The 102,880-nt window shown below is 71.1% G+C and carries 103 protein-coding genes and 1 riboswitch; of the genes, 67 read left to right on the plus strand and 36 right to left on the minus strand.

Annotation, left to right across the window (positions count from 1 at the left end; translation table 11 throughout):
- Positions 1–572: thiazole synthase (locus NR111_RS13790; protein WP_256821113.1), on the plus strand; the 572-nt coding region annotated here is incomplete at its 5' end.
- Positions 573–628: 56 nt separating this feature from the next.
- Here NR111_RS13790 and NR111_RS13795 read toward each other — a convergent pair.
- Positions 629–1,282, minus strand: coding sequence for a DUF1707 domain-containing protein (locus NR111_RS13795; protein WP_256821114.1), 654 nt, complete (start codon positions 1,280–1,282; stop codon positions 629–631).
- Between the two features lie 87 nt (positions 1,283–1,369).
- On the opposite strand from NR111_RS13795, the gene NR111_RS13800 reads away from it, so the two are divergent.
- Both NR111_RS13800 and NR111_RS13805 read left to right on the plus strand, forming a co-directional pair.
- Positions 1,370–2,284 carry an ABC transporter ATP-binding protein gene (locus NR111_RS13800; RefSeq protein WP_061227928.1) on the plus strand — a complete coding sequence of 305 codons (915 nt, stop codon included), beginning with the start codon at positions 1,370–1,372 and terminating at the stop codon, positions 2,282–2,284.
- On the plus strand, positions 2,281–3,045 hold the full coding sequence (locus NR111_RS13805) for an ABC transporter permease (protein WP_069390430.1): 765 nt from the start codon (positions 2,281–2,283) through the stop codon (positions 3,043–3,045). The genes NR111_RS13800 and NR111_RS13805 overlap by 4 nt, the downstream gene beginning before the upstream one ends.
- A gap of 90 nt (positions 3,046–3,135) precedes the next feature.
- Here the strand turns inward: NR111_RS13805 and thiC are convergent, their stop codons facing one another.
- Positions 3,136–4,842 (minus strand): phosphomethylpyrimidine synthase ThiC, encoded by a 1,707-nt coding sequence (gene thiC, locus NR111_RS13810; RefSeq protein WP_069390429.1) that lies wholly within the window; start codon positions 4,840–4,842, stop codon positions 3,136–3,138.
- Positions 4,840–4,954, minus strand: a riboswitch (TPP riboswitch). (Overlaps the previous gene by 3 nt.)
- 75 nt (positions 4,955–5,029) lie before the next feature.
- Between thiC and NR111_RS13815 the strand changes: the two genes are divergently transcribed.
- Together NR111_RS13815 and NR111_RS13820 are read left to right on the plus strand one after the other, a co-directional pair.
- Entirely contained in the window at positions 5,030–5,326 is a 297-nt protein-coding gene (locus NR111_RS13815) for a GNAT family N-acetyltransferase (protein WP_069390428.1), read from the plus strand.
- A gap of 126 nt (positions 5,327–5,452) precedes the next feature.
- Complete coding sequence (locus NR111_RS13820) at positions 5,453–5,962, plus strand: CD225/dispanin family protein (RefSeq protein ID WP_256821115.1); 510 nt, start codon at positions 5,453–5,455, stop codon at positions 5,960–5,962.
- 19 nt (positions 5,963–5,981) lie between these two features.
- Here the strand turns inward: NR111_RS13820 and NR111_RS13825 are convergent, their stop codons facing one another.
- The 5 genes from NR111_RS13825 to NR111_RS13845 form a co-directional block, all read right to left on the minus strand.
- Entirely contained in the window at positions 5,982–6,398 is a 417-nt protein-coding gene (locus NR111_RS13825) for a CoA-binding protein (protein ID WP_119192772.1), read from the minus strand.
- Between the two features lie 230 nt (positions 6,399–6,628).
- Positions 6,629–7,522, minus strand: a complete 894-nt coding sequence (gene ppk2, locus NR111_RS13830) for a polyphosphate kinase 2 (protein WP_256821116.1) — start codon at positions 7,520–7,522, stop codon at positions 6,629–6,631.
- A gap of 3 nt (positions 7,523–7,525) precedes the next feature.
- Entirely contained in the window at positions 7,526–8,326 is an 801-nt protein-coding gene (locus NR111_RS13835) for an exodeoxyribonuclease III (RefSeq protein ID WP_119192770.1), read from the minus strand.
- Positions 8,327–8,382: 56 nt separating this feature from the next.
- Positions 8,383–9,459: a GNAT family N-acetyltransferase gene (locus tag NR111_RS13840; protein WP_256821117.1), complete on the minus strand. Its 1,077-nt coding sequence runs from the start codon at positions 9,457–9,459 to the stop codon at positions 8,383–8,385.
- Positions 9,452–10,150 carry a peptide deformylase gene (locus NR111_RS13845; RefSeq protein ID WP_256821118.1) on the minus strand — a complete coding sequence of 233 codons (699 nt, stop codon included), beginning with the start codon at positions 10,148–10,150 and terminating at the stop codon, positions 9,452–9,454. The genes NR111_RS13840 and NR111_RS13845 overlap by 8 nt, the downstream gene beginning before the upstream one ends.
- A gap of 140 nt (positions 10,151–10,290) precedes the next feature.
- On the opposite strand from NR111_RS13845, the gene NR111_RS13850 reads away from it, so the two are divergent.
- The 3 genes from NR111_RS13850 (at position 10,291) to NR111_RS13860 (ending at position 11,880) form a co-directional block, all read left to right on the plus strand.
- Positions 10,291–10,629 (plus strand): DUF3263 domain-containing protein, encoded by a 339-nt coding sequence (locus tag NR111_RS13850; RefSeq protein WP_256821119.1) that lies wholly within the window; start codon positions 10,291–10,293, stop codon positions 10,627–10,629.
- Positions 10,630–10,644: 15 nt separating this feature from the next.
- Positions 10,645–11,439 carry a LytR C-terminal domain-containing protein gene (locus tag NR111_RS13855; protein ID WP_244200877.1) on the plus strand — a complete coding sequence of 265 codons (795 nt, stop codon included), beginning with the start codon at positions 10,645–10,647 and terminating at the stop codon, positions 11,437–11,439.
- Positions 11,440–11,529: 90 nt separating this feature from the next.
- The gene (locus NR111_RS13860) at positions 11,530–11,880 is read left to right on the plus strand and encodes a hypothetical protein (RefSeq protein ID WP_069388497.1); all 351 of its coding nucleotides are present in this window, start codon (positions 11,530–11,532) and stop codon (positions 11,878–11,880) included.
- Between the two features lie 136 nt (positions 11,881–12,016).
- Here NR111_RS13860 and NR111_RS13865 read toward each other — a convergent pair whose 3' ends face one another.
- The 10 genes from NR111_RS13865 to NR111_RS13910 all read right to left on the minus strand — a co-directional run bounded on the left by NR111_RS13865 (position 12,017) and on the right by NR111_RS13910 (position 24,724).
- On the minus strand, positions 12,017–12,385 hold the full coding sequence (locus tag NR111_RS13865) for a monovalent cation/H(+) antiporter subunit G (protein ID WP_067719292.1): 369 nt from the start codon (positions 12,383–12,385) through the stop codon (positions 12,017–12,019).
- Entirely contained in the window at positions 12,382–12,609 is a 228-nt protein-coding gene (locus tag NR111_RS13870) for a monovalent cation/H+ antiporter complex subunit F (protein ID WP_067719517.1), read from the minus strand. Before NR111_RS13870 ends, NR111_RS13865 begins: the two co-directional genes overlap by 4 nt.
- Positions 12,610–12,674: 65 nt before the next feature.
- Complete coding sequence (locus NR111_RS13875; protein WP_256821120.1) at positions 12,675–13,481, minus strand: Na+/H+ antiporter subunit E; 807 nt, start codon at positions 13,479–13,481, stop codon at positions 12,675–12,677.
- Position 13,482: 1 nt separating this feature from the next.
- A complete protein-coding gene (locus tag NR111_RS13880; RefSeq protein ID WP_067719289.1) occupies positions 13,483–15,108 on the minus strand; it encodes a Na+/H+ antiporter subunit D in 1,626 nt (541 codons plus the stop codon).
- Positions 15,105–15,734, minus strand: a complete 630-nt coding sequence (locus tag NR111_RS13885) for a Na(+)/H(+) antiporter subunit C (protein WP_067719286.1) — start codon at positions 15,732–15,734, stop codon at positions 15,105–15,107. Before NR111_RS13885 ends, NR111_RS13880 begins: the two co-directional genes overlap by 4 nt.
- A complete protein-coding gene (locus NR111_RS13890; RefSeq protein WP_256821121.1) occupies positions 15,731–18,775 on the minus strand; it encodes a Na+/H+ antiporter subunit A in 3,045 nt (1,014 codons plus the stop codon). The genes NR111_RS13885 and NR111_RS13890 overlap by 4 nt, the downstream gene beginning before the upstream one ends.
- 132 nt (positions 18,776–18,907) lie before the next feature.
- On the minus strand, positions 18,908–19,456 hold the full coding sequence (locus tag NR111_RS13895) for a hypothetical protein (protein WP_182634788.1): 549 nt from the start codon (positions 19,454–19,456) through the stop codon (positions 18,908–18,910).
- Between the two features lie 198 nt (positions 19,457–19,654).
- Positions 19,655–21,946, minus strand: coding sequence for an AAA family ATPase (locus NR111_RS13900; protein WP_256821122.1), 2,292 nt, complete (start codon positions 21,944–21,946; stop codon positions 19,655–19,657).
- A gap of 51 nt (positions 21,947–21,997) precedes the next feature.
- On the minus strand, positions 21,998–23,185 hold the full coding sequence (locus NR111_RS13905) for an alpha/beta hydrolase family protein (RefSeq protein ID WP_256821123.1): 1,188 nt from the start codon (positions 23,183–23,185) through the stop codon (positions 21,998–22,000).
- Between the two features lie 102 nt (positions 23,186–23,287).
- Positions 23,288–24,724 (minus strand): M20/M25/M40 family metallo-hydrolase, encoded by a 1,437-nt coding sequence (locus tag NR111_RS13910; RefSeq protein ID WP_256821124.1) that lies wholly within the window; start codon positions 24,722–24,724, stop codon positions 23,288–23,290.
- 80 nt (positions 24,725–24,804) lie between these two features.
- Between NR111_RS13910 and NR111_RS13915 the strand changes: the two genes are divergently transcribed.
- Complete coding sequence (locus tag NR111_RS13915) at positions 24,805–25,554, plus strand: hypothetical protein (protein ID WP_256821125.1); 750 nt, start codon at positions 24,805–24,807, stop codon at positions 25,552–25,554.
- A gap of 25 nt (positions 25,555–25,579) precedes the next feature.
- Here the strand turns inward: NR111_RS13915 and NR111_RS13920 are convergent, their stop codons facing one another.
- Complete coding sequence (locus NR111_RS13920) at positions 25,580–26,299, minus strand: hypothetical protein (protein WP_256821126.1); 720 nt, start codon at positions 26,297–26,299, stop codon at positions 25,580–25,582.
- Between the two features lie 7 nt (positions 26,300–26,306).
- Positions 26,307–26,783: an SRPBCC family protein gene (locus tag NR111_RS13925; RefSeq protein ID WP_096906761.1), complete on the minus strand. Its 477-nt coding sequence runs from the start codon at positions 26,781–26,783 to the stop codon at positions 26,307–26,309.
- Positions 26,784–27,068: 285 nt separating this feature from the next.
- On the opposite strand from NR111_RS13925, the gene groL reads away from it, so the two are divergent.
- From groL to NR111_RS13960, 7 genes are all read left to right on the plus strand, one after another.
- A complete protein-coding gene (groL, locus tag NR111_RS13930) occupies positions 27,069–28,691 on the plus strand; it encodes a chaperonin GroEL (RefSeq protein ID WP_120286075.1) in 1,623 nt (540 codons plus the stop codon).
- 216 nt (positions 28,692–28,907) lie between these two features.
- A complete protein-coding gene (locus NR111_RS13935; RefSeq protein ID WP_256821127.1) occupies positions 28,908–29,051 on the plus strand; it encodes a hypothetical protein in 144 nt (47 codons plus the stop codon).
- Between the two features lie 48 nt (positions 29,052–29,099).
- Complete coding sequence (locus tag NR111_RS13940) at positions 29,100–29,255, plus strand: hypothetical protein (RefSeq protein ID WP_167507209.1); 156 nt, start codon at positions 29,100–29,102, stop codon at positions 29,253–29,255.
- Between the two features lie 410 nt (positions 29,256–29,665).
- Positions 29,666–29,845: a hypothetical protein gene (locus tag NR111_RS13945; RefSeq protein WP_159147568.1), complete on the plus strand. Its 180-nt coding sequence runs from the start codon at positions 29,666–29,668 to the stop codon at positions 29,843–29,845.
- A 114-nt stretch (positions 29,846–29,959) separates the two neighbouring features.
- A complete protein-coding gene (locus NR111_RS13950; RefSeq protein ID WP_182640278.1) occupies positions 29,960–30,133 on the plus strand; it encodes a hypothetical protein in 174 nt (57 codons plus the stop codon).
- Between the two features lie 377 nt (positions 30,134–30,510).
- Positions 30,511–31,626: an alpha/beta hydrolase family protein gene (locus NR111_RS13955; protein ID WP_159147567.1), complete on the plus strand. Its 1,116-nt coding sequence runs from the start codon at positions 30,511–30,513 to the stop codon at positions 31,624–31,626.
- Between the two features lie 139 nt (positions 31,627–31,765).
- Complete coding sequence (locus NR111_RS13960) at positions 31,766–32,668, plus strand: alpha/beta fold hydrolase (protein ID WP_256821128.1); 903 nt, start codon at positions 31,766–31,768, stop codon at positions 32,666–32,668.
- On the opposite strand, the gene NR111_RS13965 is transcribed toward NR111_RS13960, so the two are convergent.
- Entirely contained in the window at positions 32,628–34,826 is a 2,199-nt protein-coding gene (locus NR111_RS13965) for a prolyl oligopeptidase family protein (RefSeq protein ID WP_256821129.1), read from the minus strand. The genes NR111_RS13960 and NR111_RS13965 overlap by 41 nt on opposite strands.
- A gap of 171 nt (positions 34,827–34,997) precedes the next feature.
- On the opposite strand from NR111_RS13965, the gene NR111_RS13970 reads away from it, so the two are divergent.
- Together NR111_RS13970 and lpdA are read left to right on the plus strand one after the other, a co-directional pair.
- Entirely contained in the window at positions 34,998–35,153 is a 156-nt protein-coding gene (locus NR111_RS13970) for a hypothetical protein (RefSeq protein WP_256821130.1), read from the plus strand.
- Between the two features lie 123 nt (positions 35,154–35,276).
- Positions 35,277–36,668: a dihydrolipoyl dehydrogenase gene (gene lpdA / locus NR111_RS13975; RefSeq protein WP_206472791.1), complete on the plus strand. Its 1,392-nt coding sequence runs from the start codon at positions 35,277–35,279 to the stop codon at positions 36,666–36,668.
- A 169-nt stretch (positions 36,669–36,837) separates the two neighbouring features.
- On the opposite strand, the gene NR111_RS13980 is transcribed toward lpdA, so the two are convergent.
- Positions 36,838–37,620, minus strand: a complete 783-nt coding sequence (locus NR111_RS13980; protein ID WP_256821131.1) for a hypothetical protein — start codon at positions 37,618–37,620, stop codon at positions 36,838–36,840.
- A gap of 256 nt (positions 37,621–37,876) precedes the next feature.
- Here NR111_RS13980 and NR111_RS13985 point away from each other — a divergent pair, with 256 nt between their 5' ends.
- Positions 37,877–38,611: an HAD family phosphatase gene (locus tag NR111_RS13985; protein WP_256821132.1), complete on the plus strand. Its 735-nt coding sequence runs from the start codon at positions 37,877–37,879 to the stop codon at positions 38,609–38,611.
- On the plus strand, positions 38,608–41,106 hold the full coding sequence (locus tag NR111_RS13990) for a glycoside hydrolase family 65 protein (RefSeq protein ID WP_256821133.1): 2,499 nt from the start codon (positions 38,608–38,610) through the stop codon (positions 41,104–41,106). Before NR111_RS13985 ends, NR111_RS13990 begins: the two co-directional genes overlap by 4 nt.
- A gap of 263 nt (positions 41,107–41,369) precedes the next feature.
- On the opposite strand, the gene NR111_RS13995 is transcribed toward NR111_RS13990, so the two are convergent.
- Positions 41,370–41,954: a carboxymuconolactone decarboxylase family protein gene (locus tag NR111_RS13995; protein WP_182634014.1), complete on the minus strand. Its 585-nt coding sequence runs from the start codon at positions 41,952–41,954 to the stop codon at positions 41,370–41,372.
- Between the two features lie 5 nt (positions 41,955–41,959).
- Positions 41,960–43,414: an acetate metabolism transcriptional regulator RamB gene (gene ramB, locus NR111_RS14000; RefSeq protein WP_067717137.1), complete on the minus strand. Its 1,455-nt coding sequence runs from the start codon at positions 43,412–43,414 to the stop codon at positions 41,960–41,962.
- 194 nt (positions 43,415–43,608) lie between these two features.
- On the opposite strand from ramB, the gene aceA reads away from it, so the two are divergent.
- The 9 genes from aceA to NR111_RS14045 all read left to right on the plus strand — a co-directional run bounded on the left by aceA (position 43,609) and on the right by NR111_RS14045 (position 53,103).
- Positions 43,609–44,898, plus strand: coding sequence for an isocitrate lyase (gene aceA, locus NR111_RS14005; RefSeq protein WP_067717135.1), 1,290 nt, complete (start codon positions 43,609–43,611; stop codon positions 44,896–44,898).
- A 135-nt stretch (positions 44,899–45,033) separates the two neighbouring features.
- Complete coding sequence (locus tag NR111_RS14010) at positions 45,034–45,951, plus strand: 3-hydroxybutyryl-CoA dehydrogenase (protein WP_256821134.1); 918 nt, start codon at positions 45,034–45,036, stop codon at positions 45,949–45,951.
- 4 nt (positions 45,952–45,955) lie between these two features.
- Positions 45,956–48,367 carry a 5-methyltetrahydropteroyltriglutamate--homocysteine S-methyltransferase gene (gene metE, locus NR111_RS14015; RefSeq protein WP_256821135.1) on the plus strand — a complete coding sequence of 804 codons (2,412 nt, stop codon included), beginning with the start codon at positions 45,956–45,958 and terminating at the stop codon, positions 48,365–48,367.
- Between the two features lie 21 nt (positions 48,368–48,388).
- Complete coding sequence (locus NR111_RS14020; RefSeq protein WP_256821136.1) at positions 48,389–48,697, plus strand: hypothetical protein; 309 nt, start codon at positions 48,389–48,391, stop codon at positions 48,695–48,697.
- Positions 48,698–48,786: 89 nt separating this feature from the next.
- Positions 48,787–49,995, plus strand: coding sequence for a DUF445 domain-containing protein (locus NR111_RS14025; protein WP_256821137.1), 1,209 nt, complete (start codon positions 48,787–48,789; stop codon positions 49,993–49,995).
- A gap of 141 nt (positions 49,996–50,136) precedes the next feature.
- Positions 50,137–50,658 (plus strand): helix-turn-helix domain-containing protein, encoded by a 522-nt coding sequence (locus NR111_RS14030; RefSeq protein ID WP_096906772.1) that lies wholly within the window; start codon positions 50,137–50,139, stop codon positions 50,656–50,658.
- 79 nt (positions 50,659–50,737) lie between these two features.
- Positions 50,738–51,967, plus strand: a complete 1,230-nt coding sequence (locus NR111_RS14035; RefSeq protein ID WP_256821138.1) for a hypothetical protein — start codon at positions 50,738–50,740, stop codon at positions 51,965–51,967.
- A 147-nt stretch (positions 51,968–52,114) separates the two neighbouring features.
- Complete coding sequence (locus NR111_RS14040; RefSeq protein WP_067717117.1) at positions 52,115–52,396, plus strand: DUF2516 family protein; 282 nt, start codon at positions 52,115–52,117, stop codon at positions 52,394–52,396.
- On the plus strand, positions 52,393–53,103 hold the full coding sequence (locus NR111_RS14045) for a MerR family transcriptional regulator (RefSeq protein ID WP_256821139.1): 711 nt from the start codon (positions 52,393–52,395) through the stop codon (positions 53,101–53,103). The genes NR111_RS14040 and NR111_RS14045 overlap by 4 nt, the downstream gene beginning before the upstream one ends.
- Positions 53,104–53,120: 17 nt before the next feature.
- On the opposite strand, the gene purU is transcribed toward NR111_RS14045, so the two are convergent.
- A complete protein-coding gene (gene purU, locus NR111_RS14050; protein ID WP_067717112.1) occupies positions 53,121–53,987 on the minus strand; it encodes a formyltetrahydrofolate deformylase in 867 nt (288 codons plus the stop codon).
- Positions 53,988–54,040: 53 nt separating this feature from the next.
- Here purU and deoC point away from each other — a divergent pair, with 53 nt between their 5' ends.
- Complete coding sequence (deoC, locus tag NR111_RS14055; RefSeq protein ID WP_069390408.1) at positions 54,041–54,739, plus strand: deoxyribose-phosphate aldolase; 699 nt, start codon at positions 54,041–54,043, stop codon at positions 54,737–54,739.
- 74 nt (positions 54,740–54,813) lie between these two features.
- Here the strand turns inward: deoC and NR111_RS14060 are convergent, their stop codons facing one another.
- From NR111_RS14060 to NR111_RS14075, 4 genes are all read right to left on the minus strand, one after another.
- Entirely contained in the window at positions 54,814–55,764 is a 951-nt protein-coding gene (locus tag NR111_RS14060; protein WP_206472762.1) for an NADP-dependent oxidoreductase, read from the minus strand.
- Between the two features lie 58 nt (positions 55,765–55,822).
- On the minus strand, positions 55,823–56,323 hold the full coding sequence (locus NR111_RS14065; RefSeq protein ID WP_241261094.1) for a metallophosphoesterase: 501 nt from the start codon (positions 56,321–56,323) through the stop codon (positions 55,823–55,825).
- Between the two features lie 71 nt (positions 56,324–56,394).
- Positions 56,395–57,309, minus strand: a complete 915-nt coding sequence (locus tag NR111_RS14070; protein ID WP_154829818.1) for a DUF2993 domain-containing protein — start codon at positions 57,307–57,309, stop codon at positions 56,395–56,397.
- 57 nt (positions 57,310–57,366) lie between these two features.
- A complete protein-coding gene (locus NR111_RS14075) occupies positions 57,367–57,867 on the minus strand; it encodes a DUF2505 domain-containing protein (RefSeq protein ID WP_154829819.1) in 501 nt (166 codons plus the stop codon).
- A gap of 135 nt (positions 57,868–58,002) precedes the next feature.
- Here NR111_RS14075 and NR111_RS14080 point away from each other — a divergent pair, with 135 nt between their 5' ends.
- From NR111_RS14080 to NR111_RS14100, 5 genes are all read left to right on the plus strand, one after another.
- Complete coding sequence (locus NR111_RS14080) at positions 58,003–59,088, plus strand: UDP-N-acetylmuramate dehydrogenase (RefSeq protein WP_256821178.1); 1,086 nt, start codon at positions 58,003–58,005, stop codon at positions 59,086–59,088.
- A gap of 134 nt (positions 59,089–59,222) precedes the next feature.
- Positions 59,223–60,359 carry a membrane protein insertase YidC gene (yidC, locus tag NR111_RS14085; RefSeq protein ID WP_206472756.1) on the plus strand — a complete coding sequence of 379 codons (1,137 nt, stop codon included), beginning with the start codon at positions 59,223–59,225 and terminating at the stop codon, positions 60,357–60,359.
- A gap of 94 nt (positions 60,360–60,453) precedes the next feature.
- Complete coding sequence (locus tag NR111_RS14090) at positions 60,454–61,026, plus strand: GNAT family N-acetyltransferase (protein WP_256821142.1); 573 nt, start codon at positions 60,454–60,456, stop codon at positions 61,024–61,026.
- A gap of 232 nt (positions 61,027–61,258) precedes the next feature.
- On the plus strand, positions 61,259–62,881 hold the full coding sequence (locus tag NR111_RS14095) for an ATP-binding cassette domain-containing protein (protein ID WP_206472754.1): 1,623 nt from the start codon (positions 61,259–61,261) through the stop codon (positions 62,879–62,881).
- A 58-nt stretch (positions 62,882–62,939) separates the two neighbouring features.
- Complete coding sequence (locus tag NR111_RS14100) at positions 62,940–63,545, plus strand: dihydrofolate reductase family protein (protein WP_256821143.1); 606 nt, start codon at positions 62,940–62,942, stop codon at positions 63,543–63,545.
- Positions 63,546–63,784: 239 nt separating this feature from the next.
- Here NR111_RS14100 and NR111_RS14105 read toward each other — a convergent pair whose 3' ends face one another.
- Together NR111_RS14105 and NR111_RS14110 are read right to left on the minus strand one after the other, a co-directional pair.
- The gene (locus NR111_RS14105; RefSeq protein ID WP_067717088.1) at positions 63,785–64,321 is read right to left on the minus strand and encodes a ferritin; all 537 of its coding nucleotides are present in this window, start codon (positions 64,319–64,321) and stop codon (positions 63,785–63,787) included.
- 130 nt (positions 64,322–64,451) lie between these two features.
- The gene (locus NR111_RS14110; protein WP_256821144.1) at positions 64,452–65,231 is read right to left on the minus strand and encodes an SDR family NAD(P)-dependent oxidoreductase; all 780 of its coding nucleotides are present in this window, start codon (positions 65,229–65,231) and stop codon (positions 64,452–64,454) included.
- A 138-nt stretch (positions 65,232–65,369) separates the two neighbouring features.
- Here NR111_RS14110 and NR111_RS14115 point away from each other — a divergent pair, with 138 nt between their 5' ends.
- Genes NR111_RS14115 through NR111_RS14135 form a run of 5 tightly spaced genes read left to right on the plus strand, consistent with a single transcriptional unit; the run spans position 65,370 to position 70,332 of the window.
- A complete protein-coding gene (locus NR111_RS14115) occupies positions 65,370–66,347 on the plus strand; it encodes a glycoside hydrolase family 26 protein (RefSeq protein ID WP_256821145.1) in 978 nt (325 codons plus the stop codon).
- Complete coding sequence (locus tag NR111_RS14120) at positions 66,344–67,576, plus strand: PP2C family protein-serine/threonine phosphatase (protein ID WP_256821146.1); 1,233 nt, start codon at positions 66,344–66,346, stop codon at positions 67,574–67,576. The genes NR111_RS14115 and NR111_RS14120 overlap by 4 nt, the downstream gene beginning before the upstream one ends.
- Positions 67,573–69,546: a glycosyltransferase gene (locus NR111_RS14125; protein ID WP_256821147.1), complete on the plus strand. Its 1,974-nt coding sequence runs from the start codon at positions 67,573–67,575 to the stop codon at positions 69,544–69,546. Before NR111_RS14120 ends, NR111_RS14125 begins: the two co-directional genes overlap by 4 nt.
- Positions 69,543–69,878 (plus strand): STAS domain-containing protein, encoded by a 336-nt coding sequence (locus tag NR111_RS14130; protein ID WP_206472744.1) that lies wholly within the window; start codon positions 69,543–69,545, stop codon positions 69,876–69,878. The genes NR111_RS14125 and NR111_RS14130 overlap by 4 nt, the downstream gene beginning before the upstream one ends.
- Positions 69,868–70,332, plus strand: a complete 465-nt coding sequence (locus NR111_RS14135; protein ID WP_206472741.1) for an ATP-binding protein — start codon at positions 69,868–69,870, stop codon at positions 70,330–70,332. Before NR111_RS14130 ends, NR111_RS14135 begins: the two co-directional genes overlap by 11 nt.
- Here the strand turns inward: NR111_RS14135 and NR111_RS14140 are convergent.
- Entirely contained in the window at positions 70,313–70,762 is a 450-nt protein-coding gene (locus NR111_RS14140) for a limonene-1,2-epoxide hydrolase family protein (protein ID WP_154829827.1), read from the minus strand. The genes NR111_RS14135 and NR111_RS14140 overlap by 20 nt on opposite strands.
- Before the next feature lie 73 nt (positions 70,763–70,835).
- Between NR111_RS14140 and NR111_RS14145 the strand changes: the two genes are divergently transcribed.
- From NR111_RS14145 to NR111_RS14155, 3 genes are all read left to right on the plus strand, one after another.
- Entirely contained in the window at positions 70,836–71,747 is a 912-nt protein-coding gene (locus NR111_RS14145; RefSeq protein WP_256821148.1) for an alpha/beta fold hydrolase, read from the plus strand.
- Between the two features lie 115 nt (positions 71,748–71,862).
- Positions 71,863–73,173 carry a D-inositol-3-phosphate glycosyltransferase gene (gene mshA, locus NR111_RS14150; RefSeq protein ID WP_256821149.1) on the plus strand — a complete coding sequence of 437 codons (1,311 nt, stop codon included), beginning with the start codon at positions 71,863–71,865 and terminating at the stop codon, positions 73,171–73,173.
- Positions 73,174–73,337: 164 nt separating this feature from the next.
- The gene (locus NR111_RS14155) at positions 73,338–73,874 is read left to right on the plus strand and encodes a YbjN domain-containing protein (RefSeq protein ID WP_163376447.1); all 537 of its coding nucleotides are present in this window, start codon (positions 73,338–73,340) and stop codon (positions 73,872–73,874) included.
- 24 nt (positions 73,875–73,898) lie between these two features.
- Here NR111_RS14155 and NR111_RS14160 read toward each other — a convergent pair whose 3' ends face one another.
- Positions 73,899–75,608, minus strand: a complete 1,710-nt coding sequence (locus tag NR111_RS14160) for a long-chain-fatty-acid--CoA ligase (RefSeq protein ID WP_256821151.1) — start codon at positions 75,606–75,608, stop codon at positions 73,899–73,901.
- 41 nt (positions 75,609–75,649) lie between these two features.
- On the opposite strand from NR111_RS14160, the gene NR111_RS14165 reads away from it, so the two are divergent.
- The 3 genes from NR111_RS14165 (at position 75,650) to NR111_RS14175 (ending at position 78,393) form a co-directional block, all read left to right on the plus strand.
- Positions 75,650–76,396: a phosphoglyceromutase gene (locus NR111_RS14165; RefSeq protein WP_206472734.1), complete on the plus strand. Its 747-nt coding sequence runs from the start codon at positions 75,650–75,652 to the stop codon at positions 76,394–76,396.
- Positions 76,397–76,510: 114 nt separating this feature from the next.
- Positions 76,511–77,707, plus strand: coding sequence for an ATP-binding protein (locus tag NR111_RS14170; RefSeq protein WP_256821153.1), 1,197 nt, complete (start codon positions 76,511–76,513; stop codon positions 77,705–77,707).
- The gene (locus NR111_RS14175; protein WP_256821155.1) at positions 77,704–78,393 is read left to right on the plus strand and encodes a response regulator transcription factor; all 690 of its coding nucleotides are present in this window, start codon (positions 77,704–77,706) and stop codon (positions 78,391–78,393) included. The genes NR111_RS14170 and NR111_RS14175 overlap by 4 nt, the downstream gene beginning before the upstream one ends.
- Positions 78,394–78,501: 108 nt before the next feature.
- Here NR111_RS14175 and NR111_RS14180 read toward each other — a convergent pair whose 3' ends face one another.
- On the minus strand, positions 78,502–79,347 hold the full coding sequence (locus NR111_RS14180) for a hypothetical protein (RefSeq protein WP_256821157.1): 846 nt from the start codon (positions 79,345–79,347) through the stop codon (positions 78,502–78,504).
- A 33-nt stretch (positions 79,348–79,380) separates the two neighbouring features.
- On the opposite strand from NR111_RS14180, the gene NR111_RS14185 reads away from it, so the two are divergent.
- From NR111_RS14185 to NR111_RS14215, 7 genes are all read left to right on the plus strand, one after another.
- Positions 79,381–80,328 (plus strand): Ppx/GppA phosphatase family protein, encoded by a 948-nt coding sequence (locus NR111_RS14185; RefSeq protein WP_172812179.1) that lies wholly within the window; start codon positions 79,381–79,383, stop codon positions 80,326–80,328.
- 2 nt (positions 80,329–80,330) lie between these two features.
- On the plus strand, positions 80,331–82,181 hold the full coding sequence (locus tag NR111_RS14190) for a hypothetical protein (RefSeq protein WP_256821158.1): 1,851 nt from the start codon (positions 80,331–80,333) through the stop codon (positions 82,179–82,181).
- 282 nt (positions 82,182–82,463) lie between these two features.
- Positions 82,464–83,306, plus strand: coding sequence for a pyrroline-5-carboxylate reductase (proC, locus tag NR111_RS14195; protein WP_256821159.1), 843 nt, complete (start codon positions 82,464–82,466; stop codon positions 83,304–83,306).
- A gap of 283 nt (positions 83,307–83,589) precedes the next feature.
- Positions 83,590–83,811 carry a helix-turn-helix domain-containing protein gene (locus tag NR111_RS14200; protein ID WP_067718677.1) on the plus strand — a complete coding sequence of 74 codons (222 nt, stop codon included), beginning with the start codon at positions 83,590–83,592 and terminating at the stop codon, positions 83,809–83,811.
- Between the two features lie 182 nt (positions 83,812–83,993).
- On the plus strand, positions 83,994–84,095 hold the full coding sequence (locus tag NR111_RS14205; protein ID WP_003855542.1) for a 30S ribosomal protein bS22: 102 nt from the start codon (positions 83,994–83,996) through the stop codon (positions 84,093–84,095).
- Between the two features lie 165 nt (positions 84,096–84,260).
- A complete protein-coding gene (locus NR111_RS14210) occupies positions 84,261–85,457 on the plus strand; it encodes an NAD-dependent epimerase/dehydratase family protein (RefSeq protein ID WP_256821169.1) in 1,197 nt (398 codons plus the stop codon).
- Positions 85,454–86,587, plus strand: coding sequence for a lysophospholipid acyltransferase family protein (locus NR111_RS14215; protein ID WP_372502684.1), 1,134 nt, complete (start codon positions 85,454–85,456; stop codon positions 86,585–86,587). Before NR111_RS14210 ends, NR111_RS14215 begins: the two co-directional genes overlap by 4 nt.
- A 36-nt stretch (positions 86,588–86,623) precedes the next feature.
- Here the strand turns inward: NR111_RS14215 and NR111_RS14220 are convergent, their stop codons facing one another.
- Positions 86,624–87,874, minus strand: coding sequence for an HAD family hydrolase (locus NR111_RS14220; RefSeq protein WP_371606926.1), 1,251 nt, complete (start codon positions 87,872–87,874; stop codon positions 86,624–86,626).
- Between the two features lie 73 nt (positions 87,875–87,947).
- On the opposite strand from NR111_RS14220, the gene NR111_RS14225 reads away from it, so the two are divergent.
- Entirely contained in the window at positions 87,948–88,217 is a 270-nt protein-coding gene (locus NR111_RS14225; protein WP_256821170.1) for a glutaredoxin family protein, read from the plus strand.
- Positions 88,218–88,280: 63 nt separating this feature from the next.
- Here NR111_RS14225 and NR111_RS14230 read toward each other — a convergent pair whose 3' ends face one another.
- Positions 88,281–88,631: an HNH endonuclease gene (locus NR111_RS14230; RefSeq protein WP_120286044.1), complete on the minus strand. Its 351-nt coding sequence runs from the start codon at positions 88,629–88,631 to the stop codon at positions 88,281–88,283.
- A 382-nt stretch (positions 88,632–89,013) separates the two neighbouring features.
- Between NR111_RS14230 and NR111_RS14235 the strand changes: the two genes are divergently transcribed.
- The 3 genes from NR111_RS14235 (at position 89,014) to NR111_RS14245 (ending at position 93,055) form a co-directional block, all read left to right on the plus strand.
- Positions 89,014–90,336, plus strand: coding sequence for a glutamyl-tRNA reductase (locus tag NR111_RS14235; protein ID WP_173674800.1), 1,323 nt, complete (start codon positions 89,014–89,016; stop codon positions 90,334–90,336).
- Positions 90,333–91,349, plus strand: a complete 1,017-nt coding sequence (gene hemC / locus NR111_RS14240; RefSeq protein WP_067713630.1) for a hydroxymethylbilane synthase — start codon at positions 90,333–90,335, stop codon at positions 91,347–91,349. The genes NR111_RS14235 and hemC overlap by 4 nt, the downstream gene beginning before the upstream one ends.
- A gap of 62 nt (positions 91,350–91,411) precedes the next feature.
- Positions 91,412–93,055, plus strand: coding sequence for a uroporphyrinogen-III synthase (locus NR111_RS14245; RefSeq protein WP_120286041.1), 1,644 nt, complete (start codon positions 91,412–91,414; stop codon positions 93,053–93,055).
- A gap of 67 nt (positions 93,056–93,122) precedes the next feature.
- On the opposite strand, the gene NR111_RS14250 is transcribed toward NR111_RS14245, so the two are convergent.
- Positions 93,123–93,575 (minus strand): MarR family transcriptional regulator, encoded by a 453-nt coding sequence (locus tag NR111_RS14250; RefSeq protein WP_308202021.1) that lies wholly within the window; start codon positions 93,573–93,575, stop codon positions 93,123–93,125.
- A gap of 92 nt (positions 93,576–93,667) precedes the next feature.
- Between NR111_RS14250 and NR111_RS14255 the strand changes: the two genes are divergently transcribed.
- The 10 genes from NR111_RS14255 (at position 93,668) to NR111_RS14300 (ending at position 102,769) form a co-directional block, all read left to right on the plus strand.
- Positions 93,668–94,315, plus strand: a complete 648-nt coding sequence (locus tag NR111_RS14255) for a maleylpyruvate isomerase family mycothiol-dependent enzyme (RefSeq protein WP_256821175.1) — start codon at positions 93,668–93,670, stop codon at positions 94,313–94,315.
- Positions 94,316–94,366: 51 nt separating this feature from the next.
- Positions 94,367–95,407: a porphobilinogen synthase gene (gene hemB, locus NR111_RS14260; protein WP_308202022.1), complete on the plus strand. Its 1,041-nt coding sequence runs from the start codon at positions 94,367–94,369 to the stop codon at positions 95,405–95,407.
- Positions 95,404–96,078, plus strand: coding sequence for a hypothetical protein (locus tag NR111_RS14265; protein WP_256821176.1), 675 nt, complete (start codon positions 95,404–95,406; stop codon positions 96,076–96,078). Before hemB ends, NR111_RS14265 begins: the two co-directional genes overlap by 4 nt.
- Entirely contained in the window at positions 96,065–96,586 is a 522-nt protein-coding gene (locus NR111_RS14270) for a hypothetical protein (RefSeq protein WP_096906790.1), read from the plus strand. The genes NR111_RS14265 and NR111_RS14270 overlap by 14 nt, the downstream gene beginning before the upstream one ends.
- Complete coding sequence (locus tag NR111_RS14275) at positions 96,583–96,825, plus strand: hypothetical protein (RefSeq protein ID WP_096906791.1); 243 nt, start codon at positions 96,583–96,585, stop codon at positions 96,823–96,825. Before NR111_RS14270 ends, NR111_RS14275 begins: the two co-directional genes overlap by 4 nt.
- Positions 96,826–97,077: 252 nt before the next feature.
- Positions 97,078–99,000 (plus strand): alpha/beta fold hydrolase, encoded by a 1,923-nt coding sequence (locus tag NR111_RS14280; protein WP_254050600.1) that lies wholly within the window; start codon positions 97,078–97,080, stop codon positions 98,998–99,000.
- A gap of 84 nt (positions 99,001–99,084) precedes the next feature.
- Complete coding sequence (gene hemL, locus NR111_RS14285) at positions 99,085–100,395, plus strand: glutamate-1-semialdehyde 2,1-aminomutase (RefSeq protein WP_256821181.1); 1,311 nt, start codon at positions 99,085–99,087, stop codon at positions 100,393–100,395.
- Positions 100,396–100,679: 284 nt separating this feature from the next.
- The gene (locus NR111_RS14290) at positions 100,680–101,300 is read left to right on the plus strand and encodes a histidine phosphatase family protein (protein ID WP_159148825.1); all 621 of its coding nucleotides are present in this window, start codon (positions 100,680–100,682) and stop codon (positions 101,298–101,300) included.
- 3 nt (positions 101,301–101,303) lie between these two features.
- Positions 101,304–101,912 (plus strand): TlpA disulfide reductase family protein, encoded by a 609-nt coding sequence (locus NR111_RS14295; RefSeq protein WP_206472718.1) that lies wholly within the window; start codon positions 101,304–101,306, stop codon positions 101,910–101,912.
- On the plus strand, positions 101,909–102,769 hold the full coding sequence (locus tag NR111_RS14300) for a cytochrome c biogenesis CcdA family protein (protein WP_256821177.1): 861 nt from the start codon (positions 101,909–101,911) through the stop codon (positions 102,767–102,769). Before NR111_RS14295 ends, NR111_RS14300 begins: the two co-directional genes overlap by 4 nt.
- Positions 102,770–102,880: the final 111 nt, after the last annotated feature.

Below are 102,880 nucleotides of genomic sequence, written 5' to 3' on the forward strand. Positions count from 1 at the left end.
TCGACATCCGCCCGCTGCCCAACACCGCCGGCTGCAGGTCCGCCACCGAGGCCGTCAGGACCGCCCGGCTCGCCCGCGAGGCGCTCGGCACCGACTGGGTGAAGCTCGAGGTGATCGCCGACGAGCGCACGCTCCTGCCCGACGGGGTGGAACTGGTAGAGGCCGCAGAAGACCTCGTCGACGACGGTTTCGTCGTCCTTCCCTACACCACCGACGACCCCGTCCTGGCCCGCCGCCTGGAGGACGTGGGCTGCGCCGCGGTCATGCCCCTGGGCGCACCGATCGGCACCGGGCTCGGGATCTGCAACCCGCACAACCTGGAGATGATCGTCGAGCGCGCCGGAGTTCCGGTGATCTGCGACGCGGGGATCGGCACCGCCTCCGACGCCGCACTTGCCATGGAACTCGGCTGCGACGGCGTCCTACTCGCCACCGCCGTCACCCGGGCGGAGAACCCGCCGCTCATGGCCGCCGCGATGCGCGAGGCCGTCCGGGCCGGGCACGCCGCCCGCCTCGCCGGCCGCATCCCGAAACGCTTCTGGGCGCAGGCGTCCAGCCCTCCGGTCGACTGAGGCCCTACCGGCCGCCCGACGGCATGCGCGCGACCTGTCCGCCAGCCCGCCGACGGTCAGTCCTCGGTGCGCGGCACCCGCCGCACGCCGATCCCGCCCATGAGCGCCAGTCCCGTGACCCTGATGACCGGGGCTCCGGGCGGGGCCTGGCGGACCGGTCGCGGATCGGGCTTCCAGTTCCCGGACTCCTCGCCGAAGCCCCCCATCAGCCCCAGGCCCTCGATCTCCACATGGATGTCGTCGGGGACGTAGATGTCGATGCCGCCCATGATCGCGAACGCCCGGATCGTCGTCTCGTGGGACTGCAACGAGGCGCCACGCAGGTCGATCTCGATGCCGCCCATCAGCGCGAACGCGGTGTGCACGGAGGGAAGGGTCCACGTCCCCTTGCGTTCGACTCCGCCCATGATCGCCAGCGACGAGGCGGGCCCGCTGGCCCCGGTGACGCGACGCGCCGGGGCCCCATGTGGCCGGGCCGCGGGCGTCGAGTCGTGCTCGTGGTGGACGACGGGCAGGTCGTGTGTTAGCTCGATCAGTTCGGACCGGAAGCGTGCGGCGTACGCCCGCGACGTCCGGTCGTCGAATTCCGCGAGCGTGAGCCTCCCCTCCGAGAAGGATTCCTGGAGGAGCCTGGCGGTGGCGTCGCGCTCGGCGTCGGAGGCGCGGACCGACGGCAGATGGCGATCCGGCTCGGGCGTGGCGTCATCCATGGTCACGAGCCTAGTACTGCACTACCTGTACGCGGGCTGAGTAGGTGGACGCACGCTGCCCGCGCCCCGGCAGGCAGACTGGGGACCATGATCGAGGTACGGAATCTCACCAAGCGCTTCGGAGCCTCCACCGCCGTGGACGACCTCAGCTTCGAGGTCCGTCCCGGCGTCGTCACCGGATTCCTCGGCCCGAACGGCGCCGGGAAGTCCACGACGATGCGGATGATGGTCGGTCTCGACACCCCCACGTCCGGGCAGGCACTGATCAACGGCACCCCGTACCGCGAGTTGGATCGCCCCGCCCACAAGGTGGGCTGTCTGCTCGACGCGTCCTGGACCCACGCCAACCGTTCCGCTGGCGCGCACCTGAGGATGGTCGCCGCGGCGGGCGGGGTGGCCCCGGGCCGCGTCGACGAGGTGCTCGGCCTGGTCGGCCTCACCGACGTCGCCGGCCGCAAGGTCGGGGGCTACTCGCTCGGCATGCGCCAGCGACTCGGTCTGGCCACCGCCATGCTCGGCGACCCCGAGGTCCTGCTGTTCGACGAGCCCGTCAACGGTCTCGACCCCGAGGGCATCCTGTGGATCCGCCGTTTCATGCACGCACGCGCCGCCGAGGGCCGCACCGTGCTCGTCTCCTCGCACCTGCTGTCGGAGATGGCGCAGACCGCCCAGGACCTCGTCGTGATCGGCCGCGGCAAGCTGCGCGCGCAGACCTCCGTCGAGGAGTTCCTGGACGCCGCCACGTCCTCGGTGGTGTTGCGCACCCCGCACGTCGACGAGTTCACCGCCGCCGCGCGCGATGAGGGCATCGAGGCCACGTTCGACGCGGAACAGGGTGTCTTCCTTATTCAGAATCTCCGCGCGCCGCAGGTCGGCGATGTCGCCGCCAGCCTGGGGATCACCGTCCACGAACTGCACGAGAAGCGGGCGTCGCTGGAGGAGGCCTTCATGGCCCTCACCGACCAGGACGTCGAGTACCACGGTCAGGAGTCCACCCGATGAATCAGCTGAAGTCCGAGTGGATCAAGGTCACCACCACCAAGAGCGCCTACTGGCTGTACGCGATCGGCATCGGCCTGGCGGTGGTACTCGCAGTGGTCATCGGCCAGTTCGAGCAGCCCGCCACAGGGGACCCGATGGCCGGTGCGCCCGGCGGCGGCAGCGACCCGCTGTTCGCGATCCTCGGCGTCAGTGCGTTCACCGTCCTGCTGGCGTGGATCGCCGCGATCGTCGGCGTGACCGGCGAGTACCGATATCACACCATCAAGGCCACGTTCCTGACGACGCCGTCGCGCTGGCCTGCCATCGTGGCCAAGACCGCCCTGTTCACGGTGCTCTCGATGGTGGTCACGGCCGTCGCGGTGGTCCTGGCGCTCCTCGTGGCCGGGGCGCTCTCCGGCAACGAGGGCTGGACCCCGTTCTCCGGAGACGGGCTGACCTACCTGTGGCGCTTCCCCGTCTACGCCGCACTGGGGACGATCGCGGTCACGGGCCTGGCGTACATCATGCGCAACGCCGCCGGCACGATCTCCCTGTTCCTCGTGTGGATACTGGCCCTCGAGGGCATGGTCTCGTTGATCCCGCGGGTCGGCGAGGACATCGCCGCCTGGATGCCGTTCGCCAACGGTGACTTCTGGACCCAGGGAGAGAGCGTCCGCGGGTACATCACGTGGGGCGAGTGGCCGGCGTTCGCCTGGTTCGCGGCCGTGTGCGTGGCCCTCTGGGTCGTCGGGGTGCTGATGACACTGCGCCGGGACGCCTGAGCTCGGTCGGCCGATCCGACCTACTGAGCACCGACGTCCCCGCCCGTCGGGCGCGGTGGGGACCGGCGCGGCCCTCGCCTCCGGTGAGAACTACGACTCGGTGATCGGCAGGTAGACGCGGCCACCGAGTTCGGAGAATTCGGCCGACTTCTCCGCCATCCCCGCCTCGATCGCCTCCACCGTTTCCATCCCGTGCTCCGCGGCGTAGTCGCGGATGTCCTGGGAGATGCGCATCGAGCAGAACTTCGGACCGCACATCGAGCAGAAGTGCGCGGTCTTCGCCGGCTCCGCGGGCAGCGTCGCGTCGTGGTACGCCAGGGCGGTGTCCGGGTCGAGGGCCAGGGCGAACTGGTCCCGCCAACGGAACTCGAACCGGGCGGTACTCAGCGCGTCATCGCGGGCCTGCGCGCCGGGATGTTCCTTGGCCAGGTCCGCCGAGTGCGCGGCGATCTTGTACGTGATCACGCCGGTCTTGACGTCGTCCCGGTCGGGCAGGCCTAGGTGCTCTTTGGGCGTGACGTAACACAGCATCGCCGTGCCTGCCTCGGCGATGCGGGCTGCACCGATCGCGGACGTGATGTGGTCGTAGCCCGGCGCGATGTCCGTGGCGAGGGGGCCCAGCGTGTAGAACGGGGCCTCCTCGCACCACTCCTCCTCGAGGCGCACGTTCTCCACGATCTTGTCCATCGGCACGTGACCGGGTCCCTCGATCATCACCTGCACGCCGTGGCTCTTGGCGATCCCGGTGAGCTCCCCGAGCGTGCGCAGTTCGGCGAACTGGGCCTCGTCGTTGGCGTCGGCGATCGACCCCGGCCGCAGACCGTCGCCGAGGGAGAACGTCACGTCGTAGCGGGCGAGGATCTCGCACAGTTCCTCGAAGTGGGTGTAGAGGAACGACTCGCGGTGGTGCGCCAGGCACCACGCCGCCATGATCGAACCGCCACGCGACACGATGCCGGTGACCCGCTTGGCCGCCAGCGGGACATAGCGCAACAGCACGCCGGCATGGACGGTCATGTAATCCACGCCCTGTTCGCACTGTTCGATGACGGTGTCGCGGTACAACTCCCAGGTCAGACGGGTCGGGTCGCCGCCCACCTTCTCCAGTGCCTGGTAGATGGGCACGGTGCCCACGGGGACGGGGGAGTTGCGCAAGATCCACTCGCGCGTCTCGTGGATGTCCCGGCCGGTGGACAGGTCCATGATGGTGTCCGCGCCCCAACGGGCAGCCCACACCATTTTCTCGACCTCCTCGGCGATCGAACTGGTGACCGCCGAGTTGCCGATGTTGGCGTTGATCTTGGTGAGGAAGCGCTTGCCGATGATCATCGGCTCGCTCTCCGGATGGCGGTGGTTGGCCGGGATGACCGCTCGACCGGCGGCGACCTCCGAACGCACCACCTCGACATCGATCCCCTCCCGCACCGCGATGAACCGCATCTCGGGGGTCGTCAGCCCCGCCCGCGCCCAGGCCAACTGCGTCCGGACGGGAGTGGGGTTGTCCGGCGAGGCGGGGACGGGCCTGAGGTGGGACCACTCGCGGCGGGTCGGCGGGAGGCCCGCGCCCAGGTCATGGCAGTCGGCCGGGTCCGCGTACGCGGTATATGGGCCGGAGGTGTCGTAGACGTCGAACGTCGTGCCGTCGGTGAGCGCGATCCGGCGCACGGGTACGCGCTGGCCGTCACCGGACTCACCGGGCACCTCGAGATGAGCCTTACTGCTGGAATGGATGGGGCCGCACGTCACGGCGTCGATCGGGGTGCCGTCGGTGCCGTCGGCGAATAAAGCTGTGCCCATGGTGTTTCCTGATCTCCCTACGCCGGCATGATCCGGACAGGTTCTACGGTCGACGACCCGGCTGGTCGTCCTCTCAGCCCGCGCATCGAAGCGGACTCCCGTGTGGATGAGTATGTGATTGTGCAGGGGCGAGCGTAACCCGACGAGTAGCATCGCGGGTGGAACACGCCCTGCAGAAGGAGTTCTGATGTCCCCTGTAACGTCGCTCAAGCTGGTCCACAACACCGATAGAGACCGCTTCGAACTGTGGGACAGCGAGACCTTCATGGGTCTCATTGGTTACGAAAAGGACGGCGACGTCTACATCCTGCTCCATACCGTGATCGAGGAGCGGTACGGCCAGCAGGGAATCGCTCGCCTGCTGGTCAGCCTGGTCCTCACCCGCATGCGGCTCGATGAGCTCAAGATCCGGCCGGTCTGCAGCTATGTGCGGCGGTTCCTCGTTCGCTTCCCGGAATATCAGCTCCTGGTCGCCCAGCCGTGACAGGCGCCGGGCGGTGACCGTGGCCCGCGGTGACCATTGTCAGCCGGCCGACGAGCGGCGGAGAAGGGGCCGGGAGAGCGGGACGTAGTCTGACCCCAGACGACCAGCTACCCGGAGAGGACTCCCATGACCTACCCGCCCCAGGGGAACACTGCCGACGGCGACTCGACCGGTGGCGACGATGCGAGTCGGGGCTCCTACAGCCAGAACCCGTACGGCCAGGGCACATACGGACAGAGTCCGTACAGCCAGGGCTCGTACGGACAGACCGACTACGGCGCGCAGACCCCGACCGGCTACGGCGCGCAGACCCCGACCGGCTACGGCGCGCAGACCCCGTCCTTTGCCGGGGCGGGCGGGTACGGGACCACCTCGGGAGCTCACCCCGGCCCGCCGTCGAACGTCGGCTGGGCGGTCGCGTCGATCCTGTTCTTCTGGCCGCTGTCTTTCGTCGCGATGACCCGCGCGCTGGACGTCTACCCGCTGTGGGCCGCCGGTCGCCACGCCGAAGCCGAGGCCGCCAGCGCGACCGCCAAGAAGCTCGGCATGATCTCACTGGGGATCGTGGCAGTCCTCATCGTGTTGTACTTCATCTTCATCTTCGCGATGGTGGGACTGGCCTCGAGCGGCTTCTAGACCGGGCCGGGTCCGCGGTTCAGGCCAGGCCCAGACGAGGGGCTTCGATCGCGGGGCACGCGTCCATCACCACGTCCAGCCCGGCATCCTTCGCGCGCTGCGCCGCAGCCTCGTCGACCACGCCCAGCTGCAGCCACACCGCCTTGGCTCCCTTGGCTATCGCATCGTCCACCACGCCGCCCGCGAGCTGCGAGTTGACGAACACGTCGACCACATCGATCTCACCGGGAACGGACGCGAGATCCGGGTAGCCCTGCTGACCGTGCACGGTCTCGGCCTTTGGATGGACCGGCACGATCTCATGTCCCAGGTCGCGGACGTAGGCGGCTATCCCGTACGCGGTGCGCGCGGAGTTGTTGGACAGGCCGGCGACGGCCCAGCGGCCCTTCTCGGTGAGCAAGCGCGTGATGACGGCGGGGTCATTGGAATGGCTCATACCCAGTTCAAGGCCCCCCGCCGCCCAGACATTCCCCGCGCGGCTCCGCCAGGCCTGTGCGCGGGGGCCTTCCTTAGCAGGCTCAGTCAGTCCCCGACGGGTTCTGTGCGCGAGGCCCTCCTTCGCGGGCTCAGTCAGTCCCCGACGGGTTCTGTGCGCGAGGCCCTCCTTCGCGGGCTCAGTCAGTCCCCGACGGGTTCTGTGCGCGGGGCCCTCCTTCGCGGGCTCAGTCAGTCCCCGACGGCGTCCTTGCCGCGTCGGACGATCTTCGGGTCCGGGTCGAACACCACCTGGGGGTCCTTGTCCGGGTAGTCGAACTGGTTCAGGAAGTAGCGCATCGCGTTGATGCGGGCCCGCTTCTTGTCGTTGGACTTGATGGTGATCCACGGGGCCCATTCGGTGTCCGTCCGACGGAACATCTCCTCCTTGGCCTCCGTGTACTCGTCCCACTTGCCGAGGGACTGCAGATCCATGGGCGAGAGCTTCCACCGACGGACCGGGTCAAGTTGCCGGATCGCGAACCGGGTCTTCTGCTCCTCGCGGGTGACCGAGAACCAGAACTTGGTCAGACCGACCCCGGACTCGACCAGCATCTTCTCGAACATGGGCGCCTGCTCCATGAACGTCTCGTACTGGGAATCGGTGCAGAAGCCCATCACCCGCTCCACGCCGGCGCGGTTGTACCAGGAGCGGTCGAACAGCACGAGCTCGCCGCGGCTGGGCAGATGGGCCACGTACCGCTGGAAGTACCACTGGTACATCTCGGTCTCGGTCGGCTTGACCAGCGCGACGACCCGGGCCTGCCGGACGTTGATGTACTCGCTGAACCGCTTGATCGTCCCGCCCTTGCCGGCGGCGTCGCGGCCCTCGAACACGATCACCTGCCGGTGCCCGGTCTCGGCCTGCCAGTTCTGGAACTTCAGCAGCTCGATCTGCAGCAGGTACTTCTCGACCTCGTACTGGTTGCGGTCCAGTCGCTCGTCGTACGGGTAGTTCTCCCGCCAGGTGTCGACGGCCCGGCCGTGGATGTCGATGAGATCCGGGTCCTCGCCGTGGTCGTCGCGGACCGTGAACCCCTCGGCGCGCAGGCGGTCGATGTAGCGCCGAAGCTGGAACGTGGACATGGCTCAGTCGAGGTCCACGACGACGGGCGCGTGGTCGGAGGCGCCCTTGCCCTTGCGCTCCTCGCGGTCGATGGACGCCCCGGTCACGCGGGCGGCCAGGGCGGGGGAGTGCAGCTGGAAGTCGATCCGCATGCCCTTGCGCTTGGGGAAGCTGAGTCCGGTGTAGTCCCAGTAGGTGTAGACGCCGGGCCCGGGGGTGTGTTCGCGGGTGACCTCGCGGAAGCCGGCGCCGTCGAACGCGGCGAACGCGAGCCGCTCGGGTCCGGAGGTGTGGGTCTTGCCCTCGAAGACCTCCGGGTCCCACACGTCCTCGTCGAGCGGCGCGACGTTCCAGTCACCCACGAGGGCGATCTGGGCGGCGGAGTCGGCGGCCAACTCGGCGGCGGCGTGGTCACGCAGGCGGGCCAGCCACTCCAGCTTGTACGTGTAGTGCGGGTCGCCCAGCTCACGGCCGTTGGGGACGTAGAGGCTGTACACGCGGACGCCGTCGCAGACCGCCGAGATGGCGCGGGCCTCCGGGTCCTGCGAGACCTCGGGATCCTTGTGGAAGCCGGGCATGTCGTCGAAGCCCAGACGCACGTCCTCGAGCCCCACCCGGGAGGCCACGGCGACCCCGTTCCACTGGCTCAGCCCGTGGTGGGCGACCTCGTACCCGAGCTCACGGAACGCGTCTTCGGGGAACTGCTCGTCCTTGCACTTGGTCTCCTGCATCGCCAGGACGTCGACGTCGGACCGTTCGAGCCACGCGAGCACGCGGTCTTTCCGGGCGCGGATCGAGTTCACATTCCAGGTGGCCAGGCGCATGCGCCCGAGTGTATTGCCCTCCGCGCGGTGGTGTCACCGTGGGAGCGGCGCCCGTGTCAATCGACGACGACGAGGTGGCGCAGCGAATGGTGCGGCTGCAGTCCCAGCTTGGCCCACAGGCCACGACCGGCGGAGTTGTCCGCGAACACGTGCAGGTGACATTCCTGCGCGCCGAGGCCCAGTCCCCACTCCACGAGCGAGCCGGTGACCACCTCGGCCAGGCCGCGGCGGCGGTGGGCGTCCGCGGTCTGCACGCAGGACACCGCGACCCGCGGGTGGCCGTCGGGTCCGGCGGTGACGGCGCCGCGGGCGATCGCGGCCAGGTCCCCGTCCTCCTCGAGTCGGGCGAACACCGCGTGGCCGCCGGGGCCGGGTTCGCCGGCGTCCGGTCCGGAGGCGACGAGCCCCGCGGTGGCGAGCATCGCGGGCCTGACTCGCTCGGGGTCGAGGTCGGCGGTGGCGTGGTAGAGCGCCAGCCAGTCGTCGTCGGGGCGCTCGGCCAGGGTGACTGCCGGCCTGGTGGGGGCGGGGAACGCCTCGTCGACCACCGCGAGCAGGTCGTGGCTGCCGGCGGTGCACAGCAGGAGGTCGCGGTCGGCATGGATCCGCGAGTCGTCCACCGGGGCGCCGCCGAGCCTCATCCGGTCGGATTTCACCAGCCGGTCCACGTCCACCAGGCGCAGCGGCAGGCCGCGGGCGGCGTACCAGGAACGCACCCCGTCCAGGTCCTCGCAGTCGGCCCACGGCAGGACGGGCACCGCCGAGTTCCCGCGGTAGGACCAGTCGTCGCCGGCGCGGCAGAACCAGCCGTCGACCACCTCGTACTCCGGTCCGGGCCACGCCAGGGCACCGGCGTACTCGTGCGCCCGGATGTCGCGGGCCCGCACCGGCCGCGGCGGGATCACCTTGAGCACCGCGATGTCGGCGTCCGCGATCCGCACCTGCTCACCGGACTCGCGGGCCACGACCAGTTCCGGCTCGAGCTCCACCACGCGACCGATGACGTCGGTGTACAGGTGCGAGGTCTGGCCCGCCTCCAGGTGGCGACGCACCACCACGCGATCGCCCACCGCCACCCGGCGGCCGGCGTTCCACCGGGACCGTTCCGACAGGCCCCGGTCCTGCTCAGCCATGGTCGGTGCCGACCTCGTCGTCGTCGTCGTGGCCGTGGTCGTTGTCGTTGTCGTCGTCGTCATCGTCTTCATCGGCGAACGGGTCCGGGTCGGAGGCCGGATCCCAGCTCAGGCCGGGTACGCCCCACCCGGCGTCACGGATGTGGCGCTTTGCGGCCTTCCGGTTCCGTCCGATGAGGCCGTCGGTGTAGAGGAAACCGTCGAGGTGGCCCACCTCGTGCTGCAGGCAGCGGGCGAACAGTCCGTACCCCTCCACCGAGACGGGCTCGCCGTGCTCGTCGGTGCCCGTCACACGCGCCCACCAGGCCCGTCCGCGCGGGAAGTTCACCGCGGGGACGGACAGGCAGCCCTCGAGGTCGTCCTCCGGATCCGGCATCGTCTCGGGGATCTCGGAGGTCTCGAGCACCGGGTTGACGATGCACCCGCGGCGGTTGAGCCAGCCCCCGCGCGCCTCGACCTCCTCGCGGGTCACGCCCTCGCCGTCCTCGGTGTCCAGGTCCGGGCAGTCGTAGACGAACAGGCGCTTGCGCACGCCGATCTGGTTGGCGGCCAGGCCCACCCCGTTGGCGGCGTCCATGGTGTCGTAGAGGTCCTGCACCAGCGCCGCGAGTTCCTCGGGGGACTCGGTGACGGGCTCGGTGGGGGCGTGGAGCGCGGGATCGCCGAGGATGACGATGGGACGGACGGCCATGGTGGTCGATTCTAGAGCGCCGGACATGGCGACGTGTCGGAGGCGTGTGGTTCACTACGGTGGAATCACAACCGTGTATTTCACACCGGCAGAATTCCAACCCGCACGGGGATCCGTCGGGACGGCGAGGAGGCGCGCACATGGGTCGGACAGCCACCGCGGCACGCGAGGTGCAGGGCGAGAAGGACCGCGCGCAGGGGGCGGCCGAGCTCCACGCCGCCGACCCCGTCCTGTCCGAACGAGACCGGGCCATGCTCGAGTTCGAGCGGCAGTGGTGGAAGTTCGCCGGCTCCAAGGAGGAGGCGATCCGGCAGCAGTTCGACATGTCCGGTACGCGCTACTTCCAGATCCTCAACGATCTCATCGACCGCCCCGAGGCCCTGGCCGCGGATCCGCTCCTCGTCAAGCGGCTGCGCCGGATGCGTTCCAGCCGACAGAAGGCACGCGCGGCGCGCAACCTGGGAATGCGGCTCGACTGACCTAGACTCGGCGGCGTGAGCTCCCAGTCCGGAAACCCGCAGTACGACAGCCCGCAGCCCGGCGATGCCGAGTACGGCGATCCCGAGTACGGCGGCGCGCACGGCGCCGACGACCCCTACACGCAGGGCGACGGCCCGGCCATGGACGAGCCGACCGGCCCGCCGTACCGCGCAATCGCGATGGTGCTGCTGGCCGCGGTCGTGCTGGCGGTCGGCGTCGGACTGGTCCAGCTGTTCGGCGGTGACGAGGACGAGGCGACGCCCACCGCCGACGACACCACCTCCCAGGTCGAGCAGGACGCCTCGGCCGGACAGGGTGCCGATGGTCAGACCGGAACCGACGGCGCCGGCGCTGCCACTGCCCCGGGCGACGCCGGGGCCGGTCAGGACGGTGCCGGCGGCGCGGACGGTGCGCCCGGCGGAGGAGCCGACGGGCAGGACCCGCAGTCGGGCGACCCCGCGGCGCCCGCCCCGGGCCAGCCCGCCGGGCAGGTCCCCGGCGGAGCGGTGCCGGACGTGACGTCCGTGCCCGTGCAGATCTTCAACAACAGCACCGTGACCGGGCTGGCCGGCCGCACCGGTGAGACGCTGCGCGAGAACGGGTACGCCGTGGGTGAGGTGGCCAACATGCCGTCCAACCGCGGCGTCGTGGCGGAGTCGACCGCCTTCTACGGCTCCGGCCCCGGCGAACAGCAGGCTGCACAGGCGATCGCCTCCCAGTTGGGCATCACCGCCAAGCCGCGGCCGGCGGATCTCGCGGACGAGGCGCCAGGGGTGATCGTGATCGTCACCCAGGATCTCGACCGCTGACCCCTGAGGATATGATGAGCCCACGCATTCCGTTCCGCGGGTTGCGTGCTCACTAGCGACTTGCAGCTTCCCGAGATCGAAGGAGCCCCCATGGCCCCGCGTCAGACCGCCCGCCGCCTCCTGGTCGCGGCTCCCGCCCTCGCCCTCGCGTTCGCCGTGGCCGCGTGCAGCCCGCCCAACGAGCAGCCGGCCGAGGCCGACGCGCCGTACACGCTGCCCAGCTACACCGAGGACGCCGCGCCGACGAGCTCGATTCCAGAGACGCAGGAGACCGACGTGCCCGAGGGTGCCGGCGACTTCGAGCCCGGCGTGACGGAGACGGGCACTCCCGGTGGCGAGGGCGGCGACGAGGGCGGCGGCCAGGCCACCACAGATGACGGCATCGTCGTCCCGGGAACCGGACAACAGGCCGGCAACGCCCCGGCGCAGCCCGCCCCCTGAGCAGTCCGCCCCTGACCTGACGGGTCGGCACCACCCCTGGACGACGAGAAGAGCGTCCCGCACACGTTCCCCGAGAGGGACAGGTGCGGGACGCTCTTCTCGTCGGGCCGGCGGCCGGCCCCGGCCGCGCGACGGGTCAGTTGGCGGCGCTACCGTCGAGGCCCGACCCGGTGAACTTCTCCAGCACCGGGGCCTCGTGGGTGATGGTGCCGTCCTCGACGCTCTCCCGGTAGGCGAGGTTGCCCACGCGGTTCGCGATCACCGGCGCCGTGCACACGGCGACGATGGCGGCCAGCACGAGCATGCCCAGGTCGATGTCCGGGAAGATCCGGATCCCGGCGCCGAGCAGGATCAGCACGAGGCCGAGGACCTGCGGCTTGGCGGCCGGGTGCATGCGGCTGAGGGTGTCGCGGAAGCGGACGAGGCCGATCGCGCTGGCAAGTGTCAGCAGCGCCCCGGCGAGGACGAACAGTGCGGAGATGATCTCCACCAGGTCGTTGGTCATGGGAGGGCCTCCTCGGGCGATCCGACGGTGTCGTTCACGCGGAAACGGGCCACGGACACCGAGCCGAGGAACGCCACGAGGGCGAGCGCGACGAGCGCGGCGGCGGGGGTGGTGTCCTTGGACCAGGCGATGTAGACACCGATGCCACCCTGGGCGACCGCGACGAGCGCATCCAGGGAGATCAGGCGGTCGAGGGTGTTGGGGCCGCCGACGAGCCGGATCATCGTGGCGAACAGCGCGGCCGTCAGCGCGATGATGGCCAGACTCCACAGGATGAGCGAGATGATGTTCACCGGGGGGCCTCCTGTTCCGGGGTGGGGCCGTCGGCGTCGTCCGCGTGGCGTGCCGCGTGCTCGGCTGCGGCCTGCTCTGTTTCGGCCTGCTCTGCTTCGACTCGTGCAGCTTCGGGCTCGTCTGCGTCGGTGTGGTCTGCGTCGGTGTGGTCTGCGGCGGCGTGAGCTGGCGCGGCTTGGTTAGCGGCGTGGGGTGCGGATTCCGCGGAGTCCGCGGTGCCCCCGGTCGTCGGGGCGCTGTCGGCGGGTGCCGAGTAGTGCTCCGGGCTCGGCTTCCAGTCCTCGTCGCGTTCGAAGGCGCGCTGGTAGAGCGTCTCGATGTGCGCGGTCTGGGATCGGAAATGCTCCACGGCGTCGTCGGTTCCGGTGTTCAGCACGTGGATGTAGACGTAGCGGGCCGCGGGATCGACGCGGACGACGATGCCGCCCGGCATGAGGTTGAGGGTGTTGACGGCCAGGGCCAGGGTGAAGTCGGACTTCAGCCGCATCGGGGCGCGCAGCACGGCGGAGCGTGGGGGAGCCTGGGGCCGGACCGACAGCCAGGCGACGGCGAACGACGAGCGGACCAGGTAGTAGGCCACCACGAGCACCAGCCACACCATCGACACCGGCCGCAGCAGACCCTCGACGGGGACGCGGGGGAGCGGGAGGACGGCCATCACCACGGTCGCGACGATGAGTCCGGCGGCGATGGTGCCGATGTCGATGCTGCCCCACAGCAGGACCCAGGCGAATGCCAGCCACAGGGTCATGAACAGGCGGGCGCCGAGCACCCGCGGCTCCAACGTCATCTTCCGGGCCATGTCAGCGCACCCCCGTCACGGAGTCGACGAAGCGTTCGGGTGTGGCGTCGGTGGGGACGGTCACGAGGTACTCGACACGCTCCCGCAGACTCTCGGCGGCGCCGTCGGTGACCGCGAGCAGCGGGCCGGCGAAGACGGTCATGAGAAGCGAGACGACGATGAGCGCCCACGTCGGGGCCAGCATGCTCCACGGCATCCGCCCGACCTCGTCGCGCTCGTCGAACTCGACGTACTCGTCGGACGGCAGCAGTGCGAGCGGCTTGGCCAGCGCGATCGCGCCCTCGGGGGCGTCCGCCCGGGGCCGCCAGAACGCCTTGGACCACACGCGCACGACCACGTACAGCGTCAGCAGGCTGGTGACCATGGCGCCGGCGACGAGCACCCACATGAGGACCCCGCCGACCTCTGCGCCGGCCTGGACCACGGCGAGCTTGCCGACGAAGCCGGAGAACGGCGGGATCCCGCCCAGGTTGAGCGCCGGGATGAGGAACGTGACGGCGAGGACCGGGCTGACGACGCCGAGGGACCCCAACCGGCGGAGGGAGGACGACCCCGCCTGCCGTTCGATGAGGCCCACGACCAGGAACAGTGTGGTCTGCACGACGATGTGGTGGCCGACGTAGTAGATCGCGGCGCTCAGCCCGGACTCGGTGGACAGGGCGACCCCGAAGATCATGTAGCCGATGTGGCTGACCAGGGTGAACGACAATATCCGCTTGATGTCCGACTGGGCGATCGCACCGAGGATCCCCACGACCATCGTCAACAGGCCGGCCACCAGGAGGACGCCGTCCATGCTGCCCCCGGGGAACACCAGGGTGTGGAAGCGGATGATCGCGTAGACGCCGACCTTGGTGAGCAGACCGGCGAACACGGCGGTGACCGGGGCGGGCGCGGTCGGGTACGAGTCGGGCAGCCACGTGGACAGCGGGAACACGGCGGCCTTGATGCCGAACGCCACGAGGAACACGGCGAAGATGGTGTGCCGCAGGCCGTCCGGGACCTCGGCCATCCGGGTGGCGACCTGCGCCAGGTTGAGCGTTCCGACGGCGGAATAGGTCAGCGCGATGCCCAGCAGGAAGACCATCGAGGACACCATCGACACAACGGTGTACGACACGCCCGCGCGCACACGTTCCTGACTGGCACCCAGCGTGAGCAGCACGTACGACGCGGCCAGCAGCATCTCGAACCCGACGAACAGGTTGAACAGGTCGCCGGCGATGAACGCCGCATTCAGGCCGGCGGCCAGCGCGAGGTAGGTGGGCAGGAAGACCGAGGTCGGCTGGTCGCCGTCACCGTCGCGGACACCCTGGCCGACGGCGTAGATGATGACCGTCAGCAGGATCACGGCGGATACGCACAGCATCAGCGCGCTGAGCCGGTCCGCGACCAGGGTGATGCCGACCGGGGCGTCCCAGCCTCCCACCTGGACGGTGTGCATCCCGTGTTGTTCGGTCAGCACCAGCAGGATGCCGGAGATGACCAACACCCCGGTCAGGGTGGCGATCGTGATGACGTTCTGCACCCGCGGTCGGCGGGAGACCACCAGACAGAGGGCGGCCGCCAGCATCGGGGCGAGGACGACCGACGGGATGAGGTAGCCGAAGAGTTCGGGGGAGATCACAGGTCCTCCTCCTTTCCGGCGTCCTTGTTGCGCTTCACGCGTCGATCGATACGTCGGGCCTCCGCCTCGGCGCGGGCCCGTGCCTCCGCGCGAGCGTCGGCCTCGGCTCTGGCCCGGGCCTCCGCTCGGGCTTCGGCGGCGGCCTCGGCTTCGGCCTCCTCGAGGTCCTCGTCGTCGTAGTCGACGTGGTCACCGAGTTCGGTGGGCTGACCGGTGGCGTGGTCGTCGGAGGCGTCACGGTCGGGAGCGGACCAGGCGTCGGTGGGGGAGCGTCGGGCGATCTTGGTGTCCTCGACGTCGTCCGCGACCTCGTCCACGGTGGTGAACTGGTACGAGCGGTAGGCCAGCGCGAGGATGAACGCCCCGACACCGGCGGTGATGACGATGGCGGTGAGGATCATCGCCTGGGCGAGCGGATCGGAGTCGGTGGCGTTGCCGCCCCAGGTCCGGTCGCGGATGGGCGGGTTCCCGGGCGCGCCGCCCGCCGCCAGCAGCAGCAGGTTGACGCCGTTGGACAGGATCATGATGCCCAGCAGGATCTTGATGATGGCCCGCTCGAGCAGCAGGTAGACGCCGGCGGCGCTGAGGATGCCGGCTAGGAGCAGCAGTGCGAAGTCGGCGGTCATGGCATCCCCCGGGACGTCGTGCCCTGGTTCTCGGCGGCCTTCAGGCGTGCGGCGCGGCGGGCGGCCAGATCGGACCGCGGTGCGGCGCCGTCGACGCCGGGGACGCGGCGCAGGGAGGCGGTGGACGGCGAGTCGGTGGCGTCGACGTAGACGGCGCGGAGTTCCTCGAGGTCCTCGGCGTCCAGGTCGAGTCGGGCGCCGAGGCTGCGGAGGATGTCGAGGACGAGACCGACGACGATGAGGTACACCCCCGCGTCGAAGAACAGTGCCGTGACGAACTTGACGTCCCCGAACACGGGGAGCGTCCCCTCGAAGGTGGCGCTGGACAGGGGAGGCGCCCCGAAGAACATGGACGCGGTGGCCGTGCCGGCGGCCAGCAGGAGCCCGAATCCGAGGATCCGGCCGGCGTCGATCGGGATGGCCTCCCCGAGCTCGTAACGGCCGCCGGCGACGTACCGCAGTACGAGGGCCAGGCCCGCCACGAGACCGCCCGCGAAGCCGCCTCCGGGATTGTTGTGTCCCGCGAAGAAGAAGAACAGGCTCAGGATCATCATGGTGGGGAAGATGAGCCTGGTGGTGACCTCGAGGACGAGGGAGCGGGCGCGCGGATCGCGGACGGTCGCCCCGACCAGCCAGCGGCCGGGGGAGGCGCCGGGAGCCTCGACGACGATGCGGGCGGCCTCGATGCCCCGTCGGCCGGAGCGCGTCTTGCCGGCGTCGGCGAGGCGGGGCCCCGAGCCGTAGCGGCGGTTGCGGAAGACCAGGCTGGCCACACCGGTGGCGGCGACGAGCAGCACCGTGATCTCACCGAGGGTGTCCCAGGCGCGGATGTCGACCAGGGTCACGTTGACGGCGTTGGCACCGTTGCCGATGTCGTAGGCGAGGTCCGGGAAGACGGTGGACACGGCGGGCCGCTGGCGGGCGTTGATCGCGTAGGCGCCGACGATCACCACGAGCAGGCCCACCCCGATGCCGAGCCAGGCGCGGGTCCGGCGGAAGCCGTCCGACAACGGGACCTCGGCGGGCATCGTGCGCAGCACCAGGACGAACGCGACCATCATCAGCGTCTCCACCAACACCTGGGTGAGGGCCAGGTCCGGGGCGCCGTGGAAGGCGAAGATGATGGCGACGCCGTAGCCGGTGACGGACATGCTGATCACCGCGGCGAGGCGGTTGCGCAGGACGGTGGCGGCGATCGCAGCGACGGTCATGGGGATCATGACGAACAGCACGACCGGGTTGCCCGCCAGCTCCATCCGCAGGCCCTCGCGGGTGCCGACCATGAGGGACGCGAACGGGAACAGCACGAGGGTGAACAGGATGATGCCGAGCGTCAGCGGGAGGGAGCCGCGCTGGATGCTCGCGGTCAGGCGCAGCGACAGGAGGTCGAAGAAGCGCAGGACGGCGTCGTAGATGCGGTCGGCGTTACCCAGCGCGGGCGACTCGAACTGCATCCGCTCGACGGTCCGCTGGGCGACATAGAGCATGGTTCCGAGCACGTACACGACCGCCGTGAGCGCCAACGGGATGCCGACGCCGTGCCACAGTCCCAGGTGGTAGGCCTCGTCTCCGCGCCACGGGCTGCCGGGCGGGAACGCGACATCGACGAACCGGACGAGGAGGTTCTCGACGGGCGCCGACCACAGGCCGAGCACCAGGCCGGCGACGGCGAGGACCGCGGGCACCGAGAGGAACATCGGGTTGACGGGCTTCGAGTCGGCGACCGCGGGGCTGATCCCGTCGGGGAAGGTCGGCTTGTCCCGGAATGCGCCCATGACCAGGCGGGCGGTGTACGAGAAGGTGAGCACCGAGCCCAGTACGAGGCCCGCGGTGACGACGATCGCGGGCATCCCGTGTAGTCGGCCCTCGGTCAGCACGGTGGCGAACGCGGACTCCTTGCCGATGAATCCGAGGAAGGGCGGGAGCCCGGCCATCGAGGCGGCGGCGAGGGTGAAGAACACCGCCAGTGCGGGCCGCGAGCGGCCGAGGCCCGACAGCTCGCGGATCTCACGGGTGCCGGTCGTCTTGTCGATCACGCCGACCGCCATGAACAGGGACGACTTGAACAGCGAGTGCGCGAGCAGCATGGTGAGCCCGGCGAGCATGGTGTCCCGGGAGCCGATGCCCACCAGCACGAGCAGGAAACCCAGCTGGGACACGGTGCCGAAGGCCAGCACCAGCTTGAGGTCCGTCTCGCGTAGCGCCCGCCACCCGGCCATGAGCAGGGAGACCAGGCCCAGGGCGATGAGTGGCAGCTGCCAGGTGGACGAGCCGGACAATCCGGGACTGAACGCCGCGACGAGGAAGACGCCGGCCTTGACCATGGCCGCGGAGTGCAGGTACGCGCTCACCGGGGTGGGGGCGGTCATCGCCCCCGGTAGCCAGAAGTGCAGGGGAGCGATGGCGGACTTGCTCGCCGCGCCGATGATGACCAGGGCGAGAGCCCAGTGGACGAGGGGCCCCGATGGTGGGGCCGCGATGATCTCGCTGAGCAGGTACGACCCGGCTTCCTGCGCCAGGATGATCATGCCGACGAGCATCGCCAGGCCGCCGAGGGTGGTCACCAGCAGTGCCTGGGTGGCGGCACGCCGGGACGAGGCCCGCTCGGCGTAGTGGCCGACCAGCAGGAAGCTCAGAACGGAGGTGATCTCCCAGAAGATGTACAGCAGGATCATGTTGTCGGCCACGACCAGGCCGAACATGACGCCCGCGAAGGCGACGAGCTCCGCGGCGAACAGGTGGAGTCGCGGTTCGGAGTCGTCGAAGTACCAGGTGCAGTAGAACAGCACCAACGCACCGACGCCCAGTGCGATGAGGGACATCAGCGCGGACAGGGCGTCCATCCGCAGGTCGAGCGCCAGGTGGATGCCGGGAGCCCACTGGATGGACTCCGTGGGTACCCGGTCGAGGTTCGCGGCCACCCAGACCGCGCCGGCGGCGGGGACCAACGCCAGGAGCGGGAAGGCGCGGCGTCCGAACCTGGACACCAACGGGATCGCGATCAGGGCGGCCACGGCATGGGCCGCGAGGATCACGATCACCGGCGGCTCCTTTCCTTGCGTCGAACGGACGACGACATGCGGACGTATCCGCCGCGAGGCGGCGGGGAGTCGGTGGTCGACCGGGGCGTGGTTCCTGTGATCACTTTACAGAACGGTGTTTCTGAGCCGACTTCACCGCAGGTGGAGACGGGTCGCGGCGCTGAGCAGCGCCGCGATCGAGGCCTCGGTGGAGGTCTGCCCGAACCCGAGCGCCCACGTCTCGCGGCGACCACAGCTGGCGCGCAGGATCGTGCACCACGATCCGGCCTCGCCGAAGGCGTGGCCGCCGTGCCGGTGGCCCTCGTACTGGTGGAACTGCTCGATCTCCGCACGCGCGCCGACCTGGCCCAGCATGTCGGACATCGCGGTGACGTCACCGCAGGACTCGGTGGTCAGGCGGCGGGCGGTGAACTCGCCGGGCGCGTCCCCTGCGGCACGGGTGGCCAGGATCGCCTCGTAGGCGGTGATGCCCCGACCCAGCGGGCGGCGGGAGAAATCGGCCAGATGAAAGCGGTCGGAGGACGGGGCGTAGGTGTCGAGCAGCGTGCGCCAGTCCAGGCCCGCGGCCTCGGAGGCGAACCCTCGTGGCAGCCGGCGGCCGAATCGATCCGCGAAGGGGCAGATGGGAGAGCCGGTGGTCGCGTGGGGTCCGCCGAACGTGGGATTCGCCGTGGGGGTCATGGGGTTCTCGCTTCTGGTGCGTCGGTGAGATGACCGACGTCAGAAGGAGCAACCACGCAACGGGGGTGCCGGTCTGTCAGGCCCCGTTACGTCCGGTTACTACGAGAATCTTCCGCATGGTCAGACACTCTAGGCCGCCGGCGTGAATCCCGGCAAGCCCGTGGCGCCCCGCCCCCGCGCGCGGCACCCTCGCGCTGCTCAGCTCTCGCGACGCTCGGCGTACTGCCGGAGGTCCTCCACCTGCACGGGGTCGAGAGAGGGTCTGACCGCGCGGCGGGCGCGATCCACGTCGTCGGCGGTGACCTCGGCCGCGTCGATGTCGCGACGCATCGCGGTCAGCGCCGACTCCCGCAGCAGTGCGGCGCAGTCCGCGGCCGAGTACCCGTCCAGGTCGGTCGCGAGCTCGGTCAGGTCCACGTCGTCGGCCAGCGGGACATCCCGGCCGGCGGCCCGGAGGATGTCCGCCCGGGCCTCGGCGTCCGGCGGGGGGACGAACACCAGGCGTTCGAGCCGACCCGGACGGAGCAGCGCGGGGTCGATGAGCTCGGGCCGGTTGGTGGCGCCGAGGATGACCACATCACCCAGTGGCTCCGCACCGTCGAGTTCGGTGAGCAGGGCCGCCACCACCCGGTCGCCGACGCCCGAATCGCCGGACTGGCCCCGCCGCGGGGCGAGCGCGTCGATCTCGTCGAGGAACACCAACGACGGCGCCGAGTCACGCGCCTTGCGGAACAGGTCGCGGACGGCCTTCTCCGAGGACCCGACCCACTTGTCCATGAGCTCGGCACCCTTGACCATGTGCACCGTCAGCCGCCCGCTCGCGGCGAGGGCCCGCACGACGAACGTCTTGCCGCAGCCCGGGGGACCGTACAACAGCACGCCCCGTGGCGGCTGCACCCCCAGCCGTTCGAAGGAGTCGCGGTGCTGCAGCGGCCACAGCACCGTCTCGGTGAGCGCCTGCCGCACCTCCTCCATGTCCCCGACGTCGTCGAGGGTGATCGATCCCAGGCTCAGCTCCTCGGTGCCGGACCGGGACAGCGGCCGGATCACGCTGATCGCGCCCAGGAGGTCGTCCTGCTCCAGACGGGCGACGGGGCGGTCGGGCGCGGGGTGGTCGGGCGCGGGGAGATTTGGCGCGGGGTCGCCGTGCGCGGGCCGGTCGGTGACGCCGTTGCCCGCGGCCCGCCCGGCCGCCCGCAGGGCCGCCTCCCGGGTCAGTGCCCTCAGGTCGCCGGCGACGTACCCGGGGGTGCGCTCGGCGACGGCGCGCAGGTCCAGCGTCCCGGTGGGTACGTTTCTGAGCATGACCTCCAGCAGCGCGGCGCGGTCGGCCGCGTCGGGCAGGGGCAGGTCGAGGACGCGGTCGCAGAGGTCGGGCTCGCGGAGCCGGGCGTCGGCGTCCTCTGGGCGCACGCAGGTCGCCACCAGCACCGATCCTGGGGACGCCACCACCGACCGCAGTCGGTCGAGGACCAGCGTGGACACCGGCTCGGGCTGGGCGGGGAGCAGTGCGTCGACGTCGGTGACCAGCAGGATCCCGCCATTCTCGCGGGCCCGCTCGGCGGCGGCACGTACCGCCTCGAGTCGTGAGGCGGGGTCGAGCGCTCCGACCGAGGGCCCGTCGACCACCTCGAGCCGCCGGTGGCCGGCGACCGAGCGGACCAGCGTCGCCTTGCCGACGCCCGGAGGTCCCGCCACCAGCACCCCGAGGTGCGGCGACGCGCCCAGCGTCCGCAACAACTCCGAGCGGTCCAGCGCGAGGGAGAGCCATTGCTCCAGCACCTCGGCCCGGTCGGCGACCCCGACGAGGTCTTCCCTCGCGACGGCCGTGATGGCCGAACCCGGGCCGTGCACGCCGGTGACGGCAGGAGCCGGCGTGGTGCGGGGGCTCGTCGTCGTTCCCGTACTCGCGGCCCCCGTGCCCCCGGTGCCCACGCCGGTCACGATCGCCGTGGTGGGCTGCACGGAGACGGTCCCGCCGGGCACGGTCGCGATGACGGTGAGCAGTTCGGTGCTCCATGCCGCGCCCATGGTGTTGCGCAGGGTTCGGGTGGTGTCGGAGGTGGGGAAGTCGGGGCCGAGATCGCGCGGCATCAGCGTGACCGAGTCCCCGACCCGCACCACCTTGCCCAGCAGCGCCGACCGCAGCACACGCTCGGCGACACCGCGGCCCGCCGGCGGGAGGCCCTGGACCTCGACGGACTGCGCGCCCGTCACCTCCGCGGCCCGCACGGTCACCCGCGCGTCCTCACCGAGGCCGCAGTTGGCGGCCACCACCTCGTCGACCACCAGCACGCCGCTCGGCGCGCCCGTGGCCGCGGCGGCGACCACGGCGCCCGTCGTGCGGGCACCGATGATCTCGATGGCATCCCACTCGCGCATCCCCAGCGCGAGGATCACCTCCGGGTGCGCGCGGACGATCCCCCGTCGGGAATCGGCCGCGGACGCCGACAGACGCAGGGTCAGGTCAAGATCCGGGCGGGAGTTCACGGAGGTGAGCGTATCGCGGCGAGCGCAGGACCCCCTCCGGCCCCGGCGGGGTCACAGCGCGCCGCGGATGGCGTTCCAGGCGACGGGGATCTGACGCGAGTAGTAGGACCAGTTGTGCAGCCCGGTGGGCAGGTGGTCGATCGTCGCCGGGATCCCCAGGTCGCGCAGGCGACGGTCCGCCGCTCGCGTGCACTGCCCGGTCGCCTGCTCCAGCGCCATGCCGGCGACGAAGTTGGCGGCGTCGTTGTTGTAGTCCTCCCAGTCGCCCGGGTTGGCCACGCCCGTGCCGGACGAGAGGTAGATCGCCTTTCCGCGCAACTCCTCCGCGTTGATCAGCGCGTCGTGGTCCGCCCACTGAGCGTTGCCCGGCTCGCCCCACATGTTGGTCAGCGTGGCGCCGCGGCTCTCCACGGTGTAGCGGGTGAGGATCTGACCGAGCGTGCCGGTGGAGTAGCAGCCCGAGACGCCGAAGACGGCCCGGTAGAGATCGGGGTGGCGGGTGGCGATGGTCACGGCCGCGCCGGCGCCCATCGAGATCCCGCCGATCGCGCGGCTGCGGCTGGTGCTGACCTCGGGCTCGACCAGGGCGGGCAGGTCGCGGGTGATGAAGGCCTCCCACTTGCTGATGCCCAGCACCGGGTCGGGCTCGTTCCAGTCCGCCCACATCGACCCCTGGCCACCGGTCGGGATGATGAGGTTGACGTTCTCGTCCGCGAACTGCTCTGCCGCGCCCCACTGCATGAAGCCGCTGGGGAGTTCGGAGCCGACACCGTCGAGGAGGTACAGGAACGGCGCGTTCTGATTACCGTTGGGCGCGCGGTAGACCTCGACGGTGATCCCGCGCTTCATGTCGGCCGAGTCGATGAGCCACCGCTCGTAGCGTCCGTCGATCTCCTTGCTCACGACGCGCGTCTCGGTGATGTTCGGGTTGGGCTGGGGTGCCGGCGGCGGGGGTCCGGCGAACATGTTGGGGGAGAATCCGAGTCTGTTGGCGATGCCCATCATCGACGACCCGGACGAGCCCGGCAGGTTTCCGAAGTAGAGGAGCTGGCTGAGGCTCTCCGGCGAGATGGTGCCGAGAGCACCGTTGGCGATCTGCTCAGGGCTGATCGACCCCGGTAGCCCCTGTGCCTGCGCCTGGGCGGGGAGCAGTCCCACCGTCAGTGCGGCGGCGGCGGCGGTCGCGAGGAGGGCGCGGCCTGCTCGGGTGACGCGGTGGGCGAGTGCGGGCACGGGCATGGCGGCTCCTTCTTCCGGGCAGCCGAGACCTGGTCGAACCGCCACTGGTGACAGTATCGGTCGACGGGCATCACACTGTTACCGGTTCGCCGGGCCGGGGGCTCAGCGGTAGCGCTGCAGGAACGCCGCCTCCGCCAGTGCGATGCGCTCGATCTCCCGCGGGTCGACGCTCTCGTCGGGGGAGTGGATCGCGGCCGCGGGGTCCTCGACGCCGAACAGTGCGATGCTCGCGTCGGGATGCGCCCGCTGCAGCGCGGTGCACAGTGGGATCGATCCGCCGGAGCCGACCACGGCGACCTCCTCCGCACCGTAGGCCTGCGCCAGGCACTGCGAGAGCAGGTCGTGGACCGGGTCCGAGCCGCCCGCCGGCACCGAGCGGAACGGGTGGCCGACGGCCTCGGGTTCCACCGTCACCCGGGCGTTCCACGGCCTGCGCCGCTCGATGTGCGCGGTGAGTAGCCGCTGCGCCTCGACCGGGTCGATCCCGGGTGGAATGCGCAGGTTGACCAGGGCGCGGGCTCGGGGCTGGACGGCGGCGATCGCCCCCTCGACCGGTGGGCAGTCGATCCCCAGCACGGTCACCGCGGGCCGTGACCACACCAGGTCCGCGAGCGGGGCCGCCGTGGAGACCTCCACCCCGTCGAGGATCCCGGCGTCGGCGCGGAACGTCTCTTCGGGGTAGGCCTGCCCGTCCCACTCGCCGGTGAAGTCCAGGCCGTCGACGGTCGTGGCGCCGGTGGCGGGGTCGCGCAGCGAGGCGAGGATGGAGATGAGGGCGGCGAGCGCGTCGGGCGCCGCGCCCCCGAACTGTCCGGAGTGGACACCGGCCTCCAGGGTGTCGACGACGACGACGAGGTTGGCGATCCCCCGGAGGCTGGTCGTGAGCGTGGGGGTGCCGACCGAGACGTTCCCGGAATCGGCGATGAGGATCGCCTCCGCCGCCACCAGGTCGGGCCGCGACGCCACGAGATCGTCCAGGCCCCCTCCGCCGGTCTCCTCGGAGCCCTCCACGACGAGTCGGATCCCCAGGCCGTCCAGCGGGTCCGTTCCGGGCGCGCCGACCTCGTCGTCGTCACCCAGGGCGGCGAGCGCGCGCAGGGCGGCGAGGTGCACGACGAGGTTTCCCTTGCAGTCCGCGGCGCCGCGGCCGTACCACCGGCCGTCGCGCTCGGTCAGTTCCCACGGCGAGGACGTCCACTCGACCGGATCCCCGGAGGGCTGGACGTCGTAGTGGCTGTAGAGCAGCACCGTGGGGCGGCCGGGCGCGGCCGGGCGGTGGGCGAACACCGCGCGCGACCCGTCGGACGTCTCGATCACCTCGACCGAGTCCGGGCCCAGGCCCGGGATCGGCAGGTCCGTGAGCAGGCCGCGGACGAGGTCACAGGCCTGTGCGCAGGCCTCCGGCTCGGCGTCGTGCACCGACGGCAGGGCGACGAGATCGGCGAGATCGGACCGGGCCCGGTCGAGTTGGGCGGCGACCGCGGCCGCGAGCGGGGCGAGATCGGCGTGGGGGTCAGCGAACGCGGGGGAGTCGGCCATGCGCACAGAGTAGTTGCCCGCTCCGACACGACTCGGCGACATGAACGGAAAGTGAACGCAGCATGAAGTATGGTGTGCACATGAGTAGCTTTGTGATCGTCGTCACCCCTGCCGAGGAGGAACTCCGCGAGCTCACCTCCGTCGACGAGTTGCCCGCACACGTGCGCGCGGACCTCCAGGCGCTGTGCGACGAGGTGTCGGAGCGGTTCCCCGAAGCCGACGCCATCGGCGAGACCGGCGCCCTGTGTGCGCGCCCGGAACTCGACGGCGTGGGCGTGGTCATCCGGCCCGAGGTGATCACCCGCCCGCTCGTGGTCAACGCCGTCATGCGGTACGCCGCCCCGCGCCAGCTCCGCGTGACCTCGCCCGAGCTGGGACTGGTGGCCGACCCGCGCGAACGCATCGATGTCGACGTCCACCGTCGGCCCACCATGGTGGGCGCGGGGATCGCCGACCACGCGGTGCGCGGTCGACCCCGCGGCACGCTGCCGTGGGTCACCCGTGAACTCCTGGGCCAGCTGATCGGCAAGCTCCTGATCGACGGCGACCGGTTGGAGCTCGAGGTCGACGGCGAACGCTGCTTCCGCTTCGAGCGGTCTGGCGACTGCCTGCTCATCCAGGCGAAGGACGGGCCGGACGTCCCCGTGTGCCGACGGACCGTCCCGGTCGACGCGGCCGACGCCGCGGCGGACGCCGGCTGGGCGTGGGCCCGCTGCGACCAGGGGTGGGCGGAGTTTTTGCCGCGTGACGCGCGGACGGACGAGGTGATCGCACCGTCCGCCGGGGGCGATCCCGCGACGGGCGGACGAGACTCCGCCACCGCGGCCTGAACCGGGTGGCCGCGCCCGGGTGGCGTCACACCGAGATGTCGTAGCGCAGGGACGCCACCACGGCGTCGATCGTCTCCGTGGGCTGCACGCCGGCCTCGCCCTCGTCGGACATGAGCACGAACACCAGTGAGGCCGGCGCGCCGTCCGGGCCCCGCGTGGACACCGCGATGGTGTCGAAGCGGATGGTCGGCGGGGTGCAGTGGTTGCGCGGGGGACGCACCTCGCCGCGCAGCGAGACGTACCAGGCGGGCACCCCCGAGACCCCGATCCTGCGGGCATCGGGGACGGGGACGTCGGCACCGGCCTGGGTGAACCGTCGGTCGATCGAGTCCGCCATGGCCCGGGACGCCGATTCGGCTTGTTCACGCGCCTCGCCCGGCAGTGCCGTCGCGCTGATGCCGACCAGGGTCCGGAAGCTCAGGCCCCCGAGCCGGCAGTAGCCACGGTCGGCGATGGCGTTGGCGGTGGTGACGTAGCCCGATCCCCAGTCCGATCCGGGGTCGCCGGCGTCGTCGTCGACCCCGGACGGGTCCCCGACCTCCCACCCCGGCGGAACCGAGTACACGAGCCCGGTGGGGCTGCGGACGTCCTGCCAGTCCGCCGGCGGGGGGCCGGCGGCCAGGGTGGGCCCGGGCTGCTCGCGGGCAGGGGCGTCGACGTCGTCGCCGTCGCCCGACCACAGGGCGCAGCCGGAGAGCGACGCGACGAGCGAGCCCGCGATGAGGGCCGCGGCGGCCCGGGCCATCCCGGCCTCAGCTCCGCTCGGCGAGCGCCTTGATCCGCTGCAGGGAGGTGGACACGCCCCGGTCCAGCTCGCTGGTGAACGACTTCTGTCCTCCGAACACCTTGTCGGTGAGGAATCGGGAGATGAAGGTCAGCCCGTCCGGGACCTCCCTGCGCTCGGTGAGGAGGGTGCCGCCGGCGGGGGTCGGCTCGAGGTCGAAGACCCAGATGGTGGTGTTCTCGGTGATGCGGTTGGCGAACCGGCGGCCGGGCTCGAACTCCACCACACGGCTGGTCGTGGGCCACAGGAGCGGCCCGCGCTTGTTGAGGTTCAGTGCCCACGTGCCCTTGGCGGTGCGGCCGCCGAGGGGGAAGATCTTCCAGGCCTGGCTGCTCCACTGGGTGGCGTTGCGGACCTCGGAGATGACCTCCCAGACCCGGGCCGGCGGGGCGTCGATCTCGATGGAGCTCTCGATGGCGCCTGCTGCGGCGGGTTCGGTGGGCATTGACGAGCCTTTCGGGCGAACGGGTGGGACGGCGTCTCGATGGTAGGGCAGGGCCGGGCGGCATGAGGGTCGTTCGCCGAGCGCGAATCAGCCGTCCGGGCCTTTGCACTCGTCGGGGGCGAGTGCTAGAAAAGCGATTGGCACTCGGCTACCCTGAGTGCCAGCAAGATCTGAGAACCGAGGTCGCAAGGTGAGGCGCGGATCCGACACGGTCCGCACCGTCCGTCGCGGGCACCGACGCTGACCACACGCGTGTCACCCCATACCCGGAGGATGATTCACCCCATGGCAAAGATGATCGCGTTCGACGAAGAGGCCCGGCGCGGCCTGGAGAGCGGTCTCAACCAGCTCGCCGACGCCGTCAAGGTCACGCTCGGCCCCAAGGGCCGCAACGTCGTGCTGGAGAAGAAGTGGGGCGCCCCCACGATCACCAACGACGGCGTCTCCATCGCCAAGGAGATCGAGCTCGAGGAGCCGTACGAGAAGATCGGCGCCGAGCTGGTCAAGGAGGTCGCCAAGAAGACCGACGACGTCGCCGGCGACGGAACCACCACCGCCACCGTCCTCGCCCAGGCGCTCGTGCGCGAGGGCCTGCGCAACGTCGCCGCCGGTGCCAACCCCATGGGCATCAAGCGCGGCATCGAGAAGGCCGTCGAGGCCGTCACCAAGCACCTGATCGACTCCGCCACGGAGATCGAGACCAAGGAGCAGATCGCCGCCACCGCGGGGATCTCCGCCGGCGACCCGGCCATCGGCGAGCTCATCGCCCAGGCCATGGACAAGGTCGGCAAGGAGGGCGTGATCACGGTCGAGGAGTCCCAGACCTTCGGTCTGGACCTCGAGCTCACCGAGGGCATGCGCTTCGACAAGGGCTACATCTCGCAGTACTTCCAGACGGATCCGGAGCGCCAGGAGGCGGTCATGGAGGATCCGTACGTCCTGCTGGTCTCCGGCAAGGTGTCCACCGTCAAGGACCTGCTCCCGCTGCTGGAGAAGGTCATCGGCGAGAACAAGTCGCTGCTCATCATCGCCGAGGACGTCGAGGGCGAGGCCCTGTCGACCCTGGTCGTGAACAAGATCCGCGGCACCTTCAAGTCCGTCGCCGTCAAGGCCCCGGGCTTCGGTGACCGCCGCAAGGCCATGCTGCAGGACATCGCCATCCTCACCGGTGGCCAGGTCATCTCCGAGGAGGTCGGCCTCTCGCTCGAGACCGCCGACATCTCCATGCTCGGTAAGGCCCGCAAGGTCGTCGTGACCAAGGACGAGACCACCATCGTCGAGGGTGCCGGGGACCAGGGTCAGATCGAGGGTCGGGTCAACCAGATCCGCGCCGAGATCGAGAACTCGGACTCCGACTACGACCGCGAGAAGCTCCAGGAGCGCCTCGCCAAGCTCGCCGGCGGCGTCGCCGTCATCAAGGCGGGCGCGGCCACCGAGGTCGAGCTCAAGGAGCGCAAGCACCGCATCGAGGACGCCGTGCGCAACGCGAAGGCGGCCGTCGAGGAGGGCATCGTCGCCGGCGGCGGCGTCGCCCTGGTCAAGTCCGAGGTCGCCATCGATGGTCTGTCCCTCGAGGGCGAGGAGGCCACCGGCGCGAACATCGTCAAGTTCGCGCTCAGCGCCCCGCTCAAGCAGATCGCCCACAACGCCGGCCTCGAGCCGGGCGTCGTGGCCGAGAAGGTCCGCAACCTGCCGGGCGCCGAGGGCCTGAACGCCGCCACCGGCGGCTACGAGGACCTGCTCAAGGCCGGCATCAACGACCCGGTCAAGGTGACCCGCTCGGCGCTGCAGAACGCCGCGTCGATCGCCGCGCTGTTCCTCACCACCGAGGCCGTCGTGGCCGACAAGCCCGAGCCCGCCGCGCCCGCCATGCCGGGTGGCGACGAGATGGGCGGCATGGGCTTCTGATGTAGCCCATCCCAGCACGCGGCCGTGGCCCGCACCGGAGATCCGGTGCGGGCCACGGCCGTTGTAACACGGCGGTCACGTGAACCTTCTCGCGTAAAGCGTTCGTGACCTGCGGTTAAGGAACGGTTTCGTCTCTGGTGGCTGCTGAAATGCCGCCTTAGTGTCTGTTCCAGGCGCCTCGGAGGGCGCCGGATCACACTGAGAACGGAGACCCCCATGCCCAACTTCGGTCAATTGTCCGACCTCTTCGGCGGAATCACCGACATCCTCGGCGCCGTCATCTTCTTCACCGGGTCCCTGGGTGGCGAGGGTGGGGTCAACGACTTCGTCGACGCGATCACCAGCATCAGCGCCGGATAGCCGTCACGACCCACTCACCACACACCAGTACACATCTAGGAGCAGACGATGACTTTCCCCGAGTTCGGATCCCTTGCCGGCGTCAGTGGCGCACTGGGCTTCCTCAACGACTTCCTCGGCGCGTTCGGGGACATGTTCTCCGGCCTGGCGTACTTCACCGGCGGTGACTTCCAGGAGGCGCTGACAGGAGGCTTCCTGCAGTGACATGAGCCCCGTCCGGGGAGGCGACTGCCCCGACGGAATGAATGCGGCCCGCGCGATTCTCCCTCGCGCGGGCCGCTTCGTCGTTGTCTCCGGGGTGCGGGTCGGGGCGAGCTGCGCCCGTGCGCCGGGGGCCTCGAGGGTGAACTACGGGTGACGTCGGGATGGTGCTCACAAGCGGGAGGAGGCCCCGGGGTGACGTGTGAAGGAAATTCTCTGAAAGCTGCTCGATTAATGAGTCTTCTTAAGCCTCGGTGGGTTACAGTGACCTAGGACACGGGCCCAGAGTAGGTGCCTGGCCAGCGTCAAGAGGCGTACCTGAGACGCGCGTCACGATTGACATCGGCGCAACTTAGGTTAACCTTACCCAGGGCCCCGAGGCGGGGCGACATCACAGTAAAAGGGAGAAACACATGCCTGACTTCAGCGCGATCAGCGCCGCGCTCACCGCGGTCACCAACGCCATCAGTGGCATCGTCGGCCTGACCGGCTCGCTGACGGGCGACGGCCTGGGCGACGCGCTCACGGGCATCGGCCTCGGAGACCTGGGCAGCGCCGCCGCCGACGCCACGGGCCCGGTCACCGACGCCTGATAGCCTAGCTGGCCTGAGTTAGTCGGGCCTCTAGGTGCGGCCGCTGTTGTCGCGGCCACCTCAAACTTCGAATCTGATCCGGACTTTCCGGATTGCACTCTCAAGGAGAAACACATGGGTATCGACCTCGGCTCCATCGGCGGCGAGAATGGCCTGCTCAACACCGGCGGCCTGCTCGACCTGGGCGGCAAGCTGCTCGGCAACGTCAACAACCTGGTCAAGGCTGTCGGCTACTTCGTCGGTGGCGACTTCCAGAAGGCGATCGACTCGGGCTTCATGAAGGCCTGAGTCGGACGACTGACTCGAGGAGGGCTCCGGGCTGCGGCTCGGGGCCCTCTCTCGCGTCTCGGGCCCATGGGGCTCCCTCTCGGCGGCCGAGGTGTGGCGGCGCCAGATATGGATTCGTTCATATCGGTAACACGGGTAGGGGACGGGCCGATAATGTTGATGTGAGCCGCTCCGGCCGGCTCCGCGGTTTCCCACGGATCGCGTGGATGTGGGAACCTCGGACGGTGCCCCGCGGGCGCGATACTCAAGTCTTGCGAGCACCTTAGTGGTACTAGTGTGTCTAGTGGGACTTGTGTGACTACTTGGAATCGGGTTAGCGTTCTCAGCAACAGTGCCCGGGTCCGTCTGTGAACAACGAGAATGTAAGGCGTCGAAATATGCGTTCAGTGAAGCGGTTCGGCACGAAGGTCGCGACAGCGGCCCTCGCTGCGGCCATGGTCCCCGTCGTCGCCACGGGCACGGCCCAGGCCCAGGGCGGAAGCATCCAGTACACCAAGGCCACGGCCGCGAACAAGGTCGTCGAGACCAAGCTGCCCGACGGTCGCATGATCGTCTCGGTGTGGTCGGACGAGATGGCGATCGAGGTCCCCAACATCGTCCAGCCGCCGCGTGACGGCAACGCCGGGGCGCCGGTGCTGTACCTGATCAACGGCGCGGGCGGCGGCGAGGACTCGGCCACCTGGCAGGCGCAGTCCGACGTCAAGAAGTTCATGTCCGACAAGGACGCGTGGACCGTCACCCCGATCGGCGGCGCCTTCTCCTACTACACGGACTGGCAGCGCCACGATCCCAACGTCCAGACCCGCTTCGCCCGCGAGACCGACCGTCCGATGGCGTTCGAGACCTTCCTCGCCGAGGAGCTCCCGAACCTCTTCGAGGGCCGCTACGGCGGCAACTACGAGGGCCGGAAGCGTGGCCTCGCCGCGATCTCCATGACCGCGACCTCGGTCCTGACGATCGCGCAGAAGCACCCGGGCAGGTTCCAGGCCATCGGCTCGTACTCGGGTTGTGCCGAGACGTCGACCCCGATCGGCTACCAGTTCATCAACATCGTCACCGGCATGCGCGGCGGCGCGAACCTCGACAACATGTGGGGCCCGTTCCCGGGCGAGCCCCGCACGGGGACCAACAACTGGTTCGACAACGACCCGGTCTGGGGTGCCTTCCGCTTCCAGGAGCAGATGAAGAACAACCAGCTCCCCGCGATGTTCATCTCGACCGGCAACGGCCTGCCCGGGCCGCACGAGTCGCTCGAGAACTGGCGTCTGCGCAACAGCATCCCGGCGCTCGCCAACCAGGCGATCGTCGGCGGCGTCATCGAGGCGGCCACCCAGTACTGCACGGCCAACCTCGCCCGCCGCTTCGGCGAGCTCGGCATCCCGGCCCACTTCGACTTCGCGCCCAACGGCACGCACTCGTGGGGCTACTGGGAGGACGACCTCAAGCAGTCCTGGCCGATGATGGGTCGCGCCATGGGCGCCAGCTGGGGCTGAGCCTGATCCCGTGAGGCAGGGCGTCGCACGCGTCGCCCGCACCACCACGAACCCCGCACCACCGACGACCGGTGGTGCGGGGTTCGTCGTATCCAGGGGCGGCCGGGCAGACCGGAGTGCAGTCCGGCATCCTGTACACATGACCACGATGGAGGACCCGCAGCGGGTGGAGCTGCAGCACTCGGACGGCAGCACGAGTCCGCTGCTGATCGTCGAGACGGCTCGGCGGGACGAGGGCCGGCCCGCGATCCTGGTGCTGCCGGGCATCGCCGTCGGCGCCCGGTACTACCTCCCCCTCGCCCGCGCGTTGGCGGCCGAGGGCGTCGACGTCGCGATCACCGAGCTCCGCGGTCAGGGTGAGAGCACCTACCGCATCGGGCGTCGCAGCGGCCCGGCCGGCTACCACGAGAGCGCCGCCGAGGACGTCCCGCTCGCGTTGGACGCGATGGAGCAGCGTCTCGGCGCGCGGTCCGTCGTGCTGCTCGGCCACAGCATGGGCGCGCAGATCGGCGTCTACCACCTCGCCCGCCACGACCCGCGGGTCGTGGGCCTGATCGCCGTGGCCGCACAGTCACCGTTCCACCGGGGATTCCCGGGTTCCTTCGGGCACAAGCTTCGCGCCGCGTCGGTCATCCTCCCGACGCTGGCCTGGCTGTCCGGGCACGTGCCGGGCCAGTTCTTCGGCGCGCAGGGGAGGATCCCGGCCGACCGGGTCCGCGACTGGTCCCGGCTCGCCGGGCGCGGCGTCATGCAGCCGGCCCGGGCGGACCTCGACTACCCGGCAGGCCTCGCGCGGGTCACCGTGCCGGCGCTGGCGGTGGCGATCGCCGACGACCCTCTGGCCCCGGCCGGCGCGGCGCGGAACCTCCTGGCCATGCTTCCCACGGCGCGGACGACGCTGGAGCTGGAGCCGGAGGCGCTGGGCCACAACGCGTGGGCGCGCCGCCCCGCCGAGGTGGTCGCCCGGGTGTTGGCGTGGATCGACCGGGAGGTGGGTGCCGTCACCCCTGGTGGGGACGACGACGAGGTAGTCGACGCCTGAAGAACTCGTAGGTGAGGACCGCCTTCCGGGCCTCCTGGGAGTTGTCCGCGGCGCCGGCGTGCCCGCCCTCGATGTTCTCGTAGTACTGGACCTCGTGTCCCGCGTCCTCCAGGGCGGCGGTCATCTTGCGGGCGTGGCCCGGATGGACGCGGTCGTCCCGGGTCGAGGTGGTCATGAGGACCGGCGGGTAGCGGACCTCCGAGGCGGGCCGGATGTGCTGGTACGGGGAGTAGGCACCCAGGAAGTCGTCCCAGTCGGCGGAGTCCGGGTCCCCGTACTCGGCCATCCACGACGCTCCGGCCAGGAGCAGGTGGTAGCGCTTCATGTCCAGCAGGGGCACAGCGATCGCGAGGGCACCGAAGAGCTCCGGGTAGCGGGTGAGCATGACTCCCATGAGCAGGCCGCCGTTGGACCCGCCGGTCGCCCCGAGCTGATCGCGGGTCGTCACGCCCTCCTCGACGAGGGCGCGGGCCACGGACGCGAAGTCCTCGAACGCCCGGGGACGCTTCTCCCGTACGGCGGCGCGGTGCCACGACGGCCCGTACTCGCCGCCGCCGCGGATCCCCGCCACGACGTACACCCCGCCCTCCTCGAGCCACAGCGCGCCGCGCAGGGCGGCGTAGGCGGGGCGCATGGACACCTCGAACCCGCCGTAGCCGTAGAGGATGGTCGGACGTGGTCCGGCGGGGCCGGGCCCGCGCATGACCGTGTAGGGCACCTCGGTGCCGTCGTCACTCACGGCGGTGTGGCGGGTGACCTCGATCCCGGAGGAGTCGAACCGGTGCGGCGTCGAGCCGAGGGTGGTGGTGCTGCCGTCCGCCCGGAGCAGGACCAGCGACGGCGGGACGACCGGCCCGGAGACCGCGAGCACCGCGTCGTCGGGGTGTGGGCGCTCGCCCGCGTGGGTGGGTACGGCTGAGCTGGGTGCGGCTGAGCCGGGTGCGGCTCCTGATACCGGGTCGTCGTCCATCCCGGAGAGTCGGTCGCAGGACAGTACGTCGACCGAGACGTGCTCCGGCAGGCCCTCGACGGGCAACGGGGACCACTCGCCGTCGGCGGTGTCGGGGAGGGAGAACGCGTCGATCCGCGACTCGGTGTCGTCGAGGACGGTAAGCAGGATCCGGCCTCGGCCCCAGGTGACGTCTTCCACGGTCGTGGACGGGGTGGGGGAGAACAGCACGACCGGATCCGGCAGCCGGCCCGGCTCGGCGTCGACGGCGTCCCACGGCACGACCAGCACCGACCCGCCGGGGTGGGAGCGGCCGGCGATCTCCAGATCGGTGCGGGGGCGCAGCATGAGCCAGTCGCCGCACGAGGTGACGTCACAGTCCTCGGGTACGGGCACCGCGAGCGGTGTGGTGGAGGCGGGGTCGGTGCCCGGGGTCCAGAACACCTCCTGCGAGGTGTGGAAGTCGGGCGCCCGGCTGGCGAGGAACCGTCCGGTGACGGGGTCGTGCGAGGCGCCCACCGCGACGTCGTCACGGCGTCCCTCGAAGATCACCGGGGCCTGGGCGGGGTCGGTCCCGCGACGCCAGAGCCGCACCACGCGCGCGTACCCCGAGTCGGTGGCGTCGGAGCCGTCCGGGTCCAGCGGCGCGGTGAGCAGCACGGTGTCGCGGTCCACCCAGGACACCGAGCACTTGGCCTCGGGCAGGTGGAACGCCCCCTCCCCGGCGGTGATGAAGCGGCGCTCGGTCAGGTCGTACTCACGGACCTCCACGGCGTCCGCGCCCCCGCGGGACAACCGCAGGAGCGCCCGGTCGTCGACGGGACGGCGCACGACCGTGCCGGAGTACACCCAGTTGACGCCCTCCTCCTCGGCGAGGGCCCCCACGTCGACGAGCGTCTCCCAGGCCGGGTGGTCGACCCCCGGTGCCCCGTCGGCCAGCACGGTCCACGGCACCCGGCGCCACAGCCCGCGGGGGTGGTCACCGTCCTTCCACAGCGTGTAGGCGTACCGGCCGCGCAGGACCGGCCACGCGATCCGATCGGTGGCGTCGAGGATCTCCAGGGCGCGGGAATGCGCGGCTTCGGCATGATCTCCGGCGGCGAGATCGGCGACCGTCCGGGCGCTGCGGTCCCGCACCCATCCGAGCGCCTCGGGGGAGTCGACTGCCTCGAGGTGGAGGAACGGGTCGGAGATCACGGTGTCGGTCATGCACTCGATGATGCACGTGATCAAGCGAACAGACCGAAACCCACGTCGGATGTTCACAGGCTCTTGTTACGCGTTCGTGAGGTCAGTAGTATCTTCCGTAGCCGCGGGTCGACTGACCCGGCCATTCCCGACCAACGCGGGAGTGCATTTCAATAAACGGAGATACACACAATGGGTTCCATCACCGACCTCCTCAGCACCGGTTCCGGCGAGTCCGGCTCCCTCAGCGGCGACAGCGCCACCGGCAACATCACCGACACGATCGCCGAGACCATCGGCGAGCTGGTCGCCACCGCCCTCAAGTCGGTCCTGGGCAACCTGTCCTGATCCTCGCTCACGCGAGCGGCCGCGCCGCCTTCTCCACACGGAGGGGGCGGCGTTGGTCATTTCGGGTGCAGTTCCGGCCCGCTCCGCCGTTCCGGTTCCGCCGGGAGCGCTACCCTGAGTGTCGTGGCTGACACTCATTACGATCTCATCGTCCTCGGCGCGGGCCCCGGTGGCTACGTCGCCGCCATCCGCGCCTCGCAGCTCGGCCTCAAGGTGGCCGTCGTCGAGGAGAAGTACTGGGGCGGCGTATGCCTCAACGTCGGATGTATCCCCTCCAAGGCCCTCCTGCGCAACGCGGAGCTGGCCAACACCGTCCAGCGCGACGGCAAGCTCTTCGGTATCTCCGGGGACGTGAGCTTCGACTTCGGCGCCGCGTTCGACCGCAGCCGTAAGGTCTCGGACAGCATCGTCAAGGGCGTCCACTTCCTCATGAAGAAGAACAAGATCACGGAGATCGACGGCTTCGGGAAGTTCACCGACGCCAAGACGATCGAGGTCGACGGCACGGAGTACACCTTCGACAACTGCATCATCGCGACCGGTTCCGTGGTCAAGACGCTTCCCGGGATCGAGTTCAGCGAGAACGTGGTGGGCTACGAGGAACAGATCCTCACGCGCGACCTGCCCGACTCGATCGTCGTCGTCGGCGCGGGGGCGATCGGCATGGAGTTCGCGTACGTGATGAACGCCTACGGCGTCGACGTCACGATCGTCGAGTTCATGGATCGGCTGCTGCCGAACGAGGATGAGGAGGTCTCCAAGGAGATCGCCAAGCACTACAAGAAGCTCGGCATCACGCTCCTCACCGGCCACAAGACCACCTCGATCAGCGACAACGGCGATTCGGTCGAGGTGGAGATCGAGTCCAAGGACGGCGAGGACACCCGGACCGTCACCGTCGACAAGGTGCTCATGGCCGTCGGGTTCGCCCCGCGGGTCGAGGGCTACGGGCTGGAGAACACCGGCGTCGAGCTGACCGACCGCGGCGCGATCGACATCGACGACAACATGCGGACCAACGTCGACGGCATCTACGCGCTCGGCGACGTCACCGCCAAGCTGCAGCTGGCGCACGTCGCCGAGGCCCAGGGCGTGGTGGCGGCCGAGACCATGGCCGGCGCCGAGACCCAGACGCTGGGCGACTACCGCATGATGCCGCGCGCCACCTTCTGCCAGCCGCAGGTCGCCTCGTTCGGGCTGACCGAGGCCCAGGCGAAGGACGAGGGCTACGACGTCAAGGTCGGCAAGTTCCCGTTCTCGGCCAACGGCAAGGCCCACGGGCTCGGTCACGCGACCGGGTTCGTCAAGGTCGTCGCCGACGGCACGCACGGCGAGCTGCTGGGCGCCCACCTCATCGGCCCCGACGTCTCCGAACTGCTGCCCGAGCTGACCTTGGCGCAGATGTGGGACCTCACCGCCGAGGATATCGCCCGCAACGTGCACACGCACCCGACCCTGTCCGAGGCCATGAAGGAGGCCGTCGAGGGCATCGGCGGCCACATGATCAACCTCTGACAGCCTGCGGCGGGCCCGGCACCGGGTCCGCCGGCGTCTGGCGCTCCGCCCGGCCCCCGGCCCCGGGCCCGTCCCCGCAACGAGAAGACCGTTTCCGCACACCTCCCTCTCGGGGGACGTGCGCGGAAACGGTCTTCTCGTCGGGGGCCCGCCGCAGTGTGCCGGGCGACTACTCGGCGTTGAGGATCTTCTCCATCTGCGCGACGTAGATCGCGTCCAGGGCGCCGGCCGCGGTCGGCAGGACGGGGTCCGCCGCCGGGTCGTCGCCGCGGGCCGCGTACTCGACACTCACGGTGGTGTCGCGGGCGAAACCGTGGATGGCGATGGCCCGGCTCAGTGCGCGCGTGCCGTCCGGCCGCGTCGTGATGAAGTCGCTGGTGACCCGGAAGCCCTCGGTGCCGTCGATGGCCGGGGCGTCGGTGACCGTCATGTTCAGCTCGACGTTCGGGTTGGCGGCGCTGCGCGAGGTGGTGCACGCCTCGTAGAGGGAGCGGTCCATGAACTCGTCGAGCCGCTCGCCCACCATGCCGATGCCGAAGCGGTGCTCGGTCTCGTCGTCCTCCGACTGCTTGTAGCGGACGGCGGCGGTCACCCCATCGGTGGTGGCGTGGTTGGAGACGGTCTCCAGGCGCGAGACCTTGTCGCACGCCGGGTCCTCCATGAGCTGGCGGCCCTGGTCGGCGACGAGCTTGTCCACCGCCTCCTGCAGCAGCTGACGGTCGACGACCTGGACGACGCCACCACCGGGCGCCTCGCCCTCCGACAGGACGAGTTCCTCCACGGGCGCCTGCGGCGCGGACTGAGCCACGGTCTCCGAGTTCTGGGTCTCGCTCGTGGGCTCGCCGCCCCGGGGGTCCTCCTCGTCCGACGAACAGGCCGTGAGAGCAGCCGCGGTGGCCAGCGCGAGGCCGGCGATCGCGACGCGGCGGGGGGTGCTGGTGCGGAGGCGCATCTCTCTCCTTTGTCTTTCGGTTACCCCTCATAGTGCCACCGGGCCCGCCGGTTCTGTGCATCAAGTCCGCGCGCGCCGCCGCCCGGTAGTCGACGCCGACCGCCCCGGGGGGCCCGAAGTCGGGGGCGGCGCCCGGGCGGGGGGAAGCAGTGGAAATCGCCGGGTGGGACTAGCCTTGGTCCGTCACCGGACGAGCCCGATCGGCACCCGGACGACCACCCCGACCCGGAAACCTACCCGGAAATAGGACAACGCTATGGACCATGACGGTGTGGACGCCGTGCTCTTCGACCTCGACGGGGTCATCACCCCGACGGCCGAGAAGCACATGCAGGCGTGGAATCGGATGTTCACCACCTACTTCGACGCCCGGGGGATCGACCCGTACTCGGATGAGGACTACTTCCGTTACATAGACGGCAAGCCGCGGGTGGAGGGCATCGCGTCGATGCTCGCCGCGCGGGGCCTCACCCTGCCCGAGGGCGACGACGACGACGAGGCCGGTCCAGACGCGGACACGGTCCACGGGCTCGGTCTGCGCAAGAACGTGATCTTCCGTGAGCTGCTCGACGAGGGCATCGAGGCCTACCCCGGGTCGGTGGCCTACCTCGACGCCCTCGACGCCGCCGGCATCGCCTCCTGCGTGGTCTCCAGTTCCAAGAACGCCGAGGCCGTGCTCACCGCGGCCGGACTGCGGGACCGTTTCGAGGTGATCGTCGACGGACTGGTCGCCGCCGCCGATTCGATCCCCGGCAAGCCCCGCCCCGACACGTACCTGCGGGGTGCCGAGCTGCTCGGTGTGCCCGCGGACCGCTGCGTGGTGATCGAGGACGCCGTCTCCGGAGTGCAGGCCGGCGCCGCCGGCGGGTTCGCGCGCGTGGTCGGTGTGGACCGCGGAGCCGGGCGTGAGACCCTGCTCGCGGAGGGCGCCGACCTCGTCGTCGTCGACCTGGCCGAGCTCATCCCCGGACTGACGGAGGCGAACCGGTGACCCGTATCCCCTTCTCCCGAGGACCGGTCCACGACACCGTCGGCCAGTCCGTGCCCGGCAACATCCGCACCACCTACGGCGTGAACCTCCGGAGCCACCTCGAGGTCCCCGAGATCAACCGCTCCACCCACCCCGCCGACCCGTGGCGTTGGGTCGAGACCCGTCCGAACGCGTCGCCGCTCGGGGTGTCCGAGACGCAGTTCGCGGTGGCGAACGGCTACCTGGGCATGCGTGGCAACCCGGAGGAGGGGCGCGACTCCGCCCAGCACGGCACCTTCGTCAACGGCTTCCACGAGACGTGGCACATCCAGCACGCCGAGGACGCCTACGGGCTCGCCCGCGAGGGCCAGACGATGATCCAGGCCCCCGACACCAAGACCATCCGCATCTACGTCGACGACGAACCGCTCCGGCTATCCGTGGCCGACCTCGAACACTACGAGCGCAGCATCGACTTCCGGGACGGGGTGCTGCGTCGGGAGATCGTGTGGCGCACCCCCGCCGGGAAGAAGGTCGTCATCCGCACCAGCCGGATGGTGTCGATGGTGGAGAAGCACCTCGCGGTGATGACGTACGAGATCGAGCTCCCGGACGAGCCCGCCCCCGTGGTGATCTCCTCGCAGGTCCTCAACCGGCAGGACGGCGAGAACGAATACAGCTCCGCCGCGGACGCCAGCGCCCCGGCAGAGGGCTTCGACCCCCGCCGGGCCGAGGGGCTCGAGCACCGGGTGCTCGACCCCCAGGTCGCCGAGGACCAGGGCGGGTACCACGTGCACGGGTACCGGTGCACCAACTCGGGCATGACGATCGCCGTCGCCGTGGACCACCTGCTCGAGACCGAGGACGACGTGGCCATGAGCCACGAGATCGACGACGACTCCTCGAAGATCGTCTACCACGCCCACGTCACGCCGGGACGGGTACTCAAGCTGACCAAACTGGCCGCGTACCACACCTCCGAGGTGGTTCCCGCGAGCGAGCTGGCGGACCGGTGCTCGCGCACCCTGGGACGGGCCCGCGTGCGCGGGGTCGAGGACCTGCACCGCACCCAGCGGGACTGGTACGACCACTTCTGGGATCGCGCCGACGTCGAGGTGGAGGGGCCCGCGGAGACGCAGCAGACCATCCGGTTCAACCTCTTCCAGCTGGCCCAGGCCTCGGCGCGGGCCGAGTACAACGGCATCGCCGCCAAGGGCGTCACCGGAAGCGGCTACTCCGGCCACTACTTCTGGGACACCGAGACGTACGTCCTGCCGTTCCTGACGTACACCATGCCGCGGTTCGCGCGTAACGCCCTGCGCTTCCGTTACAACATGCTCGACAAGGCGCGGAACCGGGCCAAATACCTCTCCGTGAACGGCGCCCTCTACCCGTGGCGGACCATCAACGGTGAGGAGGCGTCGGCGTACTACGAGGCCGGCACCGCCCAGTACCACATCAACGCGGACATCGCGCACGCCATGGTCAAATACATGTGGGCCACCGAGGACCAGGACTTCATGATCCGCGAGGGCGTGGACGTGCTGGTCGAGACCGCGCGGATGTGGGTCTCGCTCGGCTTCTTCGACGGCGACGGCATGTTCCACATCCACGGCGTGACCGGGCCGGACGAGTACACGACCGTCGTGGACAACAACCTGTTCACCAACGCCATGGCCCGGTTCAACCTCGTGGCCGCCGCGATGGCCTGCAAGCGGATCGCGGCGTTGGGTGACGGCCAGTGGGAGGCCGTCTGCCGGCGGCTCAAGCTGCGCGACGACGAGACCAGCGAATGGCGGCGTGCCGCCGAGAACATGGTGATCGCGTTCAACGAGGATCTGAAGGTCCATCCTCAGGACCAGGACTTCCTCGCGAAGGAGGTCTGGGACCAGGACCTCGAGGATCCCCGCCGGCCACTGCTCCTGCACTTCCACCCGCTGGTGATCTACCGGCACCAGGTCCTCAAGCAGGCGGACGTGGTGCTGGCGATGTTCCTGCGCGGAGACGAGTTCACCGAGGAGGAGAAGCGGGCGAACTTCGAGTACTACGACCCGTTGACCACCGGCGACTCGACACTGTCCGCCGTGGTCCAGTCGATCATCGCCGCCGAGATCGGCTACTGCGACGAGGCCTTCGAGCACTTCTCCAAGGCGCTCGTGGTGGATCTGGCCGACGTGCACGGCAACGCCGCCGACGGCATCCACGTGGCCTCCACCGGCGGGGTGTGGTCGGCCCTCGTCAGCGGGTTCGGCGGGATGCGCGACTACCGGGGCGAGATCTCGTTCGACCCGCGGGTGCCCGCGGAGTGGACGGGACTGACCTTCCGGTTGACGGTGCGGGGTACGCACGTGCGGGTGCGGTGCACGCACACGGAGATCACCATCGAGAACCTCAATGGCGCCGATTTCGCGTGCTCGGTCCAGGGCCAGCCGGTGACCGTACCGGCGGGGCGGACGATGTCGATGGAGCTCGATGCCCGGGCCAGCGTCTGCCTGCCCTGCGTCGACGCGGGCTGAGCGGCGCCCCTGCTCCGGCCCGGCGGGCGTACGAACTCCGCTGAGCCCGCCGGAGCCGACCGGACGGAGCCCGCTGTACTCGGCCGAACCCGCTGCACTCGGCTGAGGCCCGATCCGCCCCTCGGAATCCAACCCGCGTCCGGGGGCCGGAGGGCGAACCGTGATCCGGGGGGCGGATCGCGGGAGAGGGGCGGATCGCGGGAGCCGCGGGGTGGAACAGGCCGCGGGGTGGAGCAGGCCGCGGCGGGGTCAGGCGCGGCGGGTCAGCGGGGGCGGTCCGGCTGGACCCGGAGTGCGTGCAGCGACGTGGCCAACCCGTCGTACTGCGCCACCAACTGCACCAGCCCCACCAGTTCGGACGAGCCGAGGTGCGACGAGAGCCCGGCCCACGTGTCGGCGGAGATGTCCTTGGTCAGCACCAGCTCGTCGACTGCGGTCAACAGCACACGCAGCCGGTTCGGCCACCCGGCGGTGGCGGGGTCGGCTGTCGTGCGGGTGATCTCGTCGTCGTCGAGACCCACGCCCGCGCCGATCCGCTCGTGGTGGGCCCGCTCGTACGCGCTGCCCCGCAGGTGCGCGACGCGCAGGATGACCAGCTCGGTGGTGCGGCGGTCCAGCACGCCGAACGGCATCATCATCCCGGAGTAGGCGAGCCACGCGGGGAAGAGCCGGCGGGCGTGGCCGAGGGTGGCGAAGAGGTTCACGTCGCGCGAGCCGGTGACGCGTGCACCGAGCCGGTTGACGGCCCAGCCGAACGGGCCGAGCTCTCGGAAGCCGCCGGGCCGGATGCGGGGGACCTGCGCGGCGGTGCCGTCGTGGCTGTCGCTGCTCTCGTGGGGCTGGCTCATGGCCGTCAGGGTAGGCCAGCGGTCCCGCCGGGGGCGGACGGTTGGTCGAGGAGATACGGCGAGAGCGAGGACCGGTGGGCGTCCACCCGCAGCGCGTGGTTGAGCGGCGGGAAGGCCCGCTGCGGGCACGCGGGGCGGTCGCACATGCGGCAGCCGGAGCCGATCTTGGTGGCGGCGTCGACGTCGTCGAGGTCGAGGCCCTGCGCGTACACGGTCCGGTGGGCGTGGCGGGCCTCGCAGCCCAGGCCGATGGCGAACGTCTTGCGCGGCTGGCCGAAACGCATCGGACGGGTGGTGACGGTGCGCGAGACCCACAGGTGGAGGCGGCCGTCGGGCATCTGCGCGACCTGCCGCATGATCTTGCCGGGGAACGAGAACGACTCGTAGATGTTCCACAGCGGGCACGTGCCACCGGAGGTCGTGAAGTGGAACCCGGTCGCGGACTGCCGCTTGGACATGTTGCCGGCGCGGTCGACGCGCACGAAGCTGAACGGCACCCCGGCCGCGCCCGGTCGCTGCAGGGTCGACAGGCGGTGACACACCGTCTCGTAGCCGGTGGCGTGGAAGGCCATGAGCCGCTCCACGTCGTAGCGGAAGTCCTCGGCGGTGTCGAGGAAGCGCTGGTAGGGCATGAGCACGGCGGCGGCGAAGTAGCTGGCCAGGCCGCGCAGCGCGAGCGCGACGGCGGCGGGGGAGCTGAACGAACCCTCCTCGACGAGGCTGTCGAGCAGGTCGCGGTGCTCGAGGAAGGCCAGCTCGGAGGCCACGCGGAACGCCTGCTGGCCGGGCGTGAGGTGGGCGGACAGGTCGAGACGGCGGTCCTCGGTGGAGTAGCGGTGCCACAGCCCGTCGGGCAGGTCGACGCGGCGGGCGATGCGGACCCCGTGGGCCTCGGCCAGGCGGTGTTCGAGCTCGGCGCGGACGTCGCCACGGTTGAGCCGGATGCGGGTGGTGAGATCCTCGGCGGCGGTGTCGAGGGAGTCGATGTAGTTCTGCCGTTGGTAGAAGTAGTCCCGCACCTCCTCGTGCGGCATGGACAGCACCGAGCGGTCGACCGAGGTGTCCGGGACGTTGCGGGTCTCGGTCAGCGCGGCGAGCAGGTCCGCGGAGTTGCGGTAGCGCTGGTGCAGGAGCATGAAGGCACGGGCGAGCGCGGGGTGCGCGCGGACGAGGTCGACCACCTCGGCGGCCGGGACCTCGGCGGAGAGCTGCGTGTCGGTGAGCGCCTCGGTGACCGCCGCGATGAGCCGGGTGTCCGAATCCGAGGCGAAGAACGCGGAGTCCACGCCGTAGACCTCGGAGATCTTCACCAGGACCCGGGAGGTGACGGGGCGGGCGTCCTTCTCGAGTTGGTTGAGGTACGACGACGACAAGCCGAGCGACTGCGCGAAGGCGGCCTGGGTCAGGCCGTTCTCCTCGCGCAGTCGGCGGAGTCGCGATCCCATATGTGAGGCCGTCATCGGCTTTCCCTCCGAGGTCCGTGGCGAGCCCCACAATCTTCGCAAACTTTGCAAAGAAGGCAAAGAAACTCGCCACATTCGCACTTGTCGCAGGTAGACGCGCTGCCTGCCATGTGGCATTGTGTCTGGCGTAAGGGGCCGTAACTCGCAAGAGTGCGAATCCGGACCCGCCCCCGAGACAGAAAAGAGTCGCGATGTCGAACATCGGCAAGGCACGTACCGCTGAAGAGATCCAGCAGGACTGGGACACCAACCCCCGCTGGAAGGGCATCACCCGCAACTACACGGCCGAGCAGGTCGCGGAGCTGCAGGGCACCGTCGTCGAGGAGCACACCCTCGCCCGTCGTGGCGCGGAGATCCTCTGGGACAAGGTCAACAACAAGGACTTCGTCAACTCCCTCGGCGCCCTGACGGGTAACCAGGCCGTCCAGCAGATCCGTGCCGGCCTCGAGGCCGTGTACCTCTCCGGCTGGCAGGTCGCCGGCGACGCCAACCTCTCGGGCCACACCTACCCGGACCAGTCGCTGTACCCGGCCAACTCGGTCCCGACCGTCGTCCGCCGCATCAACAACGCCCTGCTGCGTGCCGACGAGATCGCCCGCATCGAGGGTGACACCTCGGTCGAGAACTGGCTCGCCCCGATCGTGGCCGACGCCGAGGCCGGCTTCGGTGGCGCCCTGAACGCCTACGAGCTGCAGAAGGCCATGATCAACGCCGGTGCCGCCGGTGTGCACTGGGAGGACCAGCTCGCGTCGGAGAAGAAGTGCGGCCACCTCGGTGGCAAGGTGCTGATCCCGACCAACCAGCACATCCGCACCCTGACCTCGGCCCGCCTCGCCTCGGACGTCGCCAACGTGCCGTCCGTGATCATCGCGCGCACCGACGCCGAGGCCGCGACCCTCATCACCTCCGATGTGGACGAGCGTGACCGCCCGTTCATCACCGGTGAGCGCACCGCCGAGGGCTTCTACCACGTCAAGAACGGCATCGAGCCGTGCATCGAGCGCGCGAAGGCCTACGCCCCGTTCGCCGACATGATCTGGATGGAGACCGGCACCCCGGATCTCGAGTACGCCAAGAAGTTCGCCGAGGGCGTCAAGGCCGAGTTCCCGGACCAGCTCCTGGCCTACAACTGCTCGCCCTCCTTCAACTGGAAGGCGAACCTGGACGACGAGACCATCGCCAAGTTCCAGAAGGAGCTCGGCGCGATGGGCTTCAAGTTCCAGTTCATCACCCTGGCCGGCTTCCACTCGCTCAACTACGGCATGTTCGATCTGGCCCACGGCTACGCCCGCAACCAGATGACGGCGTTCGTCGAGCTGCAGCAGCGCGAGTTCAAGGCCGCCGAGGAGCGTGGCTTCACCGCCGTCAAGCACCAGCGCGAGGTCGGCGCAGGCTACTTCGACCGCATCGCCACCACGGTCGACCCCAACACGTCCACCGCGGCGCTGAAGGGCTCCACCGAGGAGGGTCAGTTCCACTGACCACTGGTCGACCACACACGGTCGACGCAGCAACAGCGTGAACACACCGGGGGCCGCGGCCGTCTCGACGAGGCGGCCCGGCCCCCGGTGGTGTCTCCACCCTCAAGTTCCCTCCTCCCGAAGGACCCTGGACAGATGAACAGCTCCCGCGACGGCGCCGACCCGGGGCGGATCACCCGCGTCGGCGTGGTGGGCGCCGGACAGATGGGCGCCGGCGTCGCCGAGGTGTGCGCCCGCGCGCATCTCGACGTCCTCGTCTGGGAGTCCACCCGGGAGCTGACCACCAGCGGCCGCGCCCGCATCCTCGACTCCCTGGACCGGGGAGTGTCCTCCGGCAAGATCACCGCCCGCGAGCGTGAGCAAGCCGCCCTGCGGTTGCGTTTCACCACCGACCTCGGCGACTTCGTCGATCGGCAGCTGGTCATCGAGGCGATCGTCGAGGACACCGACACCAAGACCGCCGTGTTCCGCGAACTCGACGCGGTCGTCACCGACCCCGACGCCGTCCTGGCCTCCAACACCTCGTCGATCCCCATCATGAAGCTCGGCACGTGCACCGCCCGGCCCGAGCGCGTGATCGGTATGCACTTCTTCCACCCGGTTCCCGTGCTCCCGCTCGTCGAGCTGGTGAGCACCCTCGAGACCGGGGCCGCGGCCCGGGACAGGGCACAGGCGTTCGCCGAGCAGGTCCTGGGCAAACAGGTCGTCCACTCCGCCGACCGCGCCGGGGCCGTGGTCAACGCCCTGCTCGTGCCATACCTGCTCTCCGCCATCCGGATGGCGGAGTCCGGGTTCGCCACCCCGGAGGACATCGACAAGGCCATGGTCCTGGGCTGCGCCCACCCCATGGGGCCGCTCACCCTGGCAGACCTCGTCGGCCTGGACACCATCAAGTCGATCGCCGACTCGATGTACACCGAGTTCGCCGAGCCGCTGTACTCGCCGCCCCCGCTGCTGCTGCGGATGGTGGAGGCGGGCAGGCTCGGCAAGAAGAGCGGCCACGGCTTCTACCGCTATGACGCGCCGCGGGCGATGGCCCGCGCCGCGCGCTGAGATCATGTCGTCGTCGTCGTCGTCGTCGTCACAGTCACCGCCGCCGCCGTCGTCACAGCCACCGTCGTCGCCCACGCCGCCGCACCTCGAACCCACCCGCGCCTCGTCCGTCCTCGGGTACCCGCGCATCGGCCCGCGCCGCGAGCTCAAACGCGCCCTCGAACGGTACTGGCACGGTGACGGGACCCGGGCCGAGCTGCTCGCCACCGGCCGCAGACTCCGCGACGCCACGTGGCACGACCTGCGCGCCGCGGGCATCACGCAGATCCCCGGAAACACCTTCTCCTTCTACGATCACATCCTCGACGACGCCCTGCTCGTGGGCGCGGTCCCCGCGCGGTTCCGCGAGCTCGTCCGGGGGCTGGGCCCGCTCGACACCGTCTTCGCGCTCGCCCGCGGCCGCGCCGACGTCCCGCCGCTCGAACTGGTCCCGCTGCAGGGCACCTCCTACCTCTACCGCCAGCCCGAGTTCGACGAGACCTCCGAGCTGGGGCTGCGGCCGGACGAGCTGCTCGCGGAGGTGGCGCGGGCGCGGGAGCAGGGGTTCGAGATCAGGCCCGTCGTCACCGGCCCGGTCTCGCAGCTGCTGCTGAGCAAGGCGGCGCCCGACGCCGCGCCGGGATTCGCGCCGATCGACCTGCTCGACCGCCTGCTCACGGAGTACGAGGCGCTGCTGGGAGTCCTGGCCGACGCCGGGGTGACGTGCGTGCAGTTCGACGAGCCGTGCATGACGATGGAACGCACCGCCGACGAGATCGCGGCGTTGCGCCGTGCCTACGACCGGCTGGCGGCCGTGACGACGCGACCGCGCATCCTGGTGACGGGGCAGTACGGCGACCTGGGGGAGGCGCTGTCGGCGCTGGCCGCGACCGGCATCGAGGCGATCGGCCTGGACCTCGTGTACGGGCGGCGGTCGGCGGCGGACCTCGCGGACGTGCCGGGGCTGCGCGGCAAGCGTCTCTACGCCGGTGTCGTGGACGGCCAGAACGTGTGGCGCACCGACAAGTTCGCCACCCTGGAATACCTGCGTGACCTGCGGGCCGTCTTCCGGGACGTGGTGGTGTCGACCTCGTGCACGCTGCTGCACGTGCCGTACGACGTGGCCGCCGAGTCCGACCTGCCCGCCGAGCTCGCGGACTCACTGGCGTTCGCCGAGCAGAAGGTCGCCGAGGTGGTCTCGCTCGCGCACGCCCTGGTCGACGGCCCCACACCGCGCTGGCGCCGGTTGCCGGTACTGCCCAGCGCGCGCCGCGACGACGTGCGGGCGAGGACCGCCCGGGTCGACGACGACGACAAGGTCCGCGTCCCCTACGCCGAGCGGGCTGCCCGGCAGGCCGACCGGCTCGGACTGCCCACGCTGCCGACAGCGACGCTGGGCTCGTTCCCGCAGACGCGGGAGATCCGGCGTGCCCGCAGGGACCTGGCGGACGGGCGGATCGACTACGACAGGTACTGCGACTACCTGCGCGCCGAGATCGCCTCGGTGATCCGGCTGCAGGAGGACATCGGGCTGGACGTGCTGGTGCATGGCGAGGTCGAGCGCAACGACATGGTGCAGTACTTCGCCGAACTGCTCGACGGGTTCGCCGCCACCCGCAGCGGCTGGGTGCAGTCCTACGGCTCGCGCTGTGTGCGGCCGCCGATCCTGTACGGCGACGTGGCCCGACCCGCGCCGATGACCGTGGAGTGGACCGGGTACGCGCAGTCGCTGACCGACCGGCCGGTGAAGGGGATGGTCACCGGCCCGGTGACGATGCTCGCGCGGTCCTTCTGCCGCACGGACCTGGCACTGCCCGAGGTCGCCACGCAGCTCGCGCTGGTGGTGCGCGACGAGGTGGCGGACCTGGAGGCGGCGGGGACGGCGATCATCCAGATCGACGAACCCGCCATCCGGGAACTCCTGCCGCGCCGCGGCGCGGACCGGCGCGCGTACCTCGACTGGGCGGTGGGCACCTTCCGGCTGGCCTCGGCCGGGGCGCGACCGGACACCCAGATCCACACGCACCTCACCTACTCGTCTTTGCGGGAGATGAAGGCGGCGATCGAGGGACTCGACGCCGACGTCACCGCGATCGTCGCGACGCGGTCGATCGAGTGGGTGCTGGAGGCCCTGGAGGACCACACGCTGACCCGGCAGGTCGCGCCCGGGGTGTACGAGTCCCGGTCGGGGTTCGTCCCGGACATCGACCTGCTGCACTCGAGGCTGCTCCGGGCGGTGGACGCGGTCGGGGTGGACCGCGTGTGGGCGGTGCCGGACGGGGGGCTCAAGAGCCGTTACACCTGGCAGTTGGAGCCGAGCCTGCGCAATCTGGTCGCCGCCGCGCGGCGGATCCGACGGGCGGTTGCCCCGGATCCCCGGGGTTCCAATAAGATCGGACACAGAACAAGTCTCGGGTCACGGGCCCGGGATCGGTAGTTGAGAGAAGAGGACGACATCATGGCCGGTCAGACGCTCGAGCACACTGGTGCCGCCATCGTCGAGGAGTACTACCCGTCGTACGCGACGGAGGTCGCCCCCACGTACCCGCTGTACTCGACCTCGATCTACGTGGGGTCTGTCATCCTCCTGCTGAGCATGAGCATGCTGGGCCTGCCCATCACCGCCATCGGGTACTACACGGAGAACGCCGGGGTCTCGCTGGGGCTGGTCATCGCGGCGGTCGTCGCGACCACCGCCGTCTTCCTCCTCGGGCTGTTCATCTGCATGTACGGCTTCCGTAAGCACGGCCGCGAGGACGCACACTGACGGTCGACCCGGTCGTGGGTGCCGGCGCGCCCGCTCTCAGGGCGGGCGACCCGGCGACCGACGCCGAGCGGAGGTCAGCCCTCCGTCGTATGAAGATGGTCGCGACGGGGTTCCTCGTCGTGGCCGGACTGGTCTATCTGGTCGCGGAGTACGCGCTACACAACGGCGCCGACCCCTGGGTGGGTTACGTCCGCGCCGCCGCCGAGGCGGGGATGGTCGGCGGGCTGGCCGACTGGTTCGCCGTCACCGCCCTGTTCAAGCACCCGCTGGGGATCCCCATCCCGCACACCGCGCTCATCCGCAAGAAGAAGGACCAGCTGGGCACCTCCCTCGGCGGGTTCGTGGGGGAGAACTTCCTCGACCCCGAGATGGTGAGCGACAAGGTCCGCGGCGCCCGCATCCCCGAACGCGCCGGTGAGTGGCTGGCCGAGGACGACCACCGCGCGATGGCCTCGGACCAGGCCGCCAAGGCCATCCGTGCCGTTCTGGCCGTGCTCCGCGACGACGACGCCGTCGCGATCATCGAACGCACCATCGTCTCCCGCATCGCCGAGCCGGAATGGGGGCCGCCGGCCGGTCGGATCCTCGCCGAGCTCCTCGACGAGGGACGCCACCTGCCCCTGATGGACCTCATGGCCGACCGCGCCCACGGCTGGGTGGAGGCCAACCCCGAGACCATCGACCGCTGGGTCCGCGAGAAGGCCCCCACGTGGGCGCCCCAGTTCGTCAACGAACTGCTCTCCGAGCGTGCCTACCGCGAGCTGCGCGAGTGGACCTGGCAGATCAAGGTCGACAAGCAGCATCCCGTTCGGGTGGCGCTGATCGGGTTCGTCGAGGACTTCGCCCGCGACCTCCAGCACGACCCGTCCACCATGGCCAAGCTCGAGACGTTCAAGCACGAGGTCATGGGCCGCGACGAGGTGCGCCGCGCCGCCGGATCGGCGTGGGCGGCCGCCAAGCGCATGATCGTCGAGGCCACCGAGGACTCCTCGTCCACGCTGCGGGTGAAGATCGACGATCTCCTGGGCCGCCTGGCCGACATGCTCGTCGGGGACGAGAAGATGCGGGCGCGCCTCGACGACTACATGACCCGCACCGCTCGCTACGTCGCGGAGAACTACGCCGGCGAGGTCACCTCGATCATCTCCGAGACCGTCGAACGGTGGGATGCCGACGAGGCCTCCGACAAGATCGAGTTGCTCGCGGGCAAGGACCTGCAGTTCATCCGCATCAACGGCACGGTCGTGGGGGCCCTGGCGGGGCTCGTCATCCACACCACCACCGAGCTCATCTTCTGAACCCGGCCCGAGTCTGATCCCGACCGGCCTGTGTGACCCATCGCACCGCATCGCCGTACACATAGCGCTTGCTGTAGCAAGCACTCGTTGCTAGCGTTGGGGTCAGGCGATGAGAGACGGACGCCGGAGGGAGGTGACTCCATGGCCGCACAGAGTGGACACACACACGACGAGGCTGCGGAGAGCACCGGAGCACAGGTCGATGAACCGACCGCCGCAACCCTCGCGCGTCGCAACAAGCCGACGGGTGAGGTGCCGCGTCACAGCGACCTCACCTCGCACGGTGAGGACGACAAGCGTTCGTCCGAGTCGCAGGACATCGGGTCGTTCATCCGCGCCCAGCGGGAGGCCGCCGAGGTGTCCATCCGGCAGCTCGCGGAGCGTGCCGGCGTCTCCAACCCGTATCTGAGCCAGATCGAACGCGGGCTGCGCAAGCCGTCCGCCGAGGTCCTGGGTCAGATCGCCCGAGGTCTGAGGTTGTCCGCCGAGGTGCTCTACGCCCGCGCGGGGATCCTCGAACTCAAGCAGGGGAGTCCGGTGAGGGATGCGATCCTCACCGCCCCGGACCTCACAGAGCGACAGAGGGAGGTGCTCGTGGAGATCTACGAGTCGTTCCGAGCGAACAACGCAACGGCAGCCGCCCAGGTCGTCAACGTTCCCTGAGGGAACTCCGGACGACGGCCCGCAGGGCCACGTGACACCGCACAAGAGAACACCCGCACGACACCACCGAGGAGTCAAAATGGCCGACAAGAAGCCCACTTCCAAGAAGAGCGCCGCCGAGGCCGCCGAGCAGAAGGCCAAGGGCGAGGCCGTCAAGGAGCAGGCCCTGGAGGGCCCGCTCGGTCAGGCCATCGCCGCCGTGCGCACCCCGGTCTACGCCTACGTCGGGGTCAACGACCTCGCCATCCAGGCCGTCTCCGGCATGGTCGCGGACCTGCGCCGTCGCGCCGAGGAGGCCGTCACCGAAGCGCAGTCCAAGGTCACCGAGCGCGTGGCCGAGGCGCAGAACCGCATCAACGAGCGCGTGGCCGGGGCGCAGACCCGCGTCACCGAGGTCCAGCACCGCGTGAACGAGGTCCCCGAGCGCGTCCAGGCACTGCCGGCCGAGGTCGAGGAGCTCGTCACCCGGTTCCGCCCGGAGGAGCTGCGCAAGGTCGCCGACGCGTACGTCCAGGTGGCGGCCGGGATCTACGGTGGCCTCGCCGCCCGCGGTGAGGACGTCGTGAGCCGGCTACGCGAGGAGAACCCGCAGCTCGAGGCCGGCCTGGCCCGCGTCAACGAGCAGGTGGCCCGCGCCGCCGGCGCCGTCGAGGAGCAGGTCGAACTGGGCGAGGACGCCCTCGGCACCGTCGCCCGCCAGACCCGCACGATCGGTGTGAAGGCGGCTGGCCGCGTCTCCAAGAGCGCCCGCCAGGCGGCCGAGACCGCCGGCGACGCCGCCGACTCGGCGGCCGAGCGGGTCGATGAGGTGGCCGAGCGCGTCGACAAGACGGCGGGCAAGGCCGCCGACAACGTCGACAAGGCCGCTGACAAGGCCGCCGACCGCGTCGACGAGGCCGCCTCCAAGGCGTCCGCCGAGGTCGCTCGCGGCACCGCCGAGGTCGAGGCCCGCACGGCCAAGAAGGCACCGGCCAAGAAGGCTGCCGCCAAGAAGGCCCCGGCCAAGAAGGCGCCCGCCAAGAAGGCCGCCACGAAGTCGACGACCACCAAGGCCACGGCCACCCCGTCGACGACGGGTGCGGCGACCGCCGACAAGCCGGCTGCGACCAAGCCGGCCGCGGGTAAGCCCGCGGCGTCCAAGCCCGCCGCCACCAAGCCGGCTGCCACCAAGTCGACTGCTGCCAAGCCGGCCGCCGCATCGGCCGGGAGCGATTCGGACGCCCCCACGCCGATGGAGCTCGCGGACAACGATCCCGCGCTGACCACCGCGGACACCCCGTTGCCCCCCGCCGGCACCGACCGCGTCTGATACAGCGGCACCTGACGCCCCGGCCCTCCTCCTACGGAGGGGGCCGGGGCGTCGTGCGTTGCGGTCCGCCGCAGGGGTCGGGCCGGGATCTGGACGCCGTGAACATGGTCACACGCGGTGACATGAGTGCCGACTACACTGGGCCGCGTGATTGACACTCTTCCCGGGACGTGGGGCATGGTCCAGCTGGCTATCCAGGGCGCGCTCGTCGTGTGGGCCCTGGCGGGACTGGTGCTGGCAGTCCTCCCGCCCGCGTCGGCGTACTCGATCGAGGGCAAGTGGCCCAAGCCCGCCTGGATCGGCATCTGCGCCGTGGCCGCCCTCATGTTCGCGATCCGGCCGTTCGGCTTCCTCAGCATCATCGCGATGGTGGCAGTGGGTGTGTTCTTCGCCGACGTCCGGCCCGCTGTCGGGGGACGGCGCAGGTGACACCACCGGAGGCCGACGGGTTCCAGCGGATCGAGGAGCTGGCCGAGGACTCCGGCACCACGGTGCGCAACATCCGCGTCTACCAGGAGCGGGGACTTCTCCCGGCCCCCGTCCGCAGGGGTCGCACCGCGTTCTACGGGCCCGACCACAAGAACCGACTGAACCAGATCCTCCGGCTGCTCGACCGCGGCTACACGTTCGCCACCATCGAGGAGCTGTTCATCGCGGAGCGCCACGGCTTCACGCTCTCCGAGCTGCTGAACTCGGACGCCGTCCTACCGGAGCGACGCTCGAGCGGCACCCGCCGCCGCCTCCCTCGTGGCGGCATGGAGGCCGTCGCGGGTTTCGAGTTCGCCGAGGAACTCCTCGACCAGGGATCGGCCATCGGCCTGGTCAGTGAGCCGAGTGCGGCCGACCATTTTTTCGCGGACCGCTACATGTACGAGCTGTTCCGCGAACTCATCGTCCTCGGGGTCGGTGAGGAGGGGATCGACAAGATCGGTCGCCTGTTCCTCAAGGGGCAGAGTACGTCGGCCGAGGCGCTCGACATCCTGGTGGAGACGATGCGAGACGCGGGGATGGACCAGTCCGTGATCATCAAGAGGGTCACGGGGATCATGCCCCGGGCCGGCGCCGCCGCCCGCCTGATCTTCCTCTCGGCGGCCGAGACCCTGCTCAGCGAGCGGCACGGCTTCCCCAAGAGCTGACCTGCCCAGGAGCGGACCTAGGTGAACACGACGGTGCGTCCGCCGTGGACCAGCACCCGGTCCTCGAGGTGCCAGCGCAGACCCTTGGCCAGGACCAGCTTCTCGGCGTCGCGTCCCTGCCGGACCATGTCTTTCACCGTCGCCGTGTGGTCCACGCGGATGACGTCTTGCTCGATGATCGGCCCCTCGTCGAGGTCGGCGGTCACGTAGTGGCAGGTCGCCCCGATCAGTTTGACGCCGCGGACATGCGCCTGGTGGTAGGGGCGGGCGCCCACGAAGCTGGGCAGGAAGCTGTGGTGGATGTTGAGGGCACGCCCTGCCCACTTCGTGCAGAGCTCGTCCGGCAGGACCTGCATGAAGCGGGCCAGCACGATCGCGTGCGGGTCGATCTCGTCGACGATCGCGGCGACCTCCGCGAACGCCGGGCCCCGCTCGGCGGGGTCGGCCGGGAACGGCACGTGATGGAAGGGCGCACCGTGCGACTCGGCCATGCCGCGCAGGTTCTCGTGGTTGCCGATCACGGCCCGGACCCGCGCAGGGTAGTCGCCGCTCTCCACGCGCCCCAGCAGGTCGTGGAGGCAGTGCCCCTCCTTGGAGACCAGGATGACGACGTCCTTGGGCTCGGAGGAGTCCGAGATGTGCCAGTCGGTCTCCGGGCCCAGCTCGGCTGCCACCCGCTCGAAGCGGCGCCGAAGTTCGTCGATCTCCATGCCGATCGACTCGGCGCTCACGGACTGGCGGGTGAAGAACCAGTTCGAGTCCTCGTCCGCGTGGTAGGCCGCCTCCGTGATCGTCCCGCCCAGCTCGGCGAGGAAGGTGGCGATCCGGGCGACGATACCGATGCGGTCCGGGCAACCCAGGGTGAGGACGAAGCGACGTGACATGAGTGCCCATTGTGCCAGCAGGGATGCCGGGCGGCCCCGCTAGGCTGGCAGGCATGGACGCCACTGCGACGAACGAGCTGACCCGCGCCCGGGTCGCCGCCATGATCGACCACACCCTGCTCTCGCCCGACGCCTCCCGCGACGACGTCCGGGCCTGCGTCGACGAGGCCCGCGAGTTGGGCGTCAAGGCCGTGTGCGTGAGCCCGGCCATGCTCCCGGTGCGGGGTGAGGAGCTCGTCGTCGCCACGGTGGCCGGTTTCCCCTCCGGCAAGCACCACTCGCTGGTCAAGGCGATGGAGGGCAGGCTCGCGGTGGACCAGGGGGCCCGTGAGGTGGACATGGTGATCGATGTGGGCGCCGCCATCGCCGGACTGGTCGACGAGGTCATGGCCGATGTGCTGGCCATGCGGGATGCCGTGCCGCCGCCAGTGGTCATCAAGGTGATCCTCGAGACCGCGGCCATCCACAAGGCGCTGGGCGAGGAGGCGGGCGACGAACGAATCGAGGCCCTCTGCCATGCCGTCGCCCGGGCGGGGGCCGATTTCGTCAAGACCTCCACCGGTTTCCACCCTGCCGGCGGCGCCAGCGTGCGCGCGGTCGAGGCCATGCACCGGGCGGTGGGCGGCCGGCTGGGCATCAAGGCCTCGGGCGGGATCCGTGACGCGGATACCGCCCGCGCGATGATCGCCGCCGGTGCGACCCGCCTCGGGCTGTCGGGCTCCCGCGCGGTGCTGGAGGGCTTCCCCGAATAGCCGCGTCGCCCGTCGCCCGTCGCCCGACTGCCGACCGTCCGACTGCTGACCGTCCGACTGCCGACCGCCCGGGATCAGCCCGTGGTGAGCACCATCTTGCCGGCGGTCCGACCGGTCTGGCCGCGGCGGTGCGCCTCGGCGGCCTGCTCCAGCGGGAAGACCTCGGCGATCGTCGCCCGGAGTTCCCCCTGCTCGACGAGCTCGGTGATCGAGACCAGGTCGTGGCGCGAGGAATCCACGAGCATCCGGACCGCACGCACCCCCAGCTCCTCGGCCTCCCGGAAGAAGTCGCCGGACCCCACGGGCAGGATCGACACCACGATCCCGCCGGGACGCAGCGTCCGCAGGGAGTCGAGGGACGTCTGACCGCCGATCGTGTCGAGCACGGCGTCCACGTCGCTGACCGCCTCGGCGATGTCGACGTCGTGGTAGTCGATCGCCTCGTCGACGCCGAGCTCGCGCAGGAAGTCGTGCTTACCGGCGCTGGCGGTGCCGATCACGTACGCGCCGCGGGACTTGGCGATCTGCACGGCCACGTGCCCGACCCCGCCGGCGGCGGCGTGGATGAGCACCCGCTGGCCCGGCTGGATGTCGGCGTACTCGACGAGCGCCTGCCAGGCGGTCAGCGACACGAGCGGCAGGGCGGCGGCCTGCACGTGGTCGAGGGAGGCGGGCTTGGGGGCGAACCAGGCCGCGGGGGCGGCGACGTACTCGGCGTGGGCTCCGTGCCCGAACGGGTACGAGAGCATCCCGAACACCTCGTCGCCGGGGGAGAAGCGCGCGACGCCGATGCCCACCTCCTCGACCACTCCGGACAGGTCCCAGCCGAGCACGAAGGGGGGCTTACCGAGGAAGCCGCCGTTCTCACGGTGCTTCCAGTCGGTGGGGTTGACGCTGGCGGCCTCGACCCGGATGAGGACCTCGTTGGTGCGCGGGGTGGGGCGGGGGAGGTCGACGACGGCGAGGACGTCCGGCTCCCCGAGGGTGTCCTGGTGCACGGCGCGCATGGTGGTGTCGTTGCTCATGGACCCAGGGTAGGCAGATTCCGCGGTCGCCGGTCGGGCGCGGAGCGGCGGGGCGACGTCAGAGCCGGTGCAGCTCGACGTCACCCAGCGCGCCGCCGACGATGCTCGCGGTCATGTAGGTGCAGTGCGGTTGGCGTCGCCGGTCGGTCGGGGAGCCCGGGTTGAGCAGTCGCAGGCCGCCCTGGCCGGACGCCTTCGGCGCGGTGGTGTCCCACGGGATGTGCGAATGCCCGAACACCAGGACGTCGGTGTCCGGGTAGGCCTTGGCCATGCGTGTGTCGCGGCCCGCGGACGCGCCGGCCTCGTGCGTCACCACCAGACGCACGCCGTCGATCGTCTCGCGTGCCACCTCGGGCAGGCGCTCGCGCAGGTCCGGACCGTCGTTGTTGCCCCAGCAGGCGATGAGTCGAGCCGAGCGTTCCTCCAACGAGTCGAGGAGCCCCACGTCCATCCAGTCGCCCGCGTGGATCACGATGTCCGCGGCGTCGACCTCGTCCCACACCCGCTCGGGCAGGTCGCGGGCCCGCGTGGGGACGTGGGTGTCGGCGATGAGCAGCAGGCGGGTGCCGGCGTCACTGCCGCCCGAGCCCCTGCCGTCCGAGACCCTGCCGTCCGCGTGAGGCGCAGGGGTCACTCGGTCGCCTCGAGCACGACATCCTGCCCGGCGATGTCGACGGTCATGCCGCCCGGCACCACCCGGACGCCGGTCAACTGGACACCCTCCGGCAGTTCGGCCAGCGCCGAGTCCATCATCGAGACGGTCCCGCCGAGGAACTCGGAAGGCAGCGGGAAGCCGAGAATCGACGCCTGCTCCGGCTGCATCTCGAGGTCGCCACCGATGAGCCGCGGCGTCACGACCGCCTCGGCCAGGCCGCTGATCGAGACGCGCAGGGTGCCGGCGGCGGGGTCGGCGATGATCTCCTGGACCTGGATCAGCCCGCCGAGCAGGGTGTCGCCGGCCGCGCCCTCGGACTGGGCGGCGGCGGACATGGTCTGCTCGGAGACGAACGCGGTCCCGGTCAGCGAGTCCACGTAGGTCAGGTCGCCTTCGGTGCGCACGCCGTCGGCCCGGATGTCGATCTGCGGTGCCGGGCCGGTCGCGCCGTCGGCCGCCGAGCCGTCGGTGGTGATGCGAACGGAGCCGAGATTGCCGTCGATGTAGGACAGGATCACCGGGCGCGCACCGAGTTCGACCTGGGCGGGCGACCCCAGGCTGGCGGTCACCTCGTCGCTCATGCGGTTCTTGATGGCGTTGCGCATGCCGAACTCGAGACCGACCAGGGCCGCGACGAGGCCCACGGCGAGAAGCGCCGCGATGAGCGCGATCAGCGGCCCGCGTCCCCGCCGGCTCCCGCCGTCAGCGCCGGATCCGCCCGAGCCGGGCCCGCCCGGGCCGCGCTCGGCCGTCCAGGGTCCACCCGTGTCGGAGGCGCCGGGGCCCTGCGAGCCGGTTCCGGAGGCTGCGGCGAATTGCTGCGTCTCGGCGTGCTGGACGCCGGGCCGGTCGTAGGCGGGGAGTCGCTGGGTGTCGTGCGGCTGCTGCATTCGTCCGATTGTCACCGATCCGGGCCGGTCGTGCAGTGCCCACGTCCCCGCCGCAGGTCAGCGTGCGGCGGTCCAGCGGCGCAGGTGCTGGTACTCGGCCTCGAACAGTCGGTCCAGGTGCCCCACGACGAGCTTCTCGAGCTTGCCGCCGAGCAGCGGAACCGACACCTTGACCTGACCGGAGACGGATTCGTGGGCCGCCCCGTCCCGGTGGACGGCCTCGGCGCCGCCGTCGATCATGCCGAGCCCGCCCGCGGCCTCGGCGCGGGCCGATCCGGTGAACCGCTCTCCGTCGAAGTCGCCGAAGGTGCTGGTCCGGACGATCACCAGCTGCCCGGGCAGGACCTTGCGCGCGAGGTCGGGGATGTCGGAGTCGGGGATGTGCTGGGTGACGGTCACGGTGATCGTGTCGCCGGTGGTGGAGAAGTCGTCGAGGGTGTCCTCGGGGCTGCCGACGGCGGCGATGCGGTCGTGCCAGAAGGCCTCGTCGCCGTAGGAGGTGAACACGTTCTCGACGTGCGTGTCGATACGTGCCGTGTGGGAGAAGCGGGTCGCCATGGGGTCAGACCCTACAAGCCGCCGGTTACCCTCGGTCGTGTGAACCCGTCGCCGCCCGACCCCGCCGGCACCGCGCCGCACCCCGCGGGCACCCATCCGCACCCCGCCGACCCGGTCGTCGCCCAGCTGTCCCACATCAGCGGCATCGACGTGGCGCCCGGTGCCCGCCTCGCGGACCTGACCACCCTGCGCATCGGCGGCCGCCCCCGCGCGCTGCTGGAGTGTGCGACCCCGGACGCGGTCGTCGCGGCGGTCCGCGCCCTGGACGCCGCGGACGTGCCGGTGCTCGTGTTGGGGGGCGGTTCGAACCTGGTGGTGGCCGGTGGCGACCTCGACCTGGTGGCGGTGGCGGTGCGCAACCGGGAGATCGACTACCTCGCCGGCCCGACCGAGGACCAGCTCGTCGTCCGCGCGGGCGCGGGCCTGACCTGGGACGATCTGGTCGCCGACACGGTCGGGCGCGGGTACGGCGGCCTCGAGTGTCTGTCCGGCATCCCCGGATCGGTGGGCGCGACGCCCGTGCAGAACGTCGGCGCCTACGGGGTGGAGGTCGCCCAGATCCTGCACCGCGTGCGCTGGTTCGACCGCGCCACCGGCGTCGACGAATGGGTCACCCCCGACGCCCTCGGCCTCGAGTACCGGACGTCGGTGCTCAAGAACACCGACCGCGCCGTGGTCCTCGAGGTGGAGTTCCGCCTCGATCCCGCCGGTCGCAGCGAACCGATCCGCTACGCCGAACTCGCCGGCCGCCTGGGCGTCGCCCCGGGTGACCGGACCGACCCGGCCGTGGTGCGGCGCACGGTGCTGGACCTGCGCCGCGGCAAGGGGATGGTGCTCGACGACGACGACTCCGACACCTGGTCCGCGGGATCGTTCTTCACCAACCCGGTGATTCCCCGGGACGAACTCCCCACGGTGCGATCCCGGGTGGCGGCCACGCTCGGACCCGAGCAGGCCGAGCAGATGCCCGCCTTCTCCGCCGACGGTGGCGTCAAACTCTCGGCGGGATGGCTCATCGAGCGGGCCGGTTTCTCCAAGGGGCATCCCTCGTCGTCGTCACCCGCTCGTCTCTCCACCAAACACTCGCTGGCGCTGACCAACAGGGGTTCGGCCACCGCGGACGACTTGATCGCGTTGGCGCGCGAGGTGCGTGACGGGGTGCGCGAGGCGTTCGGCGTGGAGCTGCACCCCGAGCCGGTGTGGGTGGGCTGCCGCATCTGACCCGGGCCGCCCGGCACAGCCGCGCGACCCTGATTCCCCCCTGCGCCGCCCACCCTGGCACGCTGGAGTCCGACCTTTGTGGTCTGTCCCGCCCCGTGCGCCCGATCCGGCGCCGCTCGTCGTTGGAGAAACCCGTGGACCTGTTCGCGTATCCGGTGTCACTCGTCATGAAGTTCTGGCACTGGGCGTTGAGCTTCGTCGTGGACCCCGACTCCGGCATCGCATGGGTCGGCTCGGTGTTGCTGCTGGTGGTGACCGTGCGGCTGCTGCTCATGCGGTCCATGTGGCGGCAGCAGTACTCGATGCGCAAGATGGCGCAGCTCGCTCCCAAGATGAAGGAGCTGCAGCTCAAGTACAAGGACCGCAAGTCCCCGGAGGACCGTCAGGCGCAGGCAAAGGAGATGCAGGAGCTGTACTCCGGTGCCGGCGTCAACCCCGCGGCCGGCTGTTTGCCGCTGCTGGTGCAGATCCCGGTCTTCCTCGGGCTGTACTACGTGCTGCTCAACTTCTCGCCTCCCGGCAAGTCCATCGAGGAGGCCTCGACCATGACCAACGGGGCGTTCCAGCCCGAGCAGGTCGCCTCCTTCCTCAACGCCGAGATCTTCGGGGTGCCGCTGGCGTCCTACATCCGGATGCCGCAGGAGGTCATGGACTCGCTGCACCCGGGGCTCGTGCGCGAGGACATCCTCATGCTGGCCGTGCCGCTGTTCGTGCTGGCCGGTATCGCCACGTTCATCAACATGTGGAACTCCTTCCGCCGGCAGAAGGCGGCCAAGGCGGCCGAGCAGGCGGCGGTCGCGCAGGTGGAGGCCGAGGAGCGCGCCGGCGGGCCGTTCGTCGACGGCGAGGTGGTCGAGATCGACGGGGAGAAGCCCGCCACCGCGGCCGACGCCGACGCCGGGTCGGAGAGCGGCTCCACTGCGCCCGACCGCCGCGATGGCGCGGCCGGAACCCCGGGCGCTCCCGCCACCGCGGGCGCTGCCGGCGCGGCCGGTCCGGGCGCTGGTGCGGCGGCCAAGCCGCAGGACTTCCAGTCGATGGCCGAGTCCATGACCGAGTCGATGAACCAGTCGATGAAGATCATGATGTACCTCTTCCCGTTCTTCCCGATCGTGGGCGCGTACTTCTTCAACTTCCCCATCGCGATCGGCCTGTACTGGCTCACCAACAACATCTGGACCGCGGTGCAGTCGCACTTCTTCATGGAGCGGCTCGAGAAGGAACTGCCCATGAGCAGCCGCGAGGGCCTGCCGCCCAGCGCGTTCATGTAGCCCGCGCCGTCACACCCGCGCCGTCACCCTCGCGCCTTCGCACCCGCGCCGTCGCACCCTCGGCAGGAGCCCCGGCCGGGTCTACGCTGGAGCCGTGGAGACCGCCGCTCCCGAGGTGACGTTCCGTCCCCTCACCCGCGACGACCTGCCGACGCTCGCGCGCTGGCTGGCCGAGCCGCTCGTCGCGCGGTGGTGGTCGGAGAACTCGCCGGACCGGGTCGAGCAGGACTTCGGCCCCTACCTCGATGACGCACAGACGGAATGCCTGGTGGTCATCGTGGACGGCGAGGACGTCGGGATGCTGATGAGGTACCCGATCGCGGCGGAGCCCTCGGGCGTGGACGAGCTCGCGAGGGCCGGGATCGAGGTGCCCGACGGTGCGTGGAGCATGGACTACCTGATCGCCGAACCGGCAGCCCGCGGCAGGGGAGCAGGTGCGGCACTGGCGGCGCGCTCGGTGTCCGAGATCTGGGTTCGCCACCCCGACGCGAGCTGCGTGATCGTGCCCGTGAACATCGAGAACCCGCGATCCTGGGGTGCCCTGCTCCGGGCCGGGTTCCGGCGGCTGCCGGACGCGGAGCTCACGCCCGACAACCCCGGTGACACGCCCCTCCACGCGATCTGCCGCATCGACCGACCCGCCCTCGGAGGCGCCGGAACTCCGTGAACGGGCGCGGGGTCGTGGTGAACGGGCGCGGGCTCGTGCAGAATCCGGCTCTTGCCGCCGCCGGGACCGCGGTGTAGCTTCAGCGTGAACGTCGGTCGGGCGCACGGCGCGACTCCGGGGAGACCCGGGGCCGCGAGGGGCGCGGAGCCGAGGAGAACGAGACGAGGAGATCGAAGGACAGTGCTGAACCACAGGTGAGTCCCGGCCACACGCCACCTCTCCTGGAGCACGCATGTCTTCCCTCGTCCTGTCGGACGTCGCGTACGCGTTTCCCGACGACACCCCACTCTTCGACGGGCTCGACCTCGCCGTCGGTCCCGGACTGACCTCCCTCGTCGGCCGCAACGGTGCCGGTAAGAGCACCCTGCTCCGCCTCATCGCGGGCGAACGTCGGCCGACGCGCGGGTCGATCACCGTCGACGGCGATCCGGCGGGCCCGCCCACCGTGGGATACCTGCCGCAACTGCTCGCCGACGCCCCGGCGGGGCGGACCCTCGCCGATGAGCTCGGCGTGGGCGGGCGACTGGCGGCGTTGGCGCGGATCGAGGCGGGGGAGGGCGACGACGACGACTTCGGGCTCGCCGGCGATGACTGGGCCGTGGCCGAGCGCACGATCGCGCTGCTCGACGACCTGGGCCTGCCGACCGAGTTGGACCGGCCCGTGGTGGCGCTGTCCGGCGGGGAGCGCACTCTGGCCGCGGTGGCGGGTCGGCTGCTCGGGCGGCCGCGGGTCCTCCTGCTGGACGAACCCACCAACAATCTCGACGGGCGGGCGCGGGAGCGGCTGTTCGCGGCGATCGGCGGGTTCGTCGGCGGCGGCGATCGCGTGGTCCTGGTGGTGAGCCACGATCTCGAGCTGTTGGACCGTGCCGGCAGGACGGTTGAGCTGCGGGCCGGCCGGTGCCGGGTGTTCGGCGGGCCGTATGCGCACTACCGCGAGGTGATCGAGACCGAGCAGGCCGCCGCGGTGCAGTCGCTGACCGGGGCGCGGAACGACCTGCGCGCCGAGAGGCGGGACAGGGTCGAGGGGGTCGAGAAGGCGAGCCGGCGGGTCGCGCAGGGGCGGCGGGTGCAGGCGGCGGGCGGAATGCCCAAGATCCTCATGAACGCCCGTCGCGCGTCGGCGCAGGAATCGGCCGGCCGGTTGCGGGCGGTCCACGACCACGGCGTCGAGCAGGCGCGGGAGCGGATGCGCGCAGCCGATGCCGCGGTCCGGCGCGACGAGCAGCTGCGGGTCGAGCTGCCCGACCCCGGGTTGCCGGCCGGCCGGGTGGTGCTGGATGTCGCCGACCCCGTCGCGGGCCGGGTCCATCTCGCGGGGCCCGCGCGCGTGCGCCTGGCCGGGCCGAACGGCAGCGGCAAGACGACGCTGCTGCGACGCCTCCTCGGCGCTCGCGGTCCGGACCGCGCCGGCGGCGTCGACGAGGGGTTCGATGACGATGGGTTCGACGACGAGGTGGTCCATGTCCCGTTTGCCCTGCTGCCGCAGGATCTGCGCGTCGAGCATCCGGAGTGGTCGGTCATCGACGCGATCCGAGCCGTCCGCCCCGCCGCGTCGGCGGAGGAGGCCCACGCCCACGCGGCGCGGCTGCTGTTCACCGGCCGGGCCGGGTTCCGCCGACTCGGCGACCTGTCGGGCGGCGAGCGACTCCGTGCGGCGCTGGCGGCGCGGCTGTTCGCCCGCCCGGTCCCGCAGTTGCTGGTCCTGGACGAGCCGACCAACAACCTCGACCTCGACGGTGTAGAGGTGCTCGCCGACGCGCTCTCGCAGTGGCGCGGTGCGCTGCTGCTGGTCAGTCACGACGACGGCTTCTGCGATCGGGTGGGGGTGGACGACGTGATCATCCTCGGCTGACCCCGCTCCGGCGGGGTGGACGCACGCGAACACACCCATCCCCGAAAGAGGACCCACCATGCGCAAGCTCATCTACTACGTAGCTGTGAGCGTCGACGGTTTCATCGCTGACCCCGACGGCGGCTTCGACGACTTCCTCGTCGAAGGCGACCACATGCCCTGGATCATCGAGCACTACCCGGAGACGATCCCCGGCCACCTGCGCGAGCCGCTCGGGCTGATGCAGACCCCACACCGGGTGTTCGACACGGTGATCATGGGCCGCACCACCCATCAGGTGGCCGTGGACGAGGGCCTGTCCAGCGGGTACCCGCACCTGCGCCAGTACGTCGTGACCCACCGGCCGGATGAGCTACCCGCCGAGGAGGGGCTGACCGCATCCGACGAGGACCCGGTGACGCTGGTCCGCCGGCTCAAGGCCGAGGACTCACCGCTGCACATCTGGCTGTGCGGGGGCGGGATGCTGGCAGGGCAGGTGGTCGACGAGATCGACGAGTTCCGCCTCAAGGTCAATCCGGTCGTCCTCGGCGCGGGCATCTCGCTGGTGGCGCGGGCGACGGGTGGGTCGGGCGCGGCGGCCGGGGCGCTCCCGCTGGCACTGACCCGTCGGACGCGTCGGGACTTCGTGAGCGGGGTGAGCTACGTAGAGTTCTCCCGCGGCTGACCGCAACGCCCGCCGCGCCGCTGCCTCCCCGCCACCGCCCTGCCGCCGCGCCTCCCCGGGCCGCCGTCGAGAAGAGTGTTTCGCGCGTATCTGTCGAGTAGAGGCGCGCGAAACACTCTTCTCGACGGCGCGGTGGCCAGGTGACGCGGTGGCCAGGTGACGCGGTGGCCCGGTGGCGCGGTGGCCCGGCGGCGCGGTGGCCCGGCGGCGCGGTGGCCCGGCGGCGCAGCCGGCGTGGGTCAGACCGCGCCGCCGGCGACCGAGGGCGGGGTGCCGGTGTTGGTGGAGGAGTCGGTCTCGCGGGCCAGGTACTCCTCGATGCGGAACCAGTCGTCGGCGGCGCGCTCGGCGATGGTCACCAGGGTGTTCATGTTGGCGACCTCCTCGACCTGCTCGCGGAGGAACCACAGCATGAACTGCTCGCCCAGCGGGTCGGACTCGGCGCGGGCGGCCTGGAACATCGCCTCGATCTGCCGGGTGACCTGCTTCTCCTGCTCCAGTGCGGCGCGCAGCGCATCGGCGGGACCGCGGAACTGGGCCTCCGGCGCGGGCACGGCCGGGATCGTCACGGCGATCTCCCGGTCGAGCATGTACTGGACCATCATCATCGCGTGGTTCCGCTCACCCAGGCTGTGCGAGTAGAAGCGCGACGCCAGCTGCGGTAGGTCCTGCGCGTCCGCCCACACGGCGATCGCGATGTACTGCTGACTGGCGGCGAATTCGTGACCGACCTGAGCGGAGAGTAGTTCGACGAATGAGTTCTTGTTCCTGGCCATGGAGGAGGCCCCTTTCGGTAGGGGGCCAGCCTATGGCCGCCACTGGCGTTCTGCCAGGTCAGTAAGCCTAACCTGGGTAAACCCTGGCCAGCCTCACCTACCGCACGTCAGCCCCGGTGGGCACCGCCCGTCAGCCCCGGTGGGCGCGCATCGCGGAGTGCTGGTCCCGTGGCTTCACCACGATCTGGTCCAGGTTGACGTGCGAGGGCCTGCTCGCCACGAACCCGACGATCTCCGCCACATCCTCGGCCATCATCGGGGTCAGCCCACGATAGACGGCGGCCGCCTTGTCGTCGTCGCCGTCGAACCTCACGCGGGAGAACTCGGTCTCGACCATGCCGGGCGCGATCTCGGTGAACCGCACCGGCTGGCCCAGGTGCTCCCCGCGCAGCGTCCGGTGCAGGACCGCCTGCGCGTGTTTGGCCGAGGTGTAACCGGAGCCGTTGTCGTACGACTCGAGGGCCGCGATCGAGGTGATGGTGATGACCAGCCCGTCGCCCGTGTCGACCAGCACCGGCATGAGGCCGCGGACCATGCGCAGCGTGCCGAGGACGTTGGTCTCCCACATCCAACGCCACTGGTCCTCGTCGGCGTCCATCACACTGGTCGTGCCCTTCGCGCCGCCGGCGTTGTTGACCAGCACGTTCAGCCGGGGGATGGCCGCGCAGAACGCCTCGCACGAGTCGGCGTCGGTGACGTCCAGGGGCAGGGCGGTGCCGCCGATGTCCGCCGCGAGTGCCTCCAGCCGGTCGACCCGCCGCGCCCCGACGATCACGTGGAACCCCAGTCGGGCCAACTCGCGCGCGGACGCCTCACCGATCCCGGACGACGCCCCCGTCACCACCGCGATGCGGGTCTCGGCGGGCAGGGCGGCGAGCCGCTCACGGGCGGCGGAGTGATCGGTGCTCATGTCCTAGAGGGTAGGCGGCGGGTGCGACACGGTGGACGAGGTGTGGGCGCCCGACGCGAGAAGGGTGCCGACAAGGGACACCGGGCGAGTTCGGGCAAGAGGTGCCCGCCGGGAGCCGGATCGGGAATGCTCGATGAAATGCGTGCATTGCGGTTCCTGCTCATCTCGGTGATGGCAGCGGTGGTGTGCACGGCCTGCGGACAGAGGAGTGACTGCGTCGTGGAGAAGGCGTCGATGACTGTGGCCGGTGAGGCGTGCCCGCGGTTCGGGGTGAGTACCCCGGGTGGGCCCGATGCGGGCGCCGAGTACGCGGCCGTCACCGCCGCGGCGGGGCAGGCTCCTGCCGTCGAGCTGTGGTTCGTCGACTTCACCGCGCCGCCGCCGATCGGGGCGCTCGAGGCGGTCCGGACCCGGGGTGCGGAACCGATCGTCACCTGGGAACCGTGGCGGGCCCTCGACGACGGGGAATACGACCGATCCGCGTATCCGATGGACGAGATCGCGGCCGGCGTCCACGACGACTACCTCTACCGGTGGGCCGACGAACTCCGGACCTGGGGCGGCACGGTGTACCTGCGCTTCGCGCACGAACCGAACGGGGACTGGTACCCGTGGAGCCCGGCGGGCGGCACCGGGCCCGAGACCTACGTCGCGGCATGGCAGCACATCCACGACCTCTTCACCCTCAAGCAGGCCCATAACGTGAAGTGGATCTGGACCGTCAACGTCCCCCACGAGGGCAGCAGTCCGATCGGGCCGCTCTATCCCGGTGACGACTACGTCGACGTGGTGGGGGTCGACGGTTACAACTGGGGAACGTCGCAGCCGTGGAGCAGGTGGCAGTCGCCCGAGGAGGTCTTCGGACCGACCCTGGAGGAGGTGGCCGACCTCGCGCCCGGCCGTCCGGTCGCGATCACCGAGGTGGCCAGCGCCACCGAGGGGGGCTCGAAGTCGGAGTGGATACGGGATCTGGTGAACTATGTTGACAATTATCCGGACGTGACCGCGTTCGTCTGGTTCGACCACCTCAAGGAGGCCGACTGGCGGGTGACGGACTCCGCGGAGTCCGCGACCGCCCTGGCCACCGCACTGAGAAGGGAGCGTGGCACGAGATGACGGCCCACCAGTGGACTATTACCGAGGACGTCGAGGCCGAGCGGCTCCGCGAGGTGGAGCGCACAGGGTTGCTCGACACCCCGGCCGAAGAGCGATTCGACAAGATCACGCGCATGGCCCGACGGGTGCTCGGCGTCCCCGCCGCGTCGCTGTCGCTGATGGACACCGACCGGCAGTGGTTCAAGTCGGTGCAGGGGCTCGACCTGGACGAGGTGCCCCGGGAGAAGACGGTGTGCCGCACCACGATCGCCCGGTCCTACCGTCGGCCCGACGCCCCGGCGCTCATCATCCCCGACGCGGCCGCCGACCCGGAGTTCTCGGAGATCCCCGGCGTCGGTGGTCCGGACGGGATTCGCTTCTACGCCGGTTACCCGCTCTACGGCCCGTCAGGGCACCCGGTGGGGACGTTCTGCATCTACGATTTCGAGCCGCGCCACTTCGACGCCGACCAGGTCGAGGCGTTCGTGGAGATGGCGGAATGGGCCCAGCGCGAGGTCGAGCGCTCGGACGAGATCGACAGAGCCGCCCGGATCCAGGAGCAGCTGCTGCCCCGTCCGATCTCGGGACTGCCGGGGTTCGAGGTCGCGACCGTGTGCCTGCCTGCCTACATGGTCGGCGGGGACTTCTTCGACCACTACCGGGTGAACGACACCCTGATGATCGCCGTTGCCGACGTGATGGGCAAGGGGCTCGGCGCTGCGATCGTGGCCTCCGCCGTGCGCGCCTCCGTCCGAGGAGCGTCCCGGTTCTTGGACCGCTACCGGCCGGCGGGATCCGCCGTCGACACGGGCGAGGTGGCCACCCTTGCGGCTGAGCATCTCACCCAGGACTTCGAGCACACCGGGACGTACGTCACCGCGCTGCTCGCCGCCGTCGACCTTTCCAACGGCGCCGTGACCTACACCGACGCCGGTCACGGATTGGCCATGATCCGACGTGCCGACGGGCGGGTCGAATCCCTCGCGGGCGGAGGCCTCCCGATCGGCATCCTGCCCGACACCACCTGGGACAGCGCCCAGGCCCGACTCGACCCGGGGGATCTGCTGGTGATCTGCTCGGACGGGCTGCTCGACCTGCTCGACCAGGCCAGTGCCCGCGCGCCGCTGCGCGAGTTCATCGCCCCGCACGCCTGCCCATCATCGCTCGTCGAGGCCGTCCGTTCGCTCGTCAGCGGGCAACCACCACTCGACGACGTGACCGTGGTGGCCGTGCGGAGGGAGACCCGGTGACCGCGGTATCGCCCGCGCCGCCGGTGCCGCGCAGCGAGTACCCCTCGCCGCTGCTGCGGATCCTCGTCATCCTCACGGTGGTGGTGGGACTCAACTACATCGTCTGGCGTTGGCTGTTCTCGGTGAACTGGGACGCCTGGTGGATCGCGGTGCCGCTGGTGTTGGCGGAGACGTACAGCCTGATCGATTCGCTGCTGTTCGCGTTCACGATGTGGCGACTTCGTCGTCGTCCCCCACCACCCCCCGCCCCGGACGGTCTGACCGTCGACGTCTTCATCACCACCTACAACGAACCGATCGACATGGTCCTGCGAACGGCCGGGGCCGCGAAGCGCATCCGGTACCCCCACCGCACCTGGATCCTCGACGACGGGTCGCGGCCCGAACTCGCCGCCGCCGCCCGGGAGCTGGGGGTGGACTACCTCACGCGCGCGGCGAGCTGGACCAACAAGCCCCGCCACGCCAAGGCCGGCAACCTCATCAACGCCCTCCTGCACACCGACGGCGAGTTCATCCTCATCCTCGACGCCGACCAGATCCCGGAACCGGAGATCCTCGACCACACGCTCGGGTACTTCACCGACGACGGGATGGCGCTGGTCCAGACCCCGCAGTACTTCACCAACGTCCCCGACTCCGACCCGCTCGGCAGCCAGGCGCCCCTGTTCTACGGCCCCATCCAGCAGGGCAAGGACGGGTGGAACGCGGCGTTCTTCTGCGGCTCCAACGCCGTGCTGCGTCGCGAGGCCCTCATGCAACTCGGCATCTCCGGCTACGTCACCGCCGTGGAGGACGGGGTGACCCGCGCCCTGCGCACCGCCGACCGGGTGGTCCGCCGCGCGCAGCGGTCGGTGCCGTCGGACCAGCCCGAGGTGGCGGAGGCGCTCAAGGGCGTCCGGCGTGCCGTCCGGGCCGCCCGGGCGGAGCTGCGCGGGGACGCCGCCCTGGCCGACGTGACGTACCGGTTCCAGCAGGAGGTCGACGCCGCCGCACGTGTGGTGGTGGACGCCGACGCGGGTGCGATCCGCGCGGACCTGGAGGCGATCGCCGCCCTGGACGAGCACGCGTCGGAGACCGTGGTGCTGGACGAGCTCATGCTCGACGAGCTGTCGGACCGGGAGTGGTCACCGCTCGGTGCGATCGAGTCCGTGCGCTCGCTCATCGCCGCCGTGGACGTGGACCGGGCCGACGAGGCCGAGCCCACCCAGGCCCTGGCCACGATCTCGGTCACCGAGGACATGGCGACGGCCATGCGGCTCCACGCGGCCGGGTGGCGCACCGCCTACCACCACGAGGTCCTGGCCTACGGCCTGGCGCCCGAGGACCCCAAGACCATGCTCACGCAGCGGCTGCGCTGGGCGCAGGGCACCATCCAGGTGATGTTGCGGGAGAACCCGCTGGTCCAGAAGGGGCTCACCCTGGCGCAGCGGCTCATGTACTGGTCCACCATGTGGAGCTACCTGTCCGGGTTCGCCGCCGTGGCCTACTTCGCCGCCCCCGTGATCTACCTCGTGTTCGGCGTGCTCCCGGTGCAGGCGTGGAGCGTGGACTTCTTCGCCCGACTCATCCCGTTCCTCCTCCTGAGTCAACTGCTGTTCTTCGTGGTGGGCCGGGGGACGCCCACGTGGCGCGGCCAGCAGTACAGCCTGGCCCTGTTCCCGGTGTGGATCATGTCCGTGTGGACCGCGGTGCGGAACGTGTGGTTCGGCAAGCCACTGGACTTCGCCGTGACCCCCAAGACCCGGCAGGGCCAGGACGCCACCCCGTGGCACCTGTTCCGCTGGCAGCTCGTGGTGATGGCGGCCCTCGTGGTGGCGGCCGTGATCGGTGCGGTGCGGCTGGCGCTCGGCGCGCACTCGGTGCTGGGGGTGGTGGCCAACCTCGTGTGGGTGGTGTTCGACCTGTTCATTCTCTCGGTGGTGTTCCAGGCCGCTCGCTACCGTGGTCCCCAGACAGAAGGAGCCTCATGACGACCTACGACACCCGGGAACTCGACCACAGTGTGGTGGTGCAGCCGACCGGGAGACTGAACATGGTCGCCGCGCCGCGGCTGCGGGAGCAGTTGCGGCAGTTGGTCGAAGGCGGGTCGAGGCATCTCGTGGTGGACCTCAGCACCACCGAGTTCATCGACTCCTCCGGGCTGGGGGCGCTCATCTCGGGGCTCAAGGCGGCTCGTCAGGCCGGGGGCGACCTGCGGATCGCCGCCCCCACCGAGCAGGTCCGCCGGGTGCTCACCCTGACCAAGCTGGACAAGGTCCTCACCGCGCACGAGACGGCGGAAGCCGCCTTCGATGGCCGCTGACGGTCGGTGGTTGCTCACCTCGTCCACCGACGAGGTCACCCTCGACCGCATCCTCGACCTGGTGGGTGAGATGACCACGTCCGGGGAGGTCGAGGAGGACGCCCGGATGCAGTTCGAGGTGGCCGTGGCCGAGATCGGCGCGAACATCATCGAGCACGCGGGCCGCGGGGGGACGGTCTCGCTCACGCTCGAGCTGGAGCTCACCCCCGATCGGCTCGAGGCGCGCTTCTCCGACGACGGCCACCCGGCCCGCGTGGACCTGCGAACCGTGGAGATGCCCGACGTCATGGCAGACCGCGGCCGCGGTCTGGCCATCGCGCTGGCCGCGCTCGACGAACTGGAGTACCGGCGCCGCGGCGGGAGCAACCAGTGGCGGCTGGTGTGTTACCGCGGGGACGACAACGACAACGACAACGACGACAACGACAACGAGGTCAGCGACCCCGACCGGTGACCATCTCGACGAGTCCGCGCACCGCGCCCTTGGCCATGTCGGCCTTGGAGAAGTAGTCCTGCCAACCGCACACCCGGCCATCGCGGACCTCGAGGCGGCCGCACACCCAGAAGCCGACGCGGAACCGCCCCACCCCCAGGTAATCGGTGCGCTCGGTGAGCACCACGACGGGGGCCGCCGGGTCGGTCGGGTCCGCGGGCGCCGACACCGCGAGGTGGTGGATCTCCACGCCGAAGCGGATGCTGCGGTTCATCGAGGAGATCGCGCCGACGACTGCGCGCTTGCCCCGGATGGTCGGCAGGCCGATGTTGGCCCACCAGACATCCTCACTGAGCAGGTCGGCGGCGCTGGCGGTGGAGCCGGACATCAGGGCGTCGAAGAACGTGCGGACCACGACATCGGGGTCGGTCCGGGTGCTGGTGGCTGCCATTGCGCAACGGTAACCGTCGCGGGCGGGGTCTGGGGGTCGGATCGCGGCGATCGGCTCTGGCACGATGAGGCGCATGACCTCAACCTCCCCCTCCGCCTCGCCAACCGACGCCCGTACCGACGCCCCCGCCGCCTCGACGCCTGGGCCCACCCTCGCTGCGCCCGCCCTCGCCTCGGCCGTCTCGTCGGACGGCACCGCGATCGCCTACCGCGTGCTCGGTGACCCCGCCGCCCGGCCGCTCGTGCTCATCCACGGTTGGGCGCAGTCGAGCGCGAGCTGGGGGCAGGACGTGCTGAACGAGCTGGCCCGGCGTTTCCGCGTGGTGGCGATCGACCTGCGCGGCCACGGGCACTCCGACGTCCCGGCCGGCGGCTACGACTCGGCACCGCAGTGGGCCGACGACGTCGAGGCCGTCCTCGACTCCGCCGGAATCACCGAGGGCTCCGGCGCGATCCTCCTGGGTTGGTCCTACGGCGGGGTCGTGGTGTCGGACTACCTGGCCGCCCGCGGTGAGGGCCGGGTCGGCGGGATCGTGTTGTGCGGCGCGGTCACCTCGCTCTCCCGCTCGGCGGGCGGCGCGATCGGCCCGGCCATGAAGGAGGTCACCTCGGGCGGCGCCTTCGACGACAAGCCGTCCGTCGCGCTGGCGGCGTTCACGAGCTTCGGCAACGCCATGATGCGCTCGGGATCGGGCCCGGACGGGCAGCGGATCCTGGGACTGTCGATGTCCACGCCGCCGGAGGTTCGGCAGGCGCTGCTCACCCGCAAGGTGGACAACGACGACACCCTGCGCGGCCTGTCGATCCCCGCGCTGGTCATCCACGGCGCCCACGACGGGGTGGTGCTGCCGTCGGCCGGGCAGGCGAACGCCGAGATGATCCCCGGCGGCCGCTACGTGGAGTTCGCCGAGTCCGCGCACGCGCCGTTCCTTGAGGAGACGCCGCGCTTCCTCGCCGAGCTCGACGAGTTCGCCGCCTCCCTGTAGCCGTTCGTGGCGGGCGGGCCCGGCGCGCTGGAGCCCACCTCGTCGTCGTCACCTCAGGGCGGGCGGGGGCACGGGCGACGTGCACCCCGGCGCGGGCGGGGGCACAATCGGACGGGTGACCGTAACCGACCTCGACCCCGGCGCCGCGCATCCCCTGCCCCGGCGCATCGCGGTCCTGTCCTTCCACACCTCGCCGCTCGCCCAGCCGGGCACGGGCGACGCGGGTGGGCTCAACGTCTACGTCCTGCAGACCGCACGCCGCCTGGCCCGCCGCGGGGTGGAGGTCGAGATCTTCACCCGCGCCACCCACTCGTCGCAGCCGCCGGCCGAGCAGGCGGGCGACGGCGTGCTGGTCCGCAACATCGTGGCCGGACCGTTCGAGGGCCTGCGCAAGGAGGACCTTCCCACGCAGCTGTGCCCGTTCGTCGCCGGCGTGATGCGGGCGGAGGCCGGGCAGGCGCCGGGCCACTACGACCTCATCCACTCCCACTACTGGCTCTCGGGCCAGGCCGGGCTCGTCGCGTCCGAGCACTGGGGCGTGCCACTGGTGCACACCGCGCACACCCTGGCGGCGGTGAAGAACGCGGTCCTCGCCGAGGGGGACACCCCCGAGCCCGAGTCCCGGCGTATCGGTGAACAGCAGATCGTGGACGCGGCCGACCGGCTCGTCGCCAATACCACCGGCGAACTGCGCGAACTCGTCGACTACTACGACGCCGACCCGGCCCACATCGACGTGGTCCCGCCCGGCGCCGACCTCGAGCAGTACACCCCCGGCACCCAGCGCGGCACCGAGCGGGCCCGCCGCGCGCTCGGGCTGGGGCAGCGCTCCGAGGTGATCGCGTTCGTCGGCCGCATCCAGCCGCTCAAGGCTCCCGACGTGGTGGTGCGGGCGCTCGCCGAGATCGTCCGGGCCGAGCCGCACCGCGACGTGCGGTTGCTCGTGGTGGGCGGGCCCAGCGGGTCGGGGCTCGAGCGGCCGCGTTCGCTCATGGACCTGGCCGAGGAGCTGGGTGTGGCCGACCGCGTGAGCTTCCTGGCGCCGCGCCCGCCGTCGGAGCTGGTGGACGTCTACCGCGCCGCCGACATCGTGGCGGTGCCGTCGTATTCCGAGTCGTTCGGGCTGGTGGCGCTCGAGGCGCAGGCGTGCGGCACCCCCGTCGTCGCGGCCGCGGTGGGCGGGTTGCCGACGGCCGTCGGCGACGGCCGGACCGGGATCACCGTCGACGGGCACGATCCGCGGGAGTGGGCGCGCGTGTTGTCGGGATTGTTGGACGACGACGAGCTGCGCCTGTCGATGTCGCGGGCCGCCCCGGTAAAAGCCTCCGGGTTTTCCTGGGACTCCACCGCCGACGGGCTGCTGTCCTCGTATGCGGGCACGATGGCCGCATACCGGGCCCGGCGTGCGGAGGCCACCGCGTCCTGATCTCCCGTCCGCAGGAGCCGCCGCGTCGAATCGCCTACGAGGCCCGGCCGACGCCTGGCCCGGCAGACGACAAGTCTTTGCCGACGACAGGCCCCAGCCGACGACAAGTCCCAGCCGACCACCCCGAAGGAGTCACGATGATCGACCCCACCGAGAGCAAGCGCATGGACGACGACGGGCCGGCCCCGCACCGGGACGATGTCGACGCCCCCACCGTCGAGCGGATCCGCACATTCCTGGTGGAACGGGAGATCGAGTCGACGCTGGCCGACGGACGCACCTTCGTCGTGATCCTGCCGGGGGAGAAGCGCCTGAAGACCGCGTGCCATCTAACGGTGAACCGGGAGAGCGTGCGCATCGAGGCGTTCGTGTGCCGCCGACCCGACGAGGACTTCGAGAAGGTCTACAACTACCTGCTGCGGCGCAACCGGCGGCTGTACCAGGTGGCCTACACGCTGGACAACAACAGCGACATCTACCTCGTCGGCCGGATGCCGCTGGTCGCGGTGACCGAGGAGGAGCTCGATCGCGTGCTGGGTCAGGTGCTCGAGGCCGCCGACCACGATTTCAACGTCCTCATCGAGCTGGGCTTCCACACCTCGATCCGCCGTGAGTGGGAGTGGCGCGTGTCCCGGGGCGAGCCGCTGCGCAACCTCGACGCGTTCCGCCACCTCACCGAGGACCTGCCCCAGCCCGAGTAGCCCGGGGCCGGGACAGCGCGCAGGTCAGGCGTTGATCTGCTGTGCGACCTTCTTGCGCAGGACCTTGCCCATCGGGTTGGTGGGAAGTGCGTCCATTCCGACGAACTCGCGCGGGACCTTGTACCCGGCCAGCGAGCCCTTGCAGTGCGCGCGCAGGGCGTCGGGGTCGAGTGTGGCGCCGGGCTCCGGCACGACCGCGGCGATGACCTTCTCGCCGCCGTCGGGGCTCGGGCGGCCCACCACGGCGCAGTCCGCGACGCCCGGGGCCGTGCGCAGCACCGCCTCGACCTCCGACGGGTAGACGTTGAACCCGCCGGTGACGATCATCTCCTTGATCCGGTCCACCACGTGGAGGAAGCCGTCGGAGTCCTGCACCACCACGTCGCCGGTGCGGATCCAACCGTCGTGGAAGGTCTCGGCGGTCGCCTTCTCGTTGCGCCAGTAGCCCGGGAACACCTGCGGCCCCTTGACCAACAGTTCACCGGGCTCGCCGGCCGGGACGTCGAGCGAGGGATCGTCCTTGTCCGCGACACGGATGTCGGTGTCCGGGAACGGGACGCCGATGGAGCCGGCCCGCCTCGCCGTCGACATGGGGTTGCCGACGGTGATGGGGGAGGTCTCGGTCATCCCGTAGCCCTCCACGAGCAGACCACCGGTGGCGGACTCCCACTTCTCGATGAGTTCGGCGGGCAGGCTCATGGCGCCGGACAGCGAGTGCTTGATGCCGTGGAGGGAAATCTTCCGCCTGTCCGCCTCCTCGAGGATCTTGCTGTAGATCGGCGGGACGGCCGGGATGAAGGTGGGCAGGTCTTTCTTCATGATCGGCATGATGAGGTCCATGTCGGGGGTCGGCACCAGCTGCAGCCGCGCGCCGACCGCGATCCCGATCACCACGCACAGCGTCACCCCGTAGGCGTGGAACATCGGCAGGGAGGCCAGGAAGCGCTCGCGGCCGAACTCGAGCCCGGGCACCCACGCCTGGCCCATCTTCGCGTTGGCCACCAGGTTGGCGTGGGTGAGTACGGCGCCCTTCGGGGTGCCGGTCGTGCCGGAGGTGTAGAGGATCAGTGCGGGGTCCCCGGCCGCCGGCCGCGGGTACGAGAAGTCCAGCTCGGCGCCCGTCTCGAGGTCCGCCCAGTCCAGCGTGCCGGGGGCCGGCCGGGAGAGCTTGTCCCGGGCGGCGCGCAGTGACGGCACCGGCAGGTGCTTGAGCGCCAGCCTCTTGGCGGCGGGGAGCTCGTCGAGCAGGTCGACCGAGATGATGTGCTCGATCGCGGTGCCGGGCCGGTCGGCGAGGTCCCGCACCACGGGCGCGACGACGTTCCAGGTCACGACCACTTTCGCCCCGTGGTCGGCGAAGGGGCCCTCGAGCTCGTCGGCGGTGTACAGGGGGTTGTGCTCCACGACGATCGCACCGATGCGCAGGGCCGCATAGAAGACCGCGACGCCCTGGGGACAGTTGGGCAGCAGCACGGCGACGCGGTCGCCGCGGTCGACGCCCAGGCGCCGCAGGCCCTCGGCGGCGCGGCGCACCCGCCTGCCCAGGTCCGCGTAGGTCGTCAGGCGGCCGAAGAACTCGGTGGCGGGCCGGGACGAGTAGGTGCTCACGGCGTCGTCGAACTGGTCGATCAGCGTGGTGGTGCCGTAGTCGAGATCCTGCGTGGTCCCCGGCGTGTAGTGGACGGTCCACGGCCGCCCGGTCGATTCGGGGGTGTCTCCGGCGTGTGTGGTCATGTCTGCACCGTAGTCCTCGGAGCGCGGGTCATAATGGCCGTATGGCTTACGGAACACTCGTCCTCCTGCGTCACGGGCAGTCCACGTGGAACGCATCCAACCAGTTCACGGGCTGGGTCGATGTCGACCTCACCGATCTCGGTCGGGAGGAGGCGGTCCGCGGCGGCAGGCTCCTCGCCGAGGCGGGGATCCTGCCGGACATCCTGTACACCTCGCTGCTGCGTCGCGCGATCACCACCGCGAACATCGCGCTGGACGCGTGTGACCGTCACTGGGTCCCGGTGATCCGGCACTGGAAGCTCAACGAGCGTCACTACGGCAAGCTCCAGGGCCTGAACAAGGCGGAGATCAAGGACCAGTTCGGCGACGAGCAGTTCATGTTGTGGCGCCGCAGCTACGACACCCCGCCGCCGCCGATCGACCCGGACAATGAGTACTCGCAGACCTCCGACACGCGCTACTCCGACCTGCCGGAGGTGCCGTTGACCGAGTGCCTCAAGGACGTCGTGGACCGGTTCATCCCGTACTACGCCGCCGAGATCGCCCCCAAGCTCGCGGAGGGCAAGACCGTGATGGTGGCCGCGCACGGCAACTCGCTGCGCGCCCTGGTCAAGCACCTCGACGGCATCTCCGACGAGGATATTGCCGGCCTGAACATCCCCACCGGGATCCCGCTGGTCTACCACTTCGACGAGACCGGGCTGGTCGCCAACCCGGGCGGCACCTACCTCGATCCGGAGGCCGCCGCCGCGGGTGCGGCCGCCGTGGCCAACCAGGGCGGCAAGTAGTAGGTGAAGGCCCGGTGAACGGGTCGCGAACCCCCGGCAGCCTGCGAACTTCGCGCAGGTGGCCGGGGGTTTGGCGATTCGGGCGACGGAACGCCACACCGTAGGATCGGGGTCGTGCAGGTCAGTCTGGGGATCTTCCTCGCGATCGTCGCCGGGATCATCGGCTTCATCGCGGGCGGCTTCGTCGTCCCACTGATCCACCGACGCGGTGAGCGTCGGCGCGCGGAGCAGGCCGGGCCCAGCCGGCTGGATGTCCTGCGGGGCGTCTATCAGCAGGCGCCGTACGCACTGGCGGTCGTGGATCGCCACCAGGACGTGGTCCTCTACAACCGTCGTGCAGCGGAGTTGGGGATTGTCGATGACCGCCTGCTGGTGGAGCCGGTCTGGCGCGCGGCCCGGTCGACGTTCACGGACGGCCACCCCACCCGGTTCGACCTTCCCGCCAAGATGGCCCCCGGCCGCCGCCGCATCCCGTCGGTGAGCGGGCGCGGGGAGATCCTCGAGGGCAACGGCGAGCAGTTCGTCGTGGTCTTCGCCGACGACGACTCCGAGCACCGTCGTATGGAGGCGGCCCGCCGCGACTTCGTCGCCAACGTGTCCCACGAGCTAAAGACCCCGGTCGGGGCGATGGCGGTGCTCGCCGAGGCGCTGCTGGAGTCCAAGGATGACCCGGACTCGGTCGAGTACTTCGGCGGACGCGTGGTGAGCGAGGCCCAGCGGCTCGGCAAGATGGTCTCCGAGCTGATCGAACTCTCGCGACTGCAGGGGGCCGAACGGATCCGCGACCCTGAGCCGGTGGACGTGGACGACGTGGTGGCCGAGGCACTGCGCCGGTCGGCGTCGGCGGCGGAGGCGGCCGGGATCGAGCTCATCACCGATGCGCCGTCCGGGCTGGAGGTCAAGGGGGACTGGACCCTCCTGGTCACGGCCGTGTCGAACCTCATCTCGAACGCCATCAACTACTCGCCCGACCGCACCCCGGTGTCGATCACCCGGGCCGCGACCGGTGACACCGTGACGCTGCGCGTGACCGACCGCGGGATCGGCATCGCCCCGGAGCACCAGGCCCGCGTCTTCGAGCGGTTCTTCCGCGTCGACAAGGCCCGTTCCCGCGCCACCGGCGGGACCGGACTGGGGCTGGCGATCGTCAAGCACGTCGCCCAGAACCACAACGGCGCCGTAAGCCTGTGGAGCCGCCCCGGGACGGGGTCGACCTTCACACTCGAACTTCCGGCTCATGTGGAGCCGGGTGGCGCCGGGGGGACCCCCGGCGCCGAGCACGCCGACCAAGGAGAGGACCAGGTGCCGTGACCAGGGTGCTGATCGTGGAGGACGAGGACTCGCTGGCGGATCCGCTGGCGTTCCTGCTCCGCAAGGAAGGCTTCGAGGTCACCGTCGCGGGGGACGGCCCGACCGCGCTGGAGAACTTCGAGTCCGAGGGCGCGGACATCGTGCTGCTGGACCTCATGCTCCCCGGGATGTCCGGCACCGATGTGTGCAAGCGACTGCGGATGACGTCGACCGTCCCGGTGATCATGGTGACCGCCCGCGACAGTGAGATCGACAAGGTCGTCGGCCTGGAGTTGGGCGCCGACGACTACGTGACCAAGCCTTATTCGGCCCGCGAACTCATCGCCCGCATCCGGGCGGTGCTGCGCCGCGGTGCCGAGGCCGAGGCGGAGCCGGTCAGCGACATCGGCGTCCTGGAGTCGGGGCCGGTACGGATGGACATCGAGCGGCACACGGTGCTGGTCCGCGGTTCGGCCGTCACGCTGCCGCTCAAGGAGTTCGACCTGCTGGAGTACCTGCTGCGCAACTCGGGCCGGGTCCTCACGCGCGGACAGCTCATCGACCGGGTGTGGGGGTCGGACTACGTCGGCGACACCAAGACCCTCGACGTCCACGTCAAGCGTCTGCGCTCGAAGATCGAGTCCGATCCCGGCAAGCCGGTGCACCTGGTGACCGTCCGCGGGCTGGGCTACAAGTTCGAGGGCTGACCGCCCCGCTGCAAATCCGCTAGCCTCCGTCCGGATCCGCTACCCCTACACGGGTAGCGGATCCGGAGCCGGAGTAGCGGATTCTGGAGCGCCCCGCTCGGGACCCGCTCAGGAGCCGCCGGCCCGCTCGGTCGCCGGGTGCACGGCCACGATCCCGAGCTGCCGCCGACGCCGGCACGCCGCGGCGAGCACCTCGTAGCACTGCGCGCCCAGGAGCTCGACGAGTTCGTCACGCAGTGAGATGTAGACGGGGTCGACGCCGACGTGAGCCTCGGGCGAGCCTGTGCAGTACCAGTCGAGGTCCAGCCCGCCCGGGCCCCAGCCGCGGCGGTCGTACTCGCCGACGCGGGTGTGGAGGATCTCCACCTCGTCGGGGCGGGTCTCCCATTCGCGGGTCACGTGGATCGGCAGCTGCCAACAGACGTCCGGCTTGGACTCGGGCAGGCTCCGCCCCGTCCGCCCGGCCAAGTGGTGCAGGGCGCAGCCCGACCCGGTCGGCCATCCGACGTCGTTGAAGAATACGCACCTCCCGCCCAGGCGGCGCGTCCTGAGAGCGGGCTCCATCTCGCCGTCGTCACCGGTCAGTTCGTCCTCCTCCAGCCACGCCTCCTGCGCGGCTCCCTCCGCCGCCGCGGCGGCGTGGGCGGCCTCACGGTGCTGCCATTCCTCCGGACGCAGCAGGGCGACGTTGGCCTCGAGCCGCTGCCGGTCGGAGTCGTCGGAGAGGAAGGCGCCGTGCGTGCAGCAACCGGAGTCGGGCTGGTCGCGGTCGATGCCGTGGCAGGCGGGCGTGCCGAAGACGCACGTCCACGACGACAGCAGCCAGGTCATGTCGGCGGAGATCAGATGTTCGTCATTCGCGGGGTCGGGGAACGTGTACCACTCCCGCGGGAAGTCGAGGGGGACCTCGGGCTGAGGGGCGCCCGGGGTCGGGGGGCGTTCGGTGGCGGTCACAACCTGCGACCGTAGACCGTTTAGGGTGGTCGTGTGAGATTAGGTGTCCTGGACGTGGGAAGTAACACGGTCCACTTCGTGGTGGTCGATGCCCACCGGGGTGGTCATCCCACGCCCATGAACGATTCCAAGACCCGGCTACGCCTGATCGAGTACCTGGACGACGACAACAACATCTCCAAGACCGGCATCGCCCGGCTCATCGACGCGGTCAACGAGGCCGCCGAGCTCGCCGAGGCGACCAAGTGCCGCGAGGTCATGGCGTTGGCCACCTCCGCCGTGCGCGACGCGGCCAACTCGGACGACGTGTTGGCCAAGGTGGAGAAGGAGACCGGCATCGAGCTGCGGGTGCTCTCCGGTGAGGACGAGGCGCGCATGACGTTCCTCGCCGCGCGTCGATGGTACGGCTGGAGCGCGGGGCGGATCATCAACCTCGACATCGGTGGTGGGTCGTTGGAAATGACCCACGGGGAGGACGAGCTGCCCGAGCAGGCGTTCAGTCTGCAGCTGGGCGCCGGCCGGCTCACCCACGACTGGTTCAAGACCGACCCGCCGGAGCGCAAGCGCATCAACCAGCTGCGTGACTACATCGACGCCGAGCTCGACGGGCCGGCCCGGGAACTCCGGGCGGCCGGTGAGCCCGACCTCGCGTGCGCCACCTCCAAGACGTTCCGTATGTTGGCCCGGCTCACGGGTGCGGCGCCGTCGTCGGAGGGCCCACGGGTGGACCGGGTGCTCACAGCCGCCGGTCTGCGGCAGGTGATCGCGTTTATCTCCCGCATGACGGCCGCCGACAGGGCAGAGTTGGAGGGCATCAGCTCCGACCGCTCGCATCAGGTGGTGGCGGGAGCGCTGGTGGCGGAGGCGTCCATGCGTGCGTTGGGTCTGGAAAGTGTGAAAATCTGTCCGTGGGCTCTGCGAGAGGGGCTCATCCTGCAGCGTCTCGACCGGGACGTGGGCGGCGACGGGAAGGGGAGCTGACGATGGCCGAGGATTCAGACGGTCAGCAGATCACCGTGGCGGAGCTGCTCAAGCGCATGGGCGCGGAGCAGCAGGACGCCCCGGCCGGGCGTCGGCGTCGCCGGGCCGACGAGGGCGGCGGACTCAGCGTCTCCGAGCTCACCGGTGAGATCCCCAAGATCACCGACGACACCGTGCTCAGTGGTCGCGCGGCGCGGCGTCGGGCGCGGGAGGCCGAGGAGGCAGCAGCCGCCGGCGGCGACGCCGACCAGGGCGCGGAGTCGGTGCCGGATGGTGGTGCCCCGACGGGCGCCGAGAAGACCCCGGGGACGACGACGAGGTCGTCCACCTCTGAGGCCCCGCAGACCCCGCGGCCCTCGGGACGGCGGCGGGCCCCGGAGGCAGGGGCGCCCGCGTCCACGCCGGCCGGGTCGGCCGAGAAGTCGTCCGCGGCGAAGGCCACCACGCCATCGGGCACCACCACGCCGCCGGCCTCGTCGACGGCCACCACGACGCCGTCCACCCCGCCGTCGGCAACCACACCGCCGGCTTCGCAGCAGGCCACCACGCGGATGCCGGCCGCCTCACCGCAGCAGGCCCCGACGTCGGCGACTCCGTCCGCGCCCGCCCCGTCGCGCTCCGCCCCCGACGACGCGGCCCAGCAGGGGAAGAAGGGCGGCCTGCGCGGGCTGTTCGGCCGCAAGCGCAAGGATGCGGAGCAGTCGGGGTCCGACGCTCCCGCCACCCGCCCGACGCCCGCTGATCGTGGGGGCGTGGGGCCCGCCGGCGCCGCGGCCGCAGGTGTTGCGGGCGCTGCTGCTGCCGGTGTCGCCGGCACCGCAGCCCCGGGCTCGGGCGACAAGTCAGCTCCGTCCGCAGCGGCCGGAACCGGAGACAAGGCCGCGCCGGCCTCGTCCACCGCCCCGGCGGTCAAGCCCGCCACCGCCAAGGCCGCCCCCGGCAAGCCCGGCACCGCCAAGCCCGGCACGGACAAGTCTGCCGCGACCTCCGGTTCTGCCGAGGTCGGCAAGGCTTCCGGGGCCACCGACACGGCCGTCACAGCAGACAAGCGCGTCACCGAGAAGCCCGCCGGGGCCCCCACCGCTCCGGCGGCCGACAAGCCCGCCGCCGCAGACAAGCCCGCCGCAGGGGCCGATGCCTCCGCATGGGGTGTGCCGTCGGGCAGTGGCTCGACCGCCCACCGCGCCCCCGAGGCGCCAGCCGGGCAGCCCGACGATTCCGACTCCGCCACGCGCGGGGGTGCCCTCGGCGCGGCGACTGCTGCCGCCGCCGGAGGCGCGGGAGTCGCGGGGATGGCTGCGGCAGTGGCCGGCGCGGGCACCGGCACCGAGCGGCCGAAGGTCGACGAGACGAAGTCCGACGCGACCGGCAACGACGCGGCGCAGACTGACGCAACGACAGCGGACCAGCAGTCGGTCGATCGACCCCGGTCCGACGCCCCGGTCGCCGACCGAACGGGCACTGACCGGGCCGACGCCGACCGGGCCGACGCCGCGACGCCGGCACCTGCGTCGCAGCAGACCCCTGCGGAGCCGGACAGCTCGCAGTACCGCGACTTCGACTACGCCCCCGGCGGAGCCGAGCCCGAGCGGTCGCCGGCGTCGCAGTGGCTGATCCTTGTCGCGCAGGTGCTCGCCTCCGCGGTCGCGGGCGCGGCCCTGTTCATCGGCTTCCAGCTGCTCTGGCGCGACCTGCCATGGGTGGCCTTCGCGCTGGCGATCGTGGTGATCGTCGGACTGGTGGCCATGGTCCGTGTCCTGCGCAGGAGCAACGACTCCGTCAGCATCGCCCTCGCCGTGATCGTCGGCCTGGGCGTGACGTGCGGGCCACTCCTGCTCAGACTCGTCTCCTAGCCGGCCCCAGCCCCGGCTCCCACTCCGCCCGCACCCCGCCCGCGCCTGCTCCAGGTGCGGGCGGGGCCGTTTCAGCCGCGGTGCGCGAGCGGGAACCGGCGACGGGCAACCGAATCCCTCCCGCCGCCCATCCGATGTCGCTCCACCCAACGGATGCGATAGGTGGAGCGACATCGAATAGGCGGCGGTGGCGGCGGGCGCGATTCGATGGGTGGCGCGAGCGGGCAGCCCCGTCTCCCGCAGCCGGCGGGCGGCCGCGCACGCGTGTGGCACTGTAAGGGCATGACGAGAATCGCAGTGGTCGGTGGCGGACGCATCGGCGAGGCCCTCATCGCGGGACTCCGTGAGGCCGGGACCGAGCCGTCGGACATCGTGGTGATCGAGGCCGTGGAGGCCCGCGCCGACCAGTTGGCCAAGAAGTACAACATCCTGTCCACCAGCCTCGACATCGGCTGCGAGGGCGCCGACGTGATCGTGGTGGCCGTCAAGCCCCAGGACGTGCCGGCGGTGGTCGGCCGCATCGGCGACGCCATCTCCGACAGCGTCCACGAGTCGATCGTGGTCTCGCTCGCGGCCGGCGTGCCGACGACCGTGCTGGAGAACAAGCTCAGCGCCGGCTCGCCGGTCGTGCGGGTCATGCCCAACACGGCGATGCTCGTCGGGCACGGCGTCTCCGCGCTCTGCAAGGGCCGCTATGCGCGCGATGAGCACCTCGAGCAGGTGTCCACGATCATGGAGAGCGTGGGCCTCGTCGTCGTCGTCACCGAGGCCCAGATGGACGCGGTGACCGCGGTGTCCGGGTCCGGCCCCGCCTACTTCTTCCTCATGGCGGAGGCGATGGTCGACGCCGGCGTGGAGCGCGGGCTGCCGCGCGACGTGGCGCTGAAGCTGGCGGCCGGCACGGCGCTCGGCGCGGGCGCGATGCTCACCGGCGGTGGCGAGGGACCCGCCGAACTGCGCTACAACGTCAGCTCCCCGGGCGGCACCACCGCGGCGGCGATCCGCAGGCTGGAGGCCGGGGGACTGCGCTCGGCGGTGGCGGACGCGGTCGAGGCGGCGGCGTCGCGGTCGCGGGCGTTGGCACTGGCCTCCACCGATGGCGACGACGACGACGAGATCGACTGACCCGCCACCCGGGCCCGTCGCCGAGGCGACCGAACGGGCCGGGTGTGCCCCTACCGAACCGACCCGCCGGGTGAGATGTGACCCACCCGGCGGGTCGCTCATTTAGCACAAGCCCAGCTCAGGGCGGGTGAGGCGCGGATCGGGCGGCGTGTCGTCGATGTAATTCGCCCACTCCCGTCGCATTGATCACACCATTCACGCTAGGCTCATGCCCAGCACGTGCGTGTCCGTACCGCAGGAGGGGAAGCCTGCGGCACGACGCGTGCCACGAAGGGTTGTGACGATGGCGACTACCGACAAGACCGATAGCGGCGCACAGGCGGCGGGGGGCTCGCAGTTCCTCACCGTGGCCGAGGTCGCCGCGCTGATGCGCGTGTCCAAGATGACGGTCTACAGACTCGTGCACTCGGGCGAGCTGCCCGCCGTGCGGGTGGGGCGGTCGTTCCGGGTCCACTCCAAGGCCGTGCACGAGTACCTCGACACGTCGTACTTCTCCGCGGGCTGACGCACTGAACCGCCCCGGCGGGGCGGTGTCCGGCCCGTTTTCGTGGCCGCGGGGAGCGAGAGGTAGTCTGGACGGGTTCCGTCCCGGCTTTCGAGCTCGCTCTCAGGCGCCGGAGCGCAAGTCAAGGCCCTTCGCGGGCCGTAAGGCCCCAGACCAGTAGTCGACAGGTAGGTGACCCCGATATGGGTTCTGTGATCAAGAAGCGCCGCAAGCGTATGTCCAAGAAGAAGCACCGCAAGATGCTCCGCCGTACCCGCGTGCAGCGTCGCAAACTCGGTAAGTGAGTCCGGCGGCGCCTCGGTAGCGCCCGGACTCACGCCTGTAGCGGATGCCCGTCACCCACAGTGGTGGCGGGTATCGGTGTATTTCGGGGCGGGGCGCCGCTCGGCCGGCGTCGGCGGCGAGGTCCGCGCACATGGGCAGGGGGGTCCGCAGTTAGACTCGGCCGGGTGGACACCGAACTGCCAGACCGTAGCCCGGCTCGCGCCGTCGCGGTCGTGGGCGGTAGCCGGTATCTCGGCGCCCACCTGGTCGGCATGCTGCTGCGCAACGACTCCGTCGAGCGCGTCCTGGCGATCGACTCGGTCAAGCCGTCGCCGCAGCACCGCCGACGGATGCGCGACGCCGAGTTCGTGCGCCTCGACCCGCAGTCCCCGCGCCTGCAGGGGATTCTGCGTGAGGCCGGCATCGACACGGTCGTGCACGCCGGGCTGCACCACACCGATTTCGCCCCCGGCGGCCGCGCGGCCGTCAAGGAGGCCAACATCATGGGCTCCATGCACGTGATCGCCGCGTGCGGACGGGCCGCGACGGTCAAGCGGTTCGTGCTCATCTCGTCGACCTCGGTGTACGGCTCCTCGGGGGTCGACCCGGCGATGTTCACCGAGGACATGGCCGCCCGGCGTCAGCCCAGTGGCGGCATCCCGCTCGACCACCTGTCGGTCGAGGGGTACGTGCGTGGGATGTCCCGCAAGCGTCCGGACATCGACGTGACGATCCTGCGCATCCCCGCCATCCTCGGGCTGCCCGAGCCCACGGTGGTCGGCGAGCTGCTGCTGCCGTCCGTCGCACCGGTCCTGGCCGGATACGACCCGCGCATCCAGCTGCTGCACCCGCAGGACGCACTCGATGCGCTGCTGCACGCAGCGACGGGGGCGCCCCCCGGGACGTACAACATCGCGGCCGACGGCATCCTCACCCTGACGCAGGCCATCCGCCGCGCCGGCCACATCCCGCTGCCGGTGATGCCGCAGACGTTCAAACTCGCGGCGCGGTTGCTCTCCAGCCAGGGACTGCGCGACATCGGGCCCTCGCAGCTGCGCTACCTGCGGTACGGCCGCACCATGGACACCACCCGGATGCGCACCAGGTTCGGGTTCACGCCCCGGTACACCACCGAGGAGGCGCTGCACGCCTACCTCGTCGACTCGGGGGCCGAGCCCCTCGTCACGCGCGCCGCACTCGAGCGCAAGACCGCCAAGATCGCCAGCAGACTGCCCGGCCCGGTGGCCAGCCGACTGCGCGCGGGCGTGAACTCGACCATCGGCGAGCTCGAGTCGATAGGGGCCCTGCCGGAGCCGAGCGTGCCGGAACCGAACGAGGCGGAACCGAACGAGCCCGACCCGATCGAGGAGGGGGCGCCGTGAAGGGCCCGGAATTCGACCTGTCCCAACCACTCGGCGGCCCCCGCTGGGGAGAGGGCCGACGCGACGCCCCCGGTTACCGAACCGTCGGCGAGGGCTTCGTAGGGGAGACCACCAACAGCGATGCCGCGGCCACCGAGCTCGGCAGGATCGTCGACAGGTTCCTCACCTCCCTGCGCAGCTCGATCGGTCAGGTGGTCGACGCACTGCCCCTCGATGCCGAGGTCCTGGCGCCCGTCCGCGAACTGACCCGCGGTGTCGACACGATGCTCGCGACCGGCGACATCAGCGCCCTGTCCACCCTGGCGGACGCCGTCAACGCCGCCGGCGAGCTCCTGGCCTCCCGTGTCACCGGCGGGTACGAGGTCGACGAGTTCGGGTTCGACGAGCACTTCCACACCAACGTGTGGCTGCCCCTGTGGCGGCCGCTGTTCGAGCACTGGTTCCGGGTCGAGGTGATCGGTGCCGAGAACATCCCCGCCGACGGCGCCGGCCTGATCGTCTCCAACCACGCCGGCGTCCTGCCGCTCGACGGGATGATGACCACCGTCGCCGTCCACGACCACGCCGGACGCGCCCTGCGTCTGCTCGCCGCCGACCTGGCCATGTCGCTGCCGGTCTCCGCGCCGCTGGCCCGCCGGGCGGGGGCGACCCTGGCCTGTGCCGCCGACGCCGAGCGCCTGCTGGAGAGCGGTCACGTGGTGGCCGTGTGGCCGGAGGGCTTCAAGGGGCTCGGCAAGCCGTTCGCCGACCGCTACCGCCTGCAGCGCTTCGGCCGCGGCGGGTTCGTGGCCACCGCCCTGGCCGCTGGCGCGCCGATCATCCCGTGCTCGGTGGTCGGCTCCGAGGAGATCTACCCCAAGATCGGTGAGGTCCCGGCGCTCGCGCGGCTGCTCGGCCTGCCGTACATGCCCGTCACGCCCGCGTTCCCACTCCTCGGCGCGCTCGGCGGCATCCCGCTGCCCACCAAGTGGACGATCGAGTTCGGCGAGCCGATCGAGACCTCGCACCTGGGGCCCGACGCCGCAGAGGACCCGATGGTGGTATTCGAGATCACCGACCAGGTCCGGGAGACCATCCAGAACACGCTGTTCCGCAACCTCGCCCGCCGCGGCAGCGTCTTCTTCGGCTGAGCCGGCGGCGGGGGAGCGCCCCGGCGCGGACCCGCGTCAGAAGATGCGGCGCGCCCGGTCCATCGCGCGGCTGGCGTAGTCCGAGCGCGCGGCCGCCCGGGCACCCGCGAGCCCGCCGACGGCGAGAACACCCGGCATCGCCTTCTTCGCGGCCTTGCGGACGGTGCGGAAGTCCTTGATGTTCCAGCCGTTCTCCGAGGCGTACTTGCGCAGCTTCGAATCCGGGTTGATGGCGACCGGGTTGCCCACCATCGTGAGCATCGGCATGTCGTTGAAACTGTCCGAGTACGCGTAGCACTTGGCCAGGTCGAAGCCCTCGGCCTCGGCGAGCTTGGCGATCGCGTGCGCCTTGCCGGGCCCGTGCAGGATGTCGCCCACGAGGCGGCCGGTGTAGACGCCGTACTCCTCCTCCGCGACCGTGCCCAGCGCACCCGTCAGGCCCAACCGGGCGGCGATCACCCGCGCCAGCATCACCGGCGTCGCGGTGACCAGCCAGACCTGCTGCCCGGCGTCCAGGTGCATCTGCACCAGCGAGCGGGTGCCCGGCCAGACGCGGTCGAGCATCGAGGTGTCCACGACCTCCTCGCTCAGTTCGGTCAGTTCGGCGACGGTGCGACCCTTGACGAAGCTCAGGGCCTTGTCGCGTCCGGTGGCGACGTCCTCGGCGTTCTCCTCCCCGGAGATCCGGAACTTGGCCTGCGACCACGCCAACCCGGCGACGTCGCGCGCGGTGAAGAAGCGATGCTTGGCCAGCCCGCGGGCCAGCAGGATGATCGACGCGCCCTGGATGAGGGTGTTGTCCACGTCGAAGAACGCCGCGACCCGCGGGTCCGGCACGAACGGCTCGAGCGACTCGTCGGTCTCGGCGGCGGCACGGTCGGCGGCGGCACGGTCGGTTGCCGCACGCTCGGCGACGGCGTCCGCGGGGCGGTCGGCGACGGCGGTCCCGGCACCCGCGCCCGCGCCCGCGCCGGACCCCTCGCCCTCGCCCTCGGCGGGGTCGTAGTCGGCCAGCGGCGGGCCGGGCTCGGCACCGGGCTCGAGTTTGACGGCGTGCTGGGCAGAGGCCTCACCGGCGCGCCGCTGGATCCGCGCGTCGCGGCGCCGCCACAGCAGCCGACCCAGAGCCGAGCCGAGATCGGCACGACCGGGAAGCCGCGGGCCGGACCGGGAGCGGTGGGACTCCACCGGTTCGGCGGCGTCCTCGGAGGCCTCGCCGCCGGGGGTGGGCGCGTTGTCGTCGTCGTTGTCGTCGGCGTCGTCGTTCACCGGGCGGGAGTCGTTCACCGGGCGGGACCTCCTGAAGGGCGCGGGGACCCCATCCTAGAGCAGCCCCGAGGGGGTGGTGCACTATCGAGCCATGGTGCACACGGTGACCCTGTTGACCCGCGAGGGCTGCGGCAGCTGCATCCGCGTCCACGGCCAGTTGATCCCACTGTGCGAGGGTGCGGGCGCCCGGCTCGAGGTGACCGACGTCGACCACGCCGCGGACCGCGAACTCGCCGCCGAATACGGCGACCGCCTGCCGGTGGTGTTGGTCGACGGCGCGGAGCATTCGTGTTGGGAGGTCGACGACGACGAGCTGCTGGCCACCCTCGCCGGGGCCGGCCCGTTCCCGGGATGGGACTGAACCGGCCGACGGGCGCGGGCGGTGCCGGGGGGTGCGCGCGGCGGTGGCCGCGACGGTGGGCGGTCACTCCTCCCGCGGCGCGTCGCGCAGGTCCCGCAGGATGGTCGCGTGCCGGAGCAGGAACGCGCCCTCGTCGAGCTTCTTGCGCCGCAGCCACCCGGTGACCTCGCTGTTGTGCTTGCTCGCGTTGCACGACGCGCAGGCCGGGACCACGTTCTCCAGGGTGTAGCGCCCGCCGCGTGAGATGGGCTGGACGCAGTCCTTCTGCAGCGCGGGCCCGGTCGCGGAGCAGTAGGCGCAGGCTTTCCACGCGTCGAGGATCCGGGCCCACTGCGGGTCGGTGAGGTCGTTGTCGACGCGGGACAGACGCCGCTGACGACGCTTCGCGTATCGGGCGCGGGTCGCGGCGGACATGGTCGACGAGGACCTGCGGCGAGGGGGCACGGATGCCACCGTACTGCGGTCCGTGCTGTTCACGGTGCCCGCGGGAGGGCGGCCGGATATAGCATCCGCCCCTGTCACGGTTTTGTCCCGGGGTGTCAGGCGGGTTACGGTGGAGCCCGTTACGGGTCGTACGCAGGCTTGAGGCCACGGCCGTCCCGGCAGGGTGTTTCCGCCATGGGAGCGCCTTGTACGCAGCCGTGCACACCGACGGGAGACGACCGACTGTGGACCAGCGTTCCGCGAGTTCGTCCTGCGGGGCCCCGTCTGTTCTCCGACCGTCTCCTCGCCGAGTTGACGAGTTGGCATCCATTCTGGCATGGGCCCCCGAGGCCCTGGCGTCCGGGGGGCGGTTGTGAGCATTCTCCTGGTGGGGCTGTCCCATCACAGTGCGCCGGTGTCACTGCTCGAGGCGGTCGCCGTCTCCGAGTCCGAGCGCGACGGGCTCACCGAGGAACTCATCGCCGGCGAGAACGTCGACGAGGCGATGATCGTCACCACCTGCAACCGCGTCGAGGTCTACTCCGCCGTGGACGCGTTCCACCCGGCGCTGGACGACGTCGTGACCCTGCTCTCGCGCCACTCCGGCCTGGGCGCCGACGAACTGAGCCGCCACCTGTACGTGCGCTACTCGGAGTCCGCCGCCGAGCACCTGTTCTCCGTGGCCTCGGGACTGGACTCGATGGTCGTGGGCGAGCAGCAGATCATCGGCCAGATCCGCACCGCCTACCAGTCGGCGTCCGAGATCGGCGCGGCCGGCACCACCCTGCACCGGCTCGCCCAGCAGGCGCTGCACGTGGGCAAGCGCGTGCACACCGAGACCGGCATCGACTCCGCCGGCGCGTCGGTCGTCTCCGTCGCGCTGGACCGCGCGGCCGAGATCCTCTCGGACGGCGCCAGCCGCAGTCTCGACGGACGCCGGGCGGTCGTGCTCGGGGCCGGCGCGATGGGCGGCCTGGCCGTCGCCCACCTCGGCCGCGGCGGGATCTCCCACATCGAGATCACCAACCGCACCCCGGAGCGCGCCGACCGGTTGGCCGAGATCGCCGGCGACTCCGGCACCCCGGCCACGGCGTTCCCCCTCGCGGGGCTCGCCGAGGCCGTCGCCCGCGCCGACATCCTCTTCACCTGCACCGGGGCCGTCGGCACCGTCGTCACCCTGGGCGACGTACACACCGCGCTCGCGGGCCGCGGCGACCGCGGCCCGCTCGTCATCTGCGACCTCGGCATGCCGCGCGACGTCGACCCCGCCGTCGCCGGCCTGCCCGGCGTGACCGTCCTGGGAATCGAGGCGCTCAAGGCCGACCCCGCCACCTCCGCCGCCGCCGCGGACGCCGACGCCGCCCGCACGATCGTCGACGCCGAGCTCACCGCGTACACGCAGGCCGAGCGCATGGCCGGCGTCGGGCCGCTCATCGGGCAGCTGCGCGGGCGCGGTGGGCAGGTCGTCGCGGCCGAGATGCGCCGGCTCGAGTCCCGGCTGCCAGACATGGACGAGAAGGTCCGCGACGAGGTCGCCAACACCGTCCGCCGGGTCGTCGACAAGCTTCTGCACCCGCCCACGGTGCGGTTCCGGGAACTCGCCGCCCAACCGGACGGCGAGAACTACGCGGCGGTCGTACGCACACTGTTCGACCTGGACAACACCGTGGACGGTAGAAGCGAGGAGGCGTCATGAGCAGGACCCTGAAGGTGGGCACGCGGGGCAGCACCCTGGCCACCACCCAGGCCGGGCACGTCCGCGACGCCCTCATCGCCGCCGGGTACCCGGCCGAACTGGTGATCGTGCGGACCCGCGGCGACGTGGTGATGGCCCCGGTCGAGCGCATCGGCGTGGGCGTGTTCACCCTCGAACTGCGCGCCGCCCTCGAGCGCGGGGACTGCGACATCGCCGTCCACTCGTACAAGGACCTGCCGACCGCGCCCGACGACCGGTTCGCCCCCATCGCCGTGCCGCCGCGCGTCGACCCGTCCGACGTGCTCATCGCCCGCGACGGGCTCACCATGGCCACGCTGCCCGAGGGCGCCCGGGTCGGGACCTCCGCCCCGCGCCGGCGCTCCCAGCTCGCGGCCCTGCGCCCCGACCTCGACCTGCACCCCCTGCGCGGGAACATCGACACGCGGATGGGATACGTCACCAGCGGCGACCTCGACGCGGTCGTCCTGGCGGCGGCCGGCCTCGACCGCACCGGTGCGGGAGAGCGTGCCACCCACCGGTTCGGCATCGACGAGATGCTCCCCGCCCCCGCGCAGGGCGCCCTCGCCGTCGAATGTCGCGCCGACGACACCGAGGCCGCCGAGGCCCTCACCGTCGTCGACCACCTGCCCTCCCGGGTCCGGATCACCGCCGAGCGCAGGCTCCTGCGCGACCTCGAGGCCGGTTGCACCGCCCCGGTCGGCGCGCGCGCCGAACTCGACGGCGCCGGACTCGACAGCGGTGGCGAACTGACGCTGCACGCGGTGGCGGCCGCCCACGACGGCTCCACCGTCCTGCGCACCCACGGCACCACCGCCACCGCAGACCACCCGGACGGACCGATCGCCGCCGCCGACGAGCTGGGCCGCCGACTCGCGGCCGAACTGCTCGACCGCGGCGCCCGTGACCTCATGGCCGGGGAATCGCCCGAGCAACGCGCCCCACTCGTACCGAGGGAATCCACGACGGCGCCACCCACCGTCACCGACCCCTGATCCCCGAACTCCCATCTCGCGCGCAGCCAGCGCGCGGCACCCACCCCACGGAGAGACGAACAATGACTCGAGCACGCACCACCCGCCCCGGAACCGTCCGCTTCGTCGGCGGCGGTCCAGGCAACGCGGGGATGCTCACCTGCCGGGCCCAAGAGGTCCTCACCGGCAACCCGCTGGTGTTCGCCGACGCCGACGTCTCGGCCGACGTGCTGGCGCTGGTCGCTACCGAGGTCCCGGTGCCGCAGGAACTGCTCGACGCGCGCCGGGCCGAGATGGACGCCGCCGTGGCCGCCGAGGACAAGGCCGAGATCAAGCGTCTCAAGGCCCTGCCCGCGCCCACCGCCGCCGACGTCCGCCCCGTGCTCGGTGAGCCCGCCGCCGTGGCCAAGCAGCTCGTCGCCGAGGCCAAGAAGGGCCGCGACGTGGTCCGTCTCGTCACCGGCGACCCCATGACCACCGACGCCACCGTCACCGAGATCGCCGCCGTCGGCCGCACCGTCGTGCCGTTCGAGGTCGTCCCCGGCGTCGCCGAGGCCACCGCCGTTCCCGCCTTCGCCGGCATCGCGCTCGGTTCCGGCTACGTGTTCGCCGACGGCCGCGGCAAGGTCGACTGGGCCGCTCTCGTCGGCTCGCCCGGCCCGATCGTCCTGCGCACCACCGGCCGGCACCTCGCCGAGGCCGCCTCCAGCCTCGCCGAGCAGGGACTCGCCGCCGGCACCCCGGTGACCGTCACCTGCTCCGGTTCGCTCTGCGCCCAGAAGTCCGCCGACGGTACCCTGGCCACCATGGCCGAGGTCGGTCGCGACATGGACGGGGACCTGGTGGTCACCATCGGCAAGTCCGCCGGTGAGCGTCACCGCCACCAGTGGTGGGAGTCGCGCGCCATGTTCGGCTGGAACGTGCTCGTGCCCCGCACCAAGGCGCAGTCCGCCGAGATGAGCGACCGCATCGCCGAGCACGGCGCCGTGCCCGTCGAGGTGCCCACCATCGCCGTCGAGCCGCCCCGCAGCCCCGCCCAGATGGAGCGCGCCGTCAAGGGCCTCGTCGACGGCCGCTACCAGTGGGTCGTGTTCACCTCCTCCAACGCCGTGCGCGCCGTGTGGGAGAAGTTCGTCGAGTTCGGCCTCGACGCCCGCGCCTTTTCCGGCGTGAAGATCGCCTGCGTCGGCGAGGGCACCGCCGCCCGCGTCCGCGAACTGGGCATCCAGCCCGAGCTGCTGCCCAGCGGCGAGCAGTCCAGCCTCGGCCTGCTCGAGGTGTTCCCGCCGTACGACGACGTGCTCGACCCCGTCAACCGGGTCCTGCTGCCGCGCGCCGACATCGCCACCGAGACCCTCGCCGAGGGCCTCACGGGCCGCGGCTGGGAGATCGAGGACGTCACCGCGTACCGCACCGTCCGCGCCGCCCCGCCGGCCGCCGAGATCCGCGAGATGATCAAGACCGGCGGGTTCGACGCGGTGTGCTTCACCAGCTCGTCCACCGTCCGCAACCTGGTCGGCATCGCCGGTAAGCCGCACGCGCGCACGCTCATCGCCTGCATCGGGCCGCGCACCGCGGAGACCGCCGCCGAGTTCGGCCTGCGCGTGGACGTCCAGCCCGAGAACGCGTCCGTGCTCGACCTGGTCGATGCCCTCGCCGCGCACGCCGACCACCTGCGCGCGGCCGGCGAACTGCCGCCCCCGCGCCGCCGCGCCCGGCGCCGCTGAGCCGCAGCCCCGCCGCCCGCACCGCCTGCCCCGTCCGGCCGACCAGCCGCGCGGGGCAGGCGCGTGTTCAGGGGTCGACGAGCCCGCGGAGCTCGGCCAGCGCCGCCCGCAACCCGGCCATCCGCTCTGCGCCGAGGTGTGCCTCCCACTCGGCGTCGACGCGTCGCTCTTCCGCCCGGGCGACCGGGATGAGCTCCCGGCCCCGCGCCGTGAGCCGGACCAGCCGGGCCCGGCCGTCATCCGGATCCGCCACCCGCCGGACGAACCCCGCCGCCGCCAACCTGTCGACCAGGGCGGTCGCGGTCTGTTTGGCGATCCGGGCGCGCTCAGCCAACACGATGAGTCGCGTGCCCTCGTCGTCGTCGATCCCCGCCAGCAGGCGGATCTGCGCGCGCGTGATGTCACCGAAGCCGGCGGCGTCCAGCGCCGCCGCGATCCGGTCCTCCGCCGCGCGGTAGCCCAGCCACATGAGCAGGCTCGTCGGCGCGGGTGGCCCGCCGGGCGGGGTCTCGGGGTCCACGGCAACTCCTCAGGTCCGGCGACCGAATATAGTCCTATCATGGTACTAGTCGCGGCCCGGGTGGTCGGGTCGCACCGGAGGAAGGGGTCGTCATGGACGACACCGAGGTCTGGGCGGCCGTCGACCGGCGCCGCCGCGCGGTCGCCGACTGCCTCGACGAGCTCCCGCCCGGCGACTGGGACCGGCCCTCGCTGTGCGAGGCGTGGACCGTCCGCGAGGTCGCAGCGCACCTCACCCTCGCCGGGCTCCCGCGGTGGCGCCTCGTGCCGATGTTCCTGCGCTACCCGGGCAGCACCAACCGCATGATCCGCGACGGCTCCGCCGCGCTGGCCCGACGGATGTCCGACGAGCAGATCGTCGCCGCCCTCCGCGGAATGATCGGACACCACCGGCCGTTCCCCGGCCTGACCTGCCGCGAGGCGCTGATCGATGTGGTGGGGCACACGCAGGACATCACCATCCCGCTGGGCCGCGAGATCCCGATCCCCGCCGAGGAGATCGCCGAGGCCGCCGACCGGGTCGTGTCCTACGGCGGCCGGGGTAACGCCAAGGTGTTCCGCCCCCTGCCGACCGAGGGGGTGCGCATGGTCGCCGACGATCACGCCTGGGCCGCCGGCGACGGGCCCGAGGTGACCGGATCGACGCGGGACCTGTTCCTGGCGCTCACCGGCCGCACAGTGCACCTCCACCGCCTCGGCGGGCCGGGCGCCGAGCTCGTGCGCGGGCGCGTCGCGACGTAGCGCAGGTCCGCGCCGCGCCCGACCACCGGCGACTTTCGTACAGTGGGGGTCGTGACGACACCGCCTGACGAGACCACGTCCGTTCCCGCGCCACTGGTGCGCCCGCGTCGACTCCGCTCGACGCCGGCCATGCGCAGGCTCGTCGCCGAGACCACGCTCGCCCCGCGGCAGCTGGTGCTCCCCGCGTTCGTGGCCGACGGGATCGACGCCCCGCGCGACATCTCGTCGCTGCCCGGGGTCGTCCAGCACACCGTCGACTCGCTGCGGCGCGAGGCCGTCGCCGCCGCCGAGGCGGGACTGGGCGGCATCATGCTGTTCGGCGTGCCCCTCGACGCGGACAAGGACGCCACCGGCAGCTGCGGCGCCGACCCCGGCGGCATCCTCAACCGCGCGCTGTCCGCCGTCCGCGCCGAGGTCGGCGACGACCTCGTGATCATGGCCGACACCTGCCTCGACGAGTTCACCGACCACGGCCACTGCGGTGTGCTCGGCACCGACCCGCGCGGCGAGCAGATCGTCGACAACGACGCCACGCTCGCCGCCTACAACGACCTCGCCGTCGCCCAGGCCGCCGCCGGAGCCCATGTCGTGGGGCCCAGCGGGATGATGGACGGCCAGATCGCCGCCATCCGCGAAGCCCTCGACCGCGAGGGGTACCAGGACGTCGCGGTGTTGGCCTACAGCGCCAAGTACGCCAGCGCCTTCTACGGCCCGTTCCGCGAGGCCGTCGGTTCGTCCCTGCGCGGCGACCGGCGCACCTACCAGCAGGACCCGGCCAACCTGCGCGAGTCGCTGCGCGAGGTGCAGCTCGACCTCGAGGAGGGCGCCGACATGGTCATGGTCAAGCCCGCCATGTCCTACCTCGACGTCCTGCGCCAGACCGCCGAGATCTCCGACGTGCCGGTGGCCGCCTACCAGGTCTCCGGCGAGTACGCGATGATCTCCGCCGCCGCCGAGCGCGGCTGGATCGACCACGACCCGGCCGTCATGGAATCGCTGACCTCCATCCGCCGCGCGGGCGCGGACATCGTCCTGACCTACTGGGCCCTGCACGCCGCGCGCCTCCTCGCCGACGGGTGGGGGTCCCGGTGACCCGCGGCAGCGGGCCGTGGCGCCCGCCCGCCCGGACCGGACCGGGCCCCGAGGGGTCGGGTGACACCACGAGCGGGAACCGCCCCGGCGACAGCCCTGCGCCCGGCGACCCGCACGTCGACGCACCCGCCGAGCCACCCGCCGAGCCGGCCGGTCCGCCGCCGGAGGAGATCCACACCGCGTGGGTGCTGTGGCTGGCCGCCGCCGCGTTCGGACTGCTCGGGATGCTGATCAACTCCGCGACCGCCAGCTTCGGGGACCTGCCCACCGCCACCCGGGACGCCTTCCGCGACGCGGTCGCCAACACCGGGTCCACTGACGTCTCCGTCGAGAGCATGTTCTCCATCGCTCTGGCGGCCGGGGCGGTGCTGGCGCTCATCGTCGCCGCCGTCACCGTGTGGCTGGCCTTCCGGTTGCGAGCGGGCAAGGGGTGGGCCCGCACGATGCTCGACATCGTCGCCATCTTCCTCGTCGTCGACGCCGTGTCCGTGGTGATCGGTGTGTTCGGTGGAGTCGCGACCTCGGGGGAGCGGGGAGACGTCATCAGCTTCGTCGTCATCGCCCTCCAGATCCTCGCGGGACTGTGCGCCGCAGCCGCCGTGTGGCGCCAGCACAAGGCCGAGGCCATCCAGTACACGACCCCGGGAGGCGGCGCGCGTGCCGGCAAGTGAACCCATCGCCGCCCGGCCGGGAATCGAACCCGAGGGGCCGATCCTGTACGCCGAGGACGGCTGGAGCTGGGCCTGGATCCTCGCGGCGCCCGCGTTCTGCGCCGCTGCCGGAGGGTTCGAGCTCGCCACCGGCGCCCCGGTGCACTGGCTGATGCTCACCGTCTGCGCGATCGCGACCGCCCTCTGCCACGGCGTGATGATCGCCGCCACCCGCGTCCACGGTCGCGTCCGCCTGACCCCCGACGTGTACCTCCAGGGCACCGAGGAGCTCGAACTTCGCCGGATCGAGGAGGTGCTGCCCCTCACCGCCGCCGACGATTCCGAGGCCTCGTGGGAGACGGCCCGACTGCTCGGCGAGCTGCGGGAGATGCCCCGCCGCCGGGCGGCCGTGGGTCTGCGACTCGACACCGGGGGCGAGGTCCGCGCCTGGTCCCGTAACCCCGCGGCCCTGCACGGCGCCCTGGCCGGCGCTGTCGCCGGTCTCCCGCGCGAGCCGGGACCCGAGTGAACTCGCGTCGCCTCGGCGTGGCCGCGGTCGCCTGCGCTGTACTCGCCGTGGTGCTGTGGTGGTTCGCCAGGGACATCGTGACGGGCGCGCCGCCGGTCATCGACCCGCCCGTCGAGGGCAGCATCGAACGCATCCACACCGATCCCCGGCTGCTCCTGGCCGCGACCGTCCTGGCGGGGTTGACGATGGTCCTGACCACCCTCGCAGTCCTCCGGCGCGCCCCCCGGGTCGGATCCTGACAGATCTACTTCTGCCAGGGCTTTTCCGGGCGACGCGGACGTCGCGGTAACGATCGGATGACGGTTTTCTGAGTGTGCCCGGTCGGGTGTGTCGTGGCGTCGGCCACAGGCTACATTTGGGGCGGTTCGGACGCATGTGACGCTCGTAAAAATGAGTGGTCGGTGCGTCCGATTCGCCGGAGTAACGCCTACAGCACAGGGAAACGGGGATCGGTGCAGCCTTCCAGCACTTTCGTTGGCACCACCGCGGTCGTGGGAGCGATCGCACTTCTGGGATCGGGAGTGGCCTCGGCCGCCCAGGTCGAATGGCAGGACTGTACCGAGATGCTCGGCATCGAGGCCGAGTACGTCCCCGCCGGTCTCGAGTGCGGAACCGTCGAGGTCCCCGTGGACTACACCGCGCCCGACGCCGCCAAGACCCAGATCGCGCTCACCCGCATCAAGGCCTCGTCCGGCCAGGCGCGCTCCACCGTGTTCGGCAACCCCGGCGGGCCCGGCAACTACGCCCTGAACTTCTGGAGCCCGGCCCTCGACGGCGCCAACCCGGCCGGCCTGTACGAGAACCACGACCTCGTGGCCGTCCAGCCCCGCGGGCTGTACGGCTCCAATCCCATGGTCTGCAACGTGGACTACGTGGGCCCGAACACGGTCAACCCGCTCCACGACGCGTGCTACGGGACCGACCCCGAGTACATGAAGTCCATGACCACCGAGAACGCCGCCCGCGACATGAACGCGGTCCGTGAGGCGCTCGAGCTCGCAGAGGTCGACTACGTGGGCGTGTCCTACGGCACCGCGATCGGCACCGACTTCGCCACGCTGTTCCCCGAGGCCACCGGCCGCATGGTGCTGGACTCCAACACCCACCCCGACTGGCGCTGGAACACGCAGGCGGAGCAGGGTGCGCTCGCCCAGGAGCAGCGGGTCAACGACATCTTCGCCTGGATCGCCGAGCGCGACGACTACTACGGCCTCGGGGACACCCCGCTGAAGGTCTTCCACTCCTGGAAGTGGGTCACCGACCAGGAGGTGGGCGGTCCCGCCAACCTCACCCCGCCGCCGGCACAGACCGGCGACCTGCCCGTCGAGCTCCGCGGCAGCGCCGTCGAGAAGCCCGCGCTCGACGTGATCAACGGGACCGCCCCCGCCCGCGCCCGCGTCGAGGGTTTCGCCCGCGCCGCCGCGCTGCAGGGGCTGACGAACAACGCCACCACCGGGCTCTACGACGCCACGGTCGGCGCCACCTACTCCGAGCAGGCCTGGCCGATGCTCGCCCACATCCTCAAGTACTACAACGACGGCGGCACCATCGCGCGCGCCGACTACGAGACCGTGGGCCTGATCCTGGCCGCGCAGGAGAACCGCTCGCCGGTGTACCGCACCGACATCGAGATGAACTCGATCATCACCTGCAACGAGACCGCTGCCCCGGCCGACCAGCTGGGTGTCATCGCGGCCAAGGCCGACAAGTACACCGGCGGCAACCGCCTCACCGCCCGCGCCGCCGTCGAGGCAGCCGGCGACGACTGCGTGGGCTGGCAGCCGGTCGCCAAGACCATCAGCCCCAACGGTGACGCCCTCGACGAGAAGCCGCTGGTGCTGCACTCCGAGGACGACGCCATCACCCCCATCGCCGGCGCGCACCGCGTGGCCGAGGCCATGGGTGGCGCACTGGTCACCGTCGGTGGCGGCGACCACGGCACCTTCCGCATGGGCAACGAGGCCGTCGACAAGCTCGTGATGGAGTTCCTGGAGACCGGGATCGCCGAGCCGGGCCACGTCGCGGGCAAGCCGTCGCCGGAGCCCCTGCCGAAGTGGGGCCAGGCCGAGCGCACTGCCGCCGCCCAGCAGGGCATGTCCGCTCCCGTCGACGGTGCTGACGACTGGTACGGCACCCACCGCGACGCCGGCACCGGCGACGTGAACGCCGCCGGCACCGGTTCCGTCGGGGCCCCGGCGGTCGGCTCCGTCGCCGCGCCGACGCCCGCCTCGGGGTCCGTCGCCGCACCGACGCCCGCACCCGTACCGCTGCCCACGCCGCAGGAGCTGCAGCAGCAGGCCGAGACGGCCGTCGCCGACGCGGAGAAGGCCGTGCACGACTTCGCCGGACAGGTCGACGCCGCCGCGAAGTCGCTGTTCGCCCCCCTCGCCCCGCCGGCCTCGCCGCAGGGCTGAGACCGCGAGGGGGTGCTCGCGGCCGGACTTTGAGACACTGGTCCGGTGACCTCTTCGAGTGATGCCTTCAAGACCCCGTCCGGCATGTCCGGCACCACCCGATCGGCCGAGCTCTTCGCCGAGGCCTGCGAGCTGATCCCCGGCGGAGTCAACTCCCCGGTCCGCGCCTTCAACTCCGTCGGCGGAACCCCGCGTTTCATGCGTGAAGCGCGGGGTTCCCGCATGACGGACGTCGACGGCAACACCTACATCGACCTCGTCTGCTCGTGGGGCCCCATGATCCACGGGCACGCCCACCCCGGGATCGTCGACGCCGTCCGCGACGCCGCCACCCGCGGACTGAGCTTCGGCACCCCGACCGAGGGGGAGGTCGACCTCGCCCGCGAGATCGTCGCCCGCACCTCCGTCGACGAGGTGCGCCTGGTCAACTCCGGCACCGAGGCCACCATGAGCGCCGTGCGCCTGGCCCGCGGATTCACCGGCCGCTCCAAGATCGTCAAGTTCTCCGGGTGCTACCACGGACACGTCGACGCACTGCTCGCCGACGCCGGGTCGGGCCTGGCCACGTTCGCGCTGCCGGACTCGCCCGGCGTCACCGGCGCGACCGCCCACGACACGATCGTGCTGCCGTACAACGACATCGACGCCGTCAAGGTGGCCTTCGCCAACCACGGCGACGAGATCGCCTGCGTGATCACTGAGGCCGCCGCCGGCAACATGGGCACCGTCCCGCCGCTGCCCGGCTTCAACGAAGAACTGCGCACCCTGTGCTCCGACAACGGGGCACTGCTCGTGATGGACGAGGTCATGACCGGATTCCGTGCCGGGGACCGCGGCTGGTGGGGGATCGACGGTGTCGCCGGCGACCTGACCACATTCGGCAAGGTCATGTCCGGAGGGCTGCCCGCCGCCGCGTTCGGAGGTCGCGCCGACGTCATGGCCGCCCTCGCCCCCGCCGGCCCCGTCTACCAGGCCGGCACCCTGTCCGGGAACCCCGTCGCCGTGGCGGCTGGACTGACCTCCCTGCGGCTGGCCGACCACGCCTGCTACTACACCCTGCAGACCAACGCCGACCGGCTCGAGGCGCTGATCAGCAACGCTCTGCAGGCCGCGGGTGTCGCGCACACCATCCAGCGGGCGGGCACCATGCTCAGCGTGTTCTTCTCCGAGGACCAGGTCACCGACTACACCGGGGCCAAGGCCGCCGAGACCTTCCGCTACGCGCCGTTCTTCAACACGCTGCTCGACCGCGGCATCTACGCTCCGCCCAGCGCGTTCGAGACCTGGTTCGTCTCCACCGCGCTCACCGACGACGACTTCCAGCACATCTCCGACGCGCTGCCGGTGGCTGCGGAAGCTGCCGCCGCGGCGTCCGCCCCGGAGACGGGCCGATGAGCAGCAGCGGACGAGGACTGCGCGGGCGGCTCGCCGTCCCGTCGACGGGACCCACCTCACTGCCGATCCCCCTCCGGGGAGATCATCCCGCCCCCGCCGTGGCGCCGCCGTCGCTGGACGGGTCCGGGGCCACCGCGACCCCGGCTGAGCCTCCCCTCGAGTCGCAGCCGGAGGGGTCCGCGGCCTACGGGGCCGAGCCGGGAACAATCGCCGCTCCGGGACAGCCGGTCTCGTCGTCGTCGACCCCTCGTGACACCTCGGCTCGCGCCGGCGAGACGCAGACGATCGTGCACCTGGTGCGTCACGGTGAGGTCCACAATCCCGAGGGCATCCTCTACGGGCGACTGCCCGAGTTCCGACTGTCCGAGCTGGGACGGAGCCAGGCCGAGACCGTCGGCCGAGTGCTGGGGCAGGGGCACGACATCGTGTCGATCGTCGCCTCGCCGCTGCAGCGTGCCCAGGAGACCGCGGCTCCTCTCGCCGAGGCACTGGGACTCCCGGTGGGGATCGACGCCGACATCATCGAAGCAGACAACCGCTTCGAGGGGCGCAAGGTGGGCGGCCCCGGCGGCGCCCTGCGCGACCCGCAGTACTGGCCGATCCTGCTCAACCCGATGCGGCCGTCGTGGGGTGAGCCCTACCTGCAGATCGCGCACCGCATGATCGGCGCCGTGTACTCCACCCTCGACACCGCCCGCGGTCACGAGGCCGTGTTGGTGAGTCACCAGCTGCCGGTCTACACCACGCGCCGCTTCCTCGAGGGGCGACGGCTCTGGCACGACCCGCGCAAGCGGCAGTGCTCGCTGGCCTCGATCACCTCGCTGGTGTTCGAGGGCACGACGCTGCGCGACATCGTCTACTCGGAACCGGCGGGGGCGTCCGACCCGTCGCAGACTGGAGCCTGAATCATGCGCAAGCCCAAGGCCGCCCTCGTCGCGCTGCTGGTGACCGGCGCCCTCGTCGGCGGCTGTGCGACCGGCGACGACGCCGTGGTGGTGGGCCCGGAGACGTTCGAGTTCGTCAGCCCCGACGGGCAGATCGAGATCCACTACGACCCCCCGGCCGAGCGCAAGCCCGTCGCGACGCTCACCGGTCCCGACCTGCTCGACCCGGACCGCACACTCACCGTGCAGGAGGACTTCGCCGGCGAGGTGGTGATCCTCAACTTGTGGGGCCAGTGGTGTGGACCGTGCCGGGCCGAGTCCGACGACCTGCAGCGCCTGCAGGAGGAATTCGAGCCCCAGGGTGCCACCGTGTTCGGCATCAACCTGCGCGACCCCAACCGGCAGAAGCCGGTGGACTTCGTCAAGGACAACGGCATCACGTTCCCCTCGATCTGGGATCCCAGTAACGCCGCGGTCGCCGCGCTGCGGGGCTTCCCGACGTCCGTGGTGCCGGCGACGATCATCCTCGACAAGCAGCACCGGGTGGCCGCCGTGTACCTGGCCGAGATCACCGACGACGAGCTGCGCGAGACCGTCAGCGAGCTCCTCGCCGAGGAGGTCGACCAGACGTGAACCCGGAGACGATCCTGCTCGCACAGAGTGTGGGGGAGACGTTCCAGCAGACCGTGGCCAGCGGCCCGATCCTGCTCGCATTGGGCGCGTGCATCCTGGCAGGACTCGTGTCGTTCGCCTCGCCGTGCGTGATCCCGCTGGTGCCCGGTTATCTGGCGTACCTCGCCAGCGTCGTGGGCGCCGAGCGTCCGCCGGCTACTGCTGCCGCCGCCGAACGCCAACGCGCCGCCACCGCCACGCTCACGATGGAGGAGCGCCGCACCCGACGGTCCTCGCGCGCCCGTGTGGTGGGCGCGTCGCTGTTGTTCGTTGGCGGATTCACCGTGGTCTTCGTGATGCTCAGCGCCATGGTGCTGGGCACCGTGCAGTACCTGGCACCCCAGCAGGAGCTGCTGCAGCGTCTCGGGGGCGTGGTGACGATCCTCATGGGGCTCGTCTTCATCGGCCTCGTCCCCACTCTGCAGCGGGACACCCGCATGCAGCCCAAGTCGCTGTCCACCTGGATCGGCGCCCCGATGCTCGGCGCCGTGTTCGCCCTGGGTTGGACCCCGTGTCTGGGTCCGACCCTGGCTGCCGCGCTCTCGGTCGCCGCGGGCACCGGGGTCGACGCGGCGCGCGGGGTGCTGCTGATCGTCGCCTACTGCATCGGCCTGGGCCTTCCGTTCATCATCGTGGCGTTCGGCTCCACCTGGGCGATGCGGACCGTCGGCTGGCTGCAGAAGCACACCCGGACCATTCAGGTGTTCGGCGGCGTCATGCTCATCATCGTGGGCCTGCTGCTGCTGTCCGGCGGGTGGGCGCTGTTCATCGACTGGCTGCGCGACTTCGCCATCTCGGACACCACGCTGCCCATCTGACCCACCCACGCCGGGCGTCATCACGCCGCCTCCCGGACTGCGTCGTGGCGTCGCGTGATCGCGGCGTCGAGGTCGTGGAGGAGCGCGAACGGGAGTATCGGCGCTTCCAGC

This window comes from Dietzia sp. Die43 (genome assembly GCF_024519835.1).
Classification (GTDB): domain Bacteria; phylum Actinomycetota; class Actinomycetes; order Mycobacteriales; family Mycobacteriaceae; genus Dietzia; species Dietzia kunjamensis.

Coding starts and splice junctions, on each gene's coding strand:
- NR111_RS13795 (WP_256821114.1), bottom strand. CDS start 1,282: ATGGATGACGCCACGCCCGAGCCGGATCGCCATCTGCCGTCGGTCCGC.
- NR111_RS13800 (WP_061227928.1), top strand. CDS start 1,370: ATGATCGAGGTACGGAATCTCACCAAGCGCTTCGGAGCCTCCACCGCC.
- NR111_RS13805 (WP_069390430.1), top strand. CDS start 2,281: ATGAATCAGCTGAAGTCCGAGTGGATCAAGGTCACCACCACCAAGAGC.
- thiC (WP_069390429.1), bottom strand. CDS start 4,842: ATGGGCACAGCTTTATTCGCCGACGGCACCGACGGCACCCCGATCGAC.
- NR111_RS13815 (WP_069390428.1), top strand. CDS start 5,030: ATGTCCCCTGTAACGTCGCTCAAGCTGGTCCACAACACCGATAGAGAC.
- NR111_RS13820 (WP_256821115.1), top strand. CDS start 5,453: ATGACCTACCCGCCCCAGGGGAACACTGCCGACGGCGACTCGACCGGT.
- NR111_RS13825 (WP_119192772.1), bottom strand. CDS start 6,398: ATGAGCCATTCCAATGACCCCGCCGTCATCACGCGCTTGCTCACCGAG.
- ppk2 (WP_256821116.1), bottom strand. CDS start 7,522: ATGTCCACGTTCCAGCTTCGGCGCTACATCGACCGCCTGCGCGCCGAG.
- NR111_RS13835 (WP_119192770.1), bottom strand. CDS start 8,326: ATGCGCCTGGCCACCTGGAATGTGAACTCGATCCGCGCCCGGAAAGAC.
- NR111_RS13840 (WP_256821117.1), bottom strand. CDS start 9,459: ATGGCTGAGCAGGACCGGGGCCTGTCGGAACGGTCCCGGTGGAACGCC.
- NR111_RS13845 (WP_256821118.1), bottom strand. CDS start 10,150: ATGGCCGTCCGTCCCATCGTCATCCTCGGCGATCCCGCGCTCCACGCC.
- NR111_RS13850 (WP_256821119.1), top strand. CDS start 10,291: ATGGGTCGGACAGCCACCGCGGCACGCGAGGTGCAGGGCGAGAAGGAC.
- NR111_RS13860 (WP_069388497.1), top strand. CDS start 11,530: ATGGCCCCGCGTCAGACCGCCCGCCGCCTCCTGGTCGCGGCTCCCGCC.
- NR111_RS13865 (WP_067719292.1), bottom strand. CDS start 12,385: ATGACCAACGACCTGGTGGAGATCATCTCCGCACTGTTCGTCCTCGCC.
- NR111_RS13870 (WP_067719517.1), bottom strand. CDS start 12,609: ATGATCCGGCTCGTCGGCGGCCCCAACACCCTCGACCGCCTGATCTCC.
- NR111_RS13875 (WP_256821120.1), bottom strand. CDS start 13,481: ATGGCCCGGAAGATGACGTTGGAGCCGCGGGTGCTCGGCGCCCGCCTG.
- NR111_RS13885 (WP_067719286.1), bottom strand. CDS start 15,734: ATGACCGCCGACTTCGCACTGCTGCTCCTAGCCGGCATCCTCAGCGCC.
- NR111_RS13895 (WP_182634788.1), bottom strand. CDS start 19,456: ATGACCCCCACGGCGAATCCCACGTTCGGCGGACCCCACGCGACCACC.
- NR111_RS13905 (WP_256821123.1), bottom strand. CDS start 23,185: ATGCCCGTGCCCGCACTCGCCCACCGCGTCACCCGAGCAGGCCGCGCC.
- NR111_RS13910 (WP_256821124.1), bottom strand. CDS start 24,724: ATGGCCGACTCCCCCGCGTTCGCTGACCCCCACGCCGATCTCGCCCCG.
- NR111_RS13915 (WP_256821125.1), top strand. CDS start 24,805: ATGAGTAGCTTTGTGATCGTCGTCACCCCTGCCGAGGAGGAACTCCGC.
- NR111_RS13920 (WP_256821126.1), bottom strand. CDS start 26,299: ATGGCCCGGGCCGCCGCGGCCCTCATCGCGGGCTCGCTCGTCGCGTCG.
- NR111_RS13925 (WP_096906761.1), bottom strand. CDS start 26,783: ATGCCCACCGAACCCGCCGCAGCAGGCGCCATCGAGAGCTCCATCGAG.
- groL (WP_120286075.1), top strand. CDS start 27,069: ATGGCAAAGATGATCGCGTTCGACGAAGAGGCCCGGCGCGGCCTGGAG.
- NR111_RS13935 (WP_256821127.1), top strand. CDS start 28,908: ATGCCCAACTTCGGTCAATTGTCCGACCTCTTCGGCGGAATCACCGAC.
- NR111_RS13940 (WP_167507209.1), top strand. CDS start 29,100: ATGACTTTCCCCGAGTTCGGATCCCTTGCCGGCGTCAGTGGCGCACTG.
- NR111_RS13945 (WP_159147568.1), top strand. CDS start 29,666: ATGCCTGACTTCAGCGCGATCAGCGCCGCGCTCACCGCGGTCACCAAC.
- NR111_RS13950 (WP_182640278.1), top strand. CDS start 29,960: ATGGGTATCGACCTCGGCTCCATCGGCGGCGAGAATGGCCTGCTCAAC.
- NR111_RS13955 (WP_159147567.1), top strand. CDS start 30,511: ATGCGTTCAGTGAAGCGGTTCGGCACGAAGGTCGCGACAGCGGCCCTC.
- NR111_RS13960 (WP_256821128.1), top strand. CDS start 31,766: ATGACCACGATGGAGGACCCGCAGCGGGTGGAGCTGCAGCACTCGGAC.
- NR111_RS13965 (WP_256821129.1), bottom strand. CDS start 34,826: ATGACCGACACCGTGATCTCCGACCCGTTCCTCCACCTCGAGGCAGTC.
- NR111_RS13970 (WP_256821130.1), top strand. CDS start 34,998: ATGGGTTCCATCACCGACCTCCTCAGCACCGGTTCCGGCGAGTCCGGC.
- NR111_RS13980 (WP_256821131.1), bottom strand. CDS start 37,620: ATGCGCCTCCGCACCAGCACCCCCCGCCGCGTCGCGATCGCCGGCCTC.
- NR111_RS13985 (WP_256821132.1), top strand. CDS start 37,877: ATGGACCATGACGGTGTGGACGCCGTGCTCTTCGACCTCGACGGGGTC.
- NR111_RS13995 (WP_182634014.1), bottom strand. CDS start 41,954: ATGAGCCAGCCCCACGAGAGCAGCGACAGCCACGACGGCACCGCCGCG.
- ramB (WP_067717137.1), bottom strand. CDS start 43,414: ATGACGGCCTCACATATGGGATCGCGACTCCGCCGACTGCGCGAGGAG.
- aceA (WP_067717135.1), top strand. CDS start 43,609: ATGTCGAACATCGGCAAGGCACGTACCGCTGAAGAGATCCAGCAGGAC.
- NR111_RS14010 (WP_256821134.1), top strand. CDS start 45,034: ATGAACAGCTCCCGCGACGGCGCCGACCCGGGGCGGATCACCCGCGTC.
- metE (WP_256821135.1), top strand. CDS start 45,956: ATGTCGTCGTCGTCGTCGTCGTCGTCACAGTCACCGCCGCCGCCGTCG.
- NR111_RS14020 (WP_256821136.1), top strand. CDS start 48,389: ATGGCCGGTCAGACGCTCGAGCACACTGGTGCCGCCATCGTCGAGGAG.
- NR111_RS14025 (WP_256821137.1), top strand. CDS start 48,787: ATGAAGATGGTCGCGACGGGGTTCCTCGTCGTGGCCGGACTGGTCTAT.
- NR111_RS14030 (WP_096906772.1), top strand. CDS start 50,137: ATGGCCGCACAGAGTGGACACACACACGACGAGGCTGCGGAGAGCACC.
- NR111_RS14035 (WP_256821138.1), top strand. CDS start 50,738: ATGGCCGACAAGAAGCCCACTTCCAAGAAGAGCGCCGCCGAGGCCGCC.
- purU (WP_067717112.1), bottom strand. CDS start 53,987: ATGTCACGTCGCTTCGTCCTCACCCTGGGTTGCCCGGACCGCATCGGT.
- deoC (WP_069390408.1), top strand. CDS start 54,041: ATGGACGCCACTGCGACGAACGAGCTGACCCGCGCCCGGGTCGCCGCC.
- NR111_RS14060 (WP_206472762.1), bottom strand. CDS start 55,764: ATGAGCAACGACACCACCATGCGCGCCGTGCACCAGGACACCCTCGGG.
- NR111_RS14070 (WP_154829818.1), bottom strand. CDS start 57,309: ATGCAGCAGCCGCACGACACCCAGCGACTCCCCGCCTACGACCGGCCC.
- NR111_RS14075 (WP_154829819.1), bottom strand. CDS start 57,867: ATGGCGACCCGCTTCTCCCACACGGCACGTATCGACACGCACGTCGAG.
- NR111_RS14095 (WP_206472754.1), top strand. CDS start 61,259: ATGTCTTCCCTCGTCCTGTCGGACGTCGCGTACGCGTTTCCCGACGAC.
- NR111_RS14100 (WP_256821143.1), top strand. CDS start 62,940: ATGCGCAAGCTCATCTACTACGTAGCTGTGAGCGTCGACGGTTTCATC.
- NR111_RS14105 (WP_067717088.1), bottom strand. CDS start 64,321: ATGGCCAGGAACAAGAACTCATTCGTCGAACTACTCTCCGCTCAGGTC.
- NR111_RS14110 (WP_256821144.1), bottom strand. CDS start 65,231: ATGAGCACCGATCACTCCGCCGCCCGTGAGCGGCTCGCCGCCCTGCCC.
- NR111_RS14115 (WP_256821145.1), top strand. CDS start 65,370: ATGCGTGCATTGCGGTTCCTGCTCATCTCGGTGATGGCAGCGGTGGTG.
- NR111_RS14120 (WP_256821146.1), top strand. CDS start 66,344: ATGACGGCCCACCAGTGGACTATTACCGAGGACGTCGAGGCCGAGCGG.
- NR111_RS14130 (WP_206472744.1), top strand. CDS start 69,543: ATGACGACCTACGACACCCGGGAACTCGACCACAGTGTGGTGGTGCAG.
- NR111_RS14135 (WP_206472741.1), top strand. CDS start 69,868: ATGGCCGCTGACGGTCGGTGGTTGCTCACCTCGTCCACCGACGAGGTC.
- NR111_RS14140 (WP_154829827.1), bottom strand. CDS start 70,762: ATGGCAGCCACCAGCACCCGGACCGACCCCGATGTCGTGGTCCGCACG.
- NR111_RS14145 (WP_256821148.1), top strand. CDS start 70,836: ATGACCTCAACCTCCCCCTCCGCCTCGCCAACCGACGCCCGTACCGAC.
- NR111_RS14155 (WP_163376447.1), top strand. CDS start 73,338: ATGGACGACGACGGGCCGGCCCCGCACCGGGACGATGTCGACGCCCCC.
- NR111_RS14160 (WP_256821151.1), bottom strand. CDS start 75,608: ATGACCACACACGCCGGAGACACCCCCGAATCGACCGGGCGGCCGTGG.
- NR111_RS14165 (WP_206472734.1), top strand. CDS start 75,650: ATGGCTTACGGAACACTCGTCCTCCTGCGTCACGGGCAGTCCACGTGG.
- NR111_RS14190 (WP_256821158.1), top strand. CDS start 80,331: ATGGCCGAGGATTCAGACGGTCAGCAGATCACCGTGGCGGAGCTGCTC.
- proC (WP_256821159.1), top strand. CDS start 82,464: ATGACGAGAATCGCAGTGGTCGGTGGCGGACGCATCGGCGAGGCCCTC.
- NR111_RS14200 (WP_067718677.1), top strand. CDS start 83,590: ATGGCGACTACCGACAAGACCGATAGCGGCGCACAGGCGGCGGGGGGC.
- NR111_RS14205 (WP_003855542.1), top strand. CDS start 83,994: ATGGGTTCTGTGATCAAGAAGCGCCGCAAGCGTATGTCCAAGAAGAAG.
- NR111_RS14225 (WP_256821170.1), top strand. CDS start 87,948: ATGGTGCACACGGTGACCCTGTTGACCCGCGAGGGCTGCGGCAGCTGC.
- NR111_RS14230 (WP_120286044.1), bottom strand. CDS start 88,631: ATGTCCGCCGCGACCCGCGCCCGATACGCGAAGCGTCGTCAGCGGCGT.
- hemC (WP_067713630.1), top strand. CDS start 90,333: ATGAGCAGGACCCTGAAGGTGGGCACGCGGGGCAGCACCCTGGCCACC.
- NR111_RS14245 (WP_120286041.1), top strand. CDS start 91,412: ATGACTCGAGCACGCACCACCCGCCCCGGAACCGTCCGCTTCGTCGGC.
- NR111_RS14255 (WP_256821175.1), top strand. CDS start 93,668: ATGGACGACACCGAGGTCTGGGCGGCCGTCGACCGGCGCCGCCGCGCG.
- hemL (WP_256821181.1), top strand. CDS start 99,085: ATGTCCGGCACCACCCGATCGGCCGAGCTCTTCGCCGAGGCCTGCGAG.
- NR111_RS14295 (WP_206472718.1), top strand. CDS start 101,304: ATGCGCAAGCCCAAGGCCGCCCTCGTCGCGCTGCTGGTGACCGGCGCC.